Source organism: Glutamicibacter sp., assembly GCF_035257265.1.
Lineage (GTDB): Bacteria > Actinomycetota > Actinomycetes > Actinomycetales > Micrococcaceae > Glutamicibacter.
The window spans coordinates 173,015-256,566 of record NZ_DATEXC010000016.1 but is presented as its reverse complement, the minus strand read 5'-3'; the positions used below and the strand labels follow the sequence as shown (position 1 = coordinate 256,566).

At 56.6% G+C, this 83,552-nt stretch carries 73 protein-coding genes, 2 tRNA genes and 1 other RNA gene; 33 read left to right on the top strand and 43 right to left on the bottom strand.

All coding sequences use genetic code 11. The features are described 5' to 3' along the window. Positions 1-216 precede the first annotated feature (216 nt). Together VJ369_RS02880 and VJ369_RS02875 are read left to right on the top strand one after the other, a co-directional pair. Positions 217-1,455 (top strand): glycosyltransferase, encoded by a 1,239-nt coding sequence (locus tag VJ369_RS02880; RefSeq protein ID WP_324090634.1) that lies wholly within the window; start codon positions 217-219, stop codon positions 1,453-1,455. Positions 1,456-1,462: 7 nt separating this feature from the next. Further along, positions 1,463-2,407, top strand: a complete 945-nt coding sequence (locus tag VJ369_RS02875) for a COX15/CtaA family protein (RefSeq protein ID WP_324090633.1) — start codon at positions 1,463-1,465, stop codon at positions 2,405-2,407. Between the two features lie 34 nt (positions 2,408-2,441). Here the strand turns inward: VJ369_RS02875 and VJ369_RS02870 are convergent, their stop codons facing one another. From VJ369_RS02870 to VJ369_RS02860, 3 genes are read right to left on the bottom strand one after another with little or no spacing between them, the layout of a single operon-like run. Next, on the bottom strand, positions 2,442-3,299 hold the full coding sequence (locus VJ369_RS02870) for a MaoC family dehydratase (protein WP_324090632.1): 858 nt from the start codon (positions 3,297-3,299) through the stop codon (positions 2,442-2,444). Then, positions 3,300-4,637, bottom strand: a complete 1,338-nt coding sequence (locus tag VJ369_RS02865) for a 3-oxoacyl-ACP reductase (protein ID WP_324090631.1) — start codon at positions 4,635-4,637, stop codon at positions 3,300-3,302. Beyond that, positions 4,638-5,933: an acetyl-CoA C-acetyltransferase gene (locus tag VJ369_RS02860; protein WP_324090630.1), complete on the bottom strand. Its 1,296-nt coding sequence runs from the start codon at positions 5,931-5,933 to the stop codon at positions 4,638-4,640. Between the two features lie 64 nt (positions 5,934-5,997). Between VJ369_RS02860 and VJ369_RS02855 the strand changes: the two genes are divergently transcribed. Further along, positions 5,998-6,678 (top strand): TetR/AcrR family transcriptional regulator, encoded by a 681-nt coding sequence (locus tag VJ369_RS02855; RefSeq protein ID WP_324090629.1) that lies wholly within the window; start codon positions 5,998-6,000, stop codon positions 6,676-6,678. Positions 6,679-6,689: 11 nt separating this feature from the next. Next, the gene (locus VJ369_RS02850; RefSeq protein WP_324090628.1) at positions 6,690-8,699 is read left to right on the top strand and encodes an acyl-CoA dehydrogenase; all 2,010 of its coding nucleotides are present in this window, start codon (positions 6,690-6,692) and stop codon (positions 8,697-8,699) included. Positions 8,700-8,722: 23 nt separating this feature from the next. Here the strand turns inward: VJ369_RS02850 and VJ369_RS02845 are convergent, their stop codons facing one another. Together VJ369_RS02845 and VJ369_RS02840 are read right to left on the bottom strand one after the other, a co-directional pair. Then, on the bottom strand, positions 8,723-9,757 hold the full coding sequence (locus VJ369_RS02845; protein WP_324090627.1) for a DUF1648 domain-containing protein: 1,035 nt from the start codon (positions 9,755-9,757) through the stop codon (positions 8,723-8,725). A gap of 68 nt (positions 9,758-9,825) precedes the next feature. Then, on the bottom strand, positions 9,826-10,236 hold the full coding sequence (locus VJ369_RS02840) for a VOC family protein (protein WP_324090626.1): 411 nt from the start codon (positions 10,234-10,236) through the stop codon (positions 9,826-9,828). 157 nt (positions 10,237-10,393) lie between these two features. Here VJ369_RS02840 and VJ369_RS02835 point away from each other — a divergent pair, with 157 nt between their 5' ends. Further along, positions 10,394-11,815, top strand: a complete 1,422-nt coding sequence (locus VJ369_RS02835) for an HNH endonuclease signature motif containing protein (protein WP_324090625.1) — start codon at positions 10,394-10,396, stop codon at positions 11,813-11,815. A gap of 17 nt (positions 11,816-11,832) precedes the next feature. Here VJ369_RS02835 and VJ369_RS02830 read toward each other — a convergent pair whose 3' ends face one another. Together VJ369_RS02830 and VJ369_RS02825 are read right to left on the bottom strand one after the other, a co-directional pair. Continuing rightward, on the bottom strand, positions 11,833-12,345 hold the full coding sequence (locus tag VJ369_RS02830; RefSeq protein ID WP_324090624.1) for a hypothetical protein: 513 nt from the start codon (positions 12,343-12,345) through the stop codon (positions 11,833-11,835). 213 nt (positions 12,346-12,558) lie between these two features. Next, positions 12,559-13,548 (bottom strand): alpha/beta hydrolase, encoded by a 990-nt coding sequence (locus VJ369_RS02825; RefSeq protein WP_324090623.1) that lies wholly within the window; start codon positions 13,546-13,548, stop codon positions 12,559-12,561. A 112-nt stretch (positions 13,549-13,660) separates the two neighbouring features. Between VJ369_RS02825 and VJ369_RS02820 the strand changes: the two genes are divergently transcribed. Further along, positions 13,661-14,152 carry a DUF2127 domain-containing protein gene (locus VJ369_RS02820; RefSeq protein ID WP_324090622.1) on the top strand — a complete coding sequence of 164 codons (492 nt, stop codon included), beginning with the start codon at positions 13,661-13,663 and terminating at the stop codon, positions 14,150-14,152. 593 nt (positions 14,153-14,745) lie between these two features. Here VJ369_RS02820 and VJ369_RS02815 read toward each other — a convergent pair. The 7 genes from VJ369_RS02815 to VJ369_RS02785 all read right to left on the bottom strand — a co-directional run bounded on the left by VJ369_RS02815 (position 14,746) and on the right by VJ369_RS02785 (position 22,787). Then, positions 14,746-15,432: an N-acetylmannosamine-6-phosphate 2-epimerase gene (locus VJ369_RS02815; protein ID WP_324090621.1), complete on the bottom strand. Its 687-nt coding sequence runs from the start codon at positions 15,430-15,432 to the stop codon at positions 14,746-14,748. A 2-nt stretch (positions 15,433-15,434) separates the two neighbouring features. After that, complete coding sequence (locus VJ369_RS02810; protein ID WP_324090620.1) at positions 15,435-16,373, bottom strand: ROK family protein; 939 nt, start codon at positions 16,371-16,373, stop codon at positions 15,435-15,437. A 2-nt stretch (positions 16,374-16,375) separates the two neighbouring features. After that, complete coding sequence (locus VJ369_RS02805) at positions 16,376-17,323, bottom strand: dihydrodipicolinate synthase family protein (RefSeq protein WP_324090619.1); 948 nt, start codon at positions 17,321-17,323, stop codon at positions 16,376-16,378. A 26-nt stretch (positions 17,324-17,349) separates the two neighbouring features. Beyond that, positions 17,350-18,141 carry an ABC transporter ATP-binding protein gene (locus VJ369_RS02800; protein ID WP_324090618.1) on the bottom strand — a complete coding sequence of 264 codons (792 nt, stop codon included), beginning with the start codon at positions 18,139-18,141 and terminating at the stop codon, positions 17,350-17,352. Beyond that, positions 18,138-20,126: a dipeptide/oligopeptide/nickel ABC transporter permease/ATP-binding protein gene (locus VJ369_RS02795; RefSeq protein ID WP_414652610.1), complete on the bottom strand. Its 1,989-nt coding sequence runs from the start codon at positions 20,124-20,126 to the stop codon at positions 18,138-18,140. Before VJ369_RS02795 ends, VJ369_RS02800 begins: the two co-directional genes overlap by 4 nt. Positions 20,127-20,128: 2 nt before the next feature. Continuing rightward, positions 20,129-21,085 (bottom strand): ABC transporter permease, encoded by a 957-nt coding sequence (locus VJ369_RS02790; protein ID WP_324090617.1) that lies wholly within the window; start codon positions 21,083-21,085, stop codon positions 20,129-20,131. Positions 21,086-21,167: 82 nt separating this feature from the next. Continuing rightward, positions 21,168-22,787, bottom strand: a complete 1,620-nt coding sequence (locus VJ369_RS02785; RefSeq protein WP_324090616.1) for an ABC transporter substrate-binding protein — start codon at positions 22,785-22,787, stop codon at positions 21,168-21,170. A gap of 133 nt (positions 22,788-22,920) precedes the next feature. Here VJ369_RS02785 and VJ369_RS02780 point away from each other — a divergent pair, with 133 nt between their 5' ends. Next, complete coding sequence (locus VJ369_RS02780; RefSeq protein WP_324090615.1) at positions 22,921-23,655, top strand: FadR/GntR family transcriptional regulator; 735 nt, start codon at positions 22,921-22,923, stop codon at positions 23,653-23,655. Between the two features lie 53 nt (positions 23,656-23,708). Next, on the top strand, positions 23,709-26,360 hold the full coding sequence (pepN, locus tag VJ369_RS02775) for an aminopeptidase N (RefSeq protein ID WP_324090614.1): 2,652 nt from the start codon (positions 23,709-23,711) through the stop codon (positions 26,358-26,360). On the opposite strand, the gene VJ369_RS02770 is transcribed toward pepN, so the two are convergent. The 7 genes from VJ369_RS02770 to VJ369_RS02740 all read right to left on the bottom strand — a co-directional run bounded on the left by VJ369_RS02770 (position 26,357) and on the right by VJ369_RS02740 (position 32,231). Beyond that, the gene (locus VJ369_RS02770) at positions 26,357-27,412 is read right to left on the bottom strand and encodes a lipoyl protein ligase domain-containing protein (RefSeq protein WP_324090613.1); all 1,056 of its coding nucleotides are present in this window, start codon (positions 27,410-27,412) and stop codon (positions 26,357-26,359) included. The genes pepN and VJ369_RS02770 overlap by 4 nt on opposite strands. Before the next feature lie 99 nt (positions 27,413-27,511). Further along, complete coding sequence (locus tag VJ369_RS02765) at positions 27,512-27,769, bottom strand: type B 50S ribosomal protein L31 (protein WP_096253676.1); 258 nt, start codon at positions 27,767-27,769, stop codon at positions 27,512-27,514. 137 nt (positions 27,770-27,906) lie between these two features. After that, positions 27,907-28,713 (bottom strand): RNA methyltransferase, encoded by an 807-nt coding sequence (locus VJ369_RS02760; RefSeq protein WP_324090641.1) that lies wholly within the window; start codon positions 28,711-28,713, stop codon positions 27,907-27,909. A 22-nt stretch (positions 28,714-28,735) separates the two neighbouring features. Continuing rightward, positions 28,736-29,542 (bottom strand): sulfite exporter TauE/SafE family protein, encoded by an 807-nt coding sequence (locus VJ369_RS02755; RefSeq protein ID WP_324090612.1) that lies wholly within the window; start codon positions 29,540-29,542, stop codon positions 28,736-28,738. A 15-nt stretch (positions 29,543-29,557) separates the two neighbouring features. Then, positions 29,558-30,349, bottom strand: coding sequence for an ABC transporter ATP-binding protein (locus VJ369_RS02750; protein ID WP_324090611.1), 792 nt, complete (start codon positions 30,347-30,349; stop codon positions 29,558-29,560). A gap of 63 nt (positions 30,350-30,412) precedes the next feature. Beyond that, positions 30,413-31,804: an MFS transporter gene (locus tag VJ369_RS02745; RefSeq protein ID WP_324090610.1), complete on the bottom strand. Its 1,392-nt coding sequence runs from the start codon at positions 31,802-31,804 to the stop codon at positions 30,413-30,415. After that, positions 31,791-32,231, bottom strand: coding sequence for a MarR family winged helix-turn-helix transcriptional regulator (locus tag VJ369_RS02740; RefSeq protein ID WP_324090609.1), 441 nt, complete (start codon positions 32,229-32,231; stop codon positions 31,791-31,793). The genes VJ369_RS02745 and VJ369_RS02740 overlap by 14 nt, the downstream gene beginning before the upstream one ends. A gap of 108 nt (positions 32,232-32,339) precedes the next feature. On the opposite strand from VJ369_RS02740, the gene serB reads away from it, so the two are divergent. The 3 genes from serB to VJ369_RS02725 all read left to right on the top strand — a co-directional run bounded on the left by serB (position 32,340) and on the right by VJ369_RS02725 (position 36,043). After that, positions 32,340-33,263: a phosphoserine phosphatase SerB gene (gene serB, locus VJ369_RS02735; protein ID WP_324090608.1), complete on the top strand. Its 924-nt coding sequence runs from the start codon at positions 32,340-32,342 to the stop codon at positions 33,261-33,263. A gap of 160 nt (positions 33,264-33,423) precedes the next feature. Then, positions 33,424-35,163 carry a VanW family protein gene (locus VJ369_RS02730; protein ID WP_324090607.1) on the top strand — a complete coding sequence of 580 codons (1,740 nt, stop codon included), beginning with the start codon at positions 33,424-33,426 and terminating at the stop codon, positions 35,161-35,163. Between the two features lie 46 nt (positions 35,164-35,209). Continuing rightward, entirely contained in the window at positions 35,210-36,043 is an 834-nt protein-coding gene (locus VJ369_RS02725; RefSeq protein WP_324090606.1) for a GNAT family N-acetyltransferase, read from the top strand. A 91-nt stretch (positions 36,044-36,134) separates the two neighbouring features. On the opposite strand, the gene VJ369_RS02720 is transcribed toward VJ369_RS02725, so the two are convergent. Next, positions 36,135-36,884, bottom strand: a complete 750-nt coding sequence (locus tag VJ369_RS02720; RefSeq protein ID WP_105674319.1) for an SDR family oxidoreductase — start codon at positions 36,882-36,884, stop codon at positions 36,135-36,137. Between the two features lie 39 nt (positions 36,885-36,923). Continuing rightward, complete coding sequence (locus VJ369_RS02715; protein WP_324090605.1) at positions 36,924-37,646, bottom strand: beta-ketoacyl-ACP reductase; 723 nt, start codon at positions 37,644-37,646, stop codon at positions 36,924-36,926. Positions 37,647-37,856: 210 nt separating this feature from the next. Between VJ369_RS02715 and VJ369_RS02710 the strand changes: the two genes are divergently transcribed. The 3 genes from VJ369_RS02710 to VJ369_RS02700 are packed head-to-tail and all read left to right on the top strand — an operon-like array spanning position 37,857 to position 39,410. Then, complete coding sequence (locus VJ369_RS02710; protein ID WP_324090604.1) at positions 37,857-38,261, top strand: DUF3099 domain-containing protein; 405 nt, start codon at positions 37,857-37,859, stop codon at positions 38,259-38,261. After that, positions 38,262-38,504, top strand: coding sequence for an acetone carboxylase (locus VJ369_RS02705; protein ID WP_324090603.1), 243 nt, complete (start codon positions 38,262-38,264; stop codon positions 38,502-38,504). Next, positions 38,505-39,410, top strand: coding sequence for an SURF1 family protein (locus VJ369_RS02700; RefSeq protein WP_324090602.1), 906 nt, complete (start codon positions 38,505-38,507; stop codon positions 39,408-39,410). Between the two features lie 105 nt (positions 39,411-39,515). Here the strand turns inward: VJ369_RS02700 and abc-f are convergent, their stop codons facing one another. The 6 genes from abc-f to mptB (VJ369_RS02670) all read right to left on the bottom strand — a co-directional run bounded on the left by abc-f (position 39,516) and on the right by mptB (VJ369_RS02670) (position 47,535). Beyond that, on the bottom strand, positions 39,516-41,117 hold the full coding sequence (gene abc-f / locus VJ369_RS02695; RefSeq protein WP_324090601.1) for a ribosomal protection-like ABC-F family protein: 1,602 nt from the start codon (positions 41,115-41,117) through the stop codon (positions 39,516-39,518). 164 nt (positions 41,118-41,281) lie between these two features. Continuing rightward, the gene (locus tag VJ369_RS02690) at positions 41,282-42,379 is read right to left on the bottom strand and encodes a (p)ppGpp synthetase (protein WP_324090600.1); all 1,098 of its coding nucleotides are present in this window, start codon (positions 42,377-42,379) and stop codon (positions 41,282-41,284) included. Positions 42,380-42,437: 58 nt separating this feature from the next. Then, complete coding sequence (locus VJ369_RS02685; RefSeq protein WP_324090599.1) at positions 42,438-43,211, bottom strand: DUF2637 domain-containing protein; 774 nt, start codon at positions 43,209-43,211, stop codon at positions 42,438-42,440. A gap of 131 nt (positions 43,212-43,342) precedes the next feature. Next, on the bottom strand, positions 43,343-44,434 hold the full coding sequence (locus VJ369_RS02680; RefSeq protein ID WP_324090598.1) for a VanZ family protein: 1,092 nt from the start codon (positions 44,432-44,434) through the stop codon (positions 43,343-43,345). An 84-nt stretch (positions 44,435-44,518) separates the two neighbouring features. After that, positions 44,519-46,015: a polyprenol phosphomannose-dependent alpha 1,6 mannosyltransferase MptB gene (mptB, locus tag VJ369_RS02675; protein ID WP_324090597.1), complete on the bottom strand. Its 1,497-nt coding sequence runs from the start codon at positions 46,013-46,015 to the stop codon at positions 44,519-44,521. Next, positions 46,012-47,535 carry a polyprenol phosphomannose-dependent alpha 1,6 mannosyltransferase MptB gene (gene mptB, locus VJ369_RS02670; RefSeq protein ID WP_324090596.1) on the bottom strand — a complete coding sequence of 508 codons (1,524 nt, stop codon included), beginning with the start codon at positions 47,533-47,535 and terminating at the stop codon, positions 46,012-46,014. The genes mptB (VJ369_RS02675) and mptB (VJ369_RS02670) overlap by 4 nt, the downstream gene beginning before the upstream one ends. A gap of 211 nt (positions 47,536-47,746) precedes the next feature. Between mptB (VJ369_RS02670) and orn the strand changes: the two genes are divergently transcribed. The 5 genes from orn to def all read left to right on the top strand — a co-directional run bounded on the left by orn (position 47,747) and on the right by def (position 52,899). Further along, positions 47,747-48,361: an oligoribonuclease gene (gene orn / locus VJ369_RS02665; RefSeq protein ID WP_324090595.1), complete on the top strand. Its 615-nt coding sequence runs from the start codon at positions 47,747-47,749 to the stop codon at positions 48,359-48,361. 158 nt (positions 48,362-48,519) lie between these two features. Then, a tRNA-His gene (locus VJ369_RS02660) sits at positions 48,520-48,595 on the top strand. Between the two features lie 181 nt (positions 48,596-48,776). Further along, positions 48,777-48,852: transfer RNA gene (locus VJ369_RS02655), tRNA-His, on the top strand. A 266-nt stretch (positions 48,853-49,118) separates the two neighbouring features. Continuing rightward, on the top strand, positions 49,119-51,794 hold the full coding sequence (locus tag VJ369_RS02650) for a helix-turn-helix transcriptional regulator (protein ID WP_324090594.1): 2,676 nt from the start codon (positions 49,119-49,121) through the stop codon (positions 51,792-51,794). 532 nt (positions 51,795-52,326) lie between these two features. Further along, on the top strand, positions 52,327-52,899 hold the full coding sequence (def, locus tag VJ369_RS02645) for a peptide deformylase (RefSeq protein ID WP_324090593.1): 573 nt from the start codon (positions 52,327-52,329) through the stop codon (positions 52,897-52,899). Between the two features lie 520 nt (positions 52,900-53,419). On the opposite strand, the gene VJ369_RS02640 is transcribed toward def, so the two are convergent. The 4 genes from VJ369_RS02640 to VJ369_RS02625 form a co-directional block, all read right to left on the bottom strand. Beyond that, the gene (locus VJ369_RS02640) at positions 53,420-53,803 is read right to left on the bottom strand and encodes a hypothetical protein (RefSeq protein ID WP_324090592.1); all 384 of its coding nucleotides are present in this window, start codon (positions 53,801-53,803) and stop codon (positions 53,420-53,422) included. Positions 53,804-53,975: 172 nt separating this feature from the next. Next, entirely contained in the window at positions 53,976-55,448 is a 1,473-nt protein-coding gene (locus tag VJ369_RS02635) for a glyceraldehyde-3-phosphate dehydrogenase (protein ID WP_324090591.1), read from the bottom strand. Between the two features lie 168 nt (positions 55,449-55,616). Further along, positions 55,617-55,972: RNase P RNA component class A (rnpB, locus tag VJ369_RS02630), an RNA gene on the bottom strand. Between the two features lie 47 nt (positions 55,973-56,019). Next, positions 56,020-57,474: an NAD(P)/FAD-dependent oxidoreductase gene (locus VJ369_RS02625; RefSeq protein WP_324090590.1), complete on the bottom strand. Its 1,455-nt coding sequence runs from the start codon at positions 57,472-57,474 to the stop codon at positions 56,020-56,022. 71 nt (positions 57,475-57,545) lie between these two features. Between VJ369_RS02625 and VJ369_RS02620 the strand changes: the two genes are divergently transcribed. The 3 genes from VJ369_RS02620 to VJ369_RS02610 all read left to right on the top strand — a co-directional run bounded on the left by VJ369_RS02620 (position 57,546) and on the right by VJ369_RS02610 (position 62,111). Beyond that, positions 57,546-58,394: a peroxide stress protein YaaA gene (locus VJ369_RS02620; protein WP_324090589.1), complete on the top strand. Its 849-nt coding sequence runs from the start codon at positions 57,546-57,548 to the stop codon at positions 58,392-58,394. A 421-nt stretch (positions 58,395-58,815) separates the two neighbouring features. Continuing rightward, positions 58,816-59,844 carry an IS630 family transposase gene (locus VJ369_RS02615; RefSeq protein WP_324090588.1) on the top strand — a complete coding sequence of 343 codons (1,029 nt, stop codon included), beginning with the start codon at positions 58,816-58,818 and terminating at the stop codon, positions 59,842-59,844. 17 nt (positions 59,845-59,861) lie between these two features. After that, positions 59,862-62,111 carry a metallophosphoesterase family protein gene (locus VJ369_RS02610; RefSeq protein WP_324090587.1) on the top strand — a complete coding sequence of 750 codons (2,250 nt, stop codon included), beginning with the start codon at positions 59,862-59,864 and terminating at the stop codon, positions 62,109-62,111. A gap of 364 nt (positions 62,112-62,475) precedes the next feature. On the opposite strand, the gene VJ369_RS02605 is transcribed toward VJ369_RS02610, so the two are convergent. Together VJ369_RS02605 and VJ369_RS02600 are read right to left on the bottom strand one after the other, a co-directional pair. Next, the gene (locus VJ369_RS02605; protein WP_324090586.1) at positions 62,476-62,862 is read right to left on the bottom strand and encodes a VOC family protein; all 387 of its coding nucleotides are present in this window, start codon (positions 62,860-62,862) and stop codon (positions 62,476-62,478) included. A gap of 1 nt (position 62,863) precedes the next feature. Next, positions 62,864-63,817, bottom strand: coding sequence for a Nif3-like dinuclear metal center hexameric protein (locus tag VJ369_RS02600; protein WP_324090585.1), 954 nt, complete (start codon positions 63,815-63,817; stop codon positions 62,864-62,866). Between the two features lie 131 nt (positions 63,818-63,948). Here VJ369_RS02600 and msrA point away from each other — a divergent pair, with 131 nt between their 5' ends. From msrA to epsC, 3 genes are all read left to right on the top strand, one after another. Beyond that, positions 63,949-64,476: a peptide-methionine (S)-S-oxide reductase MsrA gene (gene msrA / locus VJ369_RS02595; protein WP_324090640.1), complete on the top strand. Its 528-nt coding sequence runs from the start codon at positions 63,949-63,951 to the stop codon at positions 64,474-64,476. A 95-nt stretch (positions 64,477-64,571) separates the two neighbouring features. After that, positions 64,572-65,507 carry a cysteine synthase A gene (cysK, locus tag VJ369_RS02590; RefSeq protein WP_324090584.1) on the top strand — a complete coding sequence of 312 codons (936 nt, stop codon included), beginning with the start codon at positions 64,572-64,574 and terminating at the stop codon, positions 65,505-65,507. 139 nt (positions 65,508-65,646) lie between these two features. Further along, positions 65,647-66,231 (top strand): serine O-acetyltransferase EpsC, encoded by a 585-nt coding sequence (gene epsC / locus VJ369_RS02585; protein ID WP_324090583.1) that lies wholly within the window; start codon positions 65,647-65,649, stop codon positions 66,229-66,231. A 73-nt stretch (positions 66,232-66,304) separates the two neighbouring features. Here epsC and VJ369_RS02580 read toward each other — a convergent pair whose 3' ends face one another. Then, positions 66,305-67,585, bottom strand: a complete 1,281-nt coding sequence (locus tag VJ369_RS02580) for a dicarboxylate/amino acid:cation symporter (protein ID WP_324090582.1) — start codon at positions 67,583-67,585, stop codon at positions 66,305-66,307. A gap of 326 nt (positions 67,586-67,911) precedes the next feature. On the opposite strand from VJ369_RS02580, the gene VJ369_RS02575 reads away from it, so the two are divergent. Both VJ369_RS02575 and VJ369_RS02570 read left to right on the top strand, forming a co-directional pair. Beyond that, positions 67,912-70,176, top strand: coding sequence for an excinuclease ABC subunit UvrA (locus VJ369_RS02575; RefSeq protein ID WP_324090581.1), 2,265 nt, complete (start codon positions 67,912-67,914; stop codon positions 70,174-70,176). After that, the gene (locus VJ369_RS02570; RefSeq protein WP_324090580.1) at positions 70,176-70,652 is read left to right on the top strand and encodes a GNAT family N-acetyltransferase; all 477 of its coding nucleotides are present in this window, start codon (positions 70,176-70,178) and stop codon (positions 70,650-70,652) included. The genes VJ369_RS02575 and VJ369_RS02570 overlap by 1 nt, the downstream gene beginning before the upstream one ends. Here VJ369_RS02570 and VJ369_RS02565 read toward each other — a convergent pair. The 3 genes from VJ369_RS02565 to VJ369_RS02555 are packed head-to-tail and all read right to left on the bottom strand — an operon-like array spanning position 70,649 to position 72,654. After that, complete coding sequence (locus tag VJ369_RS02565) at positions 70,649-71,179, bottom strand: hypothetical protein (protein ID WP_324090579.1); 531 nt, start codon at positions 71,177-71,179, stop codon at positions 70,649-70,651. The two genes, VJ369_RS02570 and VJ369_RS02565, sit on opposite strands and share 4 nt — an antisense overlap. A 35-nt stretch (positions 71,180-71,214) precedes the next feature. Next, positions 71,215-72,225: an NADP-dependent oxidoreductase gene (locus VJ369_RS02560; protein WP_324090578.1), complete on the bottom strand. Its 1,011-nt coding sequence runs from the start codon at positions 72,223-72,225 to the stop codon at positions 71,215-71,217. Positions 72,226-72,267: 42 nt separating this feature from the next. After that, positions 72,268-72,654, bottom strand: coding sequence for a DUF1304 domain-containing protein (locus VJ369_RS02555; RefSeq protein ID WP_324090577.1), 387 nt, complete (start codon positions 72,652-72,654; stop codon positions 72,268-72,270). A 97-nt stretch (positions 72,655-72,751) separates the two neighbouring features. Here VJ369_RS02555 and VJ369_RS02550 point away from each other — a divergent pair, with 97 nt between their 5' ends. Next, complete coding sequence (locus VJ369_RS02550) at positions 72,752-73,336, top strand: TetR/AcrR family transcriptional regulator (RefSeq protein ID WP_324090576.1); 585 nt, start codon at positions 72,752-72,754, stop codon at positions 73,334-73,336. An 834-nt stretch (positions 73,337-74,170) separates the two neighbouring features. Here VJ369_RS02550 and gndA read toward each other — a convergent pair. Beyond that, positions 74,171-75,610: an NADP-dependent phosphogluconate dehydrogenase gene (gndA, locus tag VJ369_RS02545; RefSeq protein ID WP_324090575.1), complete on the bottom strand. Its 1,440-nt coding sequence runs from the start codon at positions 75,608-75,610 to the stop codon at positions 74,171-74,173. A gap of 207 nt (positions 75,611-75,817) precedes the next feature. On the opposite strand from gndA, the gene VJ369_RS02540 reads away from it, so the two are divergent. The 4 genes from VJ369_RS02540 (at position 75,818) to VJ369_RS02525 (ending at position 79,703) form a co-directional block, all read left to right on the top strand. Further along, positions 75,818-76,549 carry a FadR/GntR family transcriptional regulator gene (locus VJ369_RS02540; RefSeq protein ID WP_324090574.1) on the top strand — a complete coding sequence of 244 codons (732 nt, stop codon included), beginning with the start codon at positions 75,818-75,820 and terminating at the stop codon, positions 76,547-76,549. Positions 76,550-76,929: 380 nt separating this feature from the next. Next, entirely contained in the window at positions 76,930-77,667 is a 738-nt protein-coding gene (locus VJ369_RS02535) for a DUF5058 family protein (protein ID WP_324090573.1), read from the top strand. Between the two features lie 27 nt (positions 77,668-77,694). Continuing rightward, positions 77,695-78,441 carry a hypothetical protein gene (locus tag VJ369_RS02530; RefSeq protein WP_324090572.1) on the top strand — a complete coding sequence of 249 codons (747 nt, stop codon included), beginning with the start codon at positions 77,695-77,697 and terminating at the stop codon, positions 78,439-78,441. 35 nt (positions 78,442-78,476) lie between these two features. Next, a complete protein-coding gene (locus VJ369_RS02525) occupies positions 78,477-79,703 on the top strand; it encodes an amidohydrolase (protein WP_324090571.1) in 1,227 nt (408 codons plus the stop codon). A gap of 52 nt (positions 79,704-79,755) precedes the next feature. Here VJ369_RS02525 and VJ369_RS02520 read toward each other — a convergent pair whose 3' ends face one another. Beyond that, positions 79,756-81,171, bottom strand: a complete 1,416-nt coding sequence (locus VJ369_RS02520) for a GntP family permease (RefSeq protein WP_324090570.1) — start codon at positions 81,169-81,171, stop codon at positions 79,756-79,758. Between the two features lie 33 nt (positions 81,172-81,204). Further along, positions 81,205-81,714, bottom strand: a complete 510-nt coding sequence (locus tag VJ369_RS02515) for a gluconokinase (RefSeq protein WP_324090569.1) — start codon at positions 81,712-81,714, stop codon at positions 81,205-81,207. A gap of 320 nt (positions 81,715-82,034) precedes the next feature. Between VJ369_RS02515 and VJ369_RS02510 the strand changes: the two genes are divergently transcribed. After that, positions 82,035-82,295 (top strand): GlsB/YeaQ/YmgE family stress response membrane protein, encoded by a 261-nt coding sequence (locus VJ369_RS02510; protein ID WP_324090568.1) that lies wholly within the window; start codon positions 82,035-82,037, stop codon positions 82,293-82,295. Between the two features lie 94 nt (positions 82,296-82,389). On the opposite strand, the gene VJ369_RS02505 is transcribed toward VJ369_RS02510, so the two are convergent. Then, entirely contained in the window at positions 82,390-83,346 is a 957-nt protein-coding gene (locus tag VJ369_RS02505; protein WP_324090567.1) for an HNH endonuclease family protein, read from the bottom strand. Positions 83,347-83,552 lie beyond the last annotated feature (206 nt).

Here is an 83,552-nt window from a genome sequence, read left to right as displayed (position 1 = left end):
CGCTCCTTAGGGAGCGAGGCCGTTTCTATATCTCGTGCGGCTGCCCACGAAATACACCAGCCTGACGGCACGCAAGCGGGTGAAGGTTCACGCTGCACTGTGTCAATAACCGCAAATTTCGCAGCCTAACTGCATCCCATCACAAGAATCCGTTTTGCAAGCGCTCTAACCCATCGCTGGGCTTGGTACGATCGTTGATGGTCATCAATTAGTGAAATGACGTTTTTATCCGCCAGCTTTGGAGTCTTCATGCGTATCGCCATGCTCTCCCTGCACACCTCGCCCATGGAGCAACCAGGTTCCGGCGACGCGGGTGGCATGAATGTGTACATTCGTAACCTCGCCTTAGCCCTCGGGGCACTGGGCCATGAGGTCCATATGTTCACTCGCACCGCCGATGAATCAACGTCGAAGGAAGTAAGCCCGGCCGTCTTCATGCATCAGGTGCAGGTACGCCCTGGGACTGCATTATCCAAAGAAGAACTGCCCAAGATCATTGATGAAGCAGCATCGCTGATCAGTGAACATGCGTCCGAGCTGCACTTTGACATCATCCACGGCCACTACTGGCTCTCCGGGATGGTCGGTTTGCAACTAGCCGGTATATGGAACATTCCCCTCGTCGTTTCGCTTCATACCTCCGCGGCCGCCAAAGAGTTTGAGTCTGGCATCCCGGAGCCCGAGGGGCGTAAAGAGGCTGAGTGCCGTTTACTCGCCGGAGCAACTCGCATCATCGCCAACACTCCGGTCGAGGCAAGACAACTTTCCAGGTTCTACAGCGTAGATAAAGTAAAACTTGACGTGGTGCTGCCCGGAGTTGACCACAAGATTTTCCACCCCGACCAGAACAAACTGAACCGTCCACTGGGTGCCGATGATCTGCATCTGGTTTACGCCGGCAGGCTCCAACGACTCAAGGGTGCCCATGTCCTGATCGAGGCGATCGCCATCGCCCGCGCCGAGGACCCAACACTGAAAATCACCGCGTCATTATTCGGCGCAAATTCCGGCTCCGCAGATTACGATCTGCCAGCACTTGCCGCGGAATTATCGGTCAGCGGCGTGCTGAGTTTTTTTGGTCCCTTGCAACCCCACGAACTTGCCGCAGTCTTCGCCAACGCAGATGTGGTGGCAGTACCCTCGCTATCAGAAACCTTCGGATTGGTAGCTGCCGAGGCACAGGCCTGCGGTACCCCGGTACTCGCGAACCATGTGGGCGGATTGGCCTATGCGGTCAACGACGGTGAATCGGGCTGGTTGATGGAGGATTGCTCCCCCCATCTTTGGGCGCAACAGCTGCTCACGCTCGCGCGAAATCCAGCCATGGTCACCCAAGCTGGACACGCTGCCCTCGAGCACAGTGGTGAATTCACCTGGGAGCGGGCTGCGGTGGCCTCGCTAGCCAGCTATCGTATGGCCAGCAGCCCTGCGCCGACACCAACGCAACAATCTTAAGGACCGCATGCGCACGCCCTTTGCCTGGCTGGAACATCGTTTCCCACTAGAACGTCGCGCACTTCGTAGCGCATCCCTCGCCGCGTTAATCGCAGCGATCCTGATCATTCTTGGCGGCGGTGTAGTCCGAGTCACTGGCTCGGGTCTCGGCTGCCCTGACTGGCCCACCTGCGTGGGCGGTTCCATAGCGCCTACCGCTGAGATGGGCTTGCATTCCATTATCGAATTCGTCAATCGGCTACTGACCGTTGGATTATGCATCGTGGTGGGGTGGGTGATTATCGCCGCTCGCTTGCAACGTAAGCAGGCTCCGGAGGTGACCCGATGGGCATGGCTGCAGTTCTGGTGTGTAGTCCTCAACGCCGTCATTGGCGGCATTACCGTATGGGTCGATCTGAACCCTTATGTAGTGGCTGGTCACTTTTTGGCGGCCACCTTACTGCTCACTGCCGCGACGATTACCTGGCAGAAAACTCAAAACCTCGATAAACCAGAGCTTCCCGCCAGTTCGAAGAAATCACGTACGCTAGCACGTTGGCTACTTATCCTCACCGCGGTACTGCTCGTTCTGGGAACCGTGGTGACCGGTACCGGTCCGCACGCCGGAGATTCGGCGCAGGTGCCGCGGATGCCATTCTCATGGATCTGGGTAACGATTATCCACGGTGCCGCGGCCTTGGCTGCGCTTACCTTCGCCGGTTTGCTGTGGCGTAGTGCCAAGCTCGCCGGAGAGCAGATACTTGCACAGAAGGCGCTGTTATTTATCCTTGTATTCTTGGGCCAAGGAGCTCTGGGAATCATCCAGTCCCTGACTCACCTGCCCGAGTTGATGGTCGTTTTGCACCTTGTCGGTTCGGCATTGGTCTGGATTGGAGCCGTCCGCGTATTTTTGGCAGCCGAAGGAAACCATCACGCTGCAACGCGAAGCGCCCGAATGGCCGCAAGAAATTAGTGGCCCGCAGCTAAATGCTGCGGACCACTAAATTTTAGTTTTCGCGACTCAGATCTAGCTCAAAGTGCGGTTTGAGCTTGCGCGGGTTCCAGCCTTGGACTTTGTACCCGCTGCCGGTCGCTTCATATCCCAGATCTACTATGCCCGGCAGGAACACCGGAGTTTTAAACTCAATGCGCCACGAATAGTTCCCGCTGGCTGGTTCAATTCCTGCCAGCGCGCGTGCTGCCAGATAGATACCGTGGGCAATAGCCCGAGGCATTCCCAGTGCCTTCGCACTAAGCGCACTGAGGTGGATCGGGTTGTAGTCCCCGGCCACGGCAGCCCAATCCCGTCCGGCACCTGCTGCCAGTTTCCACTGTGCGGTGCGCTGCGGCGCAGTAAACCTGCTGTGTGCCAAAGCCGGCAGTGTCTGGCCATCAATTTTGACGCCCTTAGCCAGGAACGTGCTGCGCAACAACATTCGCGTTTGCCCGTCCACCACAATCTTTACCAGCAGATCGCAGCACACCCCCTTAGAGTGGGCAACTAAGTTCTCGGCGTTCACTTCCACGTCGAATAACTCGGTTTCCCCCAACGGCTCGGCAACTTCCACCTGGTTAGTCAGGTGAATCATGCCCAGCAACGGCAGCGGAAAGTCATCGCGCAGCATCAAGGACATCGCCAGCGGAAAAGCCAGTGAATGCACGTAGAGGCTAGGCAGTTTTCCGTTGGCCGGCGCCTTGACCGCACGGCGGAATTCGCCGAGCTTGTCCCGATTGGCCTGAGCCCCTTGGAAGACCAGCGTCACCTCGGGCAACACCGGATTTTTACTCTTACGGTTCAGAGTTTTGACTGCGCGCGCATAAACCGATCCCATGGAAGGGATCGCGGAAACTACATCGGCACCCATTTATGCACCTACTAGCGACTGACCGCAGACGCGCAGTGTCTGACCGTTGAGGCCAGCGGCGGCGTCGGAACCAAGGAAACCAATCGCCTCGGCAACGTCTACCGGCAACCCACCCTGCATGAGCGAAGGCAACACCAAGCGCGCCACGGTTCGGGTGCCCAGCGGGATCTTTGCGGTCATTTCGGTTTCGATAAAGCCCGGTGCCACGGCGGTGATCGAGCCACCGTTTTCAGCGAATAATGCGGCGCTGGCTCGCACCATGCCGATGACCCCACCCTTGCTGGCGGCGTAATTTGTTTGGCCTCGGTTACCGGCAATGCCGGAGGTGGAAGCCAGGCTGACTACGCGTAGCCCGGGTAGTTTTGCGGCCAGGAAGACCTCATTCATGCGTAGCTGCGAGGCGATATTAACCGCGATCACCGAATCCCAGCGGGCCGCGTCCATATTTGCCAGCAGCTTGTCCCTGGTGATCCCGGCATTGTGTACTACCAAATCCAGCGAGCCGTGACGGGTCAGGGCGTGGTCCATGATGCGTTGGCCAGCATCCTTGGCGGTGACATCCAGCTGCAGCGTAGTACCACCGACTTGATTGGCCACCTTTGCCAGCGCGTCGCCCGCCTGCGGCATGTCAACTAACACCACCTTGGCACCGTCCCGGGCCAAGGTACGGGCAATCTCCGCGCCGATGCCGCGGGCGGCGCCGGTGACGACGGCAACCTTACCGGCCAGTGGGGCGCGGAAGTCTTCGGGTAGTTCTCCAGCTTCGGTGCGGACGGTCAAAAATTGACCATCCACGTATGCGCTGCGTCCGGAGAAGAAGAAGCGCAGCGCTCCCAGTGCGCTGGGGCTGACGATACTGGTGTCTCCGGCTAAGACGATGCCGTTGGCGGTGGCCCCGCCACGCATTTCGCGTCCCAGAGACCGCATCGCGCCGTCAATGCCCTGGCGTACCGCGGCGATCGCGGGCTCATCGTTGGCCAGCGCCGGCTTGGAGACGGAAACCACGCGGGCGCCGGGTACCAGTTTGCGCAAGGCAGCACCGGTGGCAAGCATCAGGGCGGAGAGCTGTTCGGGGTGGCTCAGCTCGTCGAGGAGCAATACCAGCCCGCCGAGCTTGCTCTCCCCCGCGTCGTGGCGGCGTACATCCAAGCCCCAAGAGACCATGGTGTCACTGAGTTCCTGGGCGCGGGCGGAGGTGCCTAGGACCAATACCGGACCGGGAAGCAGCGGGGTGTCTACCCCATAGCGGCGCAGGCGGGGTGGGCGTGGGAGTCCCAGCAGCTTCGCAAGCTTTTTGGTCATCCCGCTGTTTACTAGTTCTAGGTACTTATCAGCCATTTACTTTCGTGCCTCCAAGATTGCGACAACTCCCTGGCCTCCGGCGGCACACACGGAGATCAGTGCGCGGCCGGAGCCCTTTTCATGCAGCATTTTTGCGGTGCTGGCGATCAGTCGTCCGCCGGTGGCGGCGAATGGGTGACCGGCGGCCAGCGAGGAACCGTTCACGTTGAGCTTGCTGCGGTCTACGGTGCCCAGTGGTCCGTCCAGTCCCAGTTTTTCACGGCAGAACTCTTCGGACTCCCACGCCTTGAGCGTGGCTAGCACGGTGCCGGCAAAGGCCTCGTGGATTTCGAAGAAGTCAAAATCTTCGAAGCTGAGGTTATTGCGCTTGAGCAGTCGGGCGGTGGCGTAGGCGGGAGCCATCAGCAGTCCTTCGCTGCCGTGGACAAAGTCCACCGCCGCGGCTTCGAAGTCCACGAAGTTTGCAAACATCGGCAGATCGTTTTCCTGCGCGTAATCTTCGCTGCCCAAAAGCACTGCCGAGGCACCGTCGGTCAGCGGGGTGGAGTTCGCAGCGGTCATCGTGGCCTGCTCCCCTAGGGACTTGCCGAAGGCTGGCTTAAGCTTTGCCAGCTTGTCCATGGAGGAATCGGCGCGCAGGTTATTATCCTTAGCCAGGCCGTTGAACGCGGTGATCAAATCATCGAAGAAGCCGCGCTCATAGGCGGCTGCAAGATTCTTGTGGCTTGCCAATGCCAGTTCGTCTTGCGCTTCGCGGGTGATGCCCCACGCGTGGGTGGTGATTGCCTGGTGTTCACCCATCGACATTCCGGTGCGTGGTTCGCCGGTACCCGGAGCGCTGGGCGCTAGGTGTGCCGGGCGGATCTTTGCCAAGGCGCCGAGCTTGGCCTTGGTGCTGCGTGCCCGCGAAAGTTCCAGCAGGATTGCGCGCAAGGACTCGGAGACCACAATCGGCGCGTCACTGGTGGTATCCACGCCGCCGCCAATGGCCGAGTCGAGCTGGCCGAGCTTGATCTTATTTGCCAGCGAGCCGATGGCTTCCATGCCGGTGGCGCAGGCCATCTGTACGTCATAGGCCGGAGTAGCCGCATCCAATGAGCTGCCCAGCACGCACTCGCGCATCAGATTAAAGTCCTTGGAGTGTTTGAGTACCGCTCCGCCGGAGACCGCGCCGATGCGCTGTCCTTGCAGACCAAAGCGGGCTACGAGGCCTTCCAGTGCGGCCGTGAACATGTCCTGATTGGAGACATTAACGTAGGCGGTGTTTGACCGGGCAAAGGGAATACGGTTGCCACCGATGATTACCGCGTGGCGCACTGGCTGGTCGGCCATGGATGAACTCCTAGGATTGTGAGAAGTATTACTGTAACCAACAGTACATGATACTCTGAGTTACGTGAACAAGATCACCCAAGATATCGACGCGGTCACCGATGGCCGTTCGGCCCGCTGGCAGGCGCATCGCAGTCAACGGCATACCGAGCTGCTCAAGCTCGCCCGCAAAGCGGTGCATAAACTGGGCCCGCAGGTGTCCATGGAAGACATCGCCGCGCACGCCAAAACCTCCAAACCGGTCTACTACCGTTATTTCGGAGATAAGGAAGGGTTGCGCCAAGCGCTCGGCGCGGTGGTTATCGCAGACTTCCGCGATTCCATCATCGCCGCGGGCTTAGCCGAGGGAGACGAAGCCGGGGCGCTGCGCGCAATGGTCACCGCCTACCTGGAGCTAGCCAAGGGCAGCCCGAACCTTTACTTTTTTGTCACCGCTCAAGCCCCGGATGTGCTCACCGCACCGGACCGCACGGCAACCGGCTCCCTCGGAGTGCTCAATGCCTTCTTCGACGAGGTCACCGCGTTGATGAATGAACGGCTGACCGCGCACCTCGCGGGTAATACGCACAGTGCCTCCAGAGCCACCGGCTTATGGCCACGCGCCGCCCTCGGCATGATCCGCTCCGCCGGAGAAATCTGGTTGCGCCAGCCCGAAGGCGAAGACAAAGCAACTTTGAATGAAATGGCCCAGGCGCTCAGCTCCTGGCTCACCCACGGCATCTCCACCACCCAACGCAGCGCATGAAAGGCACACAAATGAACAGCATCAACGTCAATGCCCTCGCCGAACAGCTCCTTGGCCCCTACGCAGAAATCCGCAAGGACTCACGCGCTCGGGCCGCCGACCCGCAGCTGCAGCGTGACCCTTCCTGGTCCATGGATGAACACCGTGAGCAGGTACTGCGCCAGCTGAAGGTCCTAGTAGAACAAAAAGCAGTACAGCGCGCCTTCCCGAAGAAGTTCGGCGGGCTCGATGACCACGGTGGCTCCATCGCCGCCTTCGTTGAACTTGTCGCCGCGGACCCTTCGCTGCAGATCAAAGCGGGCGTGCAGTGGGGCCTGTTTGCCGGCGCCATCATGCACCTGGGCACCGAGGAACACCACGCCAAGTGGCTCCCGGGCGCAATGAATCTGGATGTACCTGGCGCGTTTGCCATGACGGAGATCGGCCACGGCTCCGATGTGGCTGCGGTAGCCACCACCGCCACCTATGACCCGCAAACCGAAGAATTTGTCATCCACACCCCCTTCGCAGCTGCCTGGAAAGAATTCTTGGGCAACGCTGCCCTGCATGGCACCGCAGCGACGGTCTTCGCGCAGCTGATCACTAACGGGGTAAATCATGGGGTGCACTGTTTCTACGTACCAATCCGCAATGAAGACGGCAGCTTCGTGGAGGGCATCGGCGGCGAGGATGACGGGCTTAAGGGCGGACTGAACGGTATAGACAACGGCCGCTTGCACTTCACCAACGTGCGCATCCCGCGCACCAACCTGCTCAACCGCTACGGTGATGTAGCGGTCGACGGCAGCTACAGCTCCCCGATCTCCTCCCCCGGCCGGCGCTTCTTCACAATGCTCGGCACCCTGGTCCAAGGCCGAGTCTCGCTCGATGGCGCGGCAACTGGCGCCTCGAAGATGGCCTTGCAGATCGCGGTAACCTACGGCAACCAGCGCCGCCAGTTCAACAGCGTCTCAGATACCGAAGAAACCACGATCTTGGATTACCAGCGTCATCAGCGCCGGCTGATCACCCGGATGGCACGCACCTACGCCGCGTCCTTTGCGCATGATGAACTATTGACGAAGTTTGACGCAGTCTTCTCGGGCCGGGAAGACACCGACGAGGATCGTCAGGATCTGGAAACCCTCGCCGCGGCACTGAAGCCTTTGAGCACCTGGGATGCGCTGGACACCATTCAAGAGTCACGCGAAGCCTGCGGCGGTTCGGGTTACATCGCCAAGAATCGTTTCACCCAGCTCTACCAGGACCTGGATGTGTATGTCACCTTCGAGGGCGATAACAACGTCCTCTTGCAGCTGGTCGGCAAGCGCCTGCTCACCGATTACGCCGCGGAATTCCGCAAGCTCGATACCGGCGCGATGGCCCGTTACGTAGCTAAGCAGGTCGGCACCACGGCGCTCTACCGTTCGGGGCTGCGCAGCGTGGGTCAGGCCTTCGTGGATGTCTCCGATGAACGTAAAAGCGCGAACTTCTTCAAAGATCCGGCGAACCAGCGCGAGCTGTTGACCGACCGGGTCAACGCCAAGGTTGCCGAGGTGGCAAACGCTTTGCGCGCGGCTGGCAAGGATAAGGTCAAGGGCGCTAAGGCTTTCAACGAGAATCAAGACCTGTTGATCTCGGCCGCACGTGATCACGGGCAGCTGTTGCGCTGGGAAGCTTTCACTGCGGCACTGACCAAGGTTGAGGATCCAACCACCGCCGAGGTGTTGACCTGGTTGCGTGATGTCTTCGCACTGAGCTTGATCGAAGATGATCTGGGCTGGTTCCTGGCCCACGGCCGGCTGTCCATGCAGCGTGCACGCACCCTTCCGAGTTACCTCAACCGCCTGCTAGACCGCCTGCGCCCACATGCTCAGGATCTGGTTGACGCGTTTGGCTACACCCAGGAGCACCTGCGCGCGGAGATCTCCACCGGCATCGAGGCCACCCGCCAAGATGAGGCCATGGAGTACTTCCGCAAGCTGCGTGCTAGTGACAATGCTCCGGTCAGCGAGAAGTCGTTGAAGAAGTCCAAGGCGTAAGTTCGCTACAAGGCCGCGGCTACCTACTTGGTGGTCGCGGCCCTTGCCGTATCAAGCAGTCGATAAGCATTGATCAGTGCACAGATCTGGCTGGCCGTGACGGCGTCCGGCATTGAGATGATCTGCTGTTGGTAGTAGCCCATATCGATAACAACGGCCGGCCCATTGCCGGTCAAGAATCCCTTATGCGAGATGTCCGAGCGGTAGCCCCATCCGCCGTATTCCAGAGCCCTGACGTCTTTAACGTGCACGGCTTTGATATCGGAGTACTCCAGTTTCATGACCTTGAAGCATTTGGACGCCACAATCCGGGTGCCTTGTCCGTCGACTTCAAAAATTCCAGCAAAGAAGAACCAGTAGCACCAGCCGGCGGCCAGAGAGCCGAATATCACCACGAATTGGTCAGCGTACCAACCGATCAGCACCAGTGATATTGCAACCGCTGCCATCAACCAGCGCACTCCAGGAACTTTTAGTTTGACCGACGCTATCTCGTCGAGCTGTGCGCGCTGCGCTTGGCTCAGCGCCACCGCAGAGGTTGGGTCGTTAGCTTCCCGATCCGCGGCGATGATCTCGTGTGATTGTTCGTGAATGACTTCCCGCGGACGGTAAGCGAAGAATACGACTAAGCCCAGCAGCACGGACGCGATCAAAGATAGAGCAAGCGTCAGCCCGTGCACCGAAGCGGATTGGGCAGAGTCCATCCCCAATTGGCCCACGACCAAAGCAATACTCAAGCCGTTGATCATCAGTCCAAGCGCTACCGCGAATCCAAGACCAATCCGGGCAAGCATGATCGACTGAACGCGGGTCATGACTGCCGCGCATCCGATAGCTCCGGCAACAAAGACCGAGAAAAAGGTCATCGTCAGCACATGGCCTACGAGAGAGTCATAATCGTCTACCTCGCCGCGGCCATTCCAGTGCGTCGCGAGTTCCACCGGCAATTGATCCTTGACCGTAGCCATCCAGACCCCTGACAACAGGGCAAGAAACACTAGTCCACCAATAATGCCGATGATCCACTTGCGGTTATATGTCCGGTCTTCTTCGAGCACGACGCCCTCTCGTGAAAATTCACAACTATGAGCTGAAATCTCTACTTACAGGATTTAAGCATACCAAATCAGCTAGGGTCTCTTTCCTGTTTACTGAGGTCATGCGCTAGGATCTCGATCCTATTGCCAAACGGGTCCCGGCAGTGAAACCGTTGGTAGCCCTCAAAGCTAAACCGTTCCGCCCAGGACAGTTCGTGCCCACTCGCTTCAATTCGACGGGCCATCACTTCCAAGGCAGCAATATTCTCTACGAGAAATGCAGGATGCGCCTTGTCACTCGGGACAAAGTTCGGATCAATACCAAGATGAACTTCGGCGAGCACCCGTTCGCCATCAAACGCTCGAAACCAGCACCCTCCACGTTGCTGTAACGACGGCGGTTTGGGTACCTCGGTGAGACCTATTCCGTTTACATAAAAATTGCGAGCGAGCGCTTCTTTTCCTGATCCCATCGAAAGCTGTACATGATGCAGAAACACTTTTGCGCACCGTCCTATCAATTAATGAGTTACGCCAAACTTACCAGGCAGGTTTTCGTGATCACCATGCTGACCTGACCATAAGTGAATATATCCGCTTATCCACAGACTGCTCCTGCGAGCCTGAAACGTCGGTACAACAACGTAAAGTGAAACTATGTACGAAGAAGATGAACAACCTGACAAAGAGTTCGAAGCTCCGCCACCCACGAGACCACCAACAGGCGGCGTACTCGATTACGCCGCGCTCAGCGAGCAGGAGATAGATGTCGGCATCGACCATGCCATCGCTCATCATGACAATTCTTTACTCGCCGAGTATATTGACGAGATTGAACGTCGCAAGGCCAGCTTTAGCGCTAAACAAGCAAGAATGGCTTACTTTTACGAGAAGCAAGTAGTCCGCGACAATGAGGACCGCGGAGTGCACATAGACCAAAGTGAACGAGGCGCCGCAGCGGCTGTTGCCATCAATCGTCGACAAAGTACCAATGGGGCCTGCAGCTATCTCAGAGCTTGCCGGATCTTACTTGAAGACACCCCAAACCTCTACGGTTGGTTTGCCCGTGGGCATTTGATCGAGCGTCAGATCAAAGCCATTACCGAACCGCTTGAAGAAGTTGATGCGAAAGGCCGGCGCGAATTCGACGCGATTTTCGCTGAACATACAAATATGTTTGAGAATCTTGGCGTGCATGCCATCAGCGACCTCGTTCGAAAATTCACGGAGCGGTTTCAAAGCAGTGAAAAAGCCGTCAAGATTGAGGATGAAGCCGCGAAACGTTATGTCCGCTTCCGCAAGGGCAAGGACTGTGTAACGCTCAGCGCGAAGCTGCCCTTGGTCGAAGGTACCGCCTTAGCCAAGTCGATCAAAAAACGGGCCAAGGCGATCTTCCGCATGGGCAACGACCCTCGCACCAAGCAACAGCTTCAGGCAGACATGCTGATCTGCAGCCAGTTGGAAGGCTTTCCACCCAAGGTTCCACTGTTCTTGGACATCAAACTCATCATGACCGATAAGACACTGTTTGCAGGCAGCCATGAGCCGGCAAACCTACCGGGCTACGGGATCTTACCGGCGCAATATGCTCGTGAACTAGTTGCCGGAGCGATGGTGGACCTCGAAGACCCATTCCATCTGACGCTGAAAGACGATGAATTGAACCGCAGAATTTTCACCTTCCCGGAAATTCAGAGGATCTACACCGCACCCGGTAATCAAGACCTCATTGCTATGGACTCAAAAGCTCGTGAATTCCCTGAGTCGCTCAAAGAGTTCATTCGAATTCGCGATTCCCATTGCATGACGCCTTACTGTGACGGTGTTCCCGAAGAGATTGACCACGTGGTCCAACGCCACCTGAATGGACCAACCTCGGTACATAACTCCGGCTATAGGTGCCGCTTTTGCAACTTGGCGAAAGAGTTACCGGGTTGGTACGAAAAAGTAGACTACTCCATTCCGCATTCCATCGTGATCAACACAGGAGATGGGCGAACGTATCGCTCGTTGGCTCCGCCTGCCACGGGCATTGTGCGGGAATTCCGACCGCCGGAGAATGAACCGACCCGCGAGTAGGAAAACTTGGCTGACACCTATTTTGACGGTTGTTGTCGAGCCTGGAATTCTTCAAATCGTCCTTTGGGAAGTGCTACGACGTAAACTATCGCGGCAAGGATAAAGACGATTACGAACGACAAAAGACCCAAGCCCACGCTTTGGGAACTGGTGCCGTTTGACTCCACACCTAGGGTACTTAGAACCGAGCCCAGCCCAACACCGAGCACTGCATAGGCGAAAGCTTCAACGCTAATCACGATGGCCTTTTCTATCTGATACCAATGGCCCGCGACTAAAAATCCTCGCGCTGTTATTCCGCCAACAACAAAAGCCACTGTGGCGATTATTGCGCAAACCACCAGCATCCGGAATGCAGATCCATAGCCGACACCATCGGGTCCCATATGGATTGCAACGTGTCCGGGAATAAATGGACTGGCCAGCCAATAGCCGATAAAGGTCAGCGCAAGGGCCAAAACTGGAGCAACGAGAAAAAGAGGAAGAGTACAGGCAGGGCAATCTAGCTTTCCGTTTGCGCTACTTGGCAATTTTTCCTCCTTTCCACTTGGTCTTGAGCTGAAACCATAAACTCAATCAAACACCACGCTTTAGACTACCTGAGTGAAAAAGAGTTTGCTAGCTAATCCGTGATTCTATAAATCTTGCATACACCAGATAGGTTTATCGCAGATCGCCTGAGACACACTTCTGCGCCTAGGCCTGCACAGTTCAGTGCCTCCGTTGAGTGAACGCCACGATATCTAATGCCCCATATTTCTGGGCAATGCTCCAGATAACCCGTCATGCAAAACCTGTCCAAAAAGCGTGAGTAAATTGGTGCCTGCTACCTCGGCTGCAGTCGACACGTTGTCAAGGCTCAAGAACCCGTGGACTAAGCCCGCGTAGTCCAGTACTTGAACGTCTACTCCAAGCACCCTCAGTTTTTTGGCCAACTCAGCACCTTCATCATGAAGCGGATCATGTTCTGCAATCGCAATCAGTGTTGTAGGTAGCGATTTTAGGTCCACGTGCAGAGGGCTATATTTCCCCAACGTTTCCGGCTCCAGATCCTCAACCCATTGTTGGATGAACCACCGCAAGTCTGCACTACTAAGACCCCAGCCCTGACCTTTGTTCCGTATGCTGAGACTGCTCAACGTGAGGTCAGCATTTGGGCAGGCAAGTAGCATCGCGGAAATTAGGCCCCCGGAAGAAATGTACTCATTCGCGGAAAGAACGGCAATGAGTCCACCAGAGCTATCTCCGGCTAGAGCCACCGGCATGGGTGGCCGTTTTATCTGCTCTTGCTCAATAGATGCCCAACGCAAAACATTAACGACGTCTTCAATTGCTGCAGGGGCTGGATGCTCGGGTGCCAACCTAAAATCTACTGCCATAACGTTGACATCACCGTGTAGTGCTAGTCGTCGACAGGTTCGGTCGTGCGATTCGAGATCACCAAAAGTAAAGGCACCGCCATGAACGTAAACCACCAATGGCCGTGGCTGCTCCCCCGTCTGGTAATACCGAACCGGAACTCCCGTTTGGCTCGGAATTTCAAAGTTCCGGACGGAATAGAGATCGGGACCAGGACAGCGGGTACGCGGCAACCGTAAACTTTCCAAGTCTGGCGGCGTGGCCGTTTTGGGTGCCGAGCAAACCGTGGACAGCCACTGTTGAAGTCCGGTGTCTGCCACGCGGTCATCTCTGGTTGATGCCTTGGTCAATTTTTCTTCGGAATACTTTTCCATAGGATCAAGTAGTTTACCTCTTGAAGAAAACGCAAGGCTTCACTCGATTCTCTCTTGACATCATGGTGTGCCAGAATCCAAATTAGAAGCATTCCTCTCACTTGGAGCCGTCGTGAATAGTGTCGAAGATACCAAAGGAGATGCTCTCAACCGCATCTTTCGCGTGACCTTGTACCTGAAGGGACTTGACGGTTTACTTGAGCTAATAGGCGGCGTGCTTTTGTTGCTGGTTCCACCGAACCAGATTGGCACCCTTGTCCGGATTCTCACCCAACACGAACTGTCTGAAGATCCTCAAGACCTTGTAGCCAACGCTATAATCGACGCGTCTCACGGATTGACGCTCTCAGCTTCCTTGTTTGGCGCTATCTACTTGCTACTGCATGGGATCGCGAAAGTTGTTTTGGTTTGGGCGGTGCTTCGAAACTTCCTCTGGGCGTATCCATGGATGATGGCATTCTTACTAATTTTTATTGGCTATCAGGTCTATCAGATCGTCGTGAAATTTAGTCTAGGCATGGCGCTTCTAACAGTCTTTGACCTATTGATCCTCTGGTTGACTTGGTATGAGTACAGGAGGCACAAATCTCAAAAGAGAGCTTGAAGGAAATGAAAATCCGAATCACCGATCAGCTTGAGTCAAAGGGCCGCCAAGCAAACCACCAACTATTCGAGATTCCCGGTTAGTGAGCTCCTTCAGAATTCGTTCCGTTGAAGTGACTCTTGCAAAGCCCCATAGGCAAGATTTATTGCATTGATACAGGCGAATGATGCAGCGTTCACCGTGTTTTCGTCAGCATCTTTCGAACTGAACGTATGGCAAGCATCAAATGCCACGGTGGTGTTAAACCAAAAATTCCGGACATGCGTGCGGTCGTTTCGGCTCACAGATTTGTTTGGACTCTACCGAGCGCAACCTGCCTACTCTTCTTCCTTTTCAAACCACTCGGCTGGGTGGGGGTGCTCTATATTACGCAAAGTTCACCGTATTAGTGATCAAAATAGTAGGCTGCACGGATTTGAGACAGCCGTTAGTTTTGGTCTGTCATGTTAAAGACTTCCCGCCAACGATTCCGTGTTCTCAAGAGCGTCTCCCCCGATCGAAGTTCGTCAGGATTTTCAGAAGTCTGACTAATCAGTTAAAACGTTGATGACCACAATCTCTTTCGAGTTTGTGGCCATCAACGCGGGTTTTGGTCAGCCGCGCATTGCCGAGTCAAACCAGCCGGTGATAGTGGCCGGATGAGTAATCGCGGTGCCCACAACCACCGAGAACGCTCCTGCGTCCAAGGCCGCACGAGCTTGGGCTGGTGAATGTACTCTGCCCTCCGCGACTAGCGGTTTGCCAAGTTTGGCGTCCGCGATTGAGGCAATGAGTTCCAAATCGGGACCCGCGGTTTTGTTCCGTTCGCGCGTATAGCCAGCCAAGGTAGTTCCGATCAGATCCGCACCAGCTTCGGCAGCTGCCAGCGCATCATCTAAAGATCCACAGTCGGCCATAACCAAGGCACCAGTTTGTTCATGCACCGCAGAGATGGTTTGGAGTAGGGTTTTGCCGTCCGGACGTTCACGGCGGGTACCATCCAATGCGACGATATGTGCGCCGGCCTGTGCTACCGCCAAGGCATGATGAATTGTTGGGGTAATAAATACCCCTTCATGTCCATCCTTGAACAAACCAATCACCGGCACTTCTACGGCGCAACGGGTGAACTGAATATCGGCTAAGCCTTGAACACGTATCGCCGCAGCACCGCCGATGACCGCTGAGACGGCGACCTGCGCCATGGTCTGCGGGTGACGCATCGGCTCACCTGGATATGCCTGCGCCGAAACGATGAGTCGTCCACGCAGACTTGCTAGTTGTGCATCGCTCAGCAACATGTTTATTCCTTTTCCTTGGACGACCAGTACAAACTGGCAGCCCCATAAAACGCCGCTTCATTACCGAGTTCCGCAACGACAAGTTCGGTCTTTGCTACAGGACCGATTACTGACTCTGAAAACCCTTGACGTAAAGAATCCCACCAGAGATCCCCGGCACCTGACATGCCTCCGGAAACAATGATGACTTCGGGATCCAGCACGTTGGCAAGGGAAGCGATGGCTCGCCCGGCAGCACGCGCACCGGTAGCTAGAGCCTGGATTGCCAGCGGATCTCCGGCCAAAGCTAACGCGGAGACAGCCTTAGTGTCATTAACTCGGGTGTCTCCGCCCAGACGTAGGTAGTGGCGGTGAATGGCGGGTCCCGAGGCGATCGCTTCGACATGCCCGGTTTGGCCACAGGAGCAGGGTAACCCAGCGGCATGGATGGAATCGATATGTCCCACATGCCCGGCAACGTGATGCACACCAGTCAACAATTCTCCGCGGACTAGGTGTGCTCCCCCGATGCCCGTTCCTACGGCAAAGAGTAATACCTCTTGAGCCCCGCGACCGGCCCCGCACAACGCTTCGCCTAGCCCATGAGCATGCACGTCATTGACCGCACGAACCTCCAGCGAGGTTCGCAGCAGTAATTCTGCTCGCAGATCAGTTCCGGCCCACCCAGCGATTGTATCGGTGGCTGAGCTGACTTTAGCATTCACCGGGTCAATGACTCCAGCGATCCCCAGTCCCAAACCGGCGATTGCTTCGCTGGTTCGTGCCCGCAGTTCTTCTACCACGCTGGCCATCGCATCAAGCACCGCAGGCGCGCCCTCGCTGGCGGGGGTGCGCACCTGCGTGCTGGCGATGATCTGCCGGTGCGCATCAAAAAGGGCGCCGGCAATTTTAGTGCCACCGACATCCAGTGCAATGACAGCGCCTGGGTGCGTAGCGACCATGTTTAGCTGGCCACCCGGGTCTGCAGTCCGGCGCTCTCCAGGATGGCGCGGATTGCTGATGCCTCGCTATCGTTCAGCGCTTCCATGGGAAGACTCATCACATTAGAACTGATGACACCAAGTTCCACCAGTGCGGTCTTAAACGCGCCAAGTCCCGCCGCGCCACCTGAAACACGGGAGGGATCCGGGGTATACACAATATTGAACAGGGATGCCAGGCGGTCCTGTTCTGCGGCGGCTCCAGCCCAGTTGCCGGCGACAGCCAGATCGAATAGGCGGCGGTAACCGGCCGGGTCTACGTTGCCTAGGCCTGGAACCACACCGTGTGCGCCGCCAAGCAACGCGCCATCAACAACCACTTCGTGGCCGGTGAAGACCGAGAAACCTTCAATGTCTTTAGTGGCAAGCAACAGCTGGCGGAAGGACACATCATCGCCCGAGGAGTCCTTCACTCCTGCAATGATGCCATCTTTGGCTAGTCGGACGGCCACGTCTAGCGGAAGCTTGTGGTGGGTGCGTACCGGCACATCGTAAGCGAAAAGATCCACACCCAGCGCCTTCTTGATTTCACGGAAGTGCGTCTCGATTTCGGCTGCGTTGCTCAATGCGTAGAACGGGGTGGTGACTACCAGTGCGTCGGCGCCTAAAGCAATGAGCTTGGCGCCTTCTTCGATGGTGCGCACGGTAGTCTGCTCACTGGCACCAGCCAAAACTGGAACACGTCCGGCGTTCACTGCCACAATCTCGCGGGCTACCTGCTCGCGCTCGGCATTAGATAGGTAAGGCACCTCGCCGGATGACCCAAGGATAAATAGACCCGAAACTCCACCGGAGATCAGGTGCTCAACGACCTGGTGCAGCGAGGCGACATCGATGGAACCGTCGCTGGCGCGCGGGGTGACAACCGGTGGGATGACGCCGGTGTATTTAGGATTATTGCCAAAAGCCACGAGAAAAGTCCTTCATAATTGTTGGTTTAGAGCTGAAGCAGCGAGGGAGCTGCTCCCAGTAATGTGCGGGTGTAGTCATTGGTCGGTGCATCAAAAACCTGCGCCGCGTTGCCCTCTTCGACCATCTGGCCGGAGTTCATCACACAGATCCGGTCCGATACATAACGCACTGTCTGAATATCGTGGGAGATAAAGACCATGCCGAGGTTCAGCTGATCTTTCAGGTCGGTCAGCAGGTTCAGCACCTGGGCGCGTACCGAAACGTCCAACGCACTCGTTGGTTCGTCCGCGACGATCACCTCCGGTTCCAGCGCTAACGCACGGGCGATTGCCACACGTTGGCGCTGTCCGCCGGAAACCTGGTTGGGTAGCGCGGTAGCTGCAGAGGCTGGCAAACCGACCACTGAAAGCAGTTCCAGTGCGCGGCTGCGCCGCGAGCTGGCATTACCAATACCGTGCACCCGTAAGGGGTCGGTGAGCGTGTCCATAATGCTCATCCTAGGATTCAGCGCGGTGGCCGGGTCTTGGAAGACCACGCCCACGGCCCGGCCAAACTCTTTGCGGCCGGCCGCATTTCGCTTGTTGACCGGCTTGCCAGCAAAAAGCACCTGACCGCTGGTTGGTTCTTGCAAGCCCACCAGCACCGAGGCGAGAGTTGACTTCCCACAGCCGGATTCGCCCACAATGCCGACGGTCTCACCGCGTGAAACCGAGAAGTTAACCCCATTGACCGCTTTGATCAGCCGCGGGGAGAAGAGCTTACCGCCACGAATCTTGTGGTGCACGTGAATATCTTGCAGTTCAATGATCGGTGTCATAGCTTGACTCCTTCGTGGCTGGCCCAGTGGTGCTCGGTGTTTTCGTCCACCGCAACAAACTGCGTCGCCTGGGTTGGATCCGCGTCCAGGCGCTGGCTGCGCTCGGCGAAACGATCTCCGCTGACAAAGTCATACGGGCTAGGCACGGTTCCAGGAATCTGATGCAGGCGATCGGCCTGCGATTCAATGGAAAGCACCGCTCCGAGTAATCCACGCGTGTATTCGTGATGCGGGTTTGCCAGTACCGAACGGATTGGCCCTGATTCAACCACCTGTCCGGCGTACATGACGGTGACTCGGTGCGCCAGTGAGGCGACCAAGGCCAGGTCATGGCTGACAAAAACCATGGCAAAGCCCAGTTGTTCGCGCAGTTCGTTGAGCAGTTCAACAACCTGTTTTTGCACGGTGACATCCAGTGCGGTGGTCGGTTCATCACAAACCACCAGCTTCGGACGACGCGAGAGCGCCATCGCGATCAGCACACGTTGGCGCTGTCCCCCGGAGAGCTCGTGCGGGTATGAACGCATGGTGCGCGCCGCATCGAGCTTGACCAGAGTCAGCAGTTCTTCCGGTGTCTTGCGTCCACCGCGGCGGGTCAGCTGGCGCAGCTGTTCGCCAATGAGCATTGAAGGATTTAATGAGGACAGGGCGTCTTGGTAGACCATCGCGATCTGTTCGCCGCGCAAACCCTTGTAGACCTTGTCATCTCCGGCTAGCGTGCCGCCCTCAGCGGTTGCCGGCAGCAGTTCTTTGCCTTCGAAGGTGATTGAACCGGAAAGTTCCGCGCTTGGACCCAGCAGGCCCATGATGGCAAGCGAAGTAATTGACTTACCGCAACCGGACTCCCCCACCAGGGCCATGGTCTCGCCTTCGCGTACGGTGAAAGACACGTTTTGCACGATGTCCGTCTGCCCGTATCGATCGGGGAAACGGATCGAGAGATTCTTGACCTCCAAGATGGTGCGCGCGCCGGAGTCTTCGAGCACCAATCGGTCGGTGCGCTTGGCTTCGGTTTCTGCCAGTAGGTTCAATTCGCGACGCAAACGCTCGTGTGCATGCTCGTCTGCTGCCTGCTTGGCCACCGCTGCCTGCTCTTCACTCTTCGCGCGCTTTTTGCCGCCGCCCTTGACGTTGACCAGTGCATCGGTCATGCCTTCGGCGAGGATGTTCAGGGCCAACACGGTTAGCAAGATGGTAAGGCCGGCGAAGGTGGTGGCCCACCACGCGCCGTTGAGCACCAGGGTGCGTCCGTAGGAGATTACGTTGCCCCAGCTTGGTGCAGGATCCTGAATACCTGCGCCAAGGAAGGACAGCGATGCCTCCAAGATAATCGCGTCGGCAACCATGACCGTGGCGAAGACCAGCACCGGGGCGGCGCAGTTCCGCAGCACGTGGGTACCGAGGATGAAGAAGCGTCCGGCCCCGATCACGCGTTCGGCACGCACGTAGTCCTCGCCCCATTGGGCTAGGACGTTGGCGCGCACCACGCGGGCGATCTGCGGGGTATAGATAATCGCGATCGACAAGATGATCACCGGTAAGGTGTTGCCCAGCGAGGCGAGCAGCGCGGCCGCCAAGGCGATGCCAGGGAAGGCCATCAGCATGTCCATAATGCGCATAATCGTCTCGTTGGCCCACTTCGAGCTGGTGGCTGCCAGAGCGCCCAGCAGTCCGCCGAGGACTAACGCCAGCGCAACGGATCCAAGACCCACCAGCAGCGAAGCTTGGGCACCGTGAAGCAGCCGGGAGAAGATATCACGGCCCAGCCGGTCGGTGCCAAAGAGGTGTTCAGCTCCTGGTGCTTGGGCCGGAATACCGGTTGCCAGCGGGTCGTGCGGGGAAATGAGCGGTGCTAGCACCGCCGTCACACCGATGAGCACTAAAAAGACCAGGGCAATTTTGGAGCCAACGTTCAGCGAGCGGAAACGTGTGCCTCCGGAGCTGAGCCGTTGCACCAGATTGTTGCGTGGGGCCATGATGGTCATCGCTACACCGTCCTAATACGTGGGTTGATCAGCAGGTACAACAGGTCCACTGCGATATTCACCAAAACAAAGGTGATCGCGATGGTCAGCACTACGCCCTGGACCAGATTGGTGTCGTGGTTGGTGATGCCGTTCATGATTAGTTGGCCCATACCCGGCAGGGAGAAGATCATTTCGATGACCACTGCGCCGCCGAGCAGATAACCGATGCGCAGACCCAGCACGGTGACCGGGGTGACAAGCGCGTTGCGTAGTACATTGCGGCTGACCACCTCGTTGCGTGGCACACCGTTACCGATGGCGGTGCGCACATAGTCGCGATCCAATTCTTCAACCATCGAGGTACGCACCACTCGCGTGAGGCCGGCAGAGACCGGGATGGCCAAGGCCAGAGCAGGCAAGGCCATATGAGTCAGCCACGGGACAAAACCGCTGCCCGGTGCCGCTGCGCCGCCGGAGGGGAAGAGCGGGTTGGCGCCCAGCGCAAACCACTGGATCAGTAAGATGCCCAACCAGAAGGATGGGGTTGCGATGGCCGCGATAGACAGGATGCGTACCGCCTGGTCTGGCCAGCGGTCTCGGTAGAGGGCACCGAGTACGCCGAAGACCAGCGAGATGACAACCGCGATAATCACGCCTAAGAAGGTCAGCTGCAAGGTCAGCGGAAAAGCGCCCTGAATCATGGTGCTCACCGACTGGGCTGGCGGGGTGGTGAAACCGAAGTCGAGGCGGATCAGTCTGGCGAGGAAGGCGAAGTATTGGATGAAGATCGGTTCGTTGAGCCCGCGTTCTTCGCGGTAGGCTTCCTTGGCGTCCTGTGAGGCGCCTTCACCGAGTGCGCTGGTAGCTTCGTCGCCGGGGGCGAGCTTCAAGATGATGAATACAAGCAGCGAAATGCCCAGAATCATCACGGGCAGTGCGGCTAAGCGCCGCAGCAGCAGGTTGAGAAAATTTCCCACGCAATTACTCCGTTGGGTTGGGAAGCGAATGGTCAACTGGCTTGGTTGGCCGCACCTGGAGGTACGGCCAACCAAAAGCAGGTTATGCCTTAGGTGCTACGCCAATGAAGGACATACCGGTGGTCGGCAATGGGGCGAAGCCTTCCAGCGCGTCGGAGTTCCATGCGGTAGGCAACTGGCGGTGAAGCACCGGGTAGAGCGGAACCTCGGTAGCAATCAGGTTGATTGCCTTAGCCCAGATTTCCTTGGCCTTGGCTGGGTCTTCGGCCTTAACTGCCTGGTCCAGCATCTTCTGCAGGTCCTTGCATTCCTTGGTTTCGCTCCAGCGGAAGCGGGCCTTTGGCCACACGTCTCCGCGGTAGAACCAGGAGAGCAACAGGTCAAGGTCGTTGCCGAATACCGATGGATCACCGGGTGCAGCAACGACGGTGAACTTTCCTGCGTCAACGTTGTCTGCATACAAGGCACCGGACTGCAGGTTCTGCATGGTGACAGAGACACCCGGGATCTTATTCCAGGATTCGAGGATCAGCGGAGCAATGTCTTTGACCCAGGAGGTGTCGGTGGTCTTCAGCTCGAACTTCAGGTTGCTGACTCCGGCTTCCTTCAGCAGCGATTCGGCCTTTGCCGGGTCATAGCCGTATACGGTATCGGCCTTGACGTATTCCGGATGAGTGTCCTGGACGTAGGAGGTCGCCGCCTTGGCGTTACCCAGCAATGCGGTCTGGATGATTGACTCGGTGTCCAAGCCGTAGTGCAGTGCCTGACGGACCAGCACATTATCGAATGGCTTCTCGGAGCAGTTGAACATCAAGAAGAGCAATCCGAAGGACTGCACCGATTCAACGTTGACCTTTTGCTTGAGACGGTCCACATCTAGGTATGGCACATCCTCGATGGCCTGTACGCGGTTGGATTCCATCGCGGTGACGCGCGCTGCTGCATCGGAGAGCAGGAACCACGTCATCTTATCGGCCTTGGCAGTTTGGCTTCCGTTGTAGCCCTCAAATTTTACGAATTCGATCTTGTCGTCCTTGGTAGCGGAGACAAACTTGTACGGGCCCGAACCTACTGGAGCCGCGTCAAATTTAACCTGATCCTTGCCGGCAACTGCCTTCGGGACCACCTTGACTACCGAAATGCGCGTTGGGAACAGTGGGAAAGCGTAGTTCAGCGTGAAGGATACGGTGCTCTTATCCTTGGCCTTGACCGACTTGATGAACGGGATGAACTGCGCGAACAGCGAAGCGTTCTTCGTGTCGAGCACGCGTTCAAAGGAGTAAACCACGTCTTCTACAGTGACCGGAGTATCGTTGTGGAACTTCGCGTCCTTGCGTAGTGCCACTTCCCAGGTGGTGTCGTCGACCTGGACCGGCTGCGCAGCAGCCAAAGCGAGGTATGGTTCGCGGGTTGCCGGGTGCAGATCGACAAGACCCTCGAAGATGTGCATATTGGCCGCAAATGGGGTTGCGCCCGAGGAGGTCATCGGGTCAAACCCGGTCGATAGTGCGTAGGAAATTCCGGCGGTCAGCACGCCTGCAGCCGCTGCACCTGCGGTGGATCCCGAACCGCTGGTGCCGGTGTCGCCCGAGGAACAGGCAGCAAGGCTGGCGGAGAATGCCGCGGCCGCGCCCACCATGCCGGTAATCTTCAAAAAGTCTCGACGAGCAAAGGGCTTGTTTGCCACTTCATTAAGTGCCATCGATGCCACCTCCAAGGAAATAAAGTGAGTTCGTCGGACGTAGGATGTCCGATCTATAGACTAGACTGTAATCGGAGTCACTAGCTATGGTCAACTGGCTCACATTTGAAATTTTGAGAATCTGGAGAAGCTCATGGCAACAATCGGGCCGCGACGCCTGGACGCGAAGGCACGCCTGCGGGCGCTTACCTCCGACATCACCGCATTGATCTTAAATCGCGACCTGCTGGCCGGGGATCCCCTGCCCACCGAGCAAGAACTCATGGCCGAACTAGGTGTAGGACGCAACTCTTTACGCGAGGCGGTGAAGGTGCTCCAAGCCCTCGGGATCATCGACACCAGGCACGGCTTTGGCATGTTTGTGGCCGAGAATAATCTCAGCGCGCTACACGATTCCTTGGCGTTCCGCGGGCAGATGTCCCTACGCCACCGCGGACATGAGGCAGGAGAATTAGTCGAAGTTCGCCAGGCATTGGAAACGGGACTTATCGGCCAGGCAATTCGCGTGGTTAGCGAGGAGCATCTACTAGCCCTCGAAGCGACGGTGATTCGCATGGAGCAATCAGCGCAGGAGGGTGACATGTTCGCCGACGCAGACCGCGATTTTCACCGGATCCTCTTTGAACCGCTCAATAACACCTTGTTATCAAATCTTTTAGGTGTCTTCTGGGAGGTCTATCATTCCATCCATGACGTGATCGGGGAAGAACAACCGGACAACCCGACACTGGTTGAAACTGCGGCGGCACACCGCGCAATTTTTGATGCGGTTCGCGCCAAAGACATCGATGCCGCACGTCTACTACTTGCAGATCATTTCCAAGGAATACGCCAGCTACTGGCCGTAATGCGTGGTCGGGCAAAGTAATTTTCGTCTCGCTCAGCATTATCAAACATTCATTTCACAGCTAAGCTGTAAGGGTGGACACATTAGAACGCTATGCACCCAATGAGAACCTTCGACGTGATGAGGCCGCTTGGCGCGCCGCGAACATCAGCTGGCACTACGCAGCCGTAGAGCTTGATCTGAGTAACGCCACCCAAGCGCAGGAAACTTCCTATACCGCGATCACAACGTTGAATTTCTCTTCAAAGTCACCGCAGACCTTCCTTGACTATATTCATGAGTCAATTGAAAGCATCGTGGTTAATGGAGCAGAAATCTCCGTCGCGGACGCGGTGCTCGATGCCCGCATCTACCTCGATGATTTGCGGACGGACGCGGCGAATACCGTGCGTGTTACCGGACGCTCCAGCTACTCACGCTCCGGGGAGGGACTGCACCGCTTTGTGGATCCACAAGACGGCCAGACCTACCTTTACACACAGTTTGAGCCCTCGGAAGCACGCCGTGTTTTTGCCTGCTTTGAACAGCCGGATCTTAAAACCAGCTACCAATTCACCTTGACCGGCCCCGAAGACTGGCACCTGGCCAGCAATCAGCAGATCATCGACGAGCTGAATCATGGCGACGGCACTAAGACCGTCGCCTGCGCACCGACCGGCCCGATCTCCACCTATATCACCGCGGTTCTCGCCGGCCCGTACCATGTGGTGCGCGGTACCCACGTGCAAAAACTTGCAGATGGCGAATCGCTGGACATTGAGATGGCAGCAACCTGCCGCGCCTCGTTGGCCGAACACTTTGACGGCGAAGAAATTCTCAAGCTCACCAGCCAAGGTCTGGATTACTTCCACGAGCTCTTTGACTACCCTTACCCGTGGGGCAAATACGATTCGGCATTTGTTCCGGAATATAACCTCGGCGCCATGGAAAATCCTGGCCTCGTCACCTTCACCGAACGTTACGTATTTACCTCCCATGCCACCGAAGCCCAGTATGAGCAGCGCGCTAATACGCTCATGCACGAAATGGCGCACATGTGGTTTGGCGATCTGGTGACCATGACCTGGTGGGATGACCTGTGGTTGAAGGAATCCTTCGCGGATTACATCGGCACGCTTGCTAACGATGAAGCTACCGAATTCACCACCGCGTGGACTACCTTCGCCGCGCGCCGTAAGGCCTGGGCCTACGTGGCAGATCAGATGCCAACCACCCACCCGATCGTGGCCGATATCCCGGATCTGCTGGCCGCAGACCAGAACTTCGATGGCATCACCTATGCCAAGGGCGCCAGTGTGCTCAAGCAGCTGGCCGCCTTCGTCGGGGCAGAAGCGTTCCGCGACGCGGCGCGGGCGTACTTCCGTCAACATGAATACGCCAACACCTCCTTGGAAGACTTCCTGCAGGCACTGGAAAAAGCCAGTGGACGCGATATGCGCAGCTGGGCAGACGCTTGGCTGAAGACCAGTGGCGTGCCAAAACTCGCGGTGAACTACACCGTGGATGACGCCGGAATCCTCACCGCCGCAAATCTTGAACAGCACGGCGTAGATCCAATAAGTTGCCGAGCAATTGTGCGACCCCATGTGCTCACCGTCGGTGCCTACACGCTGACCGGTGGCGTGCTCACGCGCACCGCAACACAGCGTGTGGAGCTGACCGGAGAAAGCGTCGCACTAGATTTCCTCGTCGGCCAGCGGTTGCCCGATCTGATCTTGCCCAACGTGGGAGATGAAACCTACGCGCTCATCGAATTTGATGATAATTCGCTGAAAACCTTGCTGGAAAATCTTGGATCCTTGCAGGAATCTTTACCACGTGCAACCAGCTGGGCCTCGCTATGGGACGGCGTGCGTCAGTCGAAGCTAGCTTCACAGACCTACGTCAACGCCATTTTGGAACATGCGCACACGGTGACCGATTCAGGTGTCTTTGCGATGCTGCTTGATCAGCTGGTCACGTCGATTTCCAAGTATGTTGCCCCGGAACTGCGGGTCACCATCCGCGAACGCGCTGCCGAAGTTCTCACCGGCTGGCTGGCGAATTTCGAAGCTGGTAGCGACCAGCAGACCACCACCGCGCGCACCCTTGCTCGTTTGGCGCGCTCCGGTGTGGCACGCGAGGTCATCGATTCATTCCTGGCTGAGGAAGAGAATCCATACCGGGTCCCAGTTGATGAGCAACTTCGCTGGGCGAGCTACATTGCGCTGGCGGCAGCAGGCGGGCTGGACGCACAGGCCGAAGCGCGCATGCATCAGGCTGCGAAGCTCAATCCTACGAGCGTGGCCCAAAACGCGGTACGCACAGCGCTGGCTGCCCGTCCGGATGCGGACGTGAAGGAAGATGCTTTTGATACCGTGCTGATGGGCCACGATGCACACGGTCCATTGTCAAACGATGCCCTTTCGGCGATCGCAGACGGTTTTGCGATGGGCTCGGCCAGTCTGCTGGCTGGATTCCAGTCGCGTTACTGGGCCGCAATCCTGCCCGTCTTTGAAACAATGAGCATGGAATTTGCTACTCGCGTCATTGAGGGCCTTTACCCGGGTTCGCAGGATCTGACCGGCGAACCGGAAGAAAATCCAACCTTGCGGGCCGGAAACCGCTGGATGGAACATCATCAAGGGGCTCCGGCCGCGTTGCTGCGCATACTCATCGAACAGCGCGCAGAGCTAGAACGAACCCTCCAAGCGCAGCAGCACAGCCGCGCCAGCCGGCAGCTTTAGGGAACGCGAGCCGTCCAGGCCTCGGTATCAAACTTAGTTTGAGCCAGGTCTTGGGCGGCTTTTCGCGTGGTGTCATCTAATTCAACAACGGTGGCGTTGGTCCGGGCCGCAAAGGTATCCATCATGGTGGAAATGATTTGCGCCCGATTTCCACTGGTTTGTGATTTCAGCGGATCCACTCGCTTGACCGCCGAGGTAATACCTTTATCCGAGATCTTCTCGCGCCCAATACGCAACACCTGCACCATCTTCTGCGCATCGATGTCATAGCTCATGGTGACATGGTGCAGCAGCGCGCCCTTAGCTAAACGCTTTTGGGCCGCTCCCCCGATCTTTCCGCTTGGCGTGGCGATATCGTTTAGCGGTTTGTAATAGGCATCAATGCCCAGCGATTCCAGCGCTTGCATAACCCACGCGTCCAGGAACGGGTAGGAATCGGCAAAGCTCATCCCGTCCACCAGGGAATCTGGGGCGTACAGGGAATAGGTAATGCAGTTTCCGGCCTCCATGAACATTGCCCCGCCACCTGAAATACGGCGCACCACTTTAATTCCGTGGTGTATGGCTTGCTCCATGTCCACTTCGTTTTTTAGTGATTGGAAGGAGCCGATAACGACCGCCGATTCGTCCCAGTCCCAGAAACGGATCGTAGGCTTTCGCTCACCGGTGCCTATTTGCCGGGTGAGCACCTCGTCCAGGGCAACCTGTTCGGCTACCGGAATGATTTCTGGGCCGAGAATTTCCCACTGGTGATCTTCCCACTTGGTGGCGTGACCCAGGCTTCGGCGGACCGCGCGCGCCACCGCGTCGGCATCAAAACCGAACATCACCGCGCCTTCGCGCAGATTATTATTCACCGCGTCGCGGATGGTGCCATGGCTGGCGTCGGTAGGCAGACCGTTCAGTGCAGCGTTGAGATCTTCGAGTGCCTCATCCGGTTCGAGGAAAAAGTCGCCGTTAAGCGAAGCATTAACGATCACCCCGTTGTCACTATCGAGATCAACAACGACTAATTTGCCGCCGATTACCTTGTATTCGCCATGATGCATCATAAGTCGATTCTATCGTCTTGGCGCCTGGGCTTAAACGCAAACGGCACGATTTCAGTTGAACTGAAATCGTGCCGTAAAAAGCTTGCGAGGGGCGAAGAATTACTTCTTGCCGCCGAAGCCCTTGAAGCGGGCGTTGAAGCGCTCGACACGGCCAGCGGTGTCCATGATGCGCTGCTTACCGGTGTAGAACGGGTGCGATGCAGCCGAGATTTCGACGTCGATCACTGGGTAGGTGTTGCCATCTGCCCACTCAACGGTCTTGTCCGACGAACGGGTCGAACGGGTCAGGAACTGCTCGCCGGATGCCAGGTCGTTGAAGACAACTGGACCGTACTTTGGATGAATATCAGCCTTCATAGCTTTACACCTTTATGTTGATAGGCCACTGGATTTTGCCAGCAACCACTTGCTCGGAAATTTTACTGCGCCGTGAACCCCAAAAGGCCGAGACACAGACATTCCATCCTATCTCACGCAAGCATGCTGCGTGAAACTCATTTGGGTGTCGAAGAGCACAGTTTCCAGAAGGCGATAGCGCTGGCGGCACCCACGTTGAGTGAGGACACCTCGCGGTGCATCGGGATCATCACCGCTTGGTCAACCAGGCTCAGGGTTTCTTCGGTCACTCCTCTGCCTTCGTTGCCCAAGATCATCGCGAACTTTTTACCCTCAGTCATTTCAACCTCGGCCAGAGACACCGCGTCCTCGGTGAGCTCCATGGCCAGCATCGTGTAGCCATGAGCCTTGAGAATGCTGATGTCCTGGGGCCAGGAGGTGAGCCTGACCCACGGGAGGTCAAAGACGGTGCCCATTGAGACGCGTGCACTTCGTCGATACCAGGGGTCCACACACTTGGGCGTAATCAGTACCGCGTCCACGCCCAGCCCCGAGGCCGAACGCATAATCGCGCCTAAGTTTGTATGATCGGCGATGTCTTCGAGGATAGCGATCCGCGAACTCTGCTCAAGCACTTCACTTAAATCCAGTGGATCCGGGCGGTTCATCGAGGCCATCGCACCTCGGTGCAGGTGGAAACCTACCAGGTTTTGAAGCTGCTCATCACTACCGACAAAAATTGGGACGTCCGGGAAACGCGCAAATTCCTCGGTCAGCTGATCCAGATGTTTTTCGGCCAGCAAGAAGCTGCGGGGCACGTGCCCGGCATTGATTGCGCGGGAAACTACCGTGGTGCTCTCGGCAATATACAGGCCGTTTTCCACGTCACTGCGCATCCGCAGGTGCGCTTCGGAGAGTCGCAGGTACTCATCGAGGCGTGCATCTTGCAGGTCAGCAATGGGCATGATGCGCTCGGGATTAACTATCTCAGGCACCAGCGACCAACTTGTACACCATATTCACCAGCGCGATACCGCCAAGAATAACGATGATGACTCGCAGCCACCCCGGCGAGAGCTTGCGTCCTACCTTGGCACCAATAAATCCACCGATCAACGAACCCACGGCGATAAGCAGCACCACAATCCAGTGAATACGTTCCGGGGCGATCAGCAGGTACATGGCGGCTGCCACGATGTTGACCATCAGCGAAAGAATGACCTTGATCGCGTTGGACTGCTGCAAGGAAGCCTGCAGGAAAACCCCGAACACTGCCATCAGCAAGACACCCTGAGCGGCGGTGAAGTAACCGCCGTACACGCCGATAACAAAGACCAGCACGTAAAGAATGGTGGGGATCTTAGCGCGGTCGGCATCGTCGGGATCATTTCCGCCGCGTTGTGCCTGCCGGGTTTTAGCCCATGCGGAGAGTTTGGGTTGGAAGATCACCAGCACCAGCGCACAGACCAGCAAGACCGGAGCCACCACGCCGAACACCGATTCGGGCAGATTCAGCAGCAAGAGTGAACCGATCAGTCCGCCAATCAGGGAGACCGGAACAAGTTTGAGCAAGGTTTTTTTGACGCTGGCAGCTTCACGACGGTAGCCCCAGGCGCCGGAGAATCCACCGGCAATCAGGCCCATTGCGTTGGATACCACCGCGTTAACCGGAGCAAAACCTAAGGCCACCAAAATGGGGAACGTCACCAGGGTGCCAGAACCAACCACGGTGTTGATGGTTCCGGCCCACAGGCCGCCAAGCAGGATTAACGCTTCACGCCAGAATTCGATCACGGTGTGGTGCTACCCCTAGTTCGCTCGGCGTGCGACGGCGCTGAAACGGCCGTCCACTTCGCGCACGCTCAAATCCATCCCGTAGGTTGCCTTGAGGTTTTCTTCGGTCAGGGTGGAAGCGATCTCGCCGGCGGCGACTACTTCACCTGCATTAAGCATCAAGATATGGGTGAAGCCCGGTGGAATTTCTTCCAGGTGGTGGGTGACCAAAACCAAAGCCGGAGCTTCTTCATTCGCCGCAAGTTCGGTCAGCTGGGCGACGAGTTCTTCGCGTCCTGCCAGGTCCAGTCCGGCAGCTGGCTCGTCAAGAATCAGCAGTTCCGGGTCGGTCATCAATGCGCGGGCAATCAGTACGCGCTTGCGCTCACCTTCGGAGAGCTTGCCAAATGGCTGGTTCATGAAGGTGGACATGCCCCACTGGTGGAGCATCGAGAACGCACGGCGCTCGTCGAGCTTCTCGTACTTCTCACGCCAGCGTCCGGTCATGCCGTAGGCGGCGGTGAGAACCACATTTAGTGCGGTTTCATTAGCCGGGATGGCGTTGGCGACCAGTGAGGAGCTCAGGCCGATCAACGGTCGCAGTTCGAAAACGTCGACCTTACCCATGGTTTCACCCAGAATGCCCGCGGTGCCGCGGGTGGGGTGCAGTCGGGTGGCTGCAATATTCATCAAGGTTGATTTGCCGGCGCCATTCGGGCCCAGCACGATCCACCGCTGGCCTTCTTTGACTTCCCAGGACACGTCCTTGAGCAGGTCTTTACGCCCGCGCACCACGCTGACATCATTGAAAGTTAGCACTTCGCTCATGGTTTTTAAGCCTAGACTTTCGTTGCCTGATTCACTAATTGAAAACACCATTACCGATGTGGATTAAGACTCGTTGCTCTTTTGCTTGCGATAAAAGAAATGAACGGTCAACGCCAGACCGAGCAAAATGCAGCCGATAGCACTCACCGCGAAGGACAAAGTGACGCCCTGACCTGTGGTGGCACCCGAGGAATCTGCGTGCATGGCGATGATTGCGGCGGAGACCGCGGTACCGAAAGAACTACCCACGGTGCGCAGCACCTGGTTGAAACTGACCGAGCTGCCCAGCTGTTCGGCCGCGACGCTGCGCGCGATAAGTGCTGGCATGGCTGCGTAGCTGGCACCCATGCCCAGGCCAAAGACCAGCATTCCCAGCAGAAGTTCCCATAATGCCCCGTGCGCTAGCCAAAGGAAGGTTGCCGCCGCGGCAAAAAGCACCGCACCGATGGGTAGCAATGCTGGGTAGCCCACTCGGTGTCCGAGCCGGCGCACCAGACGGTTTGCCACCAGGCTCCCTACCGATAGCGGCATGATGACAAATCCGGCCCACAAGATCGGTAATGCGAGCCCGAAGTCGGTGGTTTCCGGCGCCTGCGCGACGAGACTGGCCACGGACATGCCGATGTATAGGGCCGCGCCGAGCCCGATGGCGGCGAAGTTTGCCAGCAGTACTTCACCTTGCCGTAGTGTGCGCAGGTTTATCAGCGGGTGAGTTATCCGCAGCTCGGTTTTCACCCAGATGACCAGCAAAATGACTGCCACTGCAAGAACTAGGATGGTGCGAGCAGAAATCCAACCCCAGTGCGAGCCTTCACTGATTCCCAGTAACAGCAGGCCCAGTCCGGCAGCCAGCAGCAAAGCACCGGCAAAGTCGAATTTTGTGCGTGGTGCTTTCTCATCGGGTCCGTCGGGCACTATCCGCAGCACCACGAAGATCACGATGAATACAAACACCGCGGCAAACCAGAAGGCCCATTGAAAGCTAAACATCCCGGCGATGACGCCGGTCAGTGGATATCCGATGCCGATACCGGTGGCGACGGTAACGGACAACGAGGAAATTGCATGGTGCACGGTCTTGGGATCCGAGTACCGCCTCGCCAGGGCAATTGTCACCGGAACGATGCCGTAGGTCAGACCCTGCATGGCACGTCCGATGAGGAATATCCCGAAGGTTGGGGCCAGTGCCGCGAGGATGGAGCCCAGCAGAATGATCACCAGGGAATACAGCAAGAGCTTTTTCTTGTGTGGTCCGTCGCTGAGCCTGCCCATCACCGGGGTGGCGACCGCACCTGCTAGGAGATTGACCGTCAACATCCATTGGGCTGCACTGACCGAAATTTGATAGGTTGCTGCGATCGAAGGAACTAAGAGCATCCCTAAGGAACTGACGATTGCGGTGGATAATGCCGCAAAAATTAATGTGGGGACAAGATTGGAGTTAGTTTGCTTCATGCCCACCCCGCGAAATATAAGTTAGTGCTTCGAGTGCGTGGCGGATCGACTCCTGCTGTTTTCGAGTGAGATTTTTGTTGATCATCTCAGCCAGTTCCGTCCGTGCCAGTTGGCGTTCCGCGTGAAGCTTCTGGGCCCCGGAGTCGGTTAACGCGAACCAGGTGCGGCGCAGGTCTGCCGGATCTTTGGTCCGCACCAGAAGTCCCATTTCAACCAACTCCTTGGCAGCCAAGGAGATCGCTTGCTGGCTTACCCCGACCTTGTCTTTCATGGCGGCCGCTGTAATTTTTCCCTGCTCCTCAGCCAAACTCAGAATGCCAAGCTTCCCGGCGGAGATGCTTCGAACCTTATTGAGCATTCCGAATAATGGATAAATCGCGTCGAGCAGGTCCTCAGCAAGGATGGGATCTAGTGGTGATGAGGTCATTTAGATATTCTACAACTAACTTGTACAAGTTAGTTGATGTTTTATCTCACCTCGATTACTACGACGTCATGTTTGGTCGTACTCGCTTGCACCACCGAAAATAGTTTCATGGCTTCAACTTTGACCCTCGTATCCCGCCCAGCACTCCCCCGCGAACGTTTTGACGAACTCCTTGCACAGCTAGGTGGTCGACTGCCTGCCGTCACCGATGCAATTTTCAGCGTGCACGAGTCCGCTTCACGCTGGGTCGCCAAGACCCGGATCGAAAATATTGACACCCTAGACTTGCGCACGAAAGCCCTAGCTGCCTTTGATGCTTTGATCGACGCAGGAATTTTTTCCGCCGACGAAGCCTGCGTTACGGTTCTGGACAGCGCGCTGACCGATGCCAAGCGCATCCTGCTCTTGATGGACGTAGATTCAACACTGATCAAACAGGAAGTGATCGAGCTTCTTGCTGCCCATGCCGGACGCGAGCCAGAGGTAGCAGCCGTCACGGAGGCGGCAATGCGCGGCGAACTGGACTTCGCCCAGTCCTTAATTCAACGCGTGGCAACGCTGAAAGAGCTGCCGGAATCTGTCCTGTCCGACGTGATTTCCCGGGTTATCTTCTCCGACGGAGCACGCGAATTAGTTCAACGGATGCACGCAGCCGGTCACGTAGTGGGTGTTGTCTCCGGCGGTTTCCAGCAAATCCTTGATCCCCTGGCGCAAGAGCTGAAGTTGGATCACGCGTTGGCAAATACGCTGGGAATTACCGACGGACTGCTTGATGGCACCGTCCACGGGCAAATCGTTGACCGAGCGGTGAAAGAAAAGATGTTGCGCGCTTGGGCTGCCGAACACGGCATCGCCATGTCAGCAACTATTGCCGCCGGCGATGGCGCCAACGATCTGGACATGGTCACCGCAGCCGGACTGGGTGTAGCGTTTAATGCGAAACCAGCCTTGCGCGAGCAGTCCGGTGCACGCGTTGATTTTAGTCGCCTAGATGTGATCGCTGACCTAGTTTTAGACGACTTTGACGCTTGAAATCCAACAAGTCGATAACAATTTCGGTGTTTACCCCCACAACGCCATGCATCGGTTGTTCCAACAGTTAGTATTTCTTTTGGTGCACCGATGCGCGGCGAAGTAAAAATTCGCGTCTCGGGCCCGGCCCCAATCGCTTTTCGAAAGAGCTAACAGACAAGTGCAGACCCCCTCCCCGGACAGTTCCTCCTCGCCATCGCCAAGCAACCGGTCTAAGGACCAGGGCCGAAACAAGGCCAAGCCTTGGATCATCACTGGTTCCTGCGTGGTGGCGGCAGCAGCACTCTACTTCGGTGGCGCAGCTCTTATCAGTGCCCAAGTTCCAGCGAACGCCAGCATCGCTGGAGTGAGCATCGGATCAATGAGCCAGGATGACGCCCGAGCGGCTCTGAATAACTCTGTTGTTCCGTTGGCTTCGAAGCCTTTCGACGTGCAGATCAACTTTCAGAACTACAAGATGGACCCAGTCAAGGCTGGGCTATCGCTCAACGTTGACGACACCGTCGCAGACCTAACCGGCTACGAGGCAAACCCGGTAGAACTCATTGACCGTCTGACGGGCAAATACACGGCCACCGCTAGTATCGACGTTGATCAGGACAAGCTGACTTCTCAGCTGGCGGCGCTAGCGAAAAAGGCTGACGCCAAGGTGACCGAAGGCGACATCACCTTTGCCGAGGGCAAAGCCAAACTGGTCAAACCCGTAGATGGGGTGAGCCTGAAACAAGATGAAGCTGCGAAAGTCCTCACCAGCGACTGGCGAATCGGAGCACCGGCAATCGAATTGCCGAGCGAAATTGCCAAGCCTGAAATTTCCGAGGATACCTTGCAGTCTTTCTACGACGACAAGGTCAAAGCACTGCTCAAGGACAAAGTCAGCCTAACTTCGGATAAGAAGAAGGTCGATATTCCTGCTGCGGCTATCGCGGCGGCTGCAAGTTACACTCCCAAGGACGGCGCACCAGCGATCACCTTGGACGACAAAAAACTATTTAAAGCAGCAACCACGAATTCCGAGTTCAGCAGTACCGCAAAGAACGCACGCATTACCCTATCCGGCGGAAAGCCCACCATCACCAAGTCGACCACGGGTCTGGCCTTGGAGACCAAGGGATTGGGCGCAAAGGTCTTAGCCGCCACCGAAACTAAGGAGCGCACCGCAGAGGTTGTTCTCAAGACTTCCGAGGCTGACTTCACCACCGCGGATGCTAAGAAGTTGGGTATCAAGGAAGAGATCGTTGAATTCTCCACTCCCTATCCAACCTCCGATAGGGTGCGCACCAAGAACCTGCATGCCGGATCAGATCGCATCAACGGTACCGTGATCAAGCCCGGAGAGAACTTCTCATTGCTTCAGGCCCTGGGCCCAATCACCGTGGCAAACGGCTACTTTAGCTCCGGTGTGGTCGAGAGCGGTTTCAGTACCGAGGCCGTGGGCGGCGGACTCTCACAGGTATCCACTCAGCTTTACAACGTCGGCTTCCTTGCCGGATATGACGACGTCACGCATAAGCCGCACTCCCGTTGGTTTGAACGCTACCCAGCAGGCCGTGAAGCCACCCTCTGGGAGGGCCAAGTCGATATGGTGTGGAAGAACAACACCCCCTACGGCGTGATGATTCAGGCGTGGGTCAGTGGCGATCGTGTCCACACCCGCTTGTGGAGCACGAAGTACTGGAAGGTTAGCCAGAAGAGCTCGGGCAAGTACAACATGACTAATCCTGAGACCCGGTACAACCCGGCCGACAAGTGTGTTTCGGAAAGTGGTGGGCAGAAGGGCTTTAGCATCGACATCACGCGTAACCGCAGCACGGTTGATGGCTCCAAAACTCTTCCACCAGATGTTAAGAGCTGGACCTACCAGCCTTGGCACAAGGTCGTGTGCGGCGAGAAGCCGTAACTCAAAATTTCAAGGCGCCTTTTGAATCTTTCAAGAGGCGCCTTTTTTGAACTCGAAACCAGCAGGAGGATTTGTGCGTGAAAGTTTAGCCAGACAGTACCTCAGTTACTACGACGGGCAATTGCGTACCGATGCGGAGACTCCCAGCGCCGTAAAGGTTCAGCGTCTAGGTCCGCTGCGGCTGATCAATTTCGCGGGCGGCCAAGGGTTTATCACCTATCCGCACATCACTCCTACCGATGACACCCACCTGGCATCTCTGGTCGGCGAAGCGCTCGCTTACTTTCGAGAGCAGCCAGAAATCAACGGCGTCGAATGGAAGAGCCGGGGCCATGACTATGAGCCGGGTCTGCACGAGCAGTTACTCGCACACGGTTTCGCAGCCGACGCTAGCGAGTCAATCATGGTCGGGCGGGCCGCCGACCTGATCGCCGAAACGCCGCTGCCGGCCGGTGTCAGACTGCGCCAGGTCGTCTCCGAAACTGATGTTCGCGCGATGACCGCGATGCAGGACCGCACCTTCGGAGAAGCGGTATCAACCCATCACGCCGAGGCGATTCTTCGCCGTTTGGCCACCGCGGATGGAATGCAACTGTGGGTGGCCGAGGACAGCACGGGAGAAATACTCAGTGCCGGTCGCCTCGAACCGGTTCCAGGCACGGATTTTGCAGGAATCTGGGGTGGCGCCACCGTTGCGGCCCACCGTGGGCAAGGAATTTACCGGGCCCTGACCGCCGCTCGGGCACGAGCCGCCCTCGAACTGGGCAAAACTCTGATCCATAGTGACTCCACCGAGTATTCCAGACCCATCTTGGAGCGCTACGGCCTGCTGAAGGTCTCCACCACTACGCCATACCGCTGGAGTCGGACGCAGCACTGAACGGCGCTTACGGTGCAGCATAAAGGCCTGCCGTTCTCCACCGGTGCGGGAGCGAACGACAGGCCTGAAAAGCTGCTTGGCGAGCAGGTTCTTACTGCTCAGCCTGCTTCAAGAAGTCACCGGCGCCACCAACAAGTTCGGTGTGTCCGGTTTCCACGTCAGCGAAGACCATCTTGGCAACTTCGGCACCAAATTCTTCAACCGAGTACAGCTTGCCGGCCGCTTCGCGACGCGCGTCGATAGCGCCCGGCTCCATGCGGTTAAGCAGGGTGGCGGTGATGGTGCCCTCAATCATGTCACCGGAGACCACCACAAAATTGATGTTCTTCTCGGCCAGCTTTGGAATGAATTCACGCAAGGCATCTTCACCGGCGCGTTTGGATTGTGCAACCTGGTCGTAGGCTTCCATGGTGGAGACTTGCTTGATGAAGTGTGCCTGGTGGCTGGTCACGAAGACTACACGGCCACCCTCGCTCATTGCTGGCAAGGCAGCCTCAAGCATGGCAACCTGAGCGTCGCGGTTGAGCCGAAGCGCGTAGTTCTCCCCCATAGAGGTTTCCATGCCGCCGGAGGCGTTGAGCACCAGCACGTCCAGCGTTCCGAAGTTCTCTACGGCCGCGTCAACCAGTGCCTGTGGACCCTCGGTGGTGGTCAGGTCGGCTCCTACAGCAACGGCCTTGCCACCCTTGTCTTCGATAGCTGCCACGATTTTGTTCGCACGTGGCGCCTTGGCGCGGTAGTTGATAACTACTCCGAGGCCTTCTGCTGCCAGTTCCTGTGCGGTGACCGCGCCGATTCCGCGCGACGAGCCGGTGACGATTGCACCCTTGTATTCGCTCAACTTTTTACTCCTTAGGTATATCAAAAATTGGGGGTAGTTTTAGTGGCCCATGCCAAGGCCGCCATCAACCGGGATAACCGCCCCGGAGATGTAGGCCGCTTCATCGCTGGCAACCCAGCGCACCACGTTGGCGACCTCTTCTGGCTCGGCAAAGCGGTTGGCCGGGATGGACGCGAGGTAGGACTTCTGAGTTTCTTCTGGAAGTACCGCGGTCATTTCGGTGTTGATAAAGCCTGGCGCCACCACGTTTGCGGTGATATTACGTGAGCCAAGTTCCCGGGTGAGCGAGCGGGCAATGCCCACTAGGCCGGCTTTGGACGCAGCGTAATTTATCTGGCCTGGTGAACCGTAAAGTCCAACCACCGAGGAGATCAGCACTACACGGCCACGCTTAAGGCGCAGCATTCCCTTGCTGGCTCGTTTAATCACGCGGAAGGCACCGGTGAGGTTAGTGTCGATCACCGAGGTGAAGTCATCTTCACTCATGCGCAGCAGCAGCGTGTCTTTGGTTACACCGGCGTTGGCGATGAGCACTTCAACCGGCCCGTGGGCCGCTTCAACCTCTTTGAACGCCGCGTCGATTGATTCGGTGTCGGTAACATCGGCCTTCACGCCGAGCAGCCCTTCGGGAACCTCACCGCTACGGTAGGTGATGGCAACCTTGTCACCGTTAGCTTCGAAGGAACGCGCAATGGCTAGGCCAATTCCGCGGTTTCCGCCGGTTACCAGTACGCTGCGGCCGCTGGTGGTTTCCGTGCTCAATGTAATTCTCCATCCATGCCGTCGGCGCACTCCGTCGGTTACGAGGGCGCCAGAACAGACACTTTGCTTAGGTCAGTAGCTAGTCTGAGAACAATCCTATTAGTTACCACGCAGTATTACAGCTTCGACGGCACGTAGAAATTCGGTTCTCACAGGCACAAGTGAGAGAATAAAGGCAGAAATAGCCCCGTTGAGCGAAGTTCGAAAGCTATGTCACACCAGCATGCGAACCATGGTCCAAAGGACCAGCCGGTTCACCGTATTACCGAAGCGCGCGAGTCCCATACCTCGGAGCGTGAGTTGCGCATACGCAAATACACGATTTCTATGACCGTGCGTATGCTGTGCTTCATCTTGGCGTTCTTCTTTGAAGGCTGGGTCCGCTGGGTGCTTCTCGCCGGAGCGGTGATCTTGCCTTATATTGCCGTAGTCATCGCCAACGGCGGGGCAGATCTGACGAGGCGCGAACCTCCGGCAGAATTTTTTACTGGCAAGGACCCGGAGCAGCTCGAAAATACGGCCCGGCCTGCTCCGGTGAACGAACCAGAGATTGTGATTATCGAGGGCACACTGACCGACCCTGCTCCCCCGTCCGACGTGTCTAAGGAGGCATAGATGGATCTTCTCGGTTCATTAGCAGGCGCGAGTTCTGCGCCTGCCGAAGTTCAATGCTCGCGTAAGGGGTGCCGGGCGCCGGCAGCTTTTCAGATTTTATGGAATAACCCAAAGATCCACACCCCAGAGCGCCGAAAGATCTGGCTGGCCTGTACTGAGCACCGCGAGTGGTTAGAAACCTATCTGAAAGAGCGCTTGCTCTATAAGGAAACCCTGCCCATGGGCGAAGGAGCTACTCAGTAAATGTATCGTTTTTTGGCCAGCACCCGCTGGGTTGGCTGGTTGCTACTCGTCGTCATTTTTGCTGCAGCCTGTGCGGGGCTCGGTAAATGGCAGTCTGATCGCCGCACCGAAGTACTTACCGGCATTTCCCACGTGAACAACAACTACGACGCCACACCGGTATCCGGCGATCAGGCGCTGGACAAGTTTAATTCATTGCCTGAAGAAGACACCTGGATGACCGTTGAGCTCACCGGTCAATACCTCAGCGATGACACGCGCATCGTGCGCAATCGGATTAAGGCTTCCCGCCCGGGTTATGAGGTGCTGGTTCCATTCCGCACCGAATCCGGCGCTACGGTAATTATCAACCGTGGGTTCCTACCTATCGGAAACTCCGAAAACGGTCGCCCCGATGGGGTTCCCGCGGCTCCTGCTGGAACGGTCACGGTGGACGCCCGGCTGAAGGCCGGGGAGATCAAACTGGATCGCGGGGCCCCCGATGGCCAGCTTGCGTCCATCCATCTGCCCGCATACGCCGCGCAACTTCCCTACCCGATCTCCGAAGGTGCTTACGGCATCATGTATCAGGAAGATCCGGCACCGGCCACGGCACCACAGCCCTTGGATGCACCGGACACCGATGAAGGTCCGCACCTTTCCTACGAGTTCCAGTGGTATTTCTTTGGGATCTTATCCTTCGTAGGCTTCTGGTACGCGGCGAAGCAACAGCGCAAGATCAACGCCGAAGACGCTGCCGAGCTCGCCGAGGCGAAGGCGTTGGGTTTTGACGAACCAATTCACCGGGTCCGCAAGCTGCGTGCGAAGGAAGAGAAGAAGTTCCGCCGCGACGGGTCACTGACCGATGAAGCTTATGAGGATCTCATGTTAGATGACGATTCGCCCAAGGGCGGCAAACCACAGTAACGAAACAAGTCCACGGCCGGTGGCCGTGGGCTCTTCTGTGGGTACAGCAAAGCCGCGGACCGCCATCCTCTTAGGATGGTGGCCCGCGGCTTTGCTGTACTGGCTTTAAGTCAGTGAGACCAATTCCAGGTAGCCCTCGTTGAACAGGTCCTCGTCGCCGTCAGGCAGGATGACCACACGCTCTGGTTTCAGCGCCATCACGGCACCCTCATCGTGGCTGACCATCACCACGGCGCCTGGGAAGCTGGACAGTGCACCAAGTACCTCGGCACGCGAGGCTGGGTCAAGGTTGTTAGTAGGCTCATCGAGCAGCAGCACGTTAGCGCTGGAGGCCACGATGGTGGCCAAAGCCAGACGGGTCTTCTCACCACCGGAGAGTACTCCTGCTGGTTTCGAGACGTCGTCGCCGACAAACATGAAGGAACCAAGAATCGAACGCACATCGGCATCGCCGAGGTGGTCCGGCGCGTTGCGGCGCATATTTTCAAGCACCGTCGCATCTGGATCCAGGGTGTCGTGCTCCTGGGCGAAGTAACCGATCTTCAAACCGTGTCCCGGAATGATCGTTCCGGTATCTGGTTCCGAGACGCCGGCAAGCATGCGCAGCAAGGTGGTCTTACCCGCGCCGTTAAGGCCCAGGATGACTACCTTCGATCCCCGGTCGATAGCCAGCGATACATCGGTAAAGATTTCCAGGGAACCGTAGGCCTTCGATAGGCCCTCGGCCATCATTGGGGTCTTGCCGCAAGGGGCTGGATCCGGGAAGCGCAGAGCTGCCACGCGGTCGTTCGCGCGTACTTCTTCCAGGCCCGAAAGCATGCGGTCAACACGCTTGAGCATCGATTGCGCGGCGGAAGCACCGGAGGCACGCGCCTTCATCTTGTTGGCCTGAGCCATCAAGACCGAAGCCTTCTTCTCAATGTTGCCGCGCTCGCGCTTACGAGCACGCTCATCGGTTTCGCGCTGAGTCTGGTAACGCTTCCAGTTCATGTTGTACACATCAACCGTGGCGCGGTTGGCATCAAGGAAGAGCACCTTGTTCACGGTGGCATCCAGCAGGCCGGTGTCGTGGCTGATCATCAGCACGCCGCCGGCGTAGTTCTTGATGAAGTCACGCAACCAGGTAATGGAATCGGCGTCCAAGTGGTTAGTTGGCTCATCGAGCAGCAACGTTTCGGCATCCGAGTAAAGAATGCGGGCAAGCTCCACACGGCGGCGCTGGCCACCGGATAGGGTGCGCAATGGCTGCTCAAGAATACGTTCTGGCAAATCCAGGTTAGAACAGATGGCCGCGGCCTCGGATTCGGCGGAGTAGCCGCCGGCAGCCATAAACTCGGCTTCCAGACGGTCATAACGGCCCATGGCCTTCTTCGCTACGGACGCATCATCGCTAGCCATCTCATCGCGGGCCTTAGCCAGCTTATTGAGTACCACGTCGAGGCCACGGGCGGCGAGGATGCGATCCTTCGCCAGCTGCTCCATGTCCTCGGTCTTCGGATCCTGCGGCAGGTAGCCAATGGAACCCTTCAGCGAGACGTTACCGCTAGCAGGCTGGGATTCTCCGGCCAAGACCTTGGTCATGGTGGTCTTACCGGCACCGTTTCGACCCACCAGTCCGATCTTGTCGCCCTTGTCGATGCGGAAATTTACTTCGTCCATCAGCAAGCGGGCGCCGACGCGTAGCTCAAGGTTGGCTACGGAAATCATATGGTGTGGCCCTTTCAAAACGGGGTAAGGAAAAACTATTCGCCCATATAAAGGGCAACTTGTCTATCCTACCGGTCGTATAGGCGGGATCAGGCTTACTGTGTGCGAACCAACATCTTAAAGCCCACTGCCCGGCACCCAGTATCGGGTGCCGGGCAGTTGCGCTAGCGGCGCTGTGTGGAGCGGAAGTCTTTCATTTGAATCAGTCTTCGACGAAGCGAAGCCTCGCGTTTTAGATCCGAACCACTGGTCTTATCGATATGGGCTTTGCCAAAACGCCAAAGCAGCACGTCGTCAAGCAGCCTGTCTGGCCCCGGAGAATACCGGTGATCCAATGCGGCGCGGACCTCGGTGACTACATTTGCATCCAGAAGTTCGGCCAGCTGCCAGGTCTGATCGATGCCGTGGGAACCGAGCAATTCGGCGGCCCAGGACCAGTCATCGTCGCGCTTGCGGTCCACGTGGGGAAGCAGAGTCTGCCAGATTTCGCCGATTTTTTCGCCGGTCAGCTTCTCGGTGCCTAGACCTTCGCGGTCGTGATAACCATTCATCCGATGGTAGAGATCATCAATATCGGTGAAGTAGTTTTCCACGGTTTCGAGCATGGCCGCGGTGGCGGTGAAATGCCTGTCGATCTGCGGGTTCCAGGCGGCTTCTCCCGGATGCTTAAAGCGGATGTCATGTTCCATCTCGCTCCATGCATGCTGAAGCACCGTGCGGATCTGCACCTCAAAGACGAAGTTGCCACTGGGTACTACCGGTTTGCCCAAAGCTGTTTGGAACTTTGACACGCTCGGTTCATTGCGGGTCTTGAGCAGCAGGTGCCGTGAGGAGTAACCATAGGTTCCGGATTCCACCGAACCAATATCTTTCTCGCGGTCACTGCGGCAGTCAAAGTCCTCGCGGTGCGCCTTGATGAGCGTGGCTACCTGCTGGATTTCATGGGGAAGCATCACGATGATGCGCAAACCCACCATGTCGTGGATTTCCCGCAGCGGGTTAGGGAACTCCAAGACCGGGTGTGAATCCGGAGTTTCCTGCAACTGCCGCGAAGCCTTGGCCCGGAAGGACTCGGCGGTTTTTACCCGTCCGGTCACGAACAAGGGTTGGACTTCACTATCAATAAATAACGAGCGAATTTTTGATTTCATCGCCCGCAGCACCTCATCGAGTTCCTGGCCCACGGTTTCAAAACGAGACACCGCCTCGTCGATTTGTTCGCTGAACTGTTCCGGTTCGGTGCTGCTGGTCAATGGATCCATGGTGGTGCCTCCTAATGTGATGAAATGCCGTGGGTGATCGATGCGGTGTGTGCCCTTGCTATGGGCGGGTCAGGCGCTTAGCCATATCCTCATACAACGGAGCCTTGTCTTCGCCAGCCTGCTTGGCAGCGGTAGCCGGTTTAGCGGCTGCCGGAGCCGCAGCTGGAGCCTGCTTCAGCGGGGTGACCTTTTCCGAGCGCGACTGGGCAATAGCCTCGGCCCGCGCCCGGGCGATAGCGTCCTGGTGTTCTTGTTCCAGCTGAGCCACACGCTCGGCTTCCGCCTGCTGTGCATCAGAAAGGGCGGAGTTGTAACCGTCGTCGTAGGCGACGCCGTACTTCTCCGCGTTGATCTGCTCTTCGTCATAGTCGAAGGCGGCTCGAAGCTTCGCAGCTTCAGACTTCTTCTGGTACATGTGCACGGTCAGGTGGGTGATCGCCAGCAACACGATAGGCGGCATGGCCGCAACGAGTGCCGATACCAGTGGCGGCACACCATTAACGATGGAATCCACCGTGAGGATCGCATGGGTGGAGTTTGCAGCGGTCGACACGATCGCGCCGAAGAACAGCAAGGACCACGGGTAGATCATCGCTTTACGGTTGAAGCCGTTGAGCGCCACGATGGCAACGGTGGCCGCCACGATCATGCCGTCAATGATGATTGGCCAGATCCAGGCCAGGTTTGCCTGGATGCCGGAACGTTCAGCCAAGTCGGTCAGCGCCGCGAAGGATAGTACGAATGCACCAATCGCGATCAGGACCGTGGCTCCTACGGCGGTGCCGAGGACGGCGCGGTGCGGTTCGTGCGGAATTTCTTGCTGAGTATCCATACTGCGGGGCAGGCCTAACTTTGGAGAGATGAATCGGAACGTCTTTTAAGCGAATGTGGTTGCCAGTTGTATCGGATACCGGCCACCGGAACTATTTTAGCCCCATCAGCTGACAGCTTGGTGGTGAACGATTAGTGAATTCGCCGATCAATGAATCTGGTGCCGGTGAGCCTACCGGCGATTCCACGGCCGGTCGGATCACCTAAGAGGAAGATTGAGCTCAGTACGAGGTAGCCGAATACCAGCGCGCTGAGCCACGCCCAGGGGCTTGCAGCCCAGATGCTGTCGGCAATTTGGAAGGCGAAGGAGATTCCGCCTAGACCCAGAATGCTGCGCACAAGGCCCTGCCATGCAGGTACTTGCAGTGTGTCTTTTCCAGCAACCCGAATCCAAGCACAGCGTTGCCCTAAACTGGCACGTCCTGGCATGACGGTGGGAAGCAGGAAGACCAGCAATACAGAGATCGTGGGAATCCACCGTTGGGTCAGGTCATAGGACGCTTGCGGGGCTCCAAGTTTTTCGGCGATCTCCAGCACGAAGGTGGTGAGCATAACCAGCCCGAGGACAAAAGCGATATCGAAGCCGTTGGCCATAAAGCGCCGAAGCCTGGTCACCTTGCGTGGCCCAGCCTTTAAGGCACTTTGTTCTCTGGGGCCGGTCAGCCACGCAAAGATTGGCAGGTACGCCACAATGGATCCAAGCAATGCGCCGAAGGTGTTCATCAGAAGATCATCAACATCGGCAACCCGGTAGGCGCAGGTATACAGGCCCCAGATCCCGGTGTACTGAGTCAGCTCGATGGCCAAGCTGGCAGTGAGTCCGATGAGCGTGCCCAGAAAAACGTTCCCGCGTAGCCAGCGGACCGCTAGGATACCGAGCGGCATGAACAAGATCACATTAAAAAGGACCTGCCACAGTGTAAAACTAGTCAAAAAGTGACGCATCCCCAGCTCATAGGAGAGCGCGAAGTCATTGAGGAAGTTCAGCGGTTGCAGCTGCGGAATGGCCACCCCGGGCCGGCAAAATGCGTCACGTGTTTCGGGCAGCGGAAGCATGGTGTAGCTGAAGAGGCCAAAACCGTAGATAACTGCGGCACCGGTGGTTAGCGTGCGGCGCCAGGATAGGCGCCCATGGCGGTGATACTGGATGGCGAGCAGGAAAATACCGGCTGCGCCTAAGAAGAGGACACCGCCAAGCATGGCGATAGTCGCGGGCCAAAACATCGTTTGCATATTTCTATCTAAGCCGAGAAAAATGCGCGCAACCTGTGACGTCTGGTGTGTGCCTAGTTACCGTTGGCTGGATACTTACTGAATGGAAGCTGGCCCAGTGTCTCCACTGAGGACGGTGCGTGTCTTCGGGTCGAAGCGGAAAAGGCCGGCAAATAAACCAACCGCCAGCACCGCCGCAAATACCCGCATCAACCACACGATATGCCATTGTTCAATCGAGAGCTGATCCACGAAGACCACCACAAGGATCAAGCTGGCCAAATAGATCATCAGTTTCTCGGAGGCCCAAGAGACACGGTGCGAGATCGCGAAGAGCGCGATCATCCACAAGATGTACCAGGGCTGGATGATCGGTGCGAGCAGGATCACCGCAGACAGTGCCCAGGCGGCCAGACGCACCGGTCGAGAAATATCTTTAGCCAATGCAAGCCAGGCCACGATGGCCACAGAAACAAGCTGAAAAACGAACACCACGATGGTCTGTGTCAGGCTCGCCGAGCCGCCCAGCACTTCAACCAGCATGCCAAGCAACCAGCCAGTCAAGCCCACCGGAGCGTAGGGGAAGGCCGCATCGCCAGCGGTAAACATGGCCGGTAACCATCCAAACCAGAGGTTAGTCACCGCGCCGATGATAGTTAACCAGATCAGGCAATAGCAGAACACCTTCAGCCAAACTATGCATTTTGCGCGCAAGGACTTATCGCGGCCTAACAAGATCAACCCAATAAATGGCAGCACCAAGAGCACAATCGGTTTCACAGATACCGCGATAGCCAATGCCAGCGTGGCTGCCATTGGCCGGCGGTCATAAGCCAGCGCGAATGCGCTGAACACTCCGGCAATCATCAACGCGTCATTGTGAGCGCCGCCGATCATGGTCAATAAAAACAGTGGATTCCCTACGATGGCCCAGTTAGCCCAGTTTGGATTTTGTCCCATCTTATTTGCCAGTTTGGCGGTGAAATGAAAACAGCCGATAACCCCAAGTAACGCGGTAATGCGCAGGAGCCCTACTCCAATTTCGGGCACCCCATTGGAGACAAAATAAATGATGCGTGAAAGTACCAGGAAGAACGGGCCGTAGGGGGAAGGAGATTGGGCCCAGAGCCCATCCGAGCCACCTTCAAACCAGCCAGGCAGAGCCGAAATACCTTCACGATATGGAGACTTATCGGCATGAAGCATCCGGCCTTGGGCCAGATACGAGTAAACATCACGGCTGAGAATTGGGAAGGAAAACATCAATGGTGCCGACCATTTAATGAACAGCTGCGCCAGCTGTCGTGAACTGATCAGTTGTGCAGTATCAACTAGCGGGCGAGCGAGAATCCATACCCGGGTCAACCACGCCAAACCTGCTGCCATTAGGATGATGCAGCTAATGACTCCCCATGCCTCGGTGCGGAATTCGATAAAAAATCCGCTCCTGGCCAGCGGAGAGAGCTGGCTGCGCGGAAACCAGCCGATACCCCAAGACGCCACGGTGATCATCACCGAAGCGGCAAAGCCTTGCCAACCCAGGGCCTTCAGCGACACTCCACGTCGCATTAGTTTTTGCACCAGCAAACTCACTTGACTTTCTTTTTCAGCCAGTTTGTGGAGCTCAGTAGCTCGGGACAGATTTTTTTGGTCTTGGGATCCAAGAAGACCATGTACAGCGCACAGAGGATCGAGATTCCCCACGAGATGAGCTGCACCCGTGGAACTAGATCTTCTTGAAGGAACTGCCAGACGAAAATTTGATCCGCTGCTTGGTAAGCCAAGAAGAATATCGTGGTGAGGTGTAGCCACAGCATCTGCCAGTCATCGCGCAACCCGGTCGCCGCGAAGAACGGCAACAACCACAGCAGGTACCACGGCTGGATTACCGGAGAAAGCACCACAATTGCCGCATACGCGATACCCATGCGCTGGACTAGATGTGAGTACTTCCCTCGGAACATCAGGACAATGGCAAGCCCCACACCGAGCAATCGGCCACCGGTTTTTATGATCGACAGAACCCAGTCGGTTTCCATGCCAAATGAGCCAAAAATGCCTTGCAACGCGATAGTTAACATTCCCAGCGGCGCAACAACAGAAACTCCGGTACCGGTGTAGTTCAGCAGCACGCTGAGCCAGCCAAACCAGTAGCCGTTCAGCCAGCCTACGAGGGTCATGAGAACCAGGAAGATGGAACCGGAGTAGAACCAATAGAGGAATCGGCGTGGCCACTTGGCTTCCGGTCCGGCCCAGAGCAAACCGATAAACGGCAGCAGTACCAGGGTTATGGGTTTGACGCCGATCGAGGCCGCGAGCACTACAATCGCCCAGAACCCGTGTCGTTTACAAGCCAGATACACGGCCCACACCGATAGACCCGTCATCAGCGCATCGTTATGTGCGCTGGCCACAAAGTTCACCAGGAAGAGCGGGTTCGCCACGGTCATCCACGTTGCCTTGGCTCCGGAAACCGAATGCAGTTCGGCCAGTTTAGGAACATAACGCAGGCACAGTAGGACACCGATGACCGCGATGGCGCGGAAAGCAAGAACAGCCGCGTCGGTAGACCCGCCAACGATGTTGACCACGATGTATTCAATGGTCAAGAACAGCGGACCGTAGGGGGTACCGTCTTGTGCCCACATGGTGTCGGCACCTAGCTGGAACCAGTTATTCAGGCTTGAAATGCCGTCGACATACGGATCTTGTCCGGCATCGACTAAACGGCCCTGCCCGATGTAAGCAAAAACGTCGCGGCTCATGATGGGAAGTGCGATAAGCATTGGAATGCTCCAAAGCATCACCGCGCGCCGCACAATTTTGAGCGAGCCGTCGCCCCAGGTCTTTAGCTTCTGCCCTAGACGCCACCACGCACGGAAAAGCAACCAGCAACCCAATGCCAGCAAGATTACGCAAATGGTAACGCCGGCAGTCTCGGTTCGCACCATGATGAAAAAAGGATCACGATTCAGCGGTGAAACACTGGCCAGCCAACCCGTACCAAAGGATCCGAAGAGGATCATCGAGGAGCCGATTATGCCGCTAAGCAATGTCTTATTAACCCCAGCGTATGGCTGGGGAGCTAGAACTTCTGCCTTACTAGCGGACACCGTGACACCTCGTGCTGGATTGGACAAAAAGTTCGTTTAAAAAGATTGACGTTGCATCCGGTTAGCCAGTAGGAGGCTCATCGTTCAACGTCATGAAATCTCCCATGATTTTAGCATCGCCCGCTATGCCCATACCGGTGTGACACTGAGATGCCTGAAGCTTTCATGCCGTGCGCTGCCCCACAAGCTATCCAGAGGGTAGATTGGTTCCGTGGCTAGTAATTCAGAGAAAATTGTATGGATCGATTGCGAAATGACCGGTTTAGACCTGGTCCATGATGCGTTGATCGAGGTAGCGGTACTGATTACCGATTCGGACTTGAACATCATCGACGAGGGTATCCAGGTGGTTATCAAGCCTAGCGATGCCGCTCTGGCACAGATGGGAGACTTCGTTCGCAATATGCATCAGGTCTCCGGCTTGTTGATGGAGCTGGACGGCGGTATGCAAATGGAGCAGGCCCAGCGTCTGGTCATGGAATACATCCGAAAACATGTCCCGGAGCCGAACAAGGCTCTGCTGGGAGGAAACTCGGTAGGCACCGATAAGAACTTCTTGGCTCGCGACATGCCTGAAATCATTGATCACCTGCACTACCGCATCATTGACGTTTCCACCTTGAAGGAATTAAGCCGGCGCTGGTTCACTAAGGCGCACTACGCTGCTCCCGCCAAGACCGGTAACCACCGCGCGTTGGGTGATATCCAGGACTCAATTGACGAGCTTCGCTACTACCGAGCTGCCATCATGGTGCCCTCCCCCGGACCAACTACCGATCAGAGCCGCAAAATCGCTGCCCAGATCAGCACCAACGACGAAAAGTAAGCACTAGTCAGCCCCCTAAATCGTAGGTGATACACAACACAGCGACTTAGGGGGCTTTCAAGTTGGCACTCACCCCCTCAATATGTGTATAGTATTTCTCGTTGCCAGATACGAAATCAACTCGCAAAAGCCGAATGACTAGTACCGAAGCAAACATGGTGGGTATAGCTCAGTTGGTAGAGCGTCTGGTTGTGGTCCAGAAGGTCGCGGGTTCAAGCCCCGTTACTCACCCCAGACAAACGGTCTGATTTGAAACGTAAGTTTTGAATCAGACCGTTTTTTGTTTCCCTGCGGACTTCGTGACCTCAAAGGTCGCCCGATTATTAGTTTCGCTCCAGATGCATGTATAGTATTTCTCGTTGCTTGAAATCAGTTTGAATGCTCTAGCGTTCCGACTAGTCACAAAGTAATCATGGTGGGTATAGCTCAGTTGGTAGAGCGTCTGGTTGTGGTCCAGAAGGTCGCGGGTTCAAGCCCCGTTACTCACCCCAGACGAACGGTCTGATTCGAAACGTAAGTTCCGGATCAGGCCGTTTTTTGATTTCATAGACATTTTTGCGCACCGATTTGGACTGAGATCGTTTCGCTCCGTCCTTGTGCTGATGTTTACACAAAGCGCAGTTGCGGCGTTGGCCCATATCTGTGCATGAGCTAGGAATAATAAACCAATTACGGGCTTGCTGCATAGTCATTTAGCTACCTGTTTTTGATTTTAAGCTACTTGACCAGACTCACAACCAGGTACAAACTTAGGCTTATGATCGGCACGTCCAGCGAACTCCCCACGGAGTTACCGTCACTTCACAACGCATACCAGCAAGCTCGTGCGACGGTATCGCGTGGCGCTCCCATTTTTATTGTGGGGCAGACCGGTAGTGGACGTACAACTTTTGCACGTCAGATCCTCTCAAAACATCCGGGTAAGATTTACTGGATTACCGCAGCCAAAGCCCTGACGCAGGTGCCCTTTGCCCTGCTAACAACTTTGACAGCACAGTTGCCGACACCAACTGGCGGCTTTGCTCCGGCAGAAATGCTTGCAGGATTAGTGCGTTACACCGAGCAGCAGAGCCTTACCCTGTTTTTAGATCAGGCCCACTATGCCGATGAGCAAAGCGCCGCGATTCTTGGGCAGTTGTCACTGACGCGAAACATTCACCTCGTGGTAACTACCACCGCGATTCATGAACTGCCTCAATCGCTGAGGGATTTACGCACCAGCCCTGATGCTTTTCGTGTCGAACTTCAACGGCTGAGCTTTGCCGACACGGCCACGATTTTGGAAGATGTACTAGGCGGCGCCGTTAACTCGAGCACCGTTGATACGCTGCTGGAATTGTCTGATGGAAATGCGCTACACCTTCGCGAGCTCACCCTGGACGCGCAAAATGCGAAGGTCCTCTCTAAACAGGGGTGCTACTGGACTCTTGATCGGCTTTGGAATCCTCAGGGACCACGCATCTCAGATCTGATTAACTCGCGACTGCGCGAACAGCCTCGATCAATACGCGAAGCCATTGAACTTCTGGCGGTAACCGGCAGACTGAGATACCCCTTTGCACAGCAACTACTCGGCGCCGCACTTCCTCAATTGCTCGATACCCGTCTGGCAAAATTGGTAACACTAACCGAAGATGAAGCAACCGGCGAGCGCGAACTTGCGGTCGTGCTCAGCTCCGGTCTTGCCCCGCACACTGTATTGAGTACTTTGACCGAAACGAAACTTCGGGATTACCTGCAGCGCGCCTCGGATACTATTCCTAGAGAAGTTCTCACTTCTCATGCGCGGGCTTGGTTCACCCGGCACCGGGTGCAGCTGGGGATCAAGATCCCTGCAGCTGAATTGTATGAAGATGTGGTTGGTTCGGCTCAGGCGCGCAAGTTTGCCCAGGTGGTGGCGTTGACCGATTCATTGGATCGGGAGTCATTCACCGATCAGTCAATTTTGGAGCACGTACTGGTGATGCGTGCCGACGCGTTACATGAGCTGGGTAGGCCGAAGGTAGCTTTATCGGTGCTTGAGCCGTTGTTACGTACCGGAAGTCCTGAGCTTCGTGCGGTTGCGGCTAAGATCGCTTTCGCCGGTTTGGGTGATCCCGAGTTGGCGACGCGAATTATTGATTTTGGTCCTCATGATCCGATTGATAGTCAGGCACAGCGGCTACTCCTGTTGTCTCGTGCTGGACGAGTGGTTGATAGCGAGAGGATGCGAGACTATGCCTCCCATAGCGACATCTCGCCCGCGTTACGTTCAGCATGTTTGGCACATGTGCTGATTGAAGATTGTTATGCGGGACGCCCAGTCGATGCATTTGAAGAGTTTGTTAGCTTTGCAACAGACAATTATTGGTCCTCGGCCACACCTGCAACTCAGGCTGAGCTACTTTTTGCTTTGCCGGTATTGGCTTCCAGTTTAGGCGGGGTGAGTGCTGAGCTGGCAGGACTACTGTCGGGACTCGATTTCACAAACTTGGCGATCAACCACGCCAATTACCTGACTGGTCATGGGCTTGAACAACTTGAGCAGGGGCGTGCGTTGGATGCGTTGGAAGCATTTGAACAGGCCTTCGCCCTCACAGCTGCCTCAGACCCCTACTTATCCACTGGGTTCATCGCCTCTTTGGCCGCGAGCGCTGCGGTGCTAGTTGGCGATCGAGAGAAGGCCGGAACCTATTACTTTGTGGGCAAGTCTTCCTCAGAGGTATCTGGCCAAATTATGCGCCCCATTGCGCAACGGAATTTATTGCCTGTCATTTTGGAGTTCGAGGGTACAGAGGCAGCGCAGGATCATCTTCGCCAGTGCTTGGCACAGGCCGATAAATTTAATCGCAAGCTGGTCCGGATGCGCCTGTTGCACGATGCGTGGCGTTTGGGTCTGTCTGTTGGGGTGGACGAGGTCAGTGACGCCGCAGCTATAGTGCAAGGCCCTTTGGCGCAGGCTATTGGACAATATGCTTCGGTGATCCACACACCGGCGCTGGAAGCCGTACAGGCACTGACCGCTGCTCATCTATCGTCGCAACGTTTGCTCTATGCTGCCGAGATTGCGCAGCGAGCCTCGGGCGCTGCCCGCGAGCTAGGTCAGCGTACATTGGCGTCCCGATTGTTATCGCTCTCTACGGAATTGGCAGAGCCGCTTGAACAAGTAAATACCTTTGCCTTAGGTCGCGGACGTATTGTTCGGTCCTTACTCACCGAACGTGAGTACGCTACCTGTGTTCTTGCTGCGCGGGGGGCGAGCAGTCATGAAATTGCTGACGAACTTTTCCTTTCCCGCCGTACCGTGGAAGGTCATTTGCAGCGTTCATATACAAAGTTAGGTATCGTCGATCGTCGTCAGCTGCTTCCAAGCACTAACGGGGAGCTCCATGTGGTTGAACCTCCTAACGCCCAGTTGACGTCACTACCTGTATCCAGGCAAAGAACTACCTAGTCATCTTTTTCACGGCGACTTTCGCGCTTTGCCGTCCTAGGATGGGAAGCGGGGAATCGAAGTTTGTATAGTGAATCTTGGGGGATTCAGAATTCGATTTATTGGGATTAGGCTTTTTAGACACTCGCAACTGTCTGAGCGGCTACGAAGCTCACCAAAAGGCTAACGTCATGGGGACGTTAGCCTTTCCCATTTAAAACATCCATTAGAACGTTTGTTCTAATGTTTATCTTGCGTCAATCACACCTGGCAACCACAATGAACGCCCACCTGACGGTGAAGTGCATCTCAGTGCAGGTCTTCAATCGAGTTCCACATCGCCTGAATGTCAGACGCGGTCTGCGCGATCAAGGCCCAGGAACTGCGATTTAGACTAGTAAACACGCAGAATTGCCCACGCATCTTCCCTCAGCAACACGAGCGTGCGTGTGGACGGGCTCTAAACAACGCCGGTACCCGCAGTGGCGAAACTAAGATGAGCCGTGAAACTATTGGAGAAGACTTCTTAGCACCTTGGGAAAGGACCGATCACGTGCCCATTCGGCAGATCACCGTATATGGAGAACCAGTACTGCACCAACGCGCAGCTGAGGTCACCGAATTTGATGACCAGTTGCGCCAGCTTGTCGCTGATATGCATGCCACCATGGATGCGGCTCACGGTGTAGGACTAGCGGCACCGCAAATCGGTGTCGGACTGCGTATCTTCACCTACATCTACGCTGATCAAGATACGGCTCCCGAACGCGGCGTGCTCATCAACCCCGTACTCACCCTCTCGAAGGTCTCCCAGGCAACACCTGACCCTGATGAGGAGGCCGAGGGCTGCCTTTCCGTACCCGGCCTGAACTTCCCACTCAAGCGTGCTGAATACGCGAAAGTTGAAGGCGTCGACGAGTTTGGCAAGCCGGTCTCATTCGAGGCGACCGGCTGGTTTGCACGAATCATGCAGCACGAGTTTGATCACCTGGACGGCTTCCTTTACGTAGACAAGCTGGTGCCGCGGTGGGATAAGCGTTGGCTCAAGGCGAAGAAGGCTCTGGGTTGGGGTGTAGCCGGCACTACCTGGCTGCCGGGCACCGATGAGGATCCTTTCGGGCACTAAAGTCTGAAATTTATATACCGCTGATGCAGCGCCGTACCGAGTAAATCGTCCGGCGCTGCTTTTGCGTTCCAGAGCACTTGCATTATCCCCTCTCCCCCAGCGATGCTTGTCGGACAGCAAGCAATCCGCCCACCATCCATATAACGCCGCCTAGACTCTCAGCGCCAATAGTCATTGCGCCACCACACGCGTCGGCCGTAGAAACTCACGTCGGGCCCTGCGCCTGACCCTCTTGGCGGGCTGCATCGCGAAAAGCTATAGGCACAGGGACCAGCAGGTGACCCCGCGCCGGGCTGGGGAGGATCTGCTCCCCTGCTGGCACGCGGGCAAGGCACGCTCAGTGAGCCCATAGCGCCAGGATAAGCACCCTCATGACTGGGATTAGCACGCATCGGCCCGCAGACTTCTGGCAGGGATGGGGCAGACCCTCAGAAAGGTTGGCTTGCCATCGGCCACCGGCGGGAGACCGCAGCGCAAACAGGATTAGAACATACTTTCGAATCTCGTTCGTTGCGACCGGCTACTTCCCAGCGGGCTCGGCAGTATGGCGCGGCAGGACTTGAACCGTAAAGGCTTCGCCCGTCGACTGGCATTTTTCCACGGCTTCGGCATCCTTCTCAGTCAGCTGATGGAAGCCACCGCCAATACTCAGGTGGTCCCCTACGCGGAATTCCTCATCGGCAACCTTCATGCCGGGCCACCCATCAGATAAGACGTGGGCCTCGGAAGGGAATATCAGCAAGGCCGGCTTTCCTTTCGGAGCGCGTAGCTCGAAGCATTGCCCCGCACTGAGCAGCAGCACACCGCTGGCTTCAGCCGCATTGGACGCTGTCTCATCTATGGAGTGCGCTCCCACCACGGCTCGCGGTTCGCCCGCAGTCAGTCCAAGCTCACTACCGTTCATAGCGCAGGAGCTTAGCACTAGGGTACATACACCGAGCGCTGCAAGCGCACCGGTCACACTCAAATAAATACGCCTAGCCATAAGGGAAATCTTAGCAAGCCACCCTGGGTTTAAAAGGCAGCACCCCGACCCTTGGTCAAAGGATCGGGGTGCTGCCTGCAGGCGTTGAGGCTTAGACGCTAGCCGTCTGTGCCTGTACCGCTGGAACTGCCACCGGGTGGGTGCCGGCGATTGACTCAATCACACGCACTACCTGGCAGGAGTAACCGAATTCGTTGTCGTACCAGACGTAGACGATAGCGTTCTTGTCCGAGACAATGGTCGCCAAACCATCAACGATGCCCGCACGGCGTGAACCGACGAAGTCGGTAGACACAACCTCAGGGGAATCGATGTAGTCGATCTGGCGGTGCAGGCTGGAAGTCAGTGAAGCTTCGCGCAGGTAAGCGTTCAGCTCTTCCTTGGTGGTCCCGTTCTCAAGGTTGAGGTTCAAGATCGCCATGGAGACATCTGGGGTTGGTACGCGGATTGCGTTACCGGTCAGCTTGCCTTCGAGCTCTGGCAGTGCCTTGGCTACTGCCTTGGCGGCACCGGTCTCGGTGATCACCATGTTCAGTGCTGCCGAACGGCCGCGGCGCTCACCCTTGTGGAAGTTGTCGATCAGGTTCTGGTCGTTGGTGAACGAGTGAACGGTCTCAACGTGTCCGTGGATGACGCCGAACTTGTCGTTCAGTGCCTTCAGGACTGGGGTGATCGCGTTGGTGGTGCAGGAGGCCGCGGTGACGATCTTGTCATCTGCGGTGATCCAGGAATCATTGATGCCGTGGACGATGTTCTTCAAATCGCCCTTGCCCGGTGCGGTCAGCAGTACGCGGGCAACGCCCTTAGCCTGCAGGTGCTGGGACAGGCCAGCCTCGTCGCGCCAGCGACCGGTGTTGTCCACCACGATGGCGTTGTTGATGCCATGCTCGGTGTAGTCAACGGTGGTTGGATCATTCGAGTAGATGACCTTGATCAGGGTGCCGTTAGCCAAGATGGTGCTGTTGGCCTCGTCTACGGTAATCGAGCCGTCAAAGCGCCCGTGGACCGAGTCGCGGCGCAGCAGCGAAGCACGCTTAACGATGTCGTCATCCGAACCCTTACGCACCACAATGGCACGCAGGCGCAGGCCGTAGCCGCCGCGTTCAATCAGGATGCGTGCCAGCAGGCGGCCGATTCGGCCGAAGCCGTAGAGCACGACGTCCTGCGGCTCAACGTCGGTGGCGCCAGCCTGGCCGACCTTTTCGCCTAGCTCTTCGGTGAGGAAAGCGTTCAGGTCCTTCGAGCCGGAGGCGGCGAACTTCTTGTTCAGACGGCCCAAGTCAACGGAAACCGAACCAACGTTCAAGGATTCAATTGCTTCGAGCATTGGCATGGTAGTGGTCAACGCCAATTCTTCGCCATCAATGCGGCGCACTACGCGGTGCGCCTTGATGATGTCGATGGCGGACTGGTTGATCAACTTACGGCCGTAGATCGAGGTCACCACATTGTTATTGCGGTTAAGGCGTCCGATCAGTGGAATCATGGCCTCGGCGAGCTCTTCGCGCCCGCTCCATTCTTCCTGGGCAACGACAGACTGCTGGGTCACAGAAAATCCTTCCATTTCAGCCGACTTCCAGATCCATAAAGTCGGTTGGCACCGTGAGAAGCACCATTGCTTTTGCGGTGGCGCGGGGTAACAGGATCATCCCCGCAAGTACGTATCCATTCTAGACGGTGCACCCGCGAAGCGGAGCCTGACGCCTGTGAATCATCTCACCACGCTGGTGAGTGAATGGGATGACCGATACGCCGGGTTCTGTCCGCTTGCGCGAAGACGATCATCTATCTACGACTGCCGTTGCCGACAGCCTCTAGCGGTCCACCCGACCGCATGGGGCGAACAGCCCTCATAACGCGGTCTGTCTGACCTTGCTCCGGGTGGGGTTTACCAAGCCATCCCGGTCACCCGAGATGCTGGTGGTCTCTTACACCACCGTTTCACCCTTACCAGGAAAACCTGGCGGTCTATTTTCTGTGGCACTAGCCTGCGGGTTACCCCGAGTGGGCGTTACCCACCACCCTGTTCTGTGGAGCCCGGACGTTCCTCGGGCCGTTTGCACGGCACGCGATCGCCTAGTCATCCCATTCGTTAACCATTCTAGCCCCGTCAGTTTGTTCGCGCCGACTTCGCCTTAAGAGCCGCTGGCCACATTTGGCGCGGGGAAATGATATTCCTCCATTAAGCGCAACCAGATTTCACTGATCGTCGGGTACGCGGGAACCGCATGCCATAACCTGTCCATTGGTACCTCGCCGACAATCGCGATAGTCGCCGCATGCAAAAGCTCGGCGGCATCCTGGCCGACAAAGGTTGCCCCGATAATCACTTGACGCGATTGCTCAACCACCAACTTGGCATGTCCCTGATACCCGTCGGCATGCAAACTTGCGCCCGCCACGGCACCCAGGTCGTATTCAACGCAGCGGAAGTTGAGTTCTTTGGATTGCGCTTCGGCTTCGGTCATTCCGACGGCCGCGACCTGCGGATCACTGAAAATGACTCGTGGTACGGCGAGGTGATCAGCGCTCGCCACGTGGCTGCCCCACTGCTCTGCCGAGAGTGGTTCGCCGTTGCGCCGGGCAGCGATCGCCTCACCGGCAATGCGCGCCTGGTATTTTCCCTGATGGGTCAGTGCGGCGCGTGAGTTCACATCGCCCACCGCGTAGAGCCAGTCAAAGCCCTCCACGCGCATGCTGTCATCCACATTCAGCTTTGCTGTGGGATCCAGGTTCAGTGCCGCCAAACCAAGGTTGGCGGTATTGGCCCGCCTCCCGGTGGAAACCAGCAATTGCTCGGCAAAAATTTGCCTGCCGTCGTTCAAGCGGATGCTCACCACACCAGCTGCATCGCGGTCCACACGATCCGGGGTCACACCCCGAAGAATCTGAACGCCCGCATCTTCTAGTGCTTTGGTCAGATGTTCACCCACAAATGGTTCTTCGCGGCTCATCAAAGTTCCGCGCGAGAGCATCGTGACCTGTGATCCAAGGGCAGAGAAGGCGAAGGCCAGCTCGGTGCCCGCGACACCTGCACCAATGATGATCAAGCGTGGCGGAATTTCTTCAGCCGCGGTAGCTTCTCTGGTGCCCCAGGGTTTGGCTAGTGCTAAACCCTCAATGTTTGGGAGCACCGGCACCGAACCGGTAGCAAGCACCACGGCGAGCGCTGAATACTGTGCCTGCCCAACCTGTACAAGATGCGGGCCGATAAGTTGACCGCGGCCGCGAATCAGCTCAATCCCTGCCGATTCTAGCCACCGGGTTTGCCCGGAGTCATCCCAATGGCTCGCGAATGAATCCCGTCGCGCTAAGACCTGCTCGACGTTGAGCGGCCCGGTGATTGCCTGCTTTGCTCCAGATAACCTGCGGGCCGCGTTCAACGCTTGCCCACTGCGAAGCAGTGCCTTGGACGGCATGCACGCCCAATAGGAACATTCGCCGCCGACCAGTTCAGACTCGATGATTGCGACCCGCAACCCATGTTTGACCGCGTAATCGGCCGCGTTCTCCCCTGCGGGGCCGGCACCAATGACAATTAGATCAAAATCGTACTCGTCCGAGGAAGAGCCGTGTGCAGATTCATTCATGGTGTTTCCTCACTGCAAGAGTCGTGTTCAGGCTACTGTGCTCAGCGTAGCTAGCTGCTCGCGATTCGTACATGATCAGCTATTTGTTCCTGGCAGCGCCCTGCGCCGAACCCCGGCTGATCTCCGATAAGCTGAATGGCGTGCTTATTTTGTTGCCACCTTCCGAAGGTAAGACCGCCCATGCTCACGGCGCACCGTTTGTTTCCGGTGAGCTTTCCTTTGCGCAACTGGCAGATGATCGGGCTGCGGTGCTAGCCGCCCTGTCCGAAGTCTCGGCAAATGAAAATGCCATGGAGGTTCTCGGGGTTGGCGCAACGCTGGCACACGAGGTCGCCCGCAATATCCGGTTACACACCGAACCGGCGGCCAAGGCGCATGACATTTATTCAGGCGTGCTTTTTGAGGCGCTGAACTACGCCACACTAGATCACGCAGCGCAGCAACGAGCGGATCAGTCCATCATCGTGGTGTCCGCACTGTGGGGCGCGGTGCGCTTCGGCGACAGAATTCCGCCGTACCGGCTATCCATGTCGGCCAGACTCGAACCGCTGGGTAAGTTGGCCAGCTGGTGGAAGAAGCGACTGCCCGCGGTACTCGACGAGGCAGCAGGCGATCAGTTAATCGTCGACGCCCGGTCAAGCACCTACGCGGCGGCGTATAAGCCAAGTAATGGCAACAGTGTCGCGGTGAATGTTTTCCAGCTGCGAAACGGAGTTCCGAAGGTGGTCTCGCACTTTGCTAAGCACACGCGCGGCGAGGTTGCACGCTTCTTGATCCAGCAACCGGTCGCTGCGCAGAACCCAGAAGAACTGCTTACTTTGGCTCAAACCAAATGGGATGCGCAGCTAGTGGAAGATAAGAAGGGATTGGCCCTGAATATCCTGCTGGCCGAGGACCATCAGTTCACTACGGCTAAGTAGTTCAGCTTTTTTCACGGAATTCCACGGTCCACCGATTCACAGACCAAACTGTTCTCCGCACGCTAACCGTGCGTTCGACCGTTCAGTCTAGAAATCCTTGGTTCACTTGGGGTTCTCTTTCCAGACATTCTCTTGGCGTTAGCTGTGTTCATCAGCCACTTTCACTGGCCGATCACACACTCACAGCTCAAAGGTAGAAATGTCTCTAAAAATAAATTCAACGCCTGGTTGGCGCCGCGGCGTGACCACCACGGCAGTTCTTGCCTTGCTGGCAAGCACAATCAGTCCTGCACACGCAGCCCCCGCTGATGCTGAGATCAAACCGGATATGGCTCTCGCAGTTCAAAAGCGGTTCTGAAAACCCATTGATCACGGCGCGTTAAACCCGTCCCAGCACTGCCGGAATGTTAATTTTGAAAGCATGCGCACCCCACAACTCACCGATGAAGAACGCCGGCTACTCAAAGACTACAAAGCCAATGCACCCCACAAACTCGTAGTGAAGAAAGCCGAAGCGTTACTCCTACTTTCTCGGGACGTGGCCCCGGAAATTGTGGCTGAATTCGTGGACCGAGAACCCTCAACCCTTCTTGACTGGGTGACAGATTGGCACAAGCAACGCATGGCCTCGCTCTATACCGGGCATGCAGGAAACCTGAACCGCAGCTACCTCACCGAAGAGCAACGAGAAACAGTCACCGAGGTCCTCTCCCAACCGCCAGGCGACGAGTACCTTCCGGCCCAGTTCTGGGATGTCCCGAAAGTGGATCACTGGTTATCGACCACGTTCAACATCGAGTACGCCTCCAATTCCTCGTATCACTTCCTGCTGCGCATGGCTGGACTGTCCTTCCACAAACCAGAGAAGTTTGACCGCAGGCGAGCCGACGAAAAGAGTATTGACCTGCGGATCAAAGAAATCCGTGAAGAACTTACCGGCCCGTTAGCTGATGAGAACACGCTGGTATTCGCTGCGGATGAGGTGCGTATCGATCAGGAAGCAGTGGTGCGCAAAGCGTGGTACGAGAAGAACACGAAAACTGTGTTGAAAGTGGACCGGCAGAAAGCTTCTCAATCGTTTATCGGGTTCCTGAACCAGAACACCGGTGAATGCATATCACTGCGTTTGGATTGGCAGAACAGTGCCACCATCCTAGAGGCCGTTCAGATGTTGGTGGGGCTGAATCCGGGGAAGAAGATTGTGATTGTGTGGGATAACGCGTCCTGGCATAAGAACAAGTTAATCCAGGCAGGACTGACCTCGGGGCAGACTTTGCAGGATGTTCATCTGATCAATTTCCCGCCCTACGCTCCGGATCATAATCCGATTGAGCACGTGTGGAATGATGCGAAGAACGCGATCAGTAATGTTCAGCGTGATGATTTTGAGTCGACGGTGGCGGCGTTTGAAGCACATATCGGTTCACGGGTGTTTGACTACAAGATCTGACTGGCTGGTGACCGTTTTTGAAAAATCAGAGCCATAACACGGTGGTAATTTCCACCGACAGCACTCAATGGAATTATCTAGATGATGGCACCGACCCGGCGTCCGGAAATGCAGATCTGGATTCATGGGCTGCAACAGATTTTGACGACAGCACATGGAAAACTGCGCAAGGTAGCTTCGGCGCCAAGAATGGTTCGCTGGGTGCGGTAGGCCCGTACAACCCACAGACATTGCTCAACCACTACCTTGGCGGGCAAACCGGAACTGCTACGCCGGCGTATTTCTTCCGTACCCAATTCGACCTGCCTGAAGGTAGCGCCGATGATTTCCTGAACATCACCGGCGATGTGGTTTATGACGATGCATTGACCATGTGGATCAATGGCACAAAAGTCGCTGGATTTCTCGACGATAGGCTCACCGGCAAAAGTACTCAGGAGTACGCAGGGAGCAGCAACGGCAACCCGGTTTCTTCCAGTTTCGAAATTCCTGCAGATGTCCTCGTCGACGGCGTGAACACCGTCGCGATCAGTTTGCATAATGACCGTGCCAGCAGTTCAGATATTTACCTGGACGTTCCCGAACTCAGTTTGAATACCACCGAAAACATCGACCCGATTTCCCGGGTTATTCTTACTCCGACCGAGACCCCAGAAACTTCGCAGTACGTTTCATGGATGGCAGGCAGTTCCGCCGCTGACGCTGGAAATGTCGAATTCCGCAAGGTGGACGGAAGCGAAATCACTACCGTCGCTGCAGAATTCGTTGAGCCAGTTAATGGCAACCCCTTGCCGCATTTCTCCGCTGAACTCACGAACCTGCTGCCCGGGACCGACTACACATATCGAGTCAGCAATGGTTCCAATTCGAGCGAGTGGAATACGTTTACGACTGCCGACTCAGCGATCACCGATTTCCAATACATTTACTACGGAGATGCGCAGATCGGTCTCGACACCACATGGCCAAAAGTCGTCTCGCAAGCTGAACGTACAGCCCCGAACGCCGTGGGCTCAGTACATGCCGGTGACCTCATCAATACCGGAAGCAACGAGAGCGAATGGAATAACTGGTTCAAGGGAATGGAACAATCCGCCGCAACGTCAAACGTCATGGCGGCGCCGGGCAACCACGAATACTCCGGAGATAACAAGCTTTCCGCGTGGAAGGCCAACTTTGAATACCCGCGAAACAACCCGTCGGTCGAGACAGCCGGCGACCTGGCAAAGCTCACCATTGGTGACAGCGAAGCTGCCGCACAATACCGGGCACTCTTTGATCACTGGACAACATTCGCCGAAGAGACTGTCTACTACACCGATTACCAGGGCGTCCGGTTTATCACCATAAATGCCACTCGGGATAAAGGATTCCTGACGCCAGATAACCTGCCCGCGTGTTCAACCGATGATTGCCCAGAAAGTAAGAGCTCTACACTTTGGGTACAGTTCCAAGCCGCGTGGATGGATCATATCCTCGAAGACAGCACTTCCAAGTGGAACGTTGTCACTTTCCACCAGCCCGTCTACTCGGCTTCGTCCGGGCGCAACGAACCGGTACTTCGAGATGAATGGGTTCCAATCTTCCAGAAACACAACATCGATCTTGTGCAGATGGGTCACGATCATGTGTACTCACGAGGCTACAACAATGAGAACAGAACCGACTTCGAGGGCGTTACCGATGGCCCGGTGTATGTCGTGTCAAACTCTGGCGCAAAGCACTATGACCTCGCGGATGAAAACGATAACGTCTGGACACAGAACAATGCCACGCAAGTAAAGCGCGGTGAGGACTTCACTACCTATCAAGTCATCGACGTTACTGAAGACAGCTTGACCTACAACTCCTACCTGGCTGAGAAAACCGCATCGTCCACCACGGACTTGGCGATTGGCGACGTCTGGGACACCTTCACCGTGACCAAAAACGACGAAGGCACCAAGTGGGTCACCGAAGCTGGAGTAGACGTACCGGTCATAGAAGAAGATTTCGACATTAAACTGAGCGTGACGGCCCGTTGCATAGGCAAAAATACGATGCTCAACGTGAATGCCAAGAACAATGAAGATTCACCCGTTACCTTGCACATAACCAGTGACTTCGGGAACAAGAAAATGAATAACCTAGGTTCAGGCAAGTCCGCTTCCGCTCCGCTGAACGCAGGAAAGGCACCCCTGAATGCGGGTTCTGTCACGGTCGATGCTTCCAATGGTTCTGATGACATCACCAAAGAAATTTCCTACGAGGCTCTGAGCTGTAAGTAGGAGTTAAAAGCTAACGAATAATAGTTCTGGTTGGTACCCCCAGAGCGGGTACCAACCAGAACCTTGACCGTCACCTTCGCAAAACAGTTACCAGCCATGGTGGAAAGGTCGGCTTCTTCGCTGAAAGTCTTTAGCGGTGTCAGCGGTTCTGCAGTGATGACTACCGTGCGTATTGTGTCCGGCTGCTCGTAGATCTGACGCTCATTGTCTTCACATCGGCCGCAACGCCTTGGGTACGCTTTCAGTTTCTGGATTTCAGCTGGCATATCCGTTGGCCGAGAGCATTTTGGCTATTCCAGTTTGGCCCTGAGCAGACCCCGGCGCCCGGATATCGACGAACTCAAGCATTCACAAACCAAAACTTTTAACCCAAGCGCGCTACAAGTTCAACTTCGAACCCAGCCGCATCTTCCAGATAGGCAGCGTAGTGCTCCGCTCCCCCGGCAAACGGATGCATATCTGCAAACAGCAGCGTAAAACCGTGCTGCTGAGCCTCGCTTGCCAGCTCATCGACCTGTTCGCGGCTGCCGGCGTGGAAGGCCAAATGGTTCAGTCCCGGCGCCGTGCGCCGGTGCGGTCCCTTACTGACGTCCGGACCCGACTCAAGCACAATGTAGAAGTCTTGATGGCGGTAGCTGATACCGCTGGGCCAGGTGGAATCCACTTCGAAGCCAAGACGCAGGAATAGCCAACCCAAGGAACCAGTACTGGCGCTCAGGTCGGCTACCCACAGTTCAAGATGATGCAACATGTTATGGCGTCAGCACAAAGTCCCACGGGTCAGAGTTCACCTGGGACACCTCGATCTGTACCTCATGGCCCAAATCCTGCAAGACATTTCCCAACGCGCGGGCACCGGCGGAAAGCCACACCCACTCGGAGGCAAAATGCGAGACATCGATCAGGTAAGGATGTCCGCCGTCGGCAGCCTCGCGTGCCTCACTGGCAGGGTGATGGCGCAAATCCGCGGTGACGTAAACGTCTGCCTTATGGGCACGGACCGCATCAAAAAGTGAGTCACCGGCTCCACCGCACAGCGCAATCTTGCGCACTATGCCCACGCGGTCACCGGCCACCCGGACACCACCGGCAACTGCCGGAAGTACGGTAAAGACGCGTTCGGCAAAATCTTCGAGCTTCATCGGCTTATCCAGGAAACCTACCCGGCCCAAGCCTTCCTCAGGCAGACCGTCCTTAGACTCGACCAGCGGGACACAGTCTTTCAGGCCGAAGGCGTCGGCCAGTGCATCATTGACGCCGCCAATCGCGTTATCCGCATTGGTGTGCGCGGTCAGCAGCGCGGTACCGGATTCAATCAGCCGGTGAATCGCCTCGCCTTTAAAGCTGGTTCCAGCCACTTGGGTGACACCACGCAATAACAACGGGTGATGGGTGATCAACAGATCAGCCCCGCGGGTGATCGCATCGTTAATGACCTCTAAGGTCGGATCCACCGCCATCACGATTTTCTTCACCGGCGCGTTGGTGCGACCGGTGACCAGCCCTACGGCGTCCCAGTCTTCGGCCAACGATTGCGGCCACAGTTCCTCGACCGCTTCGAGCACCGCACCCAACGTGGTGGGGCTGGCACTAGTTTCGGTCTCTGCGCCTTCCGTATCCTCGCCGTTAACGGCGGAAAGGTTCGCGGACTGCGCATCCGGAGTTTTCGCTGCCGGATTCTGCGGGGTATTAGCCTTGCTCTGCATATTCCTACCCTACGCGCTGAAACTGGGTGTGGAACATAATGCAACGCCGCGACGTTATGAACTCTGTGAGTACTCTCAGATTAGACACGCCCCATCATTTTTCCGCCTCGTTGACCGTCGAGGGCACCAAACTGACAACCTTCGTTTTAGCTGGCGGTTGTTTCTGGTGTTTAGACGCCGTGTATCAGCGCACCCGCGGAGTGCACGCGGTGCTCTCCGGATATCAGGGCGGACACACCACAAATCCGGATTACCGTCAGGTCTGTTCCGGAACCAGCGGTCACGCGGAAGCTGTCGCGGTGATCTTCGACGAACAGGTCGTACCGGCTGAAATTATCTTGGACATGTTCTTCACGGTCCATGATCCGACCACGTTGAACCGCCAGGGCTACGACGTGGGTACCCAGTATCGCTCGGCAATGTTCCCACTCGACGATGCACAGCGTGAACTCTTCCAGACGGCGATTAACAAGTACGCGGCACTGTACCCGAGCCCGATCGTGACCACGATTGAGGAGTCCAAAGATTTCTATCCGGCCGAGCAAGTTCACCAGGATTACTACTCGGAGAACCAAGAAGTCGGTTATTGCCGAGTCATTATTGACCCGAAGCTCGTAAAAGTCAGGAAATATTACGCCCAATGGCTTAACGAGTCCTGAGCGCTCAGCGAGCCGATTAGGCTTAGAACTGAAAATTAAGCACCACACGCCGGGCAAAAGCGGCCTGCACCAAGTCACGTAAGGATTGCATACAAATGGGCAAGATCTACAACAACGTCACCGAGATCATCGGTAAGACCCCTCTAGTCAAGCTCAACCGCTTGGGTGAGGGCCTGCCAGGTAGCGTCGCAGTGAAGCTGGAATTCTACAACCCAGCCAACTCGGTCAAGGATCGTATCGGTGTCGCCATCGTAGACGCCGCAGAAAAGTCCGGTGCGCTCAAGCCAGGCGGAACCATTGTGGAAGGCACCAGTGGCAACACCGGTATCGCCCTGGCCATGGTTGGCGCAGCTCGCGGTTACAAGGTCATCTTGACCATGCCAGAGACGATGTCCACCGAGCGCCGTGTCATGCTCCGCGCCTACGGTGCCGAGATCGTGTTGACCCCGGGTGCCGACGGCATGCGTGGCGCGGTAGAAAAGGCGAAGGAAATCGTCGCTACCTCGGATAACGCCATCTGGGCCCAGCAGTTCGCAAACACCGCAAACCCGCAGGTTCACGCGGACACCACCGGCCCAGAGATCTGGGAAGACACCGACGGCAAGATTGACGTGCTCGTGGCAGGTATCGGTACCGGTGGCACCATCACCGGTGCGGGACGCTACCTGAAGGAAAAGAACCCTAACCTGCTGATCGTTGCAGTGGAGCCGAAGGATTCACCAATCCTCAACGGCGGCAAGCCAGGCCCGCACAAGATTCAGGGGCTAGGCGCAAACTTCATCCCCGAGGTGCTCGATACCGACCTGTACGACGAGGTGCTGGATGCGTCGATCGAAGACTCGGTTTCGGTGGCTCGCGCACTGGGTGTGAAGGAAGGCATTCTTGGCGGCATCTCCGCCGGCGCCGCAGTATGGGGTGCGTTGCAGATTGCCGCCCGCGAAGAGTATGCAGGCAAGCAGATCGTCACCATCGTTCCCGACTTCGGCGAGCGTTACATCTCCACCTTGCTCTTTGATGACATCCGTGGCTAATAACTAGTTTTCAAAGTCGTGAATAAATCGGCGTGACGCGCTGTTGGATCTATATAGGTCCTCCAAGCGGCTCACGCCGATTTGTCATGTTCCCTGTTTCAGGGCACGTCAGCTTGCTGCAAGCACAAAGGTTGTATTTATGAGTTTTTTCTCCCGGTTACGCGAAGATCTCGCCACCGCTCGCTCCCATGACCCGGCAGCCCGTAGTGATACCGAAAACTTCTTCGTGTATTCAGGACTGCACGCGATCTGGATGCACCGCCTGGCGCATAAGATGTGGCAGAACCCGTCGCTCAAGTGGCCAGCACGTATGCTCTCACAGGCTAACCGTGCAATCACCGGTATCGAGATCCACCCTGGTGCCACCATTGGACGGCGCTTCTTTATCGACCACGGCATGGGCATCGTAATTGGCGAAACCGCCGAAATCGGCGAAGATGTGATGCTCTATCACGGCGTCACCCTGGGCGGACGCTCACTGGCTAAGGTCAAGCGCCACCCCACCATCGGGGACCGTGTGGTCATCGGTGCCGGTGCGAAGGTACTCGGCCCGATCACCATTGGTGCCGACTCCGCCGTAGGAGCCAATGCCGTGGTAGTCAAAGATGCTCCAGCAGGATCCATTGTCACCGGCATCCCGGCGCAGAACCGCCCGCGCACTCCCGAGGAACGCAAGCCCGCGGTGGACCCGGCCGAGTATATTGATCCCGCCATGTGGATCTAGAATAACGTGTTAAAACTTTGAAGGACCAACGTTGTCAACGTTGGTCCTTCAAAGTTTTTTGCGGTCTCTAACCCTAGTTGGCTAGGTTGTGCTGCTCGTTCTCGCCTGCAAGGACTTCAACATGCTCAGCTTCAGGATCCTGGGCCTGAGCGCCCAGCTTGCCGTGAGTGAGCTTGTTCATGATCATCGCAATCGCGCCGTCGCCGGTCACGTTGGTTGCGGTGCCGAAGCTGTCAAGCGCAATGTACGCGGCGAACATCAGACCCACCTCGACATCGCCGAAGTGCAGCATCTGAACCAGCAGGCCTGCAGCGGCTGCGATGGCGCCACCTGGCACACCAGGAGCGGCGATCATCATGACACCGAGCATCAAGATGAATGGGAAGTACGCGCCGAAGCTGACGTCTCCGCCGGTGAGCATCAAGACTGCGATCGAGAAGCAGGTAATCTTCACCATCGAACCGGACAGGTGAATGGTGGCGCACAATGGCACCACAAAGCCTGCCACCGAATCGGAGACGCCGTTCTTCTTGGTTGAAGCCAGGGTGACCGGGATGGTCGCCGCCGAGGAAGAGGTACCCAGTGCGGTGAAGTACGCGTCACGCATGCCCCACAGTGCCTTCAACGGGTTACGTCCGGACATCGAGCCGGCGATGGTGTACTGGATCAGCAGCATGACCAAGGTCAGCACGAAGGAGACAACTGCGACCAGCAGGAACTTGGTGACCACGGTGATTGCTGAACCACTGGCCGAAAGGTCAAGGAAGATACCGAAGATGAACAGTGGCAACGCCGGAACGATGATGCGGCGGATGACCATTTCAATAATGGTGCGGAATTCCACGGCCCCACGGAACAGCACCGTGCTGCGGAAAGCAGTCAGCCCAATGCCGAGCACGAATGCAAGAACCAACGCGCTCATCACGCCGATGATTGGTTCAAGCACAATCTCGGTGGCGGCGCCGTCTGCTGCACTCACCAAAGAGACGAATGGCTCAAAACCGGATCCTTCGCCTTCACCAATTTCAGCGATTCCCCCGCCGGTTAGCGAGGCGGTGAAGAGCCAGCGGCTCACGAAGTATGCCAGCAGGCCGGCCAAGATGGTCGAGCCGTAAGCGATCAGCGCGGTCACACCAAGCCATTTACCTGCGCCCTTGCCCAATTCGGCAATTGCCGGCATGACCAAGCCAAGGATGATCAGCGGAACAATGAAGCTCAGGAAGCCCGAGAAAATCGAGTTGTAGGTCATGAAGACGCTACCGAGTCCAACTGGCATTACTGGGCCGAGCAAGATGCCTAGAATAATGGCAACGACGATCCATCCTAATAGAGGGATCTTTTTCAAAACGTTCATGTTCTTCCTTCAGGATGACGAGTGATGAGCGCTGTGCGTGAGATCGCACGACCTTGTGGCCTACGGCACGCCTTCACAATCGTAGAGGTTCAAAGACCGTTCACAGAAATCTGTGGGTTGACTTATGGATACCAGAGCGCCCTTTAAGGCGAACTTGTACCTTTCGTCCACGGTTTATCGGGTCTGCAGGACATTCTGCAGGGATCTCACGGTTAAGCACCGGTTAAACGCTAGCGCGGCAAGCCCGAAACACTCTGCTCATGACATTGTCCGCGTCATATTGCTTACGGCGAGCGCGACCTTGGCTGCTGGGTAAGATTTAGCCTATGAGCCAGCACCCTGCAGATACCCATGACATGATCCACGTCCGTCAAGCACGGGAAAATAATCTCCGCGGGGTGGACGCGGATATTCCTAAGCGACGGATCACCGCTTTCACGGGGGTATCTGGCTCTGGCAAATCCTCACTGGTCTTTGGGACCATCGCCGCCGAGTCTCAACGGCTTATCAACGAAACCTATACGGCGTTTGTGCAATCCTTTATGCCCTCGATGCCGCGCCCCGATGTTGAGGTGCTGGATAATCTGTCGGCCGCGATCGTGGTGGATCAAGAACGCATGGGCGCGAATTCACGCTCCACCGTGGGCACCGCCACCGATGCCTATTCATTGCTGCGCGTACTCTACTCGCGCTATTCAAGCCCGAGTGCTGGTGGCGCTGGCGCTTACTCTTTCAATTTAGGCGAGGGTGCGTGCGGTGCCTGCGAAGGTTTTGGCACCGAGGCAAGTATCGACCTTGATGAATTGCTGGACTGGGATAAAACCCTGAACGAGGGGGCCATCAAGGCCCCAAACTTTGCTCCGGATGCGTGGCTCTGGCAAACCCTCACCGCCGGTACCGAGCCAGACCTGGATCTTAAGCTCAAAGATATGCCCCAGGAGATGCTGGACAGGATGCTCTATGCCCCGTTGGGCAAGGTGAAACTCAACGGGGCGAATATGAGCTATTCGGGATTGATCACCCGCATCAAAACCAGTTACATCCACTCGGGTAAGGAAATCAAGCAAGCGCATATCCGCGATTGGATCGCGCGCATTTCTACTACGGCGCCTTGCACGGTCTGTGCCGGTTCACGTTTGAACGAGAAGGCCCGCGCCTCAAAAATCGCTGGCCTGGGTATCGCAGACATGACATCCATGCAGGTCACCGACCTGGTGGAGGTTTTGGACAAGCTGGACATCGTTGACGCCGCTCCCCTGCTTGGAAACCTGCGCACCATTTTGGCTTCCCTAGTGCAAATTGGGCTGGGTTATCTTTCCCTGGATCGACCTGCCGGGACCCTGTCTGGCGGCGAAGCACAACGAGTCAAGATGATCCGGCACCTGGGTAGCGCACTGTCCGATGTCACCTATGTTTTTGACGAGCCCACCGTGGGACTTCACCCCCACGATATCCAACGCATGAACCGCCTGCTCGAAGACCTGCGTGACAAGGGCAACACCGTACTAGTGGTTGAGCACAAGCCCGAGGTGATCAAGATTGCCGATCACGTGGTTGATCTGGGCCCGGGCGCCGGAATCCACGGCGGCACGGTCACCTACGCCGGAGACCTTGCAGGACTCTTAGCCAGCGAGACGGTCACCGGACGGCACTTCTCAGCTCGGGTGCCCATCAAGTCGGCAGTGCGTGCGGGTAAAGAACCGCTGCAGATCCGCGGGGCAAGCACGCACAACCTGAAAAATGTTGACGTGGACATCCCGCGCGGAGTACTTTGTGCGATTACCGGGGTGGCCGGTTCGGGCAAGTCCACGCTCATCCACTCCACCATCTCCAAACGCGACGACGTTGCTGTGGTGGATCAGTCAGCTATTCGTGGTTCGCGGCGCAGCAACCCGGCCACCTACACCTCGATCCTTGACCCTATCCGCGCGGCGTTCGCCAAGGCTAATGGGGTCAAGCCGGCATTGTTCAGCGCTAACTCCGAGGGTGCCTGCCCAAACTGCAACGGCGTGGGGTTCACCTATACGGATCTGGCCACCATGGCAGGCGTGCAAATGCGCTGTGAAGTCTGCGAAGGAAAGCGTTACACCGCGCAGGTGCTTGAATACCGTTTGGACGGGCTGAACATCGCCGAGGTCCTCGACCTGAGTATCGAAGAAGCATTCGAACAGCTGAAGATTCCCAAGGCGAAGACCACTTTAGAGCGCTTAAACCAGGTGGGGCTTGGCTACATCAAACTCGGACAACCACTGAACACACTATCCGGTGGCGAACGGCAACGCCTGAAACTAGCCATCAATCTGGGCAAGGGCCAGGGAATCTACGTACTGGATGAGCCGACCACGGGCCTGCACATGGCAGATGTGGACCGGCTCTTGGGACTACTGGATGAAATGGTGGATGAGGGAAACACCGTGATTGTCATTGAACACCATCTAGCGGTCGTTGCTCAGGCAGACTGGGTGATCGATCTGGGACCAGGAGCCGGCCACGACGGCGGAACCATCGTCTTCGAGGGAACCCCGGAACAACTGGCAGCCTCGGGCACGCTCACCGGCCGGCACCTCGCCGAGTACACCGCAGGCAAGTAGTGGACTATGTGCTGCGTGCGCCGCTACCGGAAGATGCAGCTGCGCTCGCCGAGCTGCATGTGCGCTGTTGGAAAGAAACCTATGCCAGGCAACTGCCCGAAGACTACTTCACCGAAGAGCACTTGGTTGCGCGTCACCAGCTGTGGGAACGACTGACTGGAGATACGGACCCCAACTTACGCCGCGTCGTAGCCGAAGGCTCCAAAGGATTTCTCGGCTTTGCGCTCGCCGGAGGAAAACCGGGAGGCGAACTGCAGCTTTTTAACCTGTACGTAGTTAGCGCGAACCACGGCACCGGACTCGGGCAGCAGCTATTCAACGCGGTTTTAGGGAAGCAACCGGCGTCGTTGTGGCTGGCGGAGGATAATCCGCGGGCCACCGCCTTTTACCGACGCAACGGCTTTGAATTTGATGGGGCACAAAAGGTAGACCCCAAGACGCCGGGGCTGACCGAATTGCGAATGTTCCGCGCTTAGCCAGCGGTGAGCAGCTTGAGGATTTCAGGGTCGCTCTCACGTCCGAGCTTCGCATCAATTTTGAGCACCAACTGTGCCTGGCGCAGCAACGTGTCGTATTCGGGACGTACTTCCGGGTTCAGGCGGATCCCCATGGAACTAAGCCGCTTGGATTGGGACAGGGCAAGATCCTTGACGATACCGCGAATCATCAACAGATCCTCGGGCTGCACGCTCCAGCGCATCTTGTTGATCCGTTGCCACTCGCGTTGCTGGGTCTCATCCAGGCCTTCGGGCATTTCGCCCTGAGCCTGGAGGTGGTCGAGCATGGTTGTGCCTAGGTTTTGTTCTCTGGTGTTGTCGGCCAGGCAGTGGTCTATGGCGTTCTGCACGCGTGCCCACCACTGCCCGGCACTATCAACTTTGGTACGAAACTGCATAGATCTGACCGCCGCATAGGCGCCTATGGCTGCAACTATGACGGTCAGCAGCGGGGCCACCCATAAAAGCCATGCCAACGCCGGAGAACCTGATTCGTATCCGTTCATGAGCCGAGTCTAGCCCGGTATGATGGCGCGGTGGGCTAGATGCGCACGAGCATCTTGCCGGTGTTTGCACCCTGCATCATGTCCAAGAAGGCATCGACGGTGTGCTCAATGCCGTCAACAATGGTCTCGTCGTAAGCGATCTTGCCCGAGGCAAACCATTCGCCCATCTTCGCACCGAATTCTTCAGAAAGGTGCAGGTAGCTGGAGAGAGTGAACCCCTGAAGCTTGAGCCCACGGGTGATCAGGTTGGCCATATTGTCAGGCCCAGCCAGCTTCTGTGTGGAGTTGTATCCGGAGATCGCACCGCACAATGCTGCACGTCCACCATTGTTGAAGGAGGCCAAAGCTGCCTCCAGGTGTTCTCCACCCACGTTATCGAAGAATACGTCGATACCCTCGGGCGCAGCTGCCGCTAGTTGACCGCGCACGTCGCCGTCTTTGTAGTTGAACGCCGCGTCATACCCGTAATTGCTGGTCAGCAGTTCTACCTTTTCAGCGCTGCCTGCCGACCCGATAACACGCTTGGCACCGAGCAGTTTGGCAATCTGTCCAGCCGCGGTACCCACGGCGCCAGCCGCACCGGAAATAAAGACCGTGTCTCCTGGTTTCATCGAAGCAATCTGGGTCAGTCCCACATACGCGGTCAAACCGGTCATGCCCAGGATGTGCAAGCGTAGGGACAGCGGCATTCCCGGAACTTCTGGAATCTGGTTAAAAGTAGCTGCATCATCCTGGATGGTGTCCGACCAGCCGTGCTGGTGCAGTACTACGGCACCTACAGACAACTGATCCGATGCCGATTCAACGACGCGTCCGACTGCTCCACCGGTGATAGGTCCACCAATTTCGTAAGGTGCTACGTACGAGCGGGCGGCACTCATTCGTCCACGCATATAGGGATCAACGGAGATGAATTCGTTACGCACGCGCACCTGCCCGGCTTCTAGTGGACCGTAGCTGGTGGTCGTGACGTTGAAGTTTTCGGCAGTTGGCCATCCGGTGGGACGGCTAGCAAGCTGAATCTGGGTACTGGTAAATTCACTCATGGTAATGAGCACCTTTCTTAGTTTTGCTTCTGGGACGAAAAATTAATTGCTCAGGCCGATGATCATGAAAACCACCGCGAACAACGGGAAAACGCCTTGCTTGAGGGCCGCTGATTTCTTATCCGGGCTGGACAAGAGCAATACCGTGGCGGCTAACAGCATGGAACCAGCTCCGGTGAGCAGTAGGGTGGCGGCGATGGCCGGCTGTCCGAGGAAGTGAAACACCACACCGAGTGCTACCGCGATGCCAAGAAACAGGTTGTAGAAACCTTGGTTGAAGGCTAGTTCCTTAGTAGCTTTCGCTTCCGCTTCGGTGGTACCGAATGTGGCACGTGCCCGCGGGGTGGTCCACCACATGGATTCCATCAGGAAAATGTATACGTGAATTAGTGCTGCTAAGACACCGAATACTAGTGCGGTAATGATCATGCCGTCTCCTGAGTAAAGTTTTTCGAACCACGTCGTTTTGTAATGACCATTTCAATATATACTGGAATGGTCGTTACCGAAAGAGGGAGGTTATGTGATGGCAAGAACACTAGCTTTTGATCGGACGCAAGTCATCAACGGTGCACGGACGGTTTTTTGGTCCAAGGGATTCGAGGCCGCTTCCATACCAGAACTTGAAGACGCTACGGGACTGAGTCGTTCAAGCATCTATAACTCGTTTGCTTCCAAGCGCGGACTCTTTGATGCAGCCGTAGAGAGCTATCTGGAAGAAATTGTCCGTCCCCGGCTGCAGCCTCTGTTGTCTACCCCGGTCAAGCCCACTGCAGTGAGCGAGTATCTCTCGGGACTCGCCAACGCCTTTGAACGCACCGAATCCTTGCCCGCAAATCACGGCTGCCTCTTGATCAATACAGCCAACGCACCAATTTCCGAAGACCCTGAAGTAGCGCGGATTATTGGCGAATACCGGGCCGAACTCCAGTCGGCGTTACATCGCGGAATCACCGCGGCCCTGCCAGCAGTGGACGCTGCCCAAACGCAAATGCTCGCCACTGCCATTACAGGACTCGTGGTAGCTTCATTCACCTTAGTGCGTATCGCACCGGATGAAGCTGTGCAGCTCTTGCGCACCGCGCAGTTGTTACTCGACGATGAAGACTGACATCTGAGTCGATATTTTGCAGCACGGATTGCAGCTGATCAGAATTTGTTGATGGTTATAAATCTGCCGCAGACTGGGCTGCAAGTAGATCTCTGAGCCGTGGCACTTGCGGAGGGGCTGGAGACAATCACCAACCACAGCTTCAGGTCACCCCTTTGCATAGGCGACATATTTCCCCGAATATTCACGGCTGGCTTTCACGATCCAGAGGATTCGACGGATATAAGATCAGCTTTTAGGTCCCCGGTTTGGGGTACGCGCTACGGTGGCGACAGGACAAACTCAAATGCATGAATATCTGGACCAGCCACTATCTTTTTGGATACTGTACGGCATCTTACTTGTTGGGCTGTGCGCTGCAGGGTTGTTCCTGTTGATGCGATCCAGGCTGAACAGAAACGGTCAATTACTCGCTGGATCCGCCATTTTACTCTTCGCTCTATCCTTTGCGATCCTGCTTTATCCGGTGAAACTCGATGGAGCTTCGTGCGGAATCGGGGCGGGCGCGACTGGATGGAGCAAGGATGATCTCCAGCCATGGTTCGGCGCTACGGATGCAGAAATGCAAGATTTCAGAAGTTGCCGAGCTGCTCAATGGAGGTTTTTTGCAATAGGACTCTCAGTGTTTGGCATGGGAATCATAGCCACGTTCACCCCATTGCTTCCCCGGTTTAGGGCCCGTTCAATTTCTAGCCAGTGATTTGATCCGCTCCGCACAACTGTGTATTTTGAAGCACCTGCAGGCCATGAGCAATTTAGAAAGCCCAGAACCCGATAGTTAAAGTCAACGCCCGCAGGTTCAAAACCTGCGGGCGTTTGAGTAGCTAGCGAAGACTAGTGAGTGTCCACTGCTTCGATCTCGGTGCGATCGCCGCTCCACTGAGTGTGGAAGGTGCCTTCCTTATCGGTGCGACGGTAAGTGTGTGCACCGAAGAAGTCCCGCAGGCCCTGAGTCAGGGCAGCTGGCAGACGGTCGCGGCGCAGGCCATCGTAGTAAGCCAGTGAGGAGGAGAACAGCGGCGCTGGGATACCCAGCTGCACTGCAACCGACACTACGCGGCGCCACGCCGGAACGGCCTTGGCAATTGCCTCGGAGAAGGCTGGTGCGAAGAGCAGGTTGACCGGCTTCTCATCTGCCGAGTAAGCGGCGGTGATGTCCTTGAGCAGTGCTGCACGGATAATGCAGCCTTCGCGCCAGAGACCGGCAATTTCGTCCAGCTTCAGATCCCAGTTGTATTCACCGGCGGCAGAGGTCAGCATGTCGATGCCCTGCGCGTAGGAAACCAGCTTGGAAGCGAATAGTGCCTGGCGTACATCTTCAATGAAGTTCTCCGGCAGGGTCACCTCGGTAGTCTGCGCTGCCAGAACCTGCTGGCCGACGGCGCGAATGTCGCGCTGGCTGGACAGTGAACGAGCGAAGACCGACTCGGCGATGGCCGAAACAGGTGATCCCATATCCAGACCGGACTGCACAGTCCAACGACCGGTGCCCTTCTGTCCGGCGGAGTCCTGGATGACGTCTACCAGTGGCTTGCCGGTGGAAGCATCGGTGTGGCCGAGGACCTCTGCGGTGATTTCAATCAGGAAGCTGGACAGTTCACCCTTGTTCCAGTCAGCGAAGATCTCTGCCTGCGCAGCTGGCTCGATGCCTGCTGCGTGGCGCATCAGGTCGTATGCTTCGCCGATGACCTGCATATCGGCATATTCGATGCCGTTATGGACCATCTTTACGAAGTGGCCGGCACCATCGGTGGAGATCCATGCGCAGCATGGGGCTCCGTCGTCAGCCTTAGCTGAAATCTTTTCCAGCATTGGACCTAGCGACTTGTAGGACTCTGCCGAGCCGCCCGGCATGATCGATGGGCCAAGCAGTGCGCCTTCTTCGCCACCGGAAACGCCGATGCCAACAAAGTGCAGGCCCTTTTCGGTTAATGCAGCTTCGCGGCGACGGGTGTCGGTGTAATGCGAGTTGCCGCCGTCGATGACGACGTCGCCCTCTTCGAGCAGTGGCACCAGCTGATCGATGACCGAATCTACCGGACCGCCGGCCTTCACCATGATCAGTACGCGGCGCGGAGTTTCAAGATTTGCAACGAGCTCTTCGAGCGATTCGGTGCGGATGAAGTCGCCTTCATCGCCGTGGGCCGCAAGCAATGCGTCGGTCTTTTCGATCGAACGGTTGTGCAGGGCGACGGTGTATCCGTTGCGGGCGAAGTTACGGGCTAGGTTAGCGCCCATCACGGCCAGACCTGTGACACCAATCTGTGCAGGCATAAAAATAAGTCTCCATCAGTTACCGGGGAGTTGTACCGTTTTTGGAAACCGGGAACTCACGGCCTCCATCACGGCCATGTGACGCTTACTAGTCTACGCGCGCCGGGCCGCCTATTCCCAGATCTAACGAAGGTTTAAAACATATTTATTTCGTACCGTCGTGGTGCCCGGGCAACGTGACCAGCAGTTATTGGCTAAACTGGCGCCATGGCAACAAGTCTCCACGCTCATGTGGTTGAGCATCTCGGATCCCGCATCGTCGGCGGTTTCATCCCCCGCGGGTCCATCGTTCTCGCCGCAGATCTCGAGCAGAAGCTCCAGGTCTCACGTTCCGTGATCCGTGAGGCGGTGCGCGTACTTGCGCAATGTGGCCTAGTCACCAGCACCAAACGCGTCGGTATTCGAGTGTTGGGTCCCGAGGAGTGGAACCCGTATGACGAGAACGTGATCCGTTGGCGCCTAGCTAGTGATCAGAAGGGCGCGCAGCTTCGTTCATTGACCGAGCTGCGTATTTCGGTGGAGCCAATGGCCGCCGAATTAGCCGCCGAGGTGGCCCCGGAAGCCATGCGCAAAGAACTGATGCTGATCTCGGCACAAATGAATCATTACGGCCGACAGGGCGACCTGCGTCGTTTCCTGGAATTGGACATCCGTTTCCACGCGTTGGTGCTCGCAGCCTCCGGTAATGAAATGTTCGCCAATCTCGCCACACCTATTGCCGCGATTCTGCGCGGACGCACCGAGCTTGGGCTGATGCCGGAACGTCCTCATGAGGAAGCGCTGGCATGGCACCAGTCGGTTGCCGACAGCATCTCAAATATGGACGCGCAGGGAGCACGGCGCAATATGGAAAGCATTATGCGCCGCACCCACAATGAAATCTGCAGCCTCTGGGAAGGTGCTCCACGAGTATTTGTGGATCCCATCGCGAAAAAATAAGCTGACCCGGTAACCATTCACAACTGACTTAGCACCATTGCGCGTGTTTAATCACTAGTCAGATACTAATCAGAGATTCCTTCTTTTCGCTAAGTCGCGCCTAAAAACTATTTTCGTTCCGCCCGACCTCACGTATGGTGGGTGGCACGCGAGAAAACACCGCAAACAACTGAATAGTCTTCCGAACACTCGTAACTGGTATTTCCCGGACCTTCCTCGGTGACTTCCGAACCGCTTACGTATGGAAACCCAGGGGCGCGCTAGCCGGGTCTATAACTCCCCAACGCAAGGTGCCATGTGTTGTGCACGCGGGCACTTGAACTGGTTTTGCATGTCATATGCCTGAGATCCAAAACCACGTGCCGAAGGGTAGAGATTTCATGTATCTCGCAGCAGCGGTGGACAATAATTCCACCGACATTCTCGCCGTAGCCAATTCCCCATTCCTCTGGGCCTGCGCCATCGGAGTATTCCTGGTCATCGTCATTCAGAGCGTGATCTATATGAAGGCCGCGCAGGTTGCCGCCCCGCATATTGGCATGACTCATCAGGAGATTAAAACCAGCTTCCGTGCCGGAGCAATTTCGGCTTTGGGCCCCTCACTGGCAGTGGTCTTGGTCGCCATCGCTTTGCTGACGGTCTTTGGCACCCCCGCGGTGCTTGTTCGCATCGGCCTGATCGGCTCGGTCTCCTACGAAACTGCCGCCGCCGCGATTGCCGCGAATTCTGCCGGAGCCGAACTCGGCGGCCCCACCTACACCCAGGCGGTTTTCGGCCTGGCCCTGGCCGCGATGAGTCTGGGCGGCGCCATGTGGATGATTGCCACACTGATTCTCACTCCCCTGCTCAAGCGCGGTGACTCAGCACTGCGCAAGGTCAACCCGGCCATCATGTTGGTCGTTCCCGGCGCGGCAATGGTTGGAGCCTTTATGGTGCTCGGACTTGGTGAGCTGCCCAAGTCATGGATCCATGTGGTCGCCTTCGGATCCTCGGCGGTGATCATGACGGTACTCATGATTATCGCCAAACGTGTGGACCGGCCTTGGATCAAAGAATGGGCCCTCGGTATCGCCATCATCTTGTCGCTAGTCATTACCCACCTGGCCACCCGAGTCTAGGTCACCTACGGATTTAAGGAGTACGCCATGCCAGAGTCAACTCAAATCCACGAGGCGCTCGGAGTCTTCGACAAGACCACCTCGCGCTGGGGCCGAATCACCATGATTATTGGCCTGTTCTTCTCGCTCGCAGCACCAGCCTACCTAGTCTTCTTTTCCGGACTGGACATTGAATTATCCGGGATCTTCGCTGCCTTCGCCGCGCTCGCTGCGGTATTCGGGGTGATCTGGATTGTCGAACCGCTGACCTACTACCCCATCCTGGGTGCCTCCTCCATGTATCAGGCGTTCATGATTGGCAACATTTCAAACAAGCTTCTACCCGCAGCAATGATCGCCCAGTCAACCATCGGGGTGAAGCCCGGCACGCGTAAGGGTGAGCTCGCCTCCGTGGCGGCCATCTGTGGTGCCGCGGCCGTGCACTTGACCTCATTGTTCATCTTTGTCGGTCTCCTGGGTACCTGGTTGGTCAGTGTGATCCCTGCCGATATCGTCCAGACCGTGCAGCTATACATCCTGCCCACGGTGATGGGCGCCGTGCTCATTCAGGCAATAGTTTCGCAGAAGTCGCCTCGCGCGGCGGTCATCGCATTGGTGGTTTCACTCATCGTGGTCTTCGTGCTTTCGCCGCTTTCACCGAAAATGGCTCTGTTCTCCACCGCGATTGCAGTGATCTCCACAGCCGTGCTGGCGTGGGTGCTGCGCGACCGCCAAAAGACAGAAGTGGCCGAACGAGCCGCGGAAGAAACCCCACCAGAGGGTCCCGTCTACTAAATCCCAATCCAGCCGCGCCGGAAGGTACACAGACAATGAGCAAGATCCCGCAATCGTTGACCATGACCGAGGCGATGTCCGCCGATCTGCAGAAAACCTACAAGTATTTACACGCGCATCCCGAGCTTTCCATGCAGGAAAGGCAAACTGCGGATTACCTCGCACGGCGGCTGGAGGCCTTGGGCCTTGAGGTATTTCGTTGCGGCGGCACCGGAGTGGTCGGCATCCTGCGCAACGGGGATGGCCCAGTGATCGGATTTCGCGCCGATACCGATGGTTTGCCGGTACTAGAGGACACCGGATTGGATTACGCCAGCAAAGACACCGGCCATCTTGAAGATGGCACCGAAGTTCCGGTGATGCACGCCTGCGGTCATGACACCCATATGGCCACCGCGTTACAAACCGCGCAGCTTTATGCCCACGGAACCGATGACTGGGCAGGAACGATCGTCTTCATCTTGCAGCCCGGGGAGGAAGTCGGTGCCGGGGCCAAGGCCATGGTCGAGGACGGGCTGTGGGACCAAGCCCCCACGCCGGAGGTTATCTACGGCCAGCATGTGATGAATGGACTGGCCGGAACCGTGACCATCATGGAAGGTGCGGCGATGACCACCGCCGATTCCTACCGCGTCACCGTATACGGTCAAGGTTCACACGGCTCGATGCCAGAACATTCGATCGATCCGATCGTGGTTGGCGCGGCCATGGTGATGCGGCTGCAGACTATCGTTTCCCGGCAGGTCGCGCCGCAATCCGCGGCGGTAGTCACTATTGGTTCCTTCCACAGCGGGTTGAAGGAAAACGTGATCCCGGATCGGGCAGTCTTCACTCTCAACGTGCGAACCTTTGAGCCTGAGGTCCGCGAGACGGTGCTCACCGCGATCCGGCGGATCATCAACATGGAGGCCGCCGCGTCCGGGGCCCCAGAACCGCTGTTCGAGGACCTGTCGCATTTCCCGCCGTTGCATAATGACCCGGTCGAGACCGCGGCGCTGACCGAGAACTTCCGCGAAGAATTCGGTGCCGAGCAAGTTCATCCGGGCCACCCGGTCATGGGCAGTGAAGATTTCGGCGCGTTGGCCTCGGCAATTGGGGTGCCCAGCGTGTTCTGGTTCTTCGGTGGCAATACATCCCAGACCCTCGCCGCCGGCACACCACCGGCAAATCACTCACCGTTTTTCGCTCCGGTCATCGAACCAACACTGAGCACCGGCGTCCAGGCTGCGGTGTGTGCCTTATATTCAAAGCTTCGAAAATAGGTGCAAAAAAAACCCCACAACGCCGCGCGTTGTGGGGTTTTTACAGTGATACCTAGGAAATCATCTTGGCGATGGCGTAGAGCACCATCACGCAAGCGAAACCGACCACCGAAACTAATGCCTGGCCAACGGTCCATACCCGCAACGTGGTGGGTACGTCCATCTGGAAGAACCGTGAAATCAGCCAGAAGCCCGAGTCGTTGACGTGGCTGGCGAAGACCGAACCTGCAGCCAAGGCAAGCACCATCGTGACTACTTCGAAGGAACTGAGCGAAGAATCGGCCAGCACCGCAGGCTGAATAATCGCCGCAGCAGTGGTCAGTGCAACAGTTGCCGAGCCCTGGGCCACGCGGACAATTGCCGCGATCAAGAAGCCAGCAACGATCAGCGGCAGACCGACGGCTTCCAGCGAGGAGGCAATCGCGTCGCCAATTCCACTTGCTCGCAGCACTCCACCGAACATGCCACCGGCGCCGGTGATCAAAATGATCGAGCAGACCGGGCCCAACGCCGAATCGACGATGGTTTCGATCAGCGTCTTTTCCTTGCCCTTACGGAAGCCCAGCAGGTACATACCCAGCAGGACTGTGATGATCAGCGCCACCGGAGTTTCACCGAGCAGACGCAACCACTGAACCCATGCGGTCTTCGGGTCAACGATCCCGGCCGAACCGAGCATGTTCAACCCGGTGTTCAGGAAGATCAATACCAGCGGCAGCAGTAACAGGCTGAATACCGTGCGTACCGATGGGGAAGATTTGAAGTGGTTCTTGTCCTGGCCGTCACCCAGCGCGGCACTCAAAATGTCAGGAACAGGAATGTCGAATTTCTTGCCCACAAACTTGCCGAAAAGGTGACCGGCGAAGTACCAGGTTGGGATCGCAACAATGAGGCCAAAGACCAGCACCAGACCGACGTTGGCGTTCAGCAGTCCGGCAGCGGCCACCGGGCCTGGGTGTGGTGGGACAAAGATGTGCATCGCGGAGAATGCGGTCGCGGCCGGAATACCGTAGAACAGCAACGAGCCGCCCAGCCGGCGGGCAACGGTGAAGATGATCGGCATCATGACTACCAGGCCGGCGTCGAAGAAGATCGGGAAACCGAAGAGCAGCGAGGCTACAGACAGTGCCAGCGGCGCACGATGTTCACCGAATTTCTCGATCAACCAATTTGTCAGCACTTCCGCGCCGCCACTGGTTTCCAGCATCCGTCCCAGCATCGCGCCCAGACCGACAAGTAGCGCCACACTGGCTAGTGTGCTGCCAAAGCCGGAGGTCATCGTGGTGATAATCGAGCCTGCAGGAATACCCGCAGCGACCGCGGTGAGCAAGCTGGTGAGCACCAACGCGACAAAGGCATGCACGCGGAAGCGGATAATCAGCAGCAAGAGCAGCGCAATGGCTGCCACCGCCACACCTAGTAACGCTGGGGTGCCCAGCGTCCAGTTCATTTCGAGCTCAGTTGTCATTGTCGTCCTTGATCAATGGAAGTAAGTAATTCGCTACTGTTTTAAAGCTTCGAGAAGATCACTGACGATCTGCTCGGGAGTGTGTGCAATCTCTGCGAGCAGAACATGTTCGTCGCTGCTTGGTTCTTCCAGCGTCGCCAACTGGCTGGTGAGCAATGAAGTCGGCATGAATTCGTGTTTGCGTGCCGCCATGCGTTCGCCAATCAACTGCTTGCCACCGGTGAGGTGTACAAAGAGCGTGTCTGGTTCGTGACTACGAATCAAATCCCGGTAAGAGCGCTTGAGTGCCGAGCATGCAATGATGACCGGTGCTCCAGTCTGGTTGCTGACCGAAAGTTTTTCGCCAATGTTGTTCAGCCATGGCGTGCGGTCCGCGTCATCCAAGGCGATCCCCGCCGCCATTTTGATGCGGTTTTCTTCTGGGTGCAGGGCATCGCCATCAATGAATTCCTGCTCCAATTTCTCGGCAAGCAGGGCACCGATGGTTGATTTACCGGAACCTGAAACTCCCATAACAATGATGGGCGTTTGGTTAGTCGTCATTTATCCACTCCGTCGTGCGCGAACCTAATATCAGCTTTTATTGAACCCGTTGTTCATAAAAGCAGATTTAAACAGCCTAGAACCGACACGCGACACTGTCAAGGAATCCAAAACGGACGATTTGCCGAAATTTTCTTATCCCTTGTCAGCAATGGAATACCTGTTTTTCTGATGCAACCTTCACGTTCAGGTTGAATCTTTCCTGAAAATTTCATTAAAAATCATCGGTACTCGTGGAACTACTACTCAATGTCGAGTATTGTCACCATCAAGTAGGTCAAACCCGACCACTTCTGATAGCTAGACCATTGGAGAGAACCATGGGATTTATTGGATGGATCGTTCTGGGCTTGATTGCTGGCGCTATCGCGAAAGCAATTTTGCCAGGTAAGCAAGGCGGCGGCTGGATCGCAACATTGGTCCTCGGCGTCGTAGGTGCCCTCGTTGGAGGTTGGATCGGCCAAGCCGTCTTCAACGCCGATGTCGACAAGTTCTTCTCGCTGTCTAGCTGGTTGCTTGCCATCGGTGGCTCATTGATCGTTTTGGTCATCTGGGGCTTCATCACCAAAAAGAGAGCTTAGTTGATCATTGAGGTAAGCATTTAGCCTCGATAACAACAAAGAGAATGGTCCGCAGTCCGGCATGCGCCGGGCTGCGGACCATTCTCTTTGTTAGCTATACTCGCCAGCGCAAACGACTGTCGGTCTTGGAACTCTTGCAGGTGTAGGTCTTACCAGCTTTGGATTTACCCTTTTTGGACTTGTCTGCGCTCTTGCAGAATGCTCCCGGATGCACGGTGCCCTTAACGTAATGGTTCTGGACTTTCTTCGGAGTTTTCGGCTTAGAACTGTCCTTGCTTCCGCCAGGTTTGATCGCCTTCACCTTGGCGGCTTTCTGGTTTTTGCAGGTGTTGAGCACCTTTTTCATGGCGTTCTTCTCGGCGCCGGTCACCGAAAGCGCGTACTTCTTCTTGACGCTCACCTGAGTAGCCACGTACTGGCAGCGGAAAGCCTTATTCTTCGGCAGCCACTCGGCGGTGTTTTTAGCACCCTTCTGTCGATTCGCAGAAGCCGAGGAGGCCATCAAATTCAGCGGGTCGTTAGCTAAGGCCTGACGTTGTGCCTGAGAGAGTTTCTGACCGCCAGAGATCCAAGCGTTTTTCAGCGCAACCACGTGGTCGATATCAACCGAGCCAGAATTCACTTTCCAGTTAATGCGCTTACCGGTGTAGCTATCCTGCAAGGTTCCGGAGCGCACGGTGCACTTCTTGCGGTCTTTGAACTTCACCTTGGACATATCGCGTGACAACGCATCTTGACGTTCGTCGCACTTATCCTTGTCAAAGTCTTTCCACCCGTTACCGAACTTCTTATTTCGGTTATATCCGGTCGCCGGAGCCTTGCCTTTAACCGGCAACGAGTTGAGCACGGTCATTGCTTTCGGTCCGGTGAGTTTGGCGCCCGGCTTGACCGCCTTAGTGCCCGTTGAAGCCAAATCAGCCATGAAGGATTGCTCAAGCAGGACATAGCTTTGGCTGAACTGGGCAGTTGACTGCTCCCTTTCAGCAGCATTTGCACAGCCGGTGAGTGCCAATGCACCAATCGCGAACATAGCCAAAACACGGCGCAGCATAATACTCCCCAAGTGATGCGAATGAATGATGATGGTGAAGCACCGAATTATCATGCGATCTTCAACCAAATAGGAGCTTACCCCGACTCTCCCCCAAAATCTGAAACCTCGCGGCATGCAGCCTGAGGCCCCGTAACTAACGACATTCAGGCCACCTGAGTGCAGGATGAAAGTTCACCATGGTGTTTCACTGGCTCCAGTAAGAT

What these genes read in the sequence shown, in the direction of transcription:
- VJ369_RS02880 (WP_324090634.1), top strand. Translation starts at nt 217, where the DNA reads ATGACGTTTTTATCCGCCAGCTTTGGAGTCTTCATGCGTATCGCCATG.
- VJ369_RS02875 (WP_324090633.1), top strand. Translation starts at nt 1,463, where the DNA reads ATGCGCACGCCCTTTGCCTGGCTGGAACATCGTTTCCCACTAGAACGT.
- VJ369_RS02870 (WP_324090632.1), bottom strand. Translation starts at nt 3,299, where the DNA reads ATGGGTGCCGATGTAGTTTCCGCGATCCCTTCCATGGGATCGGTTTAT.
- VJ369_RS02865 (WP_324090631.1), bottom strand. Translation starts at nt 4,637, where the DNA reads ATGGCTGATAAGTACCTAGAACTAGTAAACAGCGGGATGACCAAAAAG.
- VJ369_RS02860 (WP_324090630.1), bottom strand. Translation starts at nt 5,933, where the DNA reads ATGGCCGACCAGCCAGTGCGCCACGCGGTAATCATCGGTGGCAACCGT.
- VJ369_RS02850 (WP_324090628.1), top strand. Translation starts at nt 6,690, where the DNA reads ATGAACAGCATCAACGTCAATGCCCTCGCCGAACAGCTCCTTGGCCCC.
- VJ369_RS02835 (WP_324090625.1), top strand. Translation starts at nt 10,394, where the DNA reads ATGTACGAAGAAGATGAACAACCTGACAAAGAGTTCGAAGCTCCGCCA.
- VJ369_RS02825 (WP_324090623.1), bottom strand. Translation starts at nt 13,548, where the DNA reads ATGGAAAAGTATTCCGAAGAAAAATTGACCAAGGCATCAACCAGAGAT.
- VJ369_RS02815 (WP_324090621.1), bottom strand. Translation starts at nt 15,432, where the DNA reads ATGTTGCTGAGCGATGCACAACTAGCAAGTCTGCGTGGACGACTCATC.
- VJ369_RS02810 (WP_324090620.1), bottom strand. Translation starts at nt 16,373, where the DNA reads ATGGTCGCTACGCACCCAGGCGCTGTCATTGCACTGGATGTCGGTGGC.
- VJ369_RS02800 (WP_324090618.1), bottom strand. Translation starts at nt 18,141, where the DNA reads ATGACACCGATCATTGAACTGCAAGATATTCACGTGCACCACAAGATT.
- VJ369_RS02795 (WP_414652610.1), bottom strand. Translation starts at nt 20,126, where the DNA reads ATGACCATCATGGCCCCACGCAACAATCTGGTGCAACGGCTCAGCTCC.
- VJ369_RS02785 (WP_324090616.1), bottom strand. Translation starts at nt 22,787, where the DNA reads ATGGCACTTAATGAAGTGGCAAACAAGCCCTTTGCTCGTCGAGACTTT.
- VJ369_RS02780 (WP_324090615.1), top strand. Translation starts at nt 22,921, where the DNA reads ATGGCAACAATCGGGCCGCGACGCCTGGACGCGAAGGCACGCCTGCGG.
- VJ369_RS02770 (WP_324090613.1), bottom strand. Translation starts at nt 27,412, where the DNA reads ATGATGCATCATGGCGAATACAAGGTAATCGGCGGCAAATTAGTCGTT.
- VJ369_RS02765 (WP_096253676.1), bottom strand. Translation starts at nt 27,769, where the DNA reads ATGAAGGCTGATATTCATCCAAAGTACGGTCCAGTTGTCTTCAACGAC.
- VJ369_RS02760 (WP_324090641.1), bottom strand. Translation starts at nt 28,713, where the DNA reads ATGCCCATTGCTGACCTGCAAGATGCACGCCTCGATGAGTACCTGCGA.
- VJ369_RS02750 (WP_324090611.1), bottom strand. Translation starts at nt 30,349, where the DNA reads ATGAGCGAAGTGCTAACTTTCAATGATGTCAGCGTGGTGCGCGGGCGT.
- VJ369_RS02745 (WP_324090610.1), bottom strand. Translation starts at nt 31,804, where the DNA reads ATGAAGCAAACTAACTCCAATCTTGTCCCCACATTAATTTTTGCGGCA.
- VJ369_RS02740 (WP_324090609.1), bottom strand. Translation starts at nt 32,231, where the DNA reads ATGACCTCATCACCACTAGATCCCATCCTTGCTGAGGACCTGCTCGAC.
- serB (WP_324090608.1), top strand. Translation starts at nt 32,340, where the DNA reads ATGGCTTCAACTTTGACCCTCGTATCCCGCCCAGCACTCCCCCGCGAA.
- VJ369_RS02710 (WP_324090604.1), top strand. Translation starts at nt 37,857, where the DNA reads ATGTCACACCAGCATGCGAACCATGGTCCAAAGGACCAGCCGGTTCAC.
- VJ369_RS02705 (WP_324090603.1), top strand. Translation starts at nt 38,262, where the DNA reads ATGGATCTTCTCGGTTCATTAGCAGGCGCGAGTTCTGCGCCTGCCGAA.
- VJ369_RS02700 (WP_324090602.1), top strand. Translation starts at nt 38,505, where the DNA reads ATGTATCGTTTTTTGGCCAGCACCCGCTGGGTTGGCTGGTTGCTACTC.
- abc-f (WP_324090601.1), bottom strand. Translation starts at nt 41,117, where the DNA reads ATGATTTCCGTAGCCAACCTTGAGCTACGCGTCGGCGCCCGCTTGCTG.
- VJ369_RS02690 (WP_324090600.1), bottom strand. Translation starts at nt 42,379, where the DNA reads ATGGATCCATTGACCAGCAGCACCGAACCGGAACAGTTCAGCGAACAA.
- VJ369_RS02685 (WP_324090599.1), bottom strand. Translation starts at nt 43,211, where the DNA reads ATGGATACTCAGCAAGAAATTCCGCACGAACCGCACCGCGCCGTCCTC.
- VJ369_RS02680 (WP_324090598.1), bottom strand. Translation starts at nt 44,434, where the DNA reads ATGTTTTGGCCCGCGACTATCGCCATGCTTGGCGGTGTCCTCTTCTTA.
- VJ369_RS02650 (WP_324090594.1), top strand. Translation starts at nt 49,119, where the DNA reads ATGATCGGCACGTCCAGCGAACTCCCCACGGAGTTACCGTCACTTCAC.
- VJ369_RS02640 (WP_324090592.1), bottom strand. Translation starts at nt 53,803, where the DNA reads ATGAACGGTAGTGAGCTTGGACTGACTGCGGGCGAACCGCGAGCCGTG.
- VJ369_RS02635 (WP_324090591.1), bottom strand. Translation starts at nt 55,448, where the DNA reads ATGGAAGGATTTTCTGTGACCCAGCAGTCTGTCGTTGCCCAGGAAGAA.
- VJ369_RS02625 (WP_324090590.1), bottom strand. Translation starts at nt 57,474, where the DNA reads ATGAATGAATCTGCACACGGCTCTTCCTCGGACGAGTACGATTTTGAT.
- VJ369_RS02620 (WP_324090589.1), top strand. Translation starts at nt 57,546, where the DNA reads ATGATCAGCTATTTGTTCCTGGCAGCGCCCTGCGCCGAACCCCGGCTG.
- VJ369_RS02615 (WP_324090588.1), top strand. Translation starts at nt 58,816, where the DNA reads ATGCGCACCCCACAACTCACCGATGAAGAACGCCGGCTACTCAAAGAC.
- VJ369_RS02605 (WP_324090586.1), bottom strand. Translation starts at nt 62,862, where the DNA reads ATGTTGCATCATCTTGAACTGTGGGTAGCCGACCTGAGCGCCAGTACT.
- VJ369_RS02600 (WP_324090585.1), bottom strand. Translation starts at nt 63,817, where the DNA reads ATGCAGAGCAAGGCTAATACCCCGCAGAATCCGGCAGCGAAAACTCCG.
- cysK (WP_324090584.1), top strand. Translation starts at nt 64,572, where the DNA reads ATGGGCAAGATCTACAACAACGTCACCGAGATCATCGGTAAGACCCCT.
- epsC (WP_324090583.1), top strand. Translation starts at nt 65,647, where the DNA reads ATGAGTTTTTTCTCCCGGTTACGCGAAGATCTCGCCACCGCTCGCTCC.
- VJ369_RS02580 (WP_324090582.1), bottom strand. Translation starts at nt 67,585, where the DNA reads ATGAACGTTTTGAAAAAGATCCCTCTATTAGGATGGATCGTCGTTGCC.
- VJ369_RS02575 (WP_324090581.1), top strand. Translation starts at nt 67,912, where the DNA reads ATGAGCCAGCACCCTGCAGATACCCATGACATGATCCACGTCCGTCAA.
- VJ369_RS02565 (WP_324090579.1), bottom strand. Translation starts at nt 71,179, where the DNA reads ATGAACGGATACGAATCAGGTTCTCCGGCGTTGGCATGGCTTTTATGG.
- VJ369_RS02560 (WP_324090578.1), bottom strand. Translation starts at nt 72,225, where the DNA reads ATGAGTGAATTTACCAGTACCCAGATTCAGCTTGCTAGCCGTCCCACC.
- VJ369_RS02555 (WP_324090577.1), bottom strand. Translation starts at nt 72,654, where the DNA reads ATGATCATTACCGCACTAGTATTCGGTGTCTTAGCAGCACTAATTCAC.
- VJ369_RS02550 (WP_324090576.1), top strand. Translation starts at nt 72,752, where the DNA reads ATGGCAAGAACACTAGCTTTTGATCGGACGCAAGTCATCAACGGTGCA.
- gndA (WP_324090575.1), bottom strand. Translation starts at nt 75,610, where the DNA reads ATGCCTGCACAGATTGGTGTCACAGGTCTGGCCGTGATGGGCGCTAAC.
- VJ369_RS02540 (WP_324090574.1), top strand. Translation starts at nt 75,818, where the DNA reads ATGGCAACAAGTCTCCACGCTCATGTGGTTGAGCATCTCGGATCCCGC.
- VJ369_RS02535 (WP_324090573.1), top strand. Translation starts at nt 76,930, where the DNA reads ATGTATCTCGCAGCAGCGGTGGACAATAATTCCACCGACATTCTCGCC.
- VJ369_RS02530 (WP_324090572.1), top strand. Translation starts at nt 77,695, where the DNA reads ATGCCAGAGTCAACTCAAATCCACGAGGCGCTCGGAGTCTTCGACAAG.
- VJ369_RS02525 (WP_324090571.1), top strand. Translation starts at nt 78,477, where the DNA reads ATGAGCAAGATCCCGCAATCGTTGACCATGACCGAGGCGATGTCCGCC.
- VJ369_RS02520 (WP_324090570.1), bottom strand. Translation starts at nt 81,171, where the DNA reads ATGACAACTGAGCTCGAAATGAACTGGACGCTGGGCACCCCAGCGTTA.
- VJ369_RS02515 (WP_324090569.1), bottom strand. Translation starts at nt 81,714, where the DNA reads ATGACGACTAACCAAACGCCCATCATTGTTATGGGAGTTTCAGGTTCC.
- VJ369_RS02510 (WP_324090568.1), top strand. Translation starts at nt 82,035, where the DNA reads ATGGGATTTATTGGATGGATCGTTCTGGGCTTGATTGCTGGCGCTATC.
- VJ369_RS02505 (WP_324090567.1), bottom strand. Translation starts at nt 83,346, where the DNA reads ATGCTGCGCCGTGTTTTGGCTATGTTCGCGATTGGTGCATTGGCACTC.